This is a genomic window from Terriglobia bacterium (genome assembly GCA_020072565.1).
Lineage (GTDB): Bacteria > Acidobacteriota > UBA6911 > UBA6911 > UBA6911 > JAFNAG01.
Genome location: JAIQGI010000009.1, coordinates 1 through 115,343 on the forward strand (window position 1 = coordinate 1; position 115,343 = coordinate 115,343).

A 115,343-nucleotide genomic window follows, 5' to 3' on the forward strand; every position below is an offset into this window, starting at 1 on the left:
GACTTCCCCCCACAACCCCCTTCACGCCTTCGGCGTGGATGATATTGAGTCCATCTCCCGACTGTCTTCTCTAAACACCATTCTCAATCTGGATCACTTCTGCAAAGCGGTAGTGGACTACTCTTGCCGAGCGCCGAAGTTGATGCGCCGTTATTTGCCATCCCAGGCCTCATCCTGCGGGTAATAAGCAAGAGTGAAGAAGACGAGATGCTTTTCACCTTCCTGGTAGCGCAGATATTCGATGCAGTTGACGAGGCTCTGTACATCCTGGTACGCGATGGCGCTCAGGGCGGCGTAATCGTCGAATTCCAGCCAGAGTGCGAAGGCGCGGGCTTTCTCCCGCTCGGCCGGAGTTCCGTTTAGGAAAAGCAGGAGCGGGGCCGCCCAATTCCAATCCGCTTCCATCTGCTTTGCGGTCCAGTAACACGATCCTGCGGCAGGAGCGCGCTGCGCACGAATCGAATCAGGGCATCCATCGCCTTGAAGGGCGCCTGATGACGCCCTCGCGCCATGAAGATCAGGAAAGTGCGCGCCGATTGCGGCGCGAGTTCGGCGGGGGGGCCAAATCCGGAGGTTTCGCGGTCTGGGCAGGAACGACAGGGGCCGCGGCAAGTCTCTGGACAATGAAATGCCGGATCTCCTGCGGGCGACCGTCTTCGAAGATCCGGAAATCCTCCTGACAGCAAATATGCACTTTGCCGCGTATCTTTTCGCGATCTCGCGCTAATAATAGAAGTACTCAAGAGGGGCCGATGACGCAGGTCGATGAACATTCCGACAAGATCCTTCTAGACCGGATGTCCTGCGGCGAAGAAAACGCCTTCCCAGAACTCTATCATCGGCACAAAGATGCCATTTTCCGCTTTGCATTTCGGTTGCTTGGGTCTTTGGAGCAGGCGGAAGATGTGACGCACGACTGTTTTTTGAGCCTGATCAATCATCCTGCTCGATTTGATGCGCGCAAGGCGTCGCTTCGAACCTACCTGTATGCTGCTGCTCGGAATCTAGCCTGCGCACGGTTGCGCCGCTCCAGGTACGAAACCTGCTTATCTTTAAACGAAACGGGAATCGCTGCCGTTTCTGATGAGCCTTTGCTGCATGTTCTCGGCGAGGAAATTGCCGGGGAGGTGCGCAAGGCCATTTCAAAAATGTCGCCGTTGCAGCGTGAAGTCGTGGTGCTGTTCGAATATGAGGAGCAGAGCCTTGAGGAGATTGCGGCAATTCTGAAGACTCATGCCGGGACGATTAAATCGAGGCTGCATCGGGGCCGGGAATGGCTCAGGCGCGAACTCGCCCCTTATTTTAACGGAGGTGCAGGTAGGCGCAGGGGGAAATCGAACCATGAATGATGAACTAAGACAGAATGGTGACTTTGTAGAACCTTCTCCCGGGAAATCCGGAGTCGCCCATGATGAAGAGCTTCGATCGGTTCTGCAGGCATGGCAGGCGCCCGGCGCGCCGGAATCGCTCGACGCACGTTTGTGCGCAGCGTACCGCAATCGGCTCAAGCGTACTTCGTTATGGAAACGAATCTTCACCGCCAAAATTCCAGTGCCGATCCCTGTCGCTCTGACGTTCATTGTTCTCTTGCTGATCGCGACCGTTTCGGCCCTGCGCGCACCTCGCCCGGCGCCACTTCACGCCGGCCAAGATGTTGCCGCACTGGATCAAACTGCCCCGAAAGTAACGGCGGCCATCCCCAATCAATCCGTCAGTGGTGCAACCTCTTCAGCAAATCTGCCGAGAAATGTCTCTGCAATCGTTCTGCAGACAGAACAGGGGTCGATTCCGATTGTCACTGATACAAAATACCGGTTGAATCCGACTCCGAAAATCTACGTCGGGGGATTTTTTAATCCTTCATCAGAAAGGTGAACACCATGAACAAAAGACGCAATTTGGCTTTGTCTATCATGATTCTGGCGGTTCTGGTTTCGGGTTCTGCCTATGCCCAGACCGGTATTGTCGGCGCCAAGGGTGATGCTGGGGGCAATGCTTCAGCGAAAGCGTGGCTTCTGCTGAACCAGGAGCCCTTCCTATATCTGGAGATGAAAACGCAGGTCGTCGAAATCCTGGCGGGCGGCGTAAATGTCCTTGCAACTTCGAACCAGCCGGACTTGGGCCCTTCTGCACATTCGGTCGAGTCGGTCCGTGCCCAGGCTGCGGGCAGCAATGGTCTGGTTGGATTGCGAGTGGATCAGGATATGATTATCATCAAAACCAATCTCCTGCAACTCAACGAGGACGGGATCGTACTCGACGTGGCCGTGCTGAATTCTGCGGGAACCACCCTCGCCACCCAGAAACTGACCATGAGAAATTACGAGGAAGCGATGGTGGAACTTGCAGCGGCTTCGAACGGCAGGAGGTTGGCAGTCCGTTTCCTGCCAACCATTAAGGAACTCGCCGCTCTTCAGGAATATCCCTCCCTGTTGCCACAATTTGGGTCCTACCGCGGATTGTTGATACGTAATAGCAAGGAAGTGGTCTCTCGCGGGGGAGTTGTCGGCAAGGTAGATGATCTGAACGGCACAAAACAGCAGTTCATAACTCTTGAGAACATCCGGTCGGGTCAGTTGATCCTATCCTACCGGCCCTTTCCCGGTGCTGTCGTAGCTGGATATAGTGTTGACAGGGAACTGCGCTTCGAGTGGAACGGGGACCTCTACGAGTGGATCTCATTGGACAAGCCTTTCCTTCCGGAGGGAAGGTGGGCTATCTTCGCTTGGCAGGCGAACCCGTCCTCGAGAGAGGGAGTGGCTTTTGGCGGTTTCGAAAGCAATCCGAATGATTTGCCCAATTTCCTCAGGCAGATGGCAGACCAGAAGAAATTCGGGTTGGGAGGCGCCATAAAGAAATAGTAGGAAAAGGTAAAACGACGACCGGGGACGCTCACTTCTGGCGTGAAGCGTCTCCGGGAATCCGAAATCACAGGTTATTTTCTACTATCACCTGCAAAATCGGAGCCGTTACTCGGCCCCAAAGGGCAGCCCCTACTTCACCTCATTTCCGCATTTCGGTCAATGTACGAGTAGCCGGTTCGTCCAGAATGATAACGGCAGCAAACTGGCGACATGTGCGGCCCAGAAACTGAGGAGAGCTCCAACCGCAATGCCTGCCGCAACGCAGCCTCAGCCGAGCGACATTACTCGTGCCGCAGCGCCACCATGGGGTCCACTTTCATGGCTCGCCGCGCGGGAACGTAACAGGCAGCGAGGGCGGCGATCGTCAGAAAAATCGCCACGCCAACAAACGTCGCCGGATCCGTCGGCTCAATCTCGAAGAGCATGCTGCGCAGAACTCGTGTCAATCCCAAAGCTCCTCCAATGCCGATGGCAATGCCGATAATGGCGAGCAGCATCCCTTCTCTCAGAATCATGTGGAGGATGTCCGTCCGCTGCGCACCCAGCGCCATCCGCACGCCAATCTCATGCGTCCGCTGGACGACGGAATAGGAGATCACGCCGTAGACCCCGATGATCGCCAGAGGCAATCCGAGGGCGTCGAACGATCCCACGAGCGCCGTCTGGAATCTCGGTTCTGCGGCGGAATTGGCGAGGATCTGATCCAGCGTCTCGATATGGCTGATTAGCGCATCCTGGTCCACGGACCGAGATCAATGACGGAAGCCCGAGCGATTTGAAGTACGCATTGGAAAGCCCCATGGAGAGAGCCTTGGCCCGTGCGAGATACCAGGGACCGCGCCCACGTATCGCCATCTGGTTGATCTGATCAAGCTGCGCTTTCAACCAGTCGATGTGGGCTTCCTCGTCCTTCAGGATCGAGTCGAGTAGTTCCCGCGTTCCGTTGTCGCCTACTTCCACGGCAAGTCGGATACCCTCCTTGTCCGCCCTTATCGCTCCTGTCTCAGAAGCACAATCGATTTTGTGCTGAGTTTCCACGCCGCCTCCCATGTTGATCTCATTCAGTTTGCTCACGATGGGCAATGCTTCGAGGACGATAATCCCCCGATCAGTTTCTCTGCATGCTTCATCTCATCAATGGCTCGCTTTTCTACTCCTTATGCAAGCGTTCGAATCCCCAGTTGGCGCACATTTCGGACCAAGCCATGTACTGGTCGATTACGGTGAGTTCGTCTGCCAGGACTTACAAGAAAATCGGAAGGAAGGATGATGAGAGATCCACACGCTGCTTGCAGTGTGGATGATACTGAGGCTCTCTCCGGCGATGCTTCAAAAAACTACGTTTTCAGACGGTCGGGAACAAATGAAAATGCTGTTGCCGAAACCTTTGGAGTTGTCATGAATCAGAAAAAGAGGTAGAAGCATCTCGAACCAGCCAGGGGCGGGGAAAAGAACATGAGAACCCCTGGGGGGAAGCTCGTGAGAATCGACAGATTCCTGCAGGCATGAGGCTATCTTATGCAAGGCAAGTACTTTAGTTTTGGTGCAACTTCTGCCGTCATTACAGGTCTTGCTGTGATTATAGGTCTAAGCCGCACTGCGAATCCTGTGGTTGGTATTACAACTGCTTTGGTGGTTATCGCTATTGCGGACAACATCTCGGATTCCTTCGGCATTCATATTCACCAGGAATCCCAGAAAGAATCAGTCAAAGAAGTCCGGAAGACTACCTTCACTAATTTCGTATCCAGGGTTGCGGTTGTGTCTATCTTCGTTTTGCTGGTGATCCTCTTTCCAGTGAAAGCTGCAGTCGCTTTGTCAATATTTTTTGGCATGGCAGTCATCTCCATCATCAGCCACTTCATTGCGAAAGAGCAGAAAGCTAAACCCCATAGAATTGTCTTCCAGCATCTGCTGATCACAGCCCTGGTGATAATAGGAAGTTATTTGCTGAGAGAAGCGAGCGCTGGATTGATCGCGAAATTTTCCTGATAACCGCAATGAAACATTTTAGTGGATTCATCTGTATGGTCAGAGCTGCTTCCTCGTGGCTGCGTTTAAACTGCACCGGGCGCATCATGAATGATGCGGGCTAAACCTCTTTCGCTCCCTTCAGTATCGTTGCGACATCTTTGATTCCCACACCCGGACCGGCTGGAATGCTCATCCTGCCCTCTTTCACCTGTATGGGAGGATCGAACCAGCGGCCGTACGCCTCGGTCCCCAGCTTGTACTCCTGGTAGCGGCCGAGATTCGGTACGCACGAGGCGAAGTGCAGCATGTACACAAATCCGAATCCTCCTGAAATGTGGACCGCTACCGGCATCTTCGCGACCTGCGCCATCCGCGCTACCCGCATGGAGCGGATCATGCCGCCATAGTAGTACAGATCGGGCTGAACGATATCCGCGCCCCGGTTTGCGATCATCCACCGGAAGCGCCAGTGGCTGAATTCCTGCTCGCCACAGGCGACTGGAATCGTCAGTGCGTCCGCGACTGTTTTGGTCTCATCGAAGCGATCGAACTCGCAGGGCTCCTCAAAATGCACGGCCTTGATCTCCTCGAGCATGCGTCCGACCCTGATGGCCTCCGGCGGATCATAGGAGCTGTTGGCGTCGGCATGAATGTCGATGGCGTTTCCGAAGGTCTTGCGCACGAGCGGGATCAGGGCCTCCGAACGCCCGGGCATAGCATCCTCGTTATCGCTCATGCGTCCGCCCACTCGAAATTTCAGCGACCTGGCGCCCGATTGCGCCAGCAGTTGTTTCAGATATTCGACCTCCTGTTGCGGCGAGGTATCCCTCCTGCCGCTGGCCACGTAAAATGGCACTTCCTGTCGCACGATGGCGCCCAGCAGCGCTCCGATCGGCTTGTTTGTAATGCGTCCCAGCATGTCGAGGATTGCGAACTCGACCCATGCCTGCGGGCACCAGAACGCCAGTCCGTACATCTTGTAGTTGCTGTTCCAGCGGTAGAGCTCGCGCAGGAGGCGCTCGAGATCGCGCGCGTCCTTGCCGATAAAAAACGGAGCCACAAGCTGCTGCAGAATGTGGTCCAGGTACTCTGCGCGCGGTGGATTCGTCAGCGATATCCCTTCGGCCCCGTCTTTCGCACGCACGTGAACGAAATACTCCTTGTCCTTCTTCAGGAGCTTTATGGTCTCGATGATTACGGGCGACCTCAGCCCGTCCAGCTTCAGGACCGGGGCCGCTGCGGCGCTGTCCAGGTCCTTAAGCGCCGGCGCCGCGGCCGTCGCCTTCGACGCCTCCCTGCTTCCAAGCATGGTGGCACGGCCGGCGATCCCCGCTCCGATAACGCCAGTCAGGACACTGCGTCGACTCACTCGCATGATCTTCACCTCCGGAAAAATCATAGGATCGATAAGCCGGACTGCAAATGCCGCTGGAAACAGACAGGCATCGCCCTCGGTTTGTCGCGTGTCACCGAGCTTGACAGAGGCCCAAAATCCGTCGCAAAGTACGTTCGCATCCGGTTCTCGCGTTGCCATTTGGGCAGAACGCGGCGGAGAAAGTACGTTCATAATCGCACATGTTTCAGGAAAGCGGAAGCTTGGTCGAGCCCATGGTCCGGCCAGGAGTATCCTGAAGGACTCGAGATCGCGCTGTATCGTCGTGCGGGCGCCTCGCCAGTGTACCTTGTCATACATACTGAACCGCGGATTGAGGGAGATCTGAGTCATGAAAACCAATCGTCGCAAGTTCATTTCAACTGCCGCCGGTGCAAGCCTTGCCTTCACGCCGCTTTGCTCTCGCGGCGTTCGAGCCGCCGATCCGCATGCCGCCCCGCCCGTGGCTGCTTCGCCGGCCCTGAGTTCCCGTTATGCCAGGCTTGATGAAATACTGAAACAGCCGGTGCTGAAAAAGGAGTTGTTCGCAGCACCGGTAATCATCGAGAAGCTCGAATTGCTGCGTTTGGACAACAGTTTCTTGTGCCGGGTGCGGTCCCGTGACGGGGCGGAGGGCATTTCCGTCGGTCACAGCGCGATGCGCACGCTCTTTCCGATTTTCCTCGACAACCTACAGCCTTTTTTTATCGGGAAAGACGCGCGCGAGCTGGATCTGATCCTGGACAAGGTTTATATCTTCGGCTTCAATTTCAGATATAACGGCATGGCTCTCGGGCTCCCTCTTGCCACCATCGAATTTGCGATTCTCGACCTGCTCGGGCGTATCGCCAACAAGCCCGTCGGCCAGTTGATCGGCAAAATCCACAATACGTCGGTCGGGGTGTACGTAGCCACCGAATGGCGTGAGAAACCCGTGGAAGAATCCATCGAACTCATAAAAAAAGCGGTGGCGGAATATGATGTGCACGCGCTGAAAATCAAGGTCGGCGGTCTCATGTTCATGACTACCGACATGTACGCCGCGGGACCTCCGGGCAGGACAGAAAGAATGATTCCGCTCGTGCGCAAGACGTTCGGCGACGACATGGCTCTCTATGCCGATTCAAACAGTTTCTATTCCGTGGCTGAAGCCATCCGCGTCGGCAAGCTGCTGGAAGAGCATAAGTACGTATACTTCGAAGAGCCTGTCATGTTCGACCACGTCGATGAGATCAAACAGGTCGCCGACGCGCTCATGATACCAATTGCCAACGGCGAGCAGGACTACAGCTTTTACGGTTTTCGCTGGCTGATTGCCAACGAAGGTATCGAGATCGTGCAGCCCGACAATTATTACTTCGGAGGAATGATCCGGTCGATGAAAGTGGCGCGCATGGCGCATGCGTTTGGGAAGAGCTTTGTGCCGCACATGTCCGGCGGCGGTTTGGGATACGTCTACAACATTCAATTGGTTTCCGCTGTTCCCAACGCCGGCCTTCATCACGAATTCAAGGGATTGCGGACCAACGTGCCGTTTGAATGCAAGACATCACGCCTGCAGGTAGTCGATGGCAAGATAAAGGTCCCCACGGGTCCGGGATTCGGTGTGGATCTGGATCCGGATTGGATCAAGAAGCACCAGGTGGTGAAAATGTGACCAATCCTAGCCACTGCCAAGCAAGTCAATGGCCGTGGCCCGACCCCGATTCCCCAGGCAGTGCGCTGCACCGAACGATACTGTTGCGACTCAGGGGTGCTGAAGCAGATAAAAAACGTACCCATAACTATCCTCGGAAGACTCGAAGATTTCAATCTCTCTTACGGTCTCCGCGGCAGAGTCCCTGACGAAAGCATCAGGGTGGCTGGCAAGCGATCTCGCCCGCGGCCCGAGAATGTCGTAGCTGCCGTCTACCCAAGCTTCGGAGGGAAGCGTATATGTCGCAAGCATCTTGTAGCCCAAATTTTCAGCAAGCCTGATGTTCTGCTGAACAGATTGCATTACCGGGTAGCAGGAATCGAAGAATTTCTTTACCGGTTCGGGAACTTCGTCGCGCAGCCATGACAGCTCGCTGACCGCCGCGAATCCGCCTGGACTCATCGCCGACGCCCAAGTCCTCAGCGCGTTGGAAAAGCCAATGCTGTAAACCGCAGCTTCGGACCAGAGCAGATCGATCTGCCGAAAGATCTTCGGGATATCTGTCATGTCCATACAGCGCGTTTGTACGAAACCGTCGAATCCCATCAGCTTCGCGCGCCTCAGCAGGTCGTCCAGGAATGCACCGCACGAATCGACTGCGTGAATCAGCGTTCGCAGTTCCGCGGCGAGCGCCAGCGTCTGACGGCCGGTTCCGCAGCCCGCATCGACAACGAGGCGGAACTGTTCGCAGAAGAAAAGGCGCGCATTCTAGAGGCACTCGATGGACGGGATGTAGCGGTTGAGCACGTTGGCAGCACATCCGTGCCGGGATTGGCGGCCAAGCCGATCACTGACATTATGGTAGTCGTGCCAGACCCTGCGACGGGAGAGAAAACAATCGCACGGCTCTATCGAAGCAAAAGCGCACCTGCTCAGCGATGTTTCCGAGAATAGCGGTTGTTACTTATGACGTGCCTCCTCCCGAAATTCTCCAGCACCGGCGTGCTCGTTTACAGCCTGCGATTTGGTGCTAATTTTCAAACTAAAATCATTTACGGCCGCAGAATGCGGGTCCCAGGCTAGGAGCCCGTCTTATAGAACTATGCTTTCGGGTACGCGCTGGACCAAAGCAGATCGTCTATCCAGCCTGGGTGCTGGCGGAAAGCCGCTCGGCGAATTGCTCCAGGCGGTGATGCGCATCGCGGCCTACTCGCTCCTCCACTAGCTGGAACTGCTGGTACAGACTCTGCTGCTCCTCCATACTCAGGACTTTTTCGGTCATCGGGAACAGCAGGTAATCCTCTTTCCAGATGTGGTTGGGATACAGCGCGGCAATTCCTCTTAGACTCTTGACCACTGCCCCCTTGGCAGCAGGCTCACCGCTTTGGCAGGCTTCTGCTGCTTCTGCTAATTCTTTCACGAGCACCCGGCCGAGCGTGTGCTCGGCAGTCAGCGCTCCCACCGGGCAGCCTTGCATTGGGATGCCCTTATGGGCCAAGGTTGGAAACAGCAGGTTCTCTTCTTTTGCCTGTCCTATACTTGTTTGCCCGATGTCTCCTTCTATAGCTGTGCAGCCTTGGGGAAGAGGATGTTATTTTCAAGGTGTACGTGCTTGTGGAGGTCATCCTCGAACTCCTTGAGTTTCTGGTAAGTGACCACGAAGGTATTGCAGACATCACCTAGTATAGCATATTCCTTTGCGAGATGGCGGATCGTATGAATCGCAGCGCCGATCTCCTCGTGCTCATGACCGAGCTTATTGAGTGAGTTCTTGATCGTTTCGATGTCTTTCGCTTCCGGTGCTGTGCCTGTCTTTCTCGTCGCATCGGCCCGTTTGATGGCTGGAAAGAGAACCTCCTCCTCTTCGCGTAGATGGATCGCCAAATCGCCTGCAACCTTGTCAAAGATCGTGGCGATCTCGATTACTTCTGGATGGTGAGCACCGTGGGCAGCAGCGATTTTATGGGTGTAGGCAGCGATCTGCCCGGTATTCTCTTTGAGATAGGTATGGTGGGCGTTGATGATGTAGTCGGCCAGAAACGGCATCTCCCACGAAACATAATTCTGACTCCGCTCGACCGGTTCACTCTTTACCCTCTCGAGTTCCCCTGTGATCGCGGCAAGATCGATCCCTTTCTGGGCGCAGATTGCCGCGAGGGCAACATTGCCCCCGCAGCAAAAGTCGATTCCGTGGTTTTCGAAGACTTTTGCGCTTCGGTAATCATCGGCGACGATCTCGCCGATGGTTCTGTCTGAGGTGTTCATGGTCTGTGCTGTTTTTGATTCTTTCATTTTCTTCTCCTCTTGGTGGCGGTAGATCTGACAGGTGCTTTAGCCAAGACAAACTATTGGGAATAAATATTTTACATTGCCTGCCTTTCGACGGACAGTCCAAATAGCCTGCCTCTTTAGCATCTAAGCCTGCCAATCGGGGCGCTCCAGCTTCCTACTCGGCCAATCAGACAAGAGGGATCGCGGTCCAGATACGGCGTTCGAGGAAATGTGGCGTCGGCAGCCGGCCGCCGGCGCACGTTTCGCAGATCAGGACCTATGGGGAGTGTCGAGAATTTCATATCTATGGGTAGGGCGTCTCTCTGTCTGCGGGATAGATACGTGTCAGCCAAGAAATTCGTCTGAATATCTTCCCAATACCGCAGGGGAAATAGGCGGGGGCTTGGAAGGCAGCTAGCTGTTTCGAGCACTTCCCAAAGAAAAATCCGTCTCCGTGACATCCGGCGCGCCGTCCGCCACGAGTGGACGCACCATCGATGCCAAAGGCATGACTGCCATGGCAGGGTTCATCGAGGCACACCGGCACATCAATACCGGACCCAACGAGAAGGAGCAGATGCAGGCGCTTCTCGAAGCGGGCTACACGACCATCCTGTCCGGAGGCGGTCCGGCAGATGGAAACATCACGCTCAGGGATCACATCGAGAAAGGCCTCATCAACGGGCCACGCATCATCCCGTCCGGGTCACTGAGGCTTAACAATAGCACCCCGGAAACGGCCCGCGCCGAGATACGGAAGATGGCCGGCATGGGAATCAAGTTTACGGGCGAGATCGCCCTGACCCCTGTCCCAGGGCCAAGCGAAAAAGAATTGGAAGTCCGCAGAGCCGTGGTCGACGAGGCGAAGAAAGCCGGCGTTATCGTCCAAGTTCATGCCGTGAGTTCCCGGGCCATGGTAGCCGCCATCGATGCCGGTGTGCCTCTGCTGGTGCACCTCCCCAACAAAGACTGGATGAGCAAGGAAGACGCCAAGAAACTGGCTGCGTTGGGCACGAAGATTTTGGGAACGGTTGGCTTGGGCACGCCCGTTTTCGGAGTGTTTGCGAATGACAACATCGCGCGGTTCCGTGACGGTAAGCCGTGGCCCGAATCCATCGTCGACGGGGTCCGCCTCGGTAAGGAAGCTGGATATATGCCGGTGAATGCGCGTACCGCCTGGGATGCGGGCGCAATTCTGGGCTGCTGCACCGATACTACCTATGACCCAAAGGCCGGGCTGGACCAGGAGCTAAAGACCCTCAATCCGATGTTCTCAATGCAGGACATCATCAAAACGATGGGGCCTAATACGGCGTCCTACACGCAGATGAGCGACCAACTCGGAACGCTGGAGCAGGGCAAAATCGCCGACCTCATTCTTCTGGATGGCAATCTGCCGGAGGGCTATTGGAACATGCTGAAGACTAAATTGGTGCTCAAGGGTGGCGTGATCGTCGTCGATAAACGCTAGCACTCGTGCGATCCGCTCAGGTCGCGCAACCGGTCGAACTCCACGGCATGACCCGATTGAACCGTAGCCCACGGTTCCAGAAAAATGCGCAGATGCGCAGCGTCGACGCCTTGCGGGCGACCGGGCCAGTCTGCGAGCACGCCACCGTGTGCGGCGCGCATAGAAACGTCGCCAATTTGAAGTTGTAACGCAGAACGGTAGCGCGGCTCGTCGTAAGTTGAGAATCGAACCTGCGCTCCCGGCAAAATCGCGGAACTCAAGCGCTCCAGCATTTCCTGGACCGATCGTAATTCAAGAGAACCGGCAACCATCCAAGTCAAATCGAGCGCGTCGCTGATCCGGATGTCCTTCCTCGCCGTTCGAAAAGTCTGTTCGTCCGTGCTGCCTTGCAAGAGTTGGTAGATACTCTGCCCGGGCTCGTTATCCCTCAGATGCAGAAATGCGCGAGTCGCACGAAGGAAGGCTCCCGGGCGTCCTTCGGCAAAACCGGGCGGCAAGACAGCTTGCAGACGGTCGCGATGTTCACCCGTGAACGTCAAGAAACGCGCCGCAGCCTCGCCGACGTTGAGCGGCCAGTCTTGAAAATCCGGCAACACTTTCCGAATTGCAGTCGCTATCGAGCCTACGGGATGATTCGGGTCTGATGCTCGGTCGGAAGGACGCGCAAATCGCTCGGCTGTCTTGCGAACGAACTCTCGGGGGGCCATGCCGCCATTCACGGTTTGCGACTTACTTGCTGACGCCATTTGGCGCTGAATGAACAGACCGATTAACTCCTTCGGTGGGGGACGAAGCGCCAGGGACTCCCGAAGGGCCTGGTAGATCTCTCCATTGTCGATTAAATTCTTGAATCTTTGGATTTGGTGTTCTCGTTCCTCGTTCATTCGCTTGCTCCCCTGCAGAATTTGTTCGACGGTGCTGCGGAGCTGCCTCCGGCCGTCGTGTAATCGACGTCGTAACGTGCCGGCTGGAATGTCGAGGAATCGAGCGGCGGCGTCCGAGTCGTAACCTTCGAAGTAGAAGAGCGCCATGGCCTCACGCAATCGATCCGGCAGCTGCCCCATTGCTCGTTGGATCAAGGCCCCCAGCTCCAGCCGCTCCAGTGCGTCGTCCTGTCGCTCGTTTTGATCGAACAGGTCTACGGGCAAAGCGCCCACGATGCGACGGTCGCTCTGGAGTCCCAGCCGGGCGTTGCGCACAACGATCGTCCGTAGCCAGGCTCCGAACCGATCCGTATCTCGCAGTGAATCCAAGCCGGCCAACGCCTGGCGGAACGCCTCGGCGGCTGCGTCCTCGGCGGCTGCGAATTCTGCGGTCACTCCAAATGCCGAAGCGCGCGCCGCACGCCAGTACCGCGAAAATAGCTCGCCAATCGCGGTTCCATCGCCCTTTCGGGCCAGTTCCACCAACTCTCGATCCGTGTGTTCGCTCATGTCATTGAGTATGTGTGGGCTGCTCTGTTGTTTGTTCGCCGAACCGTCAAATTAATTTTGAGAAGGGTAAACGCTAGACGTTTGCACATGTTCAGAGAAGAATGGTCGTCGGAGTCCGTTCGTCTAACCTTGTGCAGCGACGCGGAAAACCGGAAATGCCGTCGCGATCTTTTCGAATTCCGCGAGGGGCGCATCCTTGTTCACGGGACGTGGGGTCGAGCCCCCGGTGCTCGCTGCAAGCAAGCCTTCAAGATCGGTGCCCGCTGGTCCGTTGGCGGATAGGTCGAATAAGCTGCATCCTGCTTTGGAAATCGGCGTTTCGAGCTTCTGATAATTTATGTCAACTTGCGCCGTCTCCCGGCCGCTGCAAGCGATCATAATCCAAGACGATGATGCAGGATACAGGATTTGGGCCCATTTCTGGCAGAAGGTTCGGTATTATCAGGCGCTTTCAGCGTGTATGTGCCATGATCTGAGCCTGCCACCTAAGCACGGAGATCATGAATGCGACCTGTTCTCTCATTGAAATGGAGAAAGCATCTCGCGTTTCTTGCTCTCATCGTGATACGCCTCATCGCAGTGTTGACTGTTGGCAGGAAAACGCAGCGGTTTCCACCTCAATCCTCCCAAGGTATCAGCCACGGGCGATGTAACGAGAGCAGTTCCGTGGCGGATTTGAGTGCAGCAGCTCCAAGTGCGCGCGGCGGTCCCGCAGAAACGAATCGGCCCAGTTTTGGGCGGACTACAGGATGGAGGCTCCTTGTCAATGTTGGCCGGGCAACTCGGAAGATCCTAAGGAGACGAACGGGATTAATCGTTGTCTTAAGTAGGGAGACGGTCCATGATAGCGGTGTAGTTATTGCTAAGGAGAGAAACACCTTGAAAATACTTCGATCCACGATCGTATTGGCATCTGTGTTGTTTTTCTGCACTCCACTTGCGCATGCGCAGGGCCTTGATGCCTATTTCGGCATGGGGACAGCGCGCGACGGCTCAACCAACCAGCTGGTCGACCTTCTCGGCACAGGGAATCCCATGCTGACAACCGCGATGGGCGGCGTCTTCGGCACACTGGGGGCCGGCTTGGTGATCAAACCGGGTTTTGGTGTCGGCGGAGAAGTATCTTTCCGCTTCGCCCAAGGCGACTACGCCAACACGGGGTACCGGCCGATCTTTTACGATTTCAACGGAATCTGGACGCCAAGTCTCGGCACAAAGCGCATCATGCCGGAATTCCAGGGAGGCCTTGGGGGCGTGAATATGCGGTTTTACGGCGGCACGCAATACTATGATTACTACACCGGAAGGTACAGCAATTTTGCCGGAAGCATCAACCACTTGCAGTTGCATGCCGAAGCCGGGTTGCGGATTTATATAAAGGAGCACATCTTCCTGCGCCCTACCTTTGATTATCACTGGGTGAGGAATTTCAATGAATTCATCAGCAATTCGGTGACCAAGTACAGCATCGCCATCGGTTACAGCACAGGCCAATAAATTCGAGGCTGAGGTTCGCGGACAGGCGCGAATGGCGCCTAATTAAGGAAATAGGGTGCGACCCTGGCGGGCTCAGCCATTCCGGCGACCCATCGGTTGTTACAAGCTCCGAAGCTGTTGGCGGCCGCAAGCCCTGAAAGGGCGGCCGTAGTTTTCAGCCCAGGGCGCAAGCCCTGGGATAAGACGCAAATGATGGATGAGCCCTGTAAGGGCGATGCAGGAACGCCTGCAATGCCCCGATTACAAGGACCTGGCATCGCCCTTACAGGGCTCTCTTTGTTAATGGCTCTCCATTCCCAGGGCTCACGCCCTGGGCTGCGGACTGCGGACACCCCTTTTGGGGCTTAAGCCCTTGCTCCTGGTGCGCTCAAGACGATTCAAATCACCCTTATCTAAACGCCATTCAAGCCTGTCCCCGATCTTCCATCATTTCGCGGCAGACGGTTTTGCGACCGGACGGTACCCCTCAGACAGGGATTTCCCCATCGACATTTAAACGCCATTCAAGCCTGTCCCCGATCTTATGTCATTTCGCGGCAGACGGTTTTGCGACCGGACGGTACCCCTTAGACAGGGATTTCCCCATCGACATCATAATGTACCGCGCCCCGCGCCGAAGCAGGGGGCGGCCGCTCAGGTCGGTTCCAGAGCTTGAGGTGACACAGGATTCTCTCAACAACACTGGGCGCGTCAATCAGGCTTACGATCTTCAGCGGGCGGCAACATCTGCGGCTGTGTGACGATCTTCCGTTGCCACCGCAGGGGCTGCCTCTGGCCGCGGCTTAGTAGCTTGCGACCAGGAATGAAACCTGTCTGGTTGCGGTGGCATGTGTGGATGGGTCGGTGACGGTAAGCTCCATAACATAGGCGCCGGGCCCAAGCTGCGCCAGCGGCAGGTCTCCCTTGATCTGGCTGAAGTCGGCGGTTGGAGCCGCTGGCTTCTCAATGGTCGCCGAATTCCGCATCACGATCCGGTTTCCAAGGTAAATCTTAAACTCCAGGTTCACAGGGTAGCTTGCCTCGTTATACATCTGAGCCACGAACAGCAGCCTCGAATCGGTCGTAAAGCGCCGTTCTGCGGCAAACAGGTCGAAGGAGTCAGCAGAAATCTCTGCAACCGGATCGCCCTCACGCCGTGCACGCACAAAAATGCTCCCCAATTGAATTTTCCTGACAGGCTGGGAAGCGTCCACGCGAGGCAGGTCTATCCATTGATGGTCGCTGCCGGTCAGACCGGTGTTCGGATCGTGCGCAGCCACGCGCACCTGGTAGATTCCGGGATCGAGGGGAACCACCCAGTTGTGGGTGAAAGGCTTGGTCCCCGGCTTTGACGGCGATGCAGATTTGCCGGGCTCGGAGATGCTGTCTTTCAAGGTAATGATTGCTTTACCATCCCTGTTGGCCACTACCGCCATCACTTCGACGGGCTGGTTTGCTCGAGCGCCCGCCTCGGCTGGTGGCCATTCCAGATCGGCCTGCATCGAAATGTTGACCAGATGCCCCTTGGCGGGATCGCGGATGTATCCCGCGTAGAGATGCGTAGGCAAAGTATCGATCGGCCATGGAAATTCGATGGCCTTTACGATTGCGCTCTTTTCTTTGGGATCCGGTTTCGGTCGTTCAATACGAGCCGGTGGTTTGGCAATCAGCCGCGAGAGATCCATTTTGGTCTGTCGTGCCTGCAGTCTGAGGTCCGGCCGCCCTCTGAGCACGACACGGACGGAGCTGTATTGGCCCGGCTGCAATAACCTCGGATCTATGTGCCATCCCAGAAGGTAGTATCGGGAAGCTTCCCCCAGACTCTGAACAATGGCGGCATCCAGAGCATTGGTGTTTTTCAGGAAACGCCCGCCGGTATCGGAAGCCAGCGCGTTGAGCCCGTCCTGGTTCGCGAACACTTCGTTCAAGCCGCTCAGACGCTCCAGACCGGCGTAGATGGGACCTGAGGATGCGTACGAGTATGCCACGAGACCGCGCGTGTCCAACGTGTAAATCACGACGCCAGATCGCACCGCCGCTTCGGACACAAGGCGTAAGCGATAGAATATATCCGATTTTTGCGGCTGCAGGACGAAGCCATCCGACAAATAGAAGAACAGCTTGCGCCCCGGCAGCGCAGCGCATGACTGCACGATCGCGGCCAGAACTGCGAGCGAATTTGTCGTTACCTGCGAGGAGAGGTGAGCCAGGGATGACGCTCTCTGTAGCACGATCTGGGTGGCCATCTCTCTGTTAAGGCCCTCTACCTTCATAGTCGCATCCACGAAATAGCCGAGAACATCCGGGTCCTTCTGTTCGATCGCTACGGCTTGAGCTTCATTCATGGGCGGCCGCTGGAGATCCTCGACGCATTCGTTGGTGAACCTCAGTCGCGTCAGCGCCTGTTTCAGGACGGTCTTGTTGTCGGTCAGTTGCTGCAGAAATCCCAGTTGCCGCGAGGCGGCGAAAATGGCGGCCCGGTCGTTGGGCCCCATGGCATTATCGATGAGGTTGCCCAGCGCAGAACGCGTACGCATGAGACTGTCTGCAGAAAGGTGCCAATCGTCGAGAAAGAACAGAAGCGTGCGCCCCAGCTCCGAGCCCGAATCCTGAGCGCGCCCGGGCGGCGTGAACGGAGCCACGAGTCTGCCGCCGGCGTCCTTTCGTGCGGGCTCTCCTTCGGAGATCAGATCAAAGAAATCGATTCTTTGCGGCTTACCATCGACACGTAACTCAAATTGATCCGGAGTAAGTTTGTCGACAAACCGTCCCTGGCGGTCAAAAACCATGACATCTGTTTGCACCAGGCCCACATCGATCCGGATGGTGCCGTCACCGGCTGTCTGCTTGCGCGGCGCCTGCTGCGATTTCTCCTGGGAATAAAAAATGGATGGCGTCACACAAAGGAAGATCATCGGGATCAGGCGCAGGGGATAGCTGAAGAAGTGAATTCGCACGACCAGGTTCCCTTATGAACTGAGCTTCGTATTTTGATCTTATCCCAAGTCAAATACTCAGATGCATATAGTTTACGTTTTGTTCAGAAAGTCTGTTGCATCTGTGCATCTGGGACTGACGGGACTGAGACGGCAACAGATTGAACAGAAACTACTTAGGCAATTCTGCCCCATGCCAATGCCCACTTGGATCTAAAACACGGCGTCGCTTGGTGTTTTAAGGTCTTTCCCGGACCGGAAGGTCTTGAATGGACCTCCGTTCAGGATTAATGGTTATCTGCAAAATTGCGTGCAACAAGGTCATAAACTGCAGACCTCTCCCCAGGCGGTGCCGAAACCGCAGCCTGATCTGGGCCGGTTCCGGCTTGGGAATCGGGAAAGAGGAGCCGTCGGGCGCAAAGAGCCCGTCGGCAGCGAGACAGTGAACATGAGAGTGGAACCGGGTCCGGTCGTCGCCGTAGGATGGCACCGTTGTATCTTAGCCTTTAGGCCGATCGTCTTTATATTGGTGTAGTTCCTGTGGGAATGCACAGCACGATGTCCATTTGAGGAGGACAGGCATGAGTTCAAAACAGGAATGCCAGGAAAATGCTCCTGCCGGATCTTTGCGGCATAGGCGGGGATCAATGCCGGCGGCAGCGACGCCGCAGCCGAGCCTGCACCATCTCATCCCTCTGGCTATCGTGATTGCATGCGGATGCGAGCCGTGCGCGCAGTCCGCCGTGATGCGCGCGGTGAAGCAGGGCACTCCGACAGCAGATGTTGAGCAAACCTTGCGGATCATTGCCTATTTGAAGACGATGGAGTGTTTGATCCGGAATGTCGGCCCGGAGACCGTTGCGCGCATGGAAAAACCTTTGTCGGCTGCGTTTGCGAAGCTTCGCGAGTTTTCGGCTGGTCCGGCCTGATCCATGCCGCCGGGGTGGAAGTTATTTCGGATATCCCATAAGCTCGCCGCGCTCATTGTAGTAGCAGCGGCAGTGAGTACGCAGTTCGTCGTACAGCTTTGCCCGTGCGCGGTGCAGACGCATCTTCACGGTTTCGAGCGGAAGCGAAAGCCGCTCAGATATTTCTTTATCAGGGAGTTCCTCGAACTCGCTGAGCGCATATACATCGAAGTAGTGCCGCGGCAGTTTTTTTACGAAATCGAAGTAACATTGAAACATTTCACTGCGGGCGAGATTTTCTTCGGGAGTGCGCAACCTGGAATCGGGCAGGCGTTCCGCGGTTTCCTCGACCGGCTCCACGACTGGAGACGAGGCGCGGTTACAGGCGGGCGCAGTCATCGGCGCCTTTCTCAGCCGGTCTCTGGCCGTGTTCAGCGCAATTTTGAAAATCCAGGAGGACACCCTCGCTTCGTCCTTCAGGGTTCCCAGGCGGACACCCACTTTTATGAACACCTCCTGCGCGAGGTCTTCCGCTTCCGTATCGCCGACGATCCCTCTCAAATACTTCCGCACTCTTCTGTAGTACTGCGCGTAGAGATCATCATAGTTCATGCCCACCTCCTGAGATCGATGGGACATTGTAACCCGGAATCACGCGGAAACGATGTGCCGGCTCGGGCGCCTCGCTGGTTATAATCCGAAAAGAGCCCGGATGTCCGCTATCACCTCAACGAACCTGTCGACCTCCTCGCGGGTGTTGTACAGCGCCAGTGATGCCCTGGATGCGACCTCAATCCCGAGGCGGCATAACAACGGCTGGCAGCAATGGTGTCCGGTGCGAATGGCGATTCCTTCATGATCCATGATGGTTCCGACATCGTGGGGGTGCACACCGTCGATGACGAACGACAGAATCGCCGCTTTTGAGCGGGCATTGCCCAGGAGGTGCACGCCGCCCACTGCCGCCAGCCGCTTGCCGGCGTACTCGAGCAAACTGTCTTCATAGGCGGCAATGTGATCCAATCCGATTCCCGCCAGGTAATCGATCGCGGTCGCGAGGCCGATGGCCCCCGCGATATGGGGAGTTCCGGCTTCGAATCGCGCCGGGAACGTGTCATATTCGGTTTTATCGAATGTTACGGACCGCATCATGTCGCCGCCGCCCTGGTATGGAGGCATGGTTTCCAGCAGGTTTGCCCTGCCGTACAGGGCGCCGATTCCGGTCGGCCCATACATCTTATGGGCGGAAAAGGCGTAGAAATCAGCGCCCAGGCTCCGGACGTCGACCGGCATATGCCCGACGGCCTGGGCGCCGTCGACCAGCACCGGGACGCCGGCGTCGTGAGCGATTTCAACAATCTCCCTGATCGGATTGATGGTGCCGAGCACGTTGGATACGTGCATGACGCTTACCAGTTTCGTGCGCCGGCCGAGCAGGCGCGCGTATTCGTCGAGAATCAATTCCCCGTTATCCGTGATCGGGATGACGCGCAACACGGCGCCGGTTCGGTTACACAGCATCTGCCATGGAATGATGTTGGCGTGGTGCTCCATGGTCGAAACGATGATCTCGTCCCCCGGGTCCAGATAAGTCCGGCCCCAGGTCTGCGCGACCAGATTGATTGCTTCCGTGGCGCCCCGGACGAATATAATTTCACGCGGATCTTCAGCGTTCACAAACCGCTGCACCCTGGCGCGCGCGGATTCGTACGCCGCCGTGGCGCGCTCACTCAGAAAGTGAATGCCGCGGTGGACATTTGCGTTCTCCTCGGAGTAAAAGCGGGCGACGGCATCGATGACGGCCTGCGGCTTCTGGGTCGTGGCGGCATTGTCGAAATACACCAGCGGCTTCCCGTGTACGGTCCGCCGCAGGATGGGGAAGTCGCCGCGCAGAGCGGCAAACCCGGACTCGATTGGAATCGGCTCGAGCGTTGGCGATACAGAATCCATGATCATGGGCTAGGACTTATCGCCGACGGTGCCGGCGTTGTGAAGCGCACGGCTCGGATCCGTCGTCGACTTGCGCCTCGCCCGCGCGGTTGAAATCCCGAACGGAATGTACAGAGGGCAGATCCCGATGCCCGCCATAACCAGAACGACAATTCCCAGGATGGCCGCCAGCCCGCCGCCACGCCCCCGGCTCATCTGGAACAATCCCACCAAGGCCAGTGCGATGCCTGCGCCAAACCGAACCAGCCGGTCGATGCCGCCCACGTTGCGACGAAAGATCCCACGCCCCGCTGTTTTGCCGTTCGCGCCGCCGCCTTTCTCACTTGCCCCGTTCATATCCCGTCACCTCCCCTGCCACAATTTGAAACCTGCTACCAGTAATGACGGACCCGGTAACCAAAAAGATACAGGTTCGTGAAGATCCGACGGCCTCGGCAATGCTCCCCTGACAAATTCTCAGGAATAGCGGCGCGAGCGGACGAGCTGATATCCGATACGATTGTGATCGGAATCGAATTCGCATCATAACAAAACAGACAGATTCAGTTTACGTCGGTCCGATCCCGTGACCGACGGGCTGGGGAGCGTCTTGCGGCGCAGGGCGCGCCCGGGGATCGGGTTTTACAGCATGGGGTGCTTCAGATGCAAATCGGTGTGCTCCTGCAGCTGATGCGCAACCGACAGGATGACGTCGTCGGCGAACAGGTTGCCGACAATCACGGCACAGATTGGCTGAGGCTTGAGGTCGGGGGGCGGCTGCGCCTGGCCGCCCCGGCGGCCTCCCTGCTGCGGCACCTCGAATTTGTACGGAACCACCACGCACGGGTGCCCAGTCTGAGCGTTGGCCCCGACGTCGGCTTGGGGGCTGCCGATGAACAGATCGAGATCCTTCATGTAGTCAGCCCACTTACTGATCAATATATAGCGCCGCCGCTGACTCTGCACATACTCGAAGGCACGCGTGGTGCGGCCGTTCACGAACCGGGGATTCCAGTCGGCCGGTGCCATCGGATTCGCCGGAGCGCCGCTCCCCACAGCGCCGCCGCGCCCCCCGCCGCCGCCCCGGCCCGTTGGCTCGGGGAGGTTCGCCAGATCCAGGCCGGTCTCCTTCGCCTTGCGCTGCACATATTCATCGAAGGCAGCTGCCCCTTCGGCGCCGAGGGCGCCGCCCCCAATCCCCGCAACTGTCGGCCGGGTGCCGACCTCCCGTGGCTTTGCACCAAGTTCGCGCAACTTGGCCACAAGTTCCTTGGGAGCATCCGGATCCACGCCGATTCTTACCGACGCCAGCGCGATATTGGGATCGAACCGGAACGGCATCATGACGGTCGACGGGTCCTTCTCGTCCACGCCGTGAATCGCATTGAAGACCATCGCGCAGTCTTCAATCGTGCGGCATATCGGTCCCACGCGATCCATGGACCACGCGAGCACCATGGCGCCGAACCGGCTCACCCTGCCGAAGGTCGGACGCAGTGCGCTCGCTCCGCAACGAATCGACGGCGAGACAATGGACCCCTGGGTCTCGGTCCCGATTGAAAACGCCACGCAGCCGGCGACGGTCGCCGATGCCGGGCCGGCGGACGATCCGCTCGATCCCTGCGATGGGTTCCACGGATTGTTTGTGCGTCCCCGGAACCACTGGTCGTTCTGCGCAAACAGCCCGGTCGCGAGCTTCGCGATCAGCACGGCGCCCGCACTGCGCAACCGCACCGCGACCTCGGCGTCCTCGTCGATAATGCGGTTTTCGAAGTCCGCGGCGCCCCATGTCGTCGGTACGCCCTTGATCGAGAAGATGTCCTTCAAGCCGTACGGAAGGCCGTGGAGCGGACCACGGTACCTGCCTGCCTTGATCTCAGCGTCGGCCTTCGCCGCCTCCGCCCGGGCTTGTTCCTCCATGATCGTCACCGCACAAAGAAGCACGGGATTCAGGCGCTTCAGACGGGCGAGATAGATGTCGGTCAGCTGCAGGGACGACACCTTGCGCTCCTTCAGGAGGGCGGCGAGCCTGTAGGCCGGAAGAAACGCGATCTCGTCGGGGGATGTGGGAACCGGTCCGCGCCATGGCCCAATCGTAAACACGGAACGTTCGAACGCCGCGCGCCCCCGGTCCCGAGCGAGCTTCTCCATCATGGCGCCAGTGCCGCCGGGGTACGGCTGAAACTGCAGGGCCGGCGCTTCGCCGTTGCCGAGCGGAACGGGTGGCTGCTGCTGTTGCTGGGCCGGCGCACCTGCCCCTTGTGCGCGCGTCGAATCGATGCCTAGGGTGCCGGCCGCTGTGGCCGCGAGCGACAGGAGCATAAACGTCCGGCGGTCCACCCCGCGGGAAAGGGCCTCATCCGATTCCTCATGTTGCGATTCGCTCTGCTCCTGATCAACGGGGTTATCTGGGATGGTCACGGTTCTCCTCCATATGCCGTCTTTCGGTTCATCGGATCCGGCATCGCCTCATGCATCAGGCGGCCGGATGAAGTCTTTATCCAGGACTTCTCCGACCATTTGCAAGAAAAATCAGACTGTGGTTTGTCAAAATCCCACATGGCTGTATTTTTGTCCCTGCCCACCAGAATTTTCTGGCACATTTGAGTTGTCCCCAACTTCGGATATGCAGACCATAGAAGTGACATGCAGTACAAATCGACTGCTCCAATTGCCAACCACCTTTCCGGTATACGGACTAATCAGGCAAGTGCCCGGAAGCAATTGCGCTGTATCTTCTCGGGATGGCAATGCGTGAGAGTGTGCTGCCGCATCGTTTTGAGCAACGATCGCTCTCACAGGCTGGAGAGACGGCGCAAGTGAACAGATAGCCCCATATCGGAAGCCGGGGATCGCATGCATGGGGACGTGCCTGGGAAAGCAGCCCAAGTCAGACAGCTTATTTCGCCTATCGTGCCGTCCTTCGTTTCTTCCTCTGTTTTTGATGATATTCTGCGCTTGCAGGAGGGACAACAAGGCTGGTGCCAAGATGGTGAAAATCAAAAATCGTTTGTATCTATGTTCAGGCGCTTTGCCCGTACCTGAGCATGCAGTAGAATTTCGCACCATTGGAGAGCGTTTGGGACATCCTTGATTTTATGATGTAGCGAACGAGGTGAAATCATGATCATACTTCGATTCACAAAATCCATGCTGTGTTCGTGCCTCCTGGTTCTGGGTCTGCCCTGCCTGCCGCCCCCGGCTCAGACGAAGAACGGAGGCGCCGCCCTCGACCTTCCCCGTCTGATCAAACACGGTACCGCAATCCAGCTTCTGGTGCACGATAGGCCTTTCCTCCTGATCGCCGGCGAGCTCGGGAATTCCAGTGCATCCAGCCTCGAATACCTGAGGCCGATTTGGCCCAAGCTGGAGTAGATGCATCTCAATGCTGTGCTCGTGCCGGTATATTGGGAACTCCTGGAGCCAGTCGAAGGTAAATTCGATTTCTCACTGGTCGACGGCGCCATTGAATCTGCCAGGAAATACAACCTCAAGCTGGTCCTCCTTTGGTTCGGCACCTGGAAAAACAGCATGTCGTGTTATGCGCCCTATTGGGTGAAGACTGACTGGAAGAGGTTTCCGCGAGCCCGCAACAAAGATGGTCAGGCAATGGAAATCCTTACGCCATTCAGTGAAGAAAACAGGAATGCCGATGGCCGGGCTCTCGCAGCGCTGACGAAACACCTGCAAAGAACCGACGCCAGAGAGCAGACGGTGGTAATGACCCAGGTGGAAAATGAAATCGGCATGATTCCTGATGCACGGGATCACAGTCAGAAGGCGAACGAAGAGTATGCCGGCCTGGTTCCCGAAGAGTTCATGGCTTTCCTCCAGAATAACAAGAATAATCTGGCTCCCGAATTCTCTGAAATATGGCGGCAAAACGGTTATAAGACTTCAGGGACCTGGGAAGATGTATTTGGCAAGGGTCTCCACACGGAAGAGATCTTCATGGCTTGGCATTTCGCCGGATACGCGAACAGTGTCGCCGCGGCGGGGAAGAGGGAGTATGTCCTGCCGATGTATGCGAACGCGGCTCTCATCCGCCCGGGGTACCAGCCCGGCCAGTATCCGAGTGCCGGCCCCCTGCCCCATCTTATCGATGTATGGCGCGCGGCCGCACCAGCCATTGATTTCATCGCTCCGGATATCTATTTCAGGAACTTCTCCGAGTGGTGTGCGAAATTCGACCGTTCCGGGAATCCTCTCTTTATCCCTGAAGCCCAAAACAGCCAGTCACTGGCGAATGCTTTTTTTGCCGTGGCCCAGCATAACGCGCTGGGGTACAGCCCGTTTTCCATCGAGTCGCTCGACGCGGACCGGACGCAACATGTTACAAGCGCGTACGGCGTGCTCCGTCAACTGGCCCCGTTGATCCTCGAGCATCAGGGGAAAGGAACCATGGCAGGCGTGCTGCTGGATGATGCGAACCAGAAGACGCAACTGCAGCTCGGCGATTTTGTGTTCAATTTCGCACATGAGTACAGCTGGAGTTATGCCGTCCGATCTGAAGCGGAGCCCCCCAGGTTCGGCGGCCTGATCATTATGCTTTCCCGGGATGAATTCATCGTTGCCGGTACCGGGCTGATCGTGACTTTTGCGCCACGCTCCGGGGACGCCGTCGTCGGCATTGCCAGCCTGGACGAAGGAGTTTTCGCAGACGGCAAATGGGTCCCAGGCCGCCGGATGAATGGAGACCAAAGCCATCAGGGGAGACATCTGCATCTTCCAGGAAATGCCTTCGGGATTCAGAAGCTCAGGCTATACTGGTACAAATGAGATCGCCATTTTGAATGGCCAAAGAAGGCTGGCGAGAAATGCGAGCCGGACGAGGCTTGTGTCCTGTGTGCGTCAACATAACCCAGAATCAGAGCATCAGCCGGCAGGGTTAGGAGACCCCGCTTTGTCCTGATGACCGCGATGCGTGCCACGGATCTCATGCCGGGCTGTCCCCGACTTGCTTCTGGAGCCTGTCCATTTCCGCTTTCAGCTTCTTTACGATGCCGGAGTACTTGGGGTCGTGGTAAAGGTTATGCATCTCGCGCGGATCTTTCTCCATGTCGAACAGCTCCCAATCGGGTTCGGTGTCCGGCGGGTTCGCGCCCTTCATGCCCAGCGGCTTGCCGTAGTAGTAAATTAACTTCCATCTTTTGGTGCGGATGCCATAGTGCGCCGGCACGTGATGGTCACTGGTATTGTGCATCCAGTAACGATAGTACATCGAAGTGCGCCAGTTTCTCGGCCTGTGTCCTTCGAGGATGGTGCGGAAGCTGCGTCCCTGCATTTCGGGCGGCGGTTTGAGACCTGCGTAGTCGAGAAACGTCTCGGCGAAATCAATGTTGAGAACCATAGCATCGCTCACCGAGCCGGGCCGGATGATGCCAGGGAAACGCACCAGGAACGGCATGCGCAGCGATTCCTCGTACATCAGCCTTTTGTCGAACCATCCATGGTCTCCGAGGAAAAAACCCTGGTCGGAGGTATAGATGACGATCGTGTTTTTTGCCAGACCCTCGCTATCGAGATAATCGAGCAGTCTCCCTACATTGTCATCCACGCTCCGAATGCAGCGCAGGTAATCTTTGATATAGAGCTGATAGGCCCACTTGCGCAGCGCATCCCCGGCAAGGCCGGCCGGCTTTTCTGTTTTCAGGTCGGTCTTGATGTCCATGTCCTCGCCGACCTTCATGGTCACGGCGCCCACGCTTTTCGGCTTTCCCTCGTAGTGATCGTACAGATTATCCGGTTCGGGGATAGTCTGGCCGTCGAATAAATGAGCATACTTCGGACCTGGCTGCCACGGGCGGTGCGGCGCCTTATGATGCGACATCAGGAAAAAGGGTCTCTTTTTGTCACGTTGCTTAAGGAACTCCAGGCTGAGGTCGCCGATGATGTCGGTACAGTATCCGCTGTACTTCTTTCTGCCGTCCTTGGCGATGAAATCAGGATCGTAATACACGCCCTGGCCGGGCAGGATGTTCCAGTAGTCGAATCCCGCCGGGTCGGTGCCCAGGTGCCACTTGCCGATCATCCCCGTCTGGTAACCGGCTGTTTGCAGCTCCTTGGCCACGTTGTCGCGTTTTGGGTCGACCTGATCGTTGAGCGTGTATATCCCGTTCCGGTGGCTGTATTGCCCGGTGAGGATGGCGCCGCGGCTCGGGGTGCAGATGGAATTGGTGCAAAAGCAGTTGGTCATCCGCATGCCGCCACCGGCGATGCGATCGATGTTCGGCGTCCTGTTGATGATGCTGCCATAAGCGGAAATGGCATGCGAGGCATGGTCGTCCGCCATGATGTACAGGATGTTGGGTTGTGCCGAGCCCGCCGTGTGCGCCTGAAGTAACCCGGCAGCCGCGGCGGCGCCCATCATTTCCAGGAACTGTCTGCGGTCGTAATCGGAAGTAGACATTGGCTGCACTCGTTGGCGGTCCAATCGGGATCGGGTGCCGTCCAGCCGGCCGGCTGCGACAAACAGAGCCATCATATCAAACGTTCTTAGCGGGGCGGATCTCCGGTTCTTTTTCTCCCGCCAACACCATCCGGCGCCTCAGCACGGCGCACAAGTCGGTTCTGACCTTGTCATAGCGGGCGTCGAAGACCAGATTATGGTGCTGGGCGGCGTCCGATTTGACATCGAAGAGATACTTTTCCACATACACATCGCGGACTTCCTGGCTGTGATTGCTGTTCTGCAGCTCAACCGCAAAAGTCCAGTTCGCCGTCCGGATCGCCCGTCCCACTCCAGCTCCGCTGATCTGAACGAACACTTCCTGCTGCCAATCGTGGGTGGTACCGGCCGCCAAGTCCTGCAAGGCGCGGCCGCGCATCGTTGGCGGGGCTGTGAGGCCGGCAGCCGACAGGATCGTCGGCGGCAGGTCGATCAGGCTCACAAGCTCGTTAATCGTTTTGCCGCCCGTGAAGTTGGGACCGGAGACGATCAGAGGAATGCGGATCGAATTGTCATGGCAGGAGCGCTTGTACTCCCCCTCGTGAGTGCGAAAGTGGCAGGCGTGATCGCTGGTATAGACAGTCAAGGTATCGTCAGCGACGCCCATGAGCTTCAATTGGTCGAGGAGGCGGCCCAGGTTGGAGTCCAGGCTGTTACAGCATCCGAGATAATCGGGCAACTCCTCACGCCAGTCGCCTGGCATGGGGCCGTTCAGCAAGTCCGCTGGCACGCGGTAGTTTTTGAATTGCTCTCGCGAACCGCGAGGCCCCTCAAAGTGTTTGTGGTCGTTCTGGTGGTGCGGCTCGAGATAGGAGAGGAACAGGAAGAAGGGCTGGCTGCGGCCGCGCGTGCGCAGATATTCGATCGCGTAATCGGTGAGGCAGTCAACGCGGTACCGGCCGGGCGGGAAGTCCACACGCTGCATCTTGCCGTCGAACATGCACCCGTCATAGGCGTGCGAGGAAGTCTCCAGAATGTTGGATGCGAGCCAGTACTGGTAGCCTCCCTGATACTGGGGTGGGACGGCATTCGCTTTGCCGTCCCCCGTGTCGTTGCTCGGCGGGCCCAGGTGCCATTTGCCGATGTAAGCGGTTTGGTAGCCCGCGTCGCCCAGCCAGTGGGCGAGCGTCTTTTCGTTCGGGTCCAGGGGAATGTCATTACGGATGCAGCCTGTCTCCGAGGCCCAGCGCCCCGTTTGTAGTATCGACCGAGCGGGTCCGCACAGCGGCTGCGGCGTGAATGCGCGCTGAAGGCGCACGCCTCTTTGTGCCATCTGATCCAGGTTGGGAGTCAGCCCGGGAAACAGCGGCGCGCCGTAGCAGTCGACGGTGTCCCATCGCTGCTGATCGCTGAGGACGAAGAGGATGTTGGGCCGTCGTCTGCCGGCAGCTCTGGCGTGGGCAGACTCGGGAAGCACTGCACTTGCAGCCAGGCCTGCTGTCCCGGCAACCGCGGCGCCAAGGAACGTCCTGCGATCGATTCGACTGTATCTGATAGCTGCCATGATCCTCCAGGATTATTTGCAGGTCGTGGAGTGGGCCGCGTTTCCAAATGTCTGGCGGCGCCTGGAGCCTCCAACCCATCCTGAATTTCGTGGCACCACTCTATTGCGAATCCCTTGGGAAAAGCAAGCCGCAGGGAGGCAAAGGACGTGCGAACTATCAGCAAGACCCATTTCGCAAGCAGGCCTTGGCGTCTTCGTGTCTTGGCGTCCTGGCGGCTCAAAGAGCTGATACCAGGACGCCAAGCCGCCAAGACATCATGGAGATGGCCGTCTTCATGTGTGGCAGGGTCTCGCGTGACGAGATGGAGGAGTGATCAGGAATTCTGCCCACAACACTTATTGAACTCGAAACTATGCTCTTTCATCAGACCAAGCCCGTGCGTGACACGGTCAAACGTGGGCTTACCTCCCTTTTATTGAGTGCCCTTGTGCTTGCCGAGTGGGGCCAGGAGGGTAACCCGGACGCCGTGCCCCGGCGCAGTTTCGATCTGCACCGAGCCACCCAGATGAGTGAGCCGTTGCTGAATGCTGAAGAGGCCAAAGGTGGGGGTCTTTTTGCTGCGCGCCTTGAGCAGGGACGGGTCAAAGCCTTTGCCGGCGTCGGCCACGGTGATCTTGATTCTCTTATCTGGCGTGTGCTCGACGGTCACCGCGGCTTGCGACTGGCCGGAATGCTTGATTGCGTTGAGCAGCAATTCTCGCACGCACTCAAACAGCAGCAGGCGGACCTCCTCTTCGGCCGGTTCGGTGCCATTGTCAGATTCCACCTCGACCCGGAAGTGGCTCTGCTCCCGCACATGGTCTGCAAGCCACTCGAGGCCGGCGATCAAACCCACCTCGTGAAGCACCGGCGGGCTCAGCTCGACTGCCAGCGATCGGGAGGCTTCAATGGCTTCCGCGAGGATCGACTCGATCGCCTGCGTGAGAGGAGCCCCCCGCCCACCTGGGGTAGCCTCCAGCTTGAGAGCCCCTAGGTGCATCTGGGCCGCCACCAGCAACTGCTGAATATGGTCGTGAAGGACCTTCGCAAGCCGTTTCCGCTCCTGCTGTTCGACACGGCTGAGATCGGCTGCCAGGGCGCGCAGCTTTTCGGCTTGATCCTGCACCTCCGCGGTACGCTCAGTGACACGGTGCTCCAAGGTCTCGTTTAACGCGCGGAGCTGATTCTCGCGGTCGCGGAGGGCCTCTTCGGCTTGCTTGCGTTCCGCGATCTCTGCGGCAAGACGGGCATTTCTGGCTTCGATCTCCTCCGTGCGTTGCCTGACCAGTTCCTCCAGGTGCTCACGGTAGCGGCGGAGTTCCGCTTCAGCACGCTCACGTTCGGTGATATCGATGCCCATCGCCAGTGTGAGCGTGGCGCCATCCGAGTCGGTGAAGGGGAAGTGAAAGATGTGGTAGTTGCGACCGTCCACTCCCGTCGCCTCCCACTCCAGAGGTGTTGAGGCCTTCTGGACCTGTTTCATTTCGCACACCCGGCACGGCCGGTCACGGCGCGCCAGGAATTCGAAGCAGCGTTTTCCGTTGAATTCTCCGAAACGTTCCCGGAAGAGGCGGTTGGCAAAGAGCACGCTGTAATCCGGCGCCACCAGCATCACTCCGGCGGGCAACAACTCCAACACGTCATGGAACCGCCGGCGCTCGGCTTTCAGCGCCTCCTCGGCGCGCCGTCGTTCCGTGTTCCGATCACGGCGAACTTGCGCCTCGCGCAGTTCGCGCTCCACCGCCGGGATGAGCCGCTTGGGGTGATCTTTCATGACGTAGTCGTGGGCGCCGGCCTTCATGGCTTCGACGGCCGCATCTTCTCCAATGCGTCCCGACACGATGATAAAGGGCAGGTCGAGGCCCTTTTCCCTGAGGATGTCCAAGGCGGCCAAGCCGCTGAAGCGGGGCATGAAATAGTCGGCCAGCACCAGGTCCCACGGCCCCTGTTCCAGGGCAGTGCGCATCTCCTCCGGCGTATCCACTCGCTGATGGGTGATCACGTAGCCGGCCCGCCTCAAAGTCTGGACCAGAAGCACCGCGTCGTCGGCCGAATCCTCGACGATAAGGAGGCGGAGCGGAATAGCCCTGGCAGAGAGGCGCTCGTCAGGCTGGTTCATTGAGCACCATCCAGTAAAGACCTAATTGCTGTACGGCTTCGACGAACTGGTGGAAGTCGACCGGCTTTCGCACATAACTGTTGGTGCCGAGCCGGTAGCTCTCAACGCGATCCTTATCCTCGAGCGAGGAGGTCAGGACGACCACAGGCAGCAGCTTGGTGCGCTCATTGGACCGGATGCGCCTCAGAACCTCCAGCCCGTCCATTCTCGGCATCTTCAGATCGAGAAGGATCACCTCCGGCATGATGTTCAGGTCCCGACCGGCGTGTTTCCCGGTGCCGAACAGAAAATCGATCGCCTCAACGCCGTCCCAGGCGACCTGCACTTCATTGGCAAGCCGGCTGCGCTCAAACGCCTTCAACGTCAGTTTCACATCATCGGGATTGTCTTCGACGAGCAGAATCAATGTGGATTTCATTTCTCCTCCTCCGGCGGCCGGGGTATGGCAAAGTGCGCCGTCGTCCCATGACCCGTCGCTCCTTCGATCCAGACCCGGCCACCGTGGCGTTCGATGATTCGTTTGACGGTGGCAAGTCCGATGCCGGTCCCGGGAAATTCGTCCAACTTGTGCAGGCGCTGAAAGGGCTGGAACAATTTGCCGGCATAGGTCATATCAAGGCCGGCGCCGTTGTCCCTGATGAAACAGGCGATTTCCTCGCTGCTTGGTTCGGCTCCGAATTCGATTCTGGCCGCCTCACGGTTCCGGGTGAATTTCCAGGCATTATCCAGGAGATTTTCGAGCACAACCATCAGCAGGCGCTCGTCGCCAAAGACGGTGATGCCTGGGGCCACCACGGCTTCCACCGACCTTTCGGGCTGGGTGAGCCGGAGCCGGTCGAGGATCTTTTGCGCGATCCCGCTCAGGTTCACGCGGCCGCGTTCCATCGAGGCGCGCGACAACTGTGACAGTTTGAGCAGATCGTCGATAAGTCCGCCCATGCGTCCGGCCGCGGCCGCAATCCGTCGCAGGTAATCCTGCCCTTCGTCATCGAGTTTCTCGGAATAGTCCGCCAGCAGCAACTGGCTGAAGCCGGCGACGCTCCGCAGCGGTGCACGCAGGTCGTGGGACACGGAGTAGCTGAACGCCTCGATCTCGCGATTCGCCGCCTCGGTCGCCTCGTTGGCCTGCCGGAGGGATTCGAACGAGGCGCGCATTTCGCGGTTGGCCGCCTCCGCCTTGGACCGCTCGACGTCGAAGTCCTCGAGCAGGTTCAGCATCGCTCGTTGGGTCGCCTCGGCCATCGCTTTTTCTTCTGCAGAATCCTCGAGGATGTTGAGGAGGGCACGATGGGTCTCTTCCAGCCGCTCCTTTTCCCGGGCCGAATCCTCGAGAATGTTGAAGACAGCGCGCTGAGTCCTCTCGAGCCGCGCCTTCTCCTCGGCGAAATCCTCCTGAACAATGGAAGTAGCCTTCGAGAAGTCCTCGGCGTCGATCTCCGGCAGTGCCGGAGGGATCGGCCTGGAAGCGGAACTCATAGGTCGGTCCTCTCCGGCGGTTTGGGGTTGCGGAGGAGATCGACCTCGGCTTTCAGTTCCGCGATCTCCTTCTTCAGTTCGATCATCTTGAGTTCGCGCCCGACGGTCAGTTTCTGGAATCGTTCCAGTTCCGCCAGTCGCTCCAGTTCGCGAGCCCGTTGTTCTTCGCGCGCCCTCTGCTCGGCGACTTTCGCCTCGGCTTCCATCTGCGCGGTCACATCGCGCGCCGCCGCGAAAACACCGAGAACATTGCCGCGCGCGTCCCGATAGACTGAGGCGTTATAAAGCACGTACGTGAGGCGCCCCTCCTTGTGGCGGATGGTCAGGGGATAGTCGGTCACGAATCCTTTCGAGAAGACCTGTTCATACCCTCGGCGGGCATTTTCCGGTTCGGTGAAGTAGTCGGAGAAGTCCGTGCCGATGAGGAGTTCGCGCGCCATGCCCGTCACCTTGATGGTCGCTTCATTGACGTCGGTGATTTTTCCCTCCGGACTGATAGTGACCAGCGGGTCGAGGCTGGCCTCGATCAAACTGCGGGCATACTGCGCCACTTGCCGCTGGGCGGTGACGTCGCGCGCCGCAGCGAAGACGCCCAGCACATTGCCCCTCAGATCCCGGTAGACCGAGGCGTTGTAGAGCACGTCCAGGAGCCGGCCGTCCTTGTGCCGGATGGTCAGGGGATAGTCGGTCACAAATCCCTTCTCAAAGACCTGGAGGTAACCCTCTCTGGCCTTTTCCGGCTCTGTGAAGTAGTTCGAGAAATCCGTGCCGATGAGTTGCTCGCGGGTCATGCCGGTGACCTTGATCGTGGCCTCATTGACGTCGGTTATCTTTCCTTCGGCGGAAATGGTGACCAAAGGGTCGAGGCTCGCCTCGATCAGACTCCGCGCATACTGGGAGGCGTAGCGCAGCTTCTCCTCGGCCAGTTTTTTCTCGGCGATGTCCGTGCTCATCAGCAGATAGCCGATCGGACGTCCGGAGGCGTCGTTGCGGCGCGTGATCACCACGCTGGCCGCGAAACGGGAGCCGTCCTTGCGAACCCGCTGGAACTCGGCCTCCGCGAGCCCCTTTTCGTAGGCCTCCGCCAGCAGTCGGTCGACGGCCCCGGACCGGATGTCCTCGGGCGCGTGCAGCAGGCTGGAGTCTTTGCCGATGATCTCTTCCTGGGTATACCCGTAGTTCAGCCGTGCACCCTGGTTCCACGAGAGGATGCGATGGTCGAGGTCCTTGCCGATGATAGAGTATTTGGTGGAACTCTCTAAAATGTTATCGAGGAAGTTCTTCGTCTCCGCGAACTCACGCATCATGCGCTTGGATTCGGTCACATCGCGCGCGGCAGCGAATACACCCTGGACATTGCCGCCGGGATCGCGGTAGACGGAGGCGTTGTACAACACGTCCACCAACTGGCCGTTCTTGTGCCGGATGGTCAGGGGATAGTCGGTGACGAATCCCTTCTCGAAAACCTGCCGGTATCCTTCTCTGGCCTTCTCCGGCTCTGTGAAGTAGTCCGAGAAGTCGGCGCCGATGAGCTGCTCACGGGTCATGCCGGTGACCTTGATCGTCGCCTCATTGACGTCAGTGATCTTGCCTTCAGGGCTGATGGTGACCAGCGGATCCAGACTGGCTTCAATCAGGCTGCGGGCGTACTGAGAAGCCTGCCGCTGCTGGGTCACGTCTCGCGCGGCGGCGAACACCCCCAGCACCTTGCCGCTGAGATCCCGGTAGAGCGAGGCGTTGTAAAGGACGTCCGTCAGCCGGCCATCACGGTGACGGATGGTCAGGGGGTAGTCGGTCACGGCGCCTTGGGAGAAGACCCGCCGGTACCCGGCACGGGCCTTTTCGGGTTTGGTGAAATAGTCGGAGAAATCGGCGCCGATCAGTTGCTCGCGCGGCGTGCCGGTGACCTTGATGGTCGCTTCATTGACGTCGGTGATCTTGCCTTCCGGGCTGATCGTAACCAGCGGGTCGAGACTCGCCTCGATCAAGCTGCGAGCGTACTGGGACGTGGCGAGCACCTGTTGCTCGATCCGCTTGCGCTCCGAGATGTCCCTGGCAATGGAGGAAACCCCGATGAGCCGGCCGGCAGTGTCACGGATGGGGGAAACGGTGACGGAGACATGGACGAGGGCGCCGTTTTTGCGCCTTCGAAGCGTCTCGTAGTGCTCGACACGCTGGCCGTTGCGTATACGCTGGAGGATCTCCTGGATCTCGCCGTCCCGCTCCGGCGGTGACAGGATCGCCATGCTTTGGCCGATCATTTCTCCGGCGGTATATCCATACATCAATTGCGCGGCTCGGTTCCAACTTGTAATAACGCCATCCATCGTCTTGCCGATGATGGCGTCATCCGAGGATTCCACAATGGATGCCAGCAGCGACGAGCGCCCCGGGTCTGCCGAGGCAGGAAGCGTGTTGCGATCTTGCGTCTGTCTGCGCCTGGGTGTCCGCATGACAATGCCTCCTCCTGATCTGACAACAATGGCAGATCCCCGGTTCCTCTTCAGCCTGGCCTACGGTTTGAGCGGCGGCCTGTCTCCCATATCCCGTTCTGCCCGCCGGTGGGAAACCAGAGCCGCGTCCAGAACGAAGATGAATTGAGGGCGGAACAGGTCGGCTCTCAGCCCACGCCGGCCCAGTCAGTTCAGGCGGCAATCCTATCACGAAGAGCAGGAAGGGGAGCGGAATTTCGAGATCCGGAATAATCGTAGTGGATTCGCGGATATTCAAGTTCTCCGCACCCTGTGACTTTCACTCACTTGGGTTTCTCACCTGCCTCAGCGACTTCTTCCGTTCCCGCTACAACCTCAGTCTCGAGATCTATCCGCACTATGATATCCTGCCGCCTGAACAACGAGGAGATTGTCCGCTGCTGTTCTTTCCGTCTTTGCAGCTGGAACAGTTCTGTCGAAAGGACGAAAGGCGGTCATGAGAACCCTGCGAATCCCCCTGCTTATCCTGTCTCTTACCGTTACCTCAGGTGCCGCCGGCCAACAGTGGACGCCGGCCGGCCAGACGCTACGCACGACCTGGGCCAGAGAAGTCAATCCCGGCAATCTCTGGCCCGAGTACCCGCGTCCCATCATGACCCGGGCTGCGTGGCTGAACCTCAACGGCCTGTGGGAATATGCAATCACTCCGATCGACCAGGGCTGGTGGCCGGACGGGCTCTACACCGCGCCCACCGATGCGGCGCTCCGCTATGATCTGGAGCAGATCAAGGCACTGGGCTTCAACATGCTTCGCAAGCACGTCAAAGTCGAACCTGAGCGGCTCTATTACTGGGCGGACAAACTGGGTCTGCTCGTCTGGCAGGACATGCCCAGCAGCAACTTCAATCGCAATACTGTCGCTGCCGACGCCTTGGCCGAGGCGGACCGGCAGTGGGATGCCGAACTCAAGGCGATGATCGATCACCTGCATAACTATCCGTCCATCGTCATGTGGATCCCCTCACAACATCCGGAAATTGAAGACGTAGGCTGACACCGATTTGTTGTTATAATGTCGGCAGTGAGCTTGGGTGGAAGAAATCACAAATCATGATTACAAAGACCGAAAAGACGCCGAGACGCGTCTTTCTGAAGTCGGGCCTGCTGGTTGGTTCGGCCCTTGCGGCCGGATGGCTAGACCATAGCGACAAGCCGCATGGACCGGGCGGCTCCCCGCCTGATGGGAAATCAAAAATCGTAATCGCACGCGACCCGCAGCTCCGGGGAATGAGCTCCGGTCCGGACCAGAATTCCCTTCTGAAGATCCTGGATCGGGCCCTGCAGGGTTTCTACGATCGAGGCAGCCCGGTCGAAGCGTGGAAGCAGTTGGTGCGTCCCGGAGAAGTAGTCGGGTTGAAGGTGAATTGTCTGGCCGGCAAAGGGATGTCGACGAACCGGCAGCTGGTGGAGGGCATCTGCGAGCGGCTCCAGCAGGCGGGCATCCGCAATATTGTGATCTGGGATCGGCTGAACGCGGACCTCGAAAGCGCAGGCTATCGAATCGCCGAAGGGAATCGCGCCATTCGCTGCTTCGGCAACGACTCGGCCGGTTACGAGCAGGAGCTAACGATTTTTGGGAATGTCGGAAGTCTCGTTTCGACAACGCTTACGCGCATATGCGACGCCGTGATCAACCTGCCGATACTCAAGGATCATGGGATCACTGGGATCACCGGGGCACTCAAGAACATGTTCGGGGCCATCCACAACCCGAACAAATACCATCTCAATGTCGGGGACCCCTATGTGGCTGATGTCAATATGCTTCTTCCGATAAGACAAAAGGTCCGGCTGACCATTTGCGACGCCATCACCGCACAGTATGAAGGAGGGCCTTCCTATATGCCCCAGTGGACCTGGCCTTACAATGGGTTGATCGTAGGCACGGATCCAGTGGCGCTGGACCATATCGGCTGGCAGATCATCGAGCAGAAAAGAGCCGAAAAAGGGCTGGAGCCTTTGCAGCGGCTGAAGCGCGAACCGACTTACATCGCTACCGCAGCCGACGCGCGGCACCGCCTGGGAACTTGTGATCCGGCGCGGATTCAGGTGTTGGAAATATGAGATTGAAAAATCCAAGGATGGCAAATCCTGAAAATCCGTATCCAGATGAGAGCGCGCTGAATCGGCGCGACTTTCTTAAAGCTGCATCCATCCCATGTCTGGCCGTCGCTTGCGCAGGGGCGTATCGGGTCTCTTCCTCCGAGGTGCCACCTCTGGCCGGAAACGATTCCCAGTTTGTCGTGGAAGCGAGCTTTTACGAAAAGCTCTCCTTCAAAAAAATCAAATGCAGGCTTTGCCCCCGTGAATGCGTCATCGACGACCGTGAACGCGGCTACTGCGGCGTCCGCGAGAATCGCGGCGGCACGTACTACACGCTGGTTCACTCGCGCGTTGCGGCGTCCAACGTGGATCCCATCGAGAAGAAGCCGTTCTTTCATTTTCTCCCCGGAAGCTCGGCGTTCTCGATTGCCACGGCCGGCTGCAACGTCAACTGCAAGATGTGCCAGAACTGGCAGATTTCGCAGGTCAGGCCGGAGCAGATCCAAGCAACTTACCTCCCACCCGATCAGGTTGCCGGCCTGGCTGGACAGTTTAAGTGTCCGGTCATCGCATACACCTACACCGAGCCGGTGGTTTTTTGTGAATACATGCTCGATACGGCTGCGGCGGGACATCGAGCGGGTCTCAAGAGCGTGATGGTGACCGGAGGGTATGTTCAGCAGGAGGTCTTGAAGCAACTGTGCCACTCTGTCGATGCCATCAAGGTGGACTTGAAGGGGTTTTCGGAGAAGTTTTACAGGGAAGTGGTTAACGGCGAGCTGAAGCCCGTCCTCGACACACTCGTGACCATACGCAAACAAGGCATTTGGCTGGAAGTTGTGCAACTGGTGCTGCCGACCCTGAATGATAGTGACGAAGAAATCAGGGGACTTGCCCGCTGGATCAAGGCGGAGTTGGGCCAGGAGGTCCCCATTCACTTTTCGCGCTTCCATCCGGAATACCTGCTGAAGAACCTGCCGCCGACGCCCGTCAGCACTCTCGAACGCGCCAAGGCCATCGCCGATGCTGAGGGACTTCGCTTTGCTTACGTCGGCAACGTGCCGGGCCACCCCGCGGAGAGCACCTACTGCCCCAGATGCCGCCAGGTTGTGGTGCAACGAAACGGCTTTGTGTCGGTGACGGTCTTTCTCGAGAAAGGCAAGTGCCGCCACTGCCAGACTCCGATTGCCGGAGTGTGGAGCGCGTAGGACAAGGCACAGATTCAGGTTTGCTTCGGATTGACGATCATACGCGAGCAGGTTGAACTCACTGCTCCGGTCTGTTCAGCAAATGGAATCTCGACAGTCGTCCGGGAACTCCGGACAAACGGTCTGGCGGCGGTACGAAAGAAGTGCAGAACACGACGCTTCCCAAGGAGGGAATCTTGATTTTTGCACATACGGCATTTCGCAGCCATCTGGTGGCCCAGGCCACCCGTGAGCTTGCTGGGACTCCCATGCATCTCTGCGGCTGGGTAGAAACTGTCAGAGATCATGGGGGAGTTCTGTTCTTCCATCTGAGAGACGCCACGGGCAAACTGCAGGTGATCCTGGACCCGGGGCGCCTGTCATCTGAAGTGGCCGAGGAGGCCCGGCGCATCCGTCCGGAATGGGTAATGAAGTTTTCGGGTACTTTGCGCCTCCGCCCGCCTGGAACCCAAGCCACCAGCCTCGACACCAAGGATATCGAACTTGAGGCCGGCGGATTTGAAGTGCTCGGGGTCGCCGCCAATTTGCCGTTTCGACCGCAGGAACGGGACAAGGTATCCGAGGACCTGCGGCTCAAGCACAGGACCGTGGACCTTCGCTCAGACACCATGCAGGCGAATCTGCGGCTGCGGCACAGAGTCGTCAGCTCCTTTCGATCTTTCCTCAATTCTGAAGGCTTCATCGAGGTGGAAACGCCGTGCCTGGCCAAGAGCACACCCGAAGGGGCTCGCGATTTCCTGGTGCCTTCCAGGCTGCAGCCGGGCACGTTCTTCGCGCTTCCGCAGTCGCCGCAGCTTTTTAAGCAGATTTTGATGGTGGGCGGCATCGAGAGGTACTACCAGGTGGCCCGATGTTTTCGCGACGAGGATCTCAGGGCCAACCGCCAGCCGGAGTTCACGCAGTTGGACATCGAGGCGAGCTTCGTGAATGAATCGGATGTGATGTGTCTCGTGGAAACCATGATCCGCAGGGCGATGGAAGACGTGGGGCGGCCTTTGGATCCGAAGCCATTCCCGGTCATCAGCTATCAGGAGGCCATGAACCGTTACGGCACCGACGCGCCCGATCTTCGCTTCGATTTGCCCGTCGTCAACCTCACGGAGATCTTTGCCGACACGGAATTCCACCTCTTTCGGAAAATGCTGGATGCCGGAGGTCAGGTGCTAGGTCTGGCCATCCCTGGCTCGTTTCAGCTGTCACGAAAAGACATTGAGACGATCCGGGAACAGGCCGAAGAAGCGGGTGCCGAGGCACCAGCCTGGGGCCGCATCGAGGACGCAGTCTTTTCCTCGAGCCTCGCCAAATTCTTTTCAGAGAAGGAACGCAAGGCGATTGCCGTGGCCATGGGGAACGGCGAGCGCGACCTGATCCTGTTCCAGGCCGGCAAGGATCCCAAAACCCTGTGCCTGAACATGGGCCGCATTCGGCTGCTGGCGGCCGATCTCTTAGGCCTGACCGGGGAGCAGTCTCGTTTTTGCTTCGTCTGGGTCGTTCGGTTTCCTCTGCTGGAATACGATCCAAGCCGCGGCCGATACGTGGCCGTGCACCATCCATTTACGTCGCCCGTGGATCTTTCGGTTTTTCAGAGCGAAAAGAGGAGCGAACTCGAATCTGCCCTGGCCGCCTCTTACGATCTTGTGCTCAATGGGGAGGAGGTGGGCGGCGGCTCCATACGCATCCACAAGGCGGATCTGCAAGGCAGGATGCTCAGGATCCTGGGACTTAACGATGAGGAAATCGCGGCCCGCTTCGGGTTCCTCCTTGAAGCTCTTGCCCAGGGCGCGCCGCCGCACGGCGGCATTGCCTTGGGTCTGGACCGATTCACCTCCATTCTGGCCGGTAGCGAGTCCATCCGTGATGTTATTGCATTCCCAAAAACCCAGACGGGCACGTGTCCTCTAACCGGTGCGCCAACGCAAGTCGCGCGGCGGGGATATCTCAGGTTGTGAAGCGGGATGACAGGACCGCGGCCTGATTCGAAAATAGACAAATCGGTATCGGAATTGGTATCGCAATCGGAACTCTTAGCCGGCAAAAGCCGATAGCGACCTCAATAGTGATTGCGATGCCGATCCCGATACCGACGTTCACCAACCGGATAACATGAGCTTTTCATGCGTTTTAGGGTGCACCCGAAGCGCATGAGAGACTGTTCTTGTGAATCGATTCCATCTTCCGAGGGTCGGCCGCAAAAACCACGTGTCCATGGCTTTCCAGCAGAGCACCGTCTCGAGGTCTTCACTTTTCTCAAACGGAAGCGGCATGGAGGGGAGTTTTCGGAATGCGAGGGTATTATCAAACCAGGACAGCAACGTATTTCTGAAAACGATCAAGAGTGCCGCCCGGAGACTATCGTTGCTGGCATGGCTGGCTGCCACGCCGGCGCTTCTTTATGCGCAAGGTCCGCCTAAGGAGACCGGGGCCTTTCGCGCGCCGGACCTGGTTGAACTCACCACGCTCGACCGGACCATCCGGCTCGACATCCGCTATGCCACTGCCAATAATTTTCTGGGCCGTTCCGTTTACACTGAGGCGCGGGCATTCCTGCAGCGACCGGCCGCGCAGGCGCTGGTGCGCGCCAACAAGGAGTTGAGGAAACAGGGATATGGTCTGCTGGTCTTTGACGGCTATCGCCCCTGGTCTGTCACGAAGATCTTTTGGGATGCCACTCCTGCCGATAAAAAGGAGTTCGTGGCGGATCCGGCGCAAGGCTCGCGACACAATCGTGGCTGCGCGGTCGATCTCACACTGTTCGATCTCAAAACCGGCAAGGAAGTAGCCATGCCCGGCGCGTTCGACGAAATGAGCGAACGTTCGCACATCAATTACCGCGGGGGAACAGAAGATGCTCGCCGGCTCCGGGACCTGTTGCGCGCTGCGATGGAGGCCCAAGGCTTCGTCGTCTACGAACCGGAATGGTGGCATTACGACTACAAAGACTGGAAGAGCTACGCGATCCTGGACATCCCGTTTGCGAAAATCCGCGGGCGAAAGTAGGCCCCGATGCAATCGGAAGAATTCTAAACCTTGTCGGGTGCCGCCTTGATGGTTATATGGTGCTCAATCTCTTTGCGGTGATTGGCAAGTCAAACCGGTGTCCGGCGGACTACATTCAACCATATGGTTGATAATAAGACAAATTGGAATCTTCTCGTGCGTCAGGATAAGGTCGCTCTCGGACTCGTTGACTGCGAAGAACTCCACTGTTAACGAGCGTCGGGTGCAAATCCGTCGCCTCGGCGATCCACGTGAAGGCCAGCTTCGCGGGCCGGTCGATGATCGTGAATTCGTCCCGGTGTTCATAGGCTTTGTCCGGATCGCGCATGATGATGAGCAAGGATCCGCCGACCCGCAGATCCATGCGGACATCGACGGAAACGATGTTTCCGGGACACATCCACGCACGCATGCCCTCGGAGTCGGTCCACGCGTCGAACAACTCCTCCCGTGTCGCCGTGATTCGCCTGCGGATGACAACTTTGTCGGCATCGCCTTCCGCGCTCATTGCCTTCTTCTTCGCTTGTCAGTGAGGTGACGTTCGAGCGCGTCGAGCCTCTCTTCCCAGAATGCGCGCGTCTCCTCGATCCAGGCCGACGCTTCCCGCAGTGGCTGCGCATTCAGGCTGCAGACGTGATCCCGCCCGCGAACCTCCCGCCTGACGAGGCCGGCTTGCTGAAGCACAATCAAATGCTTTGAAACGGCATTCAAGGAAACCGGAAATTTTTTCGCGATATCCGTGACACGCGCCGGACTGCGCCCGAGCTGCCGGAGGATCGCTCTCCGCGTCGGATCGGCAATCGCGCCAAATACGCCGTCAAGCAAAGACTTGGACTGTTCAACCATACGGTTGATGATACATTGGAGCTGCCGTCGTCGGCAAAACCCAATTTGTGTCGGGTGGGTCAGGCCAGGCATCAGCACGCAGGGTGTGCCAACCGCCGCGGCGCAGTGACGCATACCTCTGAAAAAGCGCATGCTGCCCACCTGCCGTTTTTCCCGTCCTGGCCGAAACCGAACCATATGACTATAAGGTTCGGGGCCTGAGGCCTCTTGTCAGAATGATCCAAATGCAGCGTCAAGCCATCGCACCTTCAAGGACATGCTATCATGGGCCGTCACGTGAGGGATCTTCATGCCAGCACTTTTGATTTTTCATCTCAGAGCCGGGGTCCGGATTGCGGTCCGCTCCTTTGCGCTCCTTTTTTCATGCATCCTGGCTTGGATTATGCTGGACATTGATCCCGCCGCGGCCGTTGCCGGCCTCGCGACCTCGGTTTTTGCCCGCCGTCCTGCGATCTCCGATCTCGCGCCGATAGTGATCCTTGCCTTTCTGCTCCCCGCCTTGGCGGCTCCCAGGCTGGCCCACGGACTCAACGGCTGGATCCGGCATCTGGCCTTTGACAGCGACGGCAACCGCAGAGGGATGGCCGCAGCGCTGGCCGTAGTGCAAACCCCGCTTGCCGTTTCATTGACCTGTCTCGCATTTGTGGCACGCGGGCAGGGTTTGAGCGTCGAATATCCTGCCCTTCGCCTGCTCCTGGTGATGGCCTCGGGAGTGCAGGCATCGTTGCCGGTCAAACGGAGATACATCACCATTCCCATTTCGCTGCTCTCCGTCGTGCTCTCAATCAGGGGAGACTGGGGTCAGATGCTGTTGGCATTTGCTTTGCTCGCCGGAGCAGAAGCGAGCTCCGGTCCGCTGCGCGAGGATCGACGACGGGGTTCGTGGCGCAGCATAGATTCGTTCTTGAGCTTTCGCATCGCCTGGCGCGCGCTGGGATGGCGGGTATCCGCGATTTATGCAGTCGCCCTGCTGCCGCTGGCAGCGACAGCGCTGTTCCTCAGAAACAACGATCTGCCGGCTTCCCCGGCCGCCGGCGCAGCAAGACTGGGCGGATCCATGGCGGTCGTGCTCGTGCTGGCCGGTCTGGCTAACAAGCTGGCCGAGCGGCGGCCGGCCTGGCCCCTGGCCAGGTCCTTTCCATGGTCTTCATCGCAAAGGGTTGCGAGCGATGCCCTGTTCCTGGGTGTCCATGCCCTTCCTCCTGTTCTCATTCTCGCTCTGCGCTACCCGGGCGGTGCGGCTTGTGTGCTGGGAGTCCTGCCGTTCCTCGCTTTGCGCGCGTCGGGATACATTCGGCTTGTGCCGGGGCTCCTCGCTGGAGCCAGACGCTTCCTGATCGAAGGTTTCAGTCTGGCGGCCCTGCTGGGATTGATTCCTTGGATGAGCCTTGTCTGCCTGGTCGCCACTCCGTTGTCTTTTATCGCGGCCAGAAGAAGCGAGCGTGCGCTCAAAGTGACCTGCTGGAGCGACCTCCACCACGCCGCCTTGGGTGACACGCTCTCCTGGAGCGAGTAATGATCCATTTTAAGAATGTTCACTTTTCTTATCGACATGCCGAGCCTGTCTTGAAGGGCGCCGATCTCGATCTGGCAGCCGGCCTGACCCTGGTGCTTGGCCCTAACGGTTCTGGCAAGAGTACGCTGCTCAAACTCGCCGCCGGGATTGAACGCCCGGATCACGGCGTTGCTGCGATCGATGGCCACGACTTATGGCGGGATGAAGTTGCCGCTCGTGCCAGACTTGCCTATGTCTCCGAGCAGCCTGACCTGACGCCCTACGCAACCATCAGGGATGTGGTTTATCTGGTGTGCCGTCTCCGCTCCGAGCCGCTCCGGCGCGGGCGCGAAGTCCTGGAGCAGGTTGGTCTGTGGGGAATCGCCGGCCGTTCCATTCGGGAACTGTCGTCGGGTCAGAGGCGACGGGCGGTTCTGGCAGCTGCCTGGATCGGGTCGCCGCGCGTGATTCTGCTGGATGAACCGCTGGAGTCGATGGATCGGACCATCCGTGATGAGATTCTCGCCTGGATCGATCGACTCCTGGCGGCCGGAGCCGTGGTTGTGATCGCGACGCACGAAATCGAGCCTTTCCTCGAGAAGGCCACTCGCGCCCTGGTTGTCGCCGGTGGAGCCAACAGGTTGTTTGAACCCCTGCCCACAGGCGCCGCAGACAGGCTGGCATTTCTGGAGGCGCTGAGCCGCGGCACTTTGCCCCTGCAGCGAGCAGAATCTCCCGTTAGCCCGGATTATTCATGAATGTGCGACCACCATGCAGAGCGATTTCCATTTGATATTTATGTCGGCTCACGCTATAGTGTGAGGCGATATAATAATCCCTCGCTTCGGGGGATGGAGGTTTTCGTGACACCACAAGACGATAGGTTCGAACCCAGTCTGCCGCTCACGGCTGCCATGTTCCAGGTTCTGCTATCGCTGGCCGGCGGCGAAAAGCATGGCTATGCCATCCTCAAGGACGTCAACGAGCAGGCCGCGGGCGAAGCCAAACTGGGCACCGGGACGCTCTACGGGATCATCAAACGCCTGCTCGGCGAGGGCATGATCATCGAATGCGTGCGCCGGCCGGCCCGAGGCGACGATGATGCCCGCAGACGCTACTACCAACTGACCGACTGGGGTCGCCAGGTAGCCGCAGCGGAGGCGGAACGTATGGAAAAGCTGATCGCGATCGCACGGGGCAAACACCTGCTTAAGCGATTGAAGCCTGCTTGACAGGAGGTGCCGGAGATGGATCAAGAACACCACTCGCAGCGTGGCCGGCTTTTCCGGAAACTTCTTCGCTTGCTGCCCATCGAATTCCGGGAAGAGTTTGGCGGTGAAATGGAAGAGGTTTTTCAGGATCAACTCACGGATGCAGAGCGCAAAAGAGGATTCACAGGATTGCTGAAACTCTGGGGAGAGACCCTTGCGGACCTGTTCAAGACGGCTCCGCGGGAACATCTTGCCGTGCTCCGTCGGGACGTGGCCTACGCGCTGCGAATGATGCGCGGCGATCCCGGCTTTACCGGCGTTGCGCTTATTACCCTGGCGCTCGGCATCGGCGCCAACGTCGCCATTTTTTCGATTGTGAATGCGGTATTCCTGCGCCCTCTTCCATTTCCCGAACCCAGCCGCCTGTACCTGATCCAGAGGACTGGCAATCGAATAGGCGGTGTCTCGATTTCTCTTCCCATCTATCTCGCGTGGCAGCAGAAAAAGGATCTATTCGACTCCATGGGCGTGGTGCTCTTTACGGGCTCGAGGGCTTTGACGGAAGGAGGAGAGCCGATCCTGGTCCCCACTCTGGCGGTTACGCCCGGTGTGTTCTCTGCTCTGGGTGTGCAGCCCGCTCTCGGACGAGGGTTTCGCGAGGACGAGGGGATCGTGGGCGCGGCGAATACGGTAATTCTGTCAGATTCATTGTGGCGAGGCCGGTTCGACGCCAATCCCGGAATTCTCGAACGCCCCATTACCCTGAACGGGAGGTCCGTCACGGTGATCGGCGTAATGTCGAGAGACTTTGAATTGCCTCTCCCCCACATGGGTGACACACAAATCTGGTATCCGTACCAGACTCCGGAAACAAGCCGGAACCCAAGCAATGGAATCTGGTGTATCGGGCGCCTGCGCAAAGAGGTTACCCCCGCGCAAGCCGAAGCCTCGCTGACGCCACCGTTGGTCGCTCTCGCAGGCCAGTTCCCGAGCATGATTTTCCCGAACGAGAAAGCGCATCTCGCGCCCATGCGCGCATTCCTGAACCAGCATGCCGGAACCGCCCCGCTGCTTCTGCTGGGTGCGGTCGGATTCGTGTTGCTGATTGCATGCGCGAATGTTGCAAACCTCCTGCTCGCTCGCGCCACGAGGCGTCGCCGCGAGATCGGGATCCGGGTGGCGCTGGGCGCCGGGCGGATCCGGATCGTGCAGCAGCTCCTGACGGAAAGTGTCATCCTGGCGCTGGCCGGGACTGTTGCTGGAGTCGGGGCGTGCTATGCCTGTTTTGACTTGATCCTCACGCTCGTACCGACGGATCTGCCACGCGTCGGCGTTATTCGCATGGATGTCAATGTTCTGGCCTTTGCGCTGGTCTTGAGTTTGTTAACAGGATTGATTTTCGGCCTGGCTCCGGCCCTTGTTGTCTCCAAAGCGGACCCACACGTTGCACTCAAGGAGGGATCATCTCGCACAGGCATGAGCCGGGCTGGAGGTCGATTGCGGGCCGCCCTGGTCGTCGGAGAAGTAGGCCTTGCGCTGGTGTTGCTGGTCGGCGCCGCTCTGCTGCTCCAAAGCTTCCGTCGATTGGTGCTTGTAAAACCGGGTTTCGATTCCGATCACCTGTTGATTTTCAACGTCTCTCTGCCGCGCGCAACGTATGATACTCCGGCAAAATCTCTGAACTTTTTCGACAATTTCGAGCAGCGGCTGGCGTTGTTGCCCGGCGTTCAACAGGTTGGTTGCATTGATGGGCTTCCTCTTGAAAGTCAAGGCGACCTGCTGTTCAGCATCGAGGGCAGGACGGACCCGGAGAATGCAAAGGGAGATGCCTCCATCAGAGCCACGAGCCCGAATTACTTCGCCGCCATGCGGATCCCGCTCGAACGCGGCAGAGTGTTCACCGCGGCAGACCGCGGAGGCTCGGACCCCGTCGCCCTGATCAATCGCGCCCTGGCCCGACAGTTCTGGCCCCACAGCGATCCAATCGGCTCCCTGCTCTGGATCGGCAAACCGATGGGGCCCTCGTGGGCCGAACCGGCTCCGCGGCGCATCATCGGCATAGTCGGGGACATTCGCGACCAATCGCTGGCGGAAGCGCCGGGAGCGATGATTTATGAACCGGTGGCGCAGCAGAACAGCGGAACCAACTCGATCAACTTCGTCGTCCGCACGGCACAGAATCCGCTCGCGCTCGACCCGATGGTCCGCGGCATGCTGCGTACCGCCTTGCCGCAACAGCCGATCGGCACAATTCGGACCATGCAGCAACTGGTTTCGAAGGCGGTGACGAATGAGCGCTTCTATACGATATTGCTCGGCTTGTTTGGGAGCCTCGGCTTGCTGATCGTCGCCGTCGGAGTCTATGGGGTGGTCTCCTATTTCGTTGCGCAGCATACGCACGAAATCGGTGTCCGCATTGCGTTAGGGGCGACGCAAGGCAGCATCCTGCGCCTGGTGCTTTTGCGAGGCCTGCTGCTGACAATTGCCGGTGTTGCCGTTGGTGCAGGCGCCTCGTACGCTTTGACGAGCCTTCTCCGGGGCATGCTCTACGAGGTGCAACCGAACGATCCCGTGACGCTCGTTGTGATCGCGTCGGTGCTGGCCGCCGTAGCGCTCGCTGCCTGCTGGGTCCCGGCCCGCCGGGCGATCCAGGTGGATCCGATCGCGGCGCTGCGGCAGGAGTAACCCTTCAAAAAACGACCATGAAGGGCACGGACGCCGTGCGTCGTCGTGCGCGGAAGCAACGGCGCGAAATTGATGCGTTCATTCATACCTGTATCCCCTGGTCGAGGACAACTTTGACGAGCTCGAGCGCATCTGGGATGACCGCCGCGAAAAACAGCACGGTTTCCGGCGTCCCGTCATCCGGCATGTCGTGGAGCAGTACTTGACCTGCGGTACGACCCGGTTCCTACGCATTCCCGCTATGATGTACTTCTTTTCTCCGGAAGCGCAGTCGATGAAAGAGGTGCCTTCAGCTGTCTCTTGAGGCGCGATTGAATTCACGTGCGACCCGAAATCAAACGGGATGAACGCCCTGATCTTTTCGAGTTGGTCCGGCACCAATCTTCCTATGGCGTTTCTTGCGGCAACTATACCTTGGGATAATTGTATAGGGCAACGGATTTGGCGGCGCGATCCCAGGGCGACAGGAGCGGGCCTAGAGTCAGGGTGGAACGGCGATCTGCATCCCCCCGTCCCGTTCTCGGTTCTCGGCTCTCCCGCGCATGCCGTTATCTTACGATATCGAACCTTACCGGCATCGACTGAGTCTCCGGCGGCAGGCACATGAACGGGTCACAGACTACATAGTGGATGACACAGACCAGGCTCCCAGGTCCGGTAGGCGCCCGCATGGTGATCCGCAATCTGCGCTGAATGGACAGGGTGTCCTCGTAAATGAGCCCTTCACCGTCGAGAGGCTTGTGCGGCTTTGGCAAATCCCAGCCAGGCGCTGATTCGAGACCCGCAGGCAATGCGATTTCCAGTCGAGTCGGGAGGGCAAAGGCCGGCGCCGCGCCGGGGGCGTAGATATGCCAGCCCGGCGCGATCCTCAACGCCAATACCAGCGTGGCCGTCTGGCCCGGGCGCAGACGTGAAGGAGTCAATCCGGCGCGCGCAATTACTTTGCGGCTGGAGTCCGACACGCCGCGGAGCAGAGATTCCGCCAATTGGGCAGGCGTATCAGCGGTCTGGGTCGCGGGATCACCCTCGGCCATCTCCTGCGTCGAAGATGCAGTGCACCCTGCGGCCATCAACAACGCAACTATCGAAAGTGCCCGGGCATGATCGATACGCATCAGCAACTCCCATGGATATTGACTGTTGTCCTTGGAATAGGGTCATTATAATATCTGATCCTCAAAAATGCAGTTTTGGATGCGGCAAAACGCCGACCGACACCGTTTATTCGGTCTTGAGCGGCGCTATTCCCAAATTCTGGCTTTCCTGCAACGCGATCATGGCAGCAAGGGCAGCGTCTTTCAGGTCTTTTCCCCAAGGAGAGCCGACAATCCTGCCGAGCGTCGTGACCTTTTTTCCCAAGCCGACCTGCTCATGAGAGACCAACCGAATAAGGCAGATGCGTCCGGCAAGAAAGCCGGCGAGGCTCCGGTACTTTATGGCACGCTCACCGACGTGAAGGGGCCGATCGCAGACGGAATGATCTTTCTCCAGTCACTCAAAGACGAAAAGTGCGCCGCGCTGTTCATAGGGCCACCTGGCTCAGCCGACGACATGAAGTATCTCAAGAACTGTGCCCAGGCCGTCAGTCAAGTCCGTCCCGATGAGCAAGGCTGCTATCGAATTCCGATCGTACGGCCCGGCTGGTACAATCTCCGCTTCCTCTAAGCTAGTTAACGACGATGTCGCCCAGCAGGACCGCGCCTCCTCCTTGGTCGCTTTTTTATGCGTCATTCCCGTTGACTGGCGAATATGAGTGGGAGTAAGGTATGTTTACGACCGTCGACAGGAGAAATCATGACGCAACTGAAATCCGAAGTGTTGCAAGGCACTCTCGATCTGCTCGTCCTGAAAACGCTGCAAACGATCGGCCCGATGCATGGCTGGGGCATATCGCGGCGCATTCAACAGATTTCGGGAAATGCCCTGCAACTCGGCCAAGGCACCATTTATCCGGCACTCCTCCGGCTTGAGCAGCGAGGCTGGATTGCCGCTGAATGGGGGATATCGGATCAAAATCGCAAGGCTCGTTTCTATTCGATCACGAAGGCCGGCCGCAAGCAGCTCCGCGAGGAAACCGAGAGCTGGGAGCGCATGATGGCGATCATCAACCGGGTGCTCGAAGGTTCATAGTCGGAGGGAATAATGCTGGCATCAATCCGAGCATTTTTCTGGCGGATCGTGCATCTCAAGCGTCGGACGAAATCAGAGGCCGCTCTTGGCGGCGAGCTGGAGTTCCACCTGCAGATGGAGATTGAACAAAACCTGCGGCAAGGAATGGCTCACGAAGAAGCACGCCGGCAAGCGCTCATCTCCTTGGGCGGCCTGGAGCAGACGAAAGAAGCGTGCCGGGAAACGTGCGCAGTTCGCTGGGCCGTGGAATTCGGGCAAGACCTCAGTTATGGATGGCGCATGATGCGCAAATCGCCGAGGTTTACAGCCATCGCCGTCCTGACACTGGCACTCGGCATCGGCGCCAACAGCGCCATTTTCAGCGCCGTGAATGGAATTCTCCTCGTTCCGCTGCCGTATGCCGACTCCTCGCGGCTGGTGACCGTTCAGCGGAATGTCATAACCTATTATATTACCTTCGCGGAACTGCGCGAGATCCAGCAGCAGTGCACCACGCTGGAAAGTATCATGATCTACAGTACCGGCATGCGCCTCCTTACGGGAGGCAAGGTGCCAAAGCAGGTGGAGGCTGCTTACGTACCCAGCGTTTTCTTCCCCCTGCTGGGAGTCAAGCCCTTGCTCGGCAGACCCATCCTCCCCGAGGACACGCAGCCCGGGAATGACCGTGTGGCAGTTCTGACCTATGGTCTCTGGATGGACACGTTCGGCGGTGATATGGGCATTGTCGGGCATGACATTTCCGTGGATCACAAGCCTTATACCGTCATCGGCGTGATGGCGAGAGAATTCGGTGCGGGCATTGGGGGGTATTATTGGGTCGGGAGTAATGACGGCAGTGGCGAAGATATGTGGTTGCCTCAGGTCCCTCCACCGCCAGGCGCGCTGAATCGCAGAGCCGGTCCTCTCGTCATCGCGCGGCTCAAGAAGGACGCCACGCTCGCGCAAGTCAATGCCCAGCTGCAACCGCTTTCCGCCCGTTTCGCAGCGTCATATTCCGCGGTTGTGGCAAAGCGCGCCGGGCCGGAAGGGCTGAATTTGTTCGCACAAAATTTTGACCTCGGAATCAATCCGCAAGTGCAAACCGGGCTGCTGATTATCCTGGGCGCGGTGGGATTCGTGCTGTTGATGGCATGCGTGAACGTGACATCGCTTCTGGTGGCCCGGTCATGGACGCGCCAGCGGGAGCTGGCGATTCGCACGGCGCTCGGCGCGACCCGGCTGCGCATCCTGCGGCAATTTTTGGCGGAAAGCCTGTTGCTCGCGCTGGCGGGTGGCGCCGTCGGCCTGTTCTTTTCCATATGGGGGATTGATCTGCTGCGAATGCTGGCCCCGCCGTACACTCCGCGGGTGGATCTCATCCGGCTTGACGGCAACGTGCTGTGGTTCACGATGGGGATATCGCTTCTAGTGGCCGTCCTGGTCGGCCTGGCACCGGCCTTGCAGGCATCGTCCCGGCGCGCGGGCGCCGCCTTGAAAGGTGGTTTGGGCGGTTCGTTTGCCGCAATTTCGATGAGGCCGTCGCATCGGCTCCGAAGCGCGCTCGTGGTGCTGGAAGTGCTGCTGGCCGTCATTGTGGTAGTGGGCGGCGCGCTGATGGGGCGCAGCTTCTATAAACTCATGAACGTGAGCACCGGCATCAGCGAGAGCCACATCCTTACCATGCGTGTAAATTTATCTGGTTTGTTCGACAACGAGGAGGATTTGGCAACGAAGGATACGATGGTGGCTGAGGATGTTCTTGCTGGAATTCGGCCGCTTTCGGGAGTTCAGCAAGCTGCGCTCTCCAGCTACAATCCGTTGAATGGAGGATTGATCCTGATACCTGGCCCTAGAGGCCAAACCGGACTATACGTTGAGGGCCTGCAGGGTAATCAATTCTCTGCCGACCAGGAGATCTGTGTTCGTTCCGTCACCCCGGGCTATTTTGCCGCACTTGGAATCCGCCTTCTGGCGGGGCGCGATTTTGAACCGAGAGACAGGACTTCTCCAGTGGCTATTGTCAGCGAGAGTTTTGCCCGCAAGTATATTCCGGGGGATCCGCTGGGGAAACGATTCAGCGCCGACGCGGCGAAGGACGGCCGGCGTTCGTGGATGGAAATCGTCGGCGTGGTGAACGACGTCCGGGACCACGCCGTGAAGGAACTCGTGGGACCCGTGTATTACAAGCCGATAAGGGCATACAATCAAAAATTCCAAATCATCGCACGGACCTCCGCAAATCCCATGTCCCTGGTTCCTGCGATCGCGCGCGTGGTTCGGTCCGTGGCCCAGGACGCGCCGATTGAGAATATCCAAACCGTGGATCAGATCATCGCTGATTCCGCCGCGGAACCGAAATTCTATACCGCGCTCGTGGGATCGTTCGGCGTCCTCGGATTGCTTCTGGCGATCATCGGGGTTTACGGCGTGATTTCCTATTCCGTCGTCCAGAAGACGCATGAGATAGGCGTGCGGATGGCGCTGGGTGCGCAGCGGAGGGACGTCCTCTGCATGGTTCTGAAAGAAGGGATGCGGCTTGCCGTCGCCGGCATTGCCTTCGGCATGGGAGGAGCTGTGGCGCTGACACGAGTTCTGCGCAGCATGCTCTTTGGAATTGAGCCGACGGACCTGGCGACGTTTGTGGGCGTGGCGGTTTTTCTAGCGCTTGCCGCCCTCGCCGCCTGTTACATTCCCGCCCGCCGGGCCGTGAAACTGGACCCGATGGTTGCGCTGCGGCACGAGTAGTGTTTCCCGAATGTCGTTCGTGTCGTAGAAGGCCTTGCCACCGGTACGATCCGCGATAAGTTGCATAGTCTGCAGAGTTCCAGCGAAGTAGCTGGGGACGGCTGAAACAAGGCCAGGAATTTGCTCGGGACGGCGTCTCCAGCTGTTGGGGGTAAAACTTTCCAGGATATCGATTGGATCCATCAAACCCCCGGCCTCCACGGGATAGATCGCCACGTTTGCGTTGCTCACTGTCCGGCATGTCTTCAGGAAATCCTCAAAATGTGCAGCCACGGTCCCATAACCGCTCCCATAGTTAAATGGAAAACTGCCCGAAACCCAAATCAGGTTCTTACGCCCGGGAATCGAGGCGAAGTAATCGGCAATACTGGTAAGCGCGTCCAGAGTCCCGACAACGCCCCTCCCGCCGTAAAATTGGGCAACCGCTTGATTGGACTCTTCGAAAATGTCATCGAGGATGGGGTTGCCCGTCCGATAAGACTCAACGTTTGACGCGTCGACCTCCGCGTTCAGGCGTCCTTTATAATCCTGAATCGCCCGCACAAGGGAGCTGGAATCGTTGCTGAAATCATGAAGAACACGGAGATTGGCGCCCAAGGTAAAAATTGCGATGCGGTCCTGCGGCTGGACTTGGCCGAGAAATTCGACGACGTTTCTTTTCGCATAAATTTGATCTGCGTACTTTGTATTCAATGTGTCAAACAATATAGCGGTAAGACTGTTCGGAATCCCGGGCTGCAGAGCCAGTTGGTTGGAATACACGCCCGGCAGGAGAGACTCCGGCGAGACTTTGGGGATTGCCGCCGTTTCTTCCGAAAAGAAGCTGATCTCGCGCTTCTTTCCCCCCACCAGGAGTACGATATCATCCTTTGTGAGTCCGGTGATCGGTCGACCGTTGCCTGGCTTTCTTAGAATGCGACGGAGCGCCATCCAGATCTCATTCGGTCTTACATTGGCAGCGCAGTCCAATTTTGGACAGTCACGGGCGGATTGCGCGGATCTTCACCGCCGCTTGGAAAAGTCGTGGCCTCGAGGGGAGCGTCAATGGCCCGAATCAGCGAAAATCCCGCGCTCTTCCATTTCCAACTGGTTTTTGCCTCCTCCATGTGTTACCAACTTTGACGGACGATGCGTCGAGGCGGCCTCCAGGCCCGATCCCGGCCGCACCGTTGGGCAGAGTAACCACGTGTTTCACGATTCCATCAATCACGGGGTCAGTCAAAATGACAAGAATGCGGATCTTCTTTATTTTGGTCTTGACGATCTTCACTGTTTCACCGGCATCTACAAAGCGCGAGAGGGCCCAAGGAGGCGACCAGTTTCTTGATGGGATCGGCGAAACCGCTCTCATTGCCCGTTATAGATTCAACGGCAACGCGGAGGATTCGTCCAGGAACACCTTGCACGCGGCGCTGCGCGGGTCCGGGGCCACCTTTGTCCAGGACAATCGGTTCGGCCGCGTCCTGAACCTGCCGGGCGATGGCAGCCACGTCCTGCTCCCGAGCGATGCACTGCACGGTGAAGACACGATCAGTGTCACGGGTTGGCTTTTCCTCAATGCCACCCTGACCGGACAGCGGCTCTTTGATTTCGGCCAGAACGTCTCCAGCAGTTTCTCCGCCGTTGTGACGGAAACCGGTCCCGACGCCGGCTTCCGCGTTTATGTCGGTACCGGCGCTGCGGCGCGGGTCGGAACGAACGGCGTGACGATTCCCCCAAATCAATGGGTTCACGTCGCAGTCGTACTCGATCCGGTCAGGCGTACTCTGACCAGCTATCTTGACGGTGCCCGGGTTGGCCAGGCAACGAATGTCACGGTGAATGCGGCGCAGGTACTCAACCAGACCTCCGGAGATGCGAACCGCCTTTACATCGGCCGCTCACAGAATGAAGCCGATGCCACTCTCAACGCCAGGGTGCGCGATGTCCGCATCTACCGCATTGCACTTAGCGACCAGCAGGTGGCGACGATCCGCAACAACGCCTTATCGGGCCCTCAGGCCGCCGGCGCCGGTGGCGCTCAAGGCCGCGGAAACCGACCGGCGCCCCCGGTCATTGTGCCCCCGAAGGATAACGTGCTGCCGACTGCAATCCCATTGGAAGCCGTCCCCGATATCAAGGCCGAGACGGTCCCAGGCGAGCTCCCCCGGCTGCCGTATGCCATCCCCGCTGTCTACCGCAACAAGACCGAGGGCCCCGATGTTCGCGTAGTCTGGCCGGCTCCTAAAGACAATAGCCAGTTTCTCAAGCCGGGAATCTACACCGTGATTGGCAAAGTGCCGGGCACTCAGTTCCAGCCCAAAGCCACGGTGACCGTGAAGCCGGCTTCCAAGGACGCGCCCGTTCCCACGCGCCAGGTCGAAGCCTTTTCTCTCGGCCAGGTCGTTTTAGACCAGGACACCAAGGGTCGTGACACGCAGTTTATCAAGAACCGCGACAAGTTCATCCGCACCCTGGCGACAACCAATCCCGACAGCTTCCTGTACAATTTCAGAGACGCGTTCGGCCAGAAGCAGCCCGAAGGCGTCAAGCAGCTCCGTGGATGGGACGACCAGACGACCCGGCTGCGCGGCCACGCCACCGGCCACTATCTGTCGGCCATCGCCCAGGCTTATGCCGGCACAACCTACGACGCAGAGTTACGGGCGAATTTCCTCCAGAAGATGAACTACCTCATCGACACCCTGTATGATCTTTCCCAAAAATCAGGCAAGCCCGCGCAGGAAGGTGGCAAGTTCAATGCCGATCCGACCGCCGTTCCGCCCGGCCCCGGCCGAACCGGCTATGATTCCAATTTCCGCGTCGAAGGCATTCGGACCGATTACTGGAACTGGGGTAAGGGATTCATCAGCGCCTACCCCCCCGATCAATTCATCATGCTCGAGCAAGGCGCCACATACGGCGGCCAGGACACCCAGATCTGGGCCCCTTACTACACCCTGCACAAGATCCTCGCCGGCCTGCTCGACTGCTACGAAGTCGGCGGCAACCAGAAGGCTCTGGAGATCGCCAAGAATATGGGCTCCTGGGTCTTTGCCCGGCTCAAGGTCCTCCCGCCCCTGACGCGCATCAGCATGTGGAACCGCTATATCGCCGGCGAATACGGCGGCATGAACGAAGTCATGGCGCGTCTCTACCGGCTCACCAAAGACCGGCAATTCATCGAGTGCGCCAAGCTGTTCGACAACATCAACTTCTTCTTCGGCAACGCCGATCACGAGCACGGCCTGGCCAAGAACGTCGATACGATTCGCGGCAAGCACGCCAACCAGCATATCCCTCAGATCACGGGGGCGCTGGAAACCTTCCGCGACACTCAGGAATTCCCCTACTACCGGATCGCCGACAATTTCTGGAATATCGTGGTCCACAGTTACATGTACAGCATCGGCGGCGTCGCCGGCGCGCGCATTCCGAACAACGCCGAGTGCTTCACCGCCGAGCCCGACACTCTTTTTGAGAACGGATTCGCGAGCGGCGGGCAGTGCGAAACCTGTTGCACTTACAATCTCTTGAAGCTGGACCGCCAGCTCTTCATGTTCGATCAGGCCGCCAAATACATGGACCACTACGAGCAGGGGCTGTACAACCAAATTCTCGCTTCCGTCGCCGAGGACAATGCGGGAAACACGTACCATATCCCGCTCAATCCCGGCTCGCAGAAACAATTCGGCAACGCCAACATGGGCGGTTTCAGCTGCTGCAATGGCACCGCGCTCGAAAGCAGCACCAAACTCCAGGACTCCATTTACTTCAAAGGCGCCGACAACAAGACGCTCTACGTCAACCTCTTCGTTCCGTCCACGCTGAACTGGACCGAACGCAACCTGGTCGTGAAGCAGCGCACCGATTTCCCTTACGCCGACACAACCCAGATCGTTCTCACGGGCGGCGGCCAGTTCGACATCAAGATCCGCGTGCCGCGCTGGGCAACCCGCGGCTTCTTCGTCAAGATCAACGGCCGCGCGCAGTCGGTCAAAGCCGTGCCGGGCACCTATCTGACGCTCCGCAGAAACTGGCGGGACAACGACACGATCGAGCTTCGGATGCCGTTCCACTTCTATCTGGATCCGGTCGTGGATCAGCCCAATGTCGCCAGCATCTTCTACGGTCCGGTTTTGTTGGCGGCCGAAGAGTCCGGCCCCCGAATCGACTGGCGCCCCGTGGTTCTCGACGCCGGAGAAATCGGGAAGTCGATCACCGGCGATCCCGGCACCCTTCGTTTCAAAATCGGCGACGCTGCTTTCAAGCCGTTCTATGAAACGTACGGGCGATACTCGGTGTATCTGAACGTGACCTTGAAGTAGGGAGGTCAGCATAAGAATGGCAATCATCGACGAAAAAGCCGGGACAATCCCGGACAACAAGATTCTGCTGCGAGAGATCGTGCATGCATGCGTCGTCGTCAGAAATGTGGAAAAGACGGCAAGGAACCTGTCCGACAAATTCGGCATCGGGCCATGGGACGTGCACGTCAAGAGCTATCCGGAATCCCAGGCCAGCTTCAGGGGCAAGTCGACAGACTGCACATTTAAGTTCGCATATGCCAGGGTCGGCACGATCACTCTGGAACTTGTCGAGCCGATAAGCGGCATGTCGAGTTACCAGGAATTCCTGGAGCAGCACGGAGAGGGGCTTCATCATCTGGGTTTCCCTGTGCCTCTTCCTTTCGATGCAGAAATAGAGAAGTGGAAGCGGCAGGGCCTTCAGCCGGTGCAGGTAATGAAGCTGGACGATCCCGAAGAAGGGTGGGCCTACATGGACACCCAGGACCTGGCCGGTTTCACGCTCGAAATCCTCAGCTTTAGGAAGTTTCAATAAATCCAAAACGAGCGCCGTAATCCCGGAACCGTCTCCGCGAAATTCGTTTTTGATATTGTCGTGGAGCCTCGCCCCGGGGTAGAAGAAGGTCCGTCGGGAAATTCGGGCATGTTTACCTAATTCGGTTCTGGTGGAGGACTTCTCAATCCAGCAGAGGTCTCTCGTTCAGGTATCGGCAGCGATCCCGAGCGAGGGTCTGGAAGGTCGGGCGTCGGCGCGCCAACTGAAAGGCATTGTGGCGGTCGGGGATGCGGCCGGGCATTGGCTGAAAGAGGAACCTGTTACCCTCATGGACCTTCCGGACGATCTTTCCGGCGGGCAGGAAATCCGCTACGTGGCTGGCGTTTATTTACGCTCCGGCGAATATGTCGCCGCGGTTGCGGTCGATGATGCCACAGTCGGCAAACGCAATCTCTGGCGCGGGAGGATTCAGGTTCCCGAGCTGCCGAATGGACTATTGGCATGGGAGGAGCATTTTCCACAAGTAGAAGGCGTGGGTTACTTCAGCCACGCGACTTTGATCTCGCCTTCGACGGCTTCGAAATCATGATCGCCCGTGACAAGTTCGGCGTTAGGAACCTTACGGGTATGCTGCCGTTCCCAGGCCGGATAATCCTTTTGGAGCAGGTCGGCCGCAAATGGTCCGAGATAGGTGTAGCCGGTGCGCCGTTCGTATTCTATATCTTGCAGCCGGGCCTTGACGATTCCGTCCCGTCCCACAAACATCGGACGGTTCGTGACGATGTCATAAAACCTGGCCCAGAGAAGAGGCGCCGCGGGATCCGCGACGACAACGTAATCGAACCCGCGAGGCTGCGAGGGGGCGCTCACTTTGTCGACTCGCAATCCCTTGATTGCCGCTGCACGGAACCATTCGACAGCATTATGAATTGCCAGGACGACCTCGGGTCCGGGATTGTCGACTCCCATGAGAAGCCGGACGATGCTTACCGATTCACGGCCCGCGATCGAGGGCAGCTCGTAGGCCCTCGCCTTGCATGGTGCGAGCGTCACCGCGTCGTGCTGCGCGCACCAGCCGGTCGGCTTGCCGTTCACTTTGATCTGTGCCGCGATGATGAGCTGAACGCCACGGTCCCCGGCGCTGGATGCGCGTTTTCGGGTCGTCGGGTCGACGAAGGCGAAAGGAGGCAGGCCGCTTGCGACATCGCGGAGCAACAGCATGACGTTCACAGCCGCGTCGTCGTTAAACGTGATCTGCCGCGAATAGTCATCACGCAGAGGGTAGTACTGGGGCCATCCGCCGTTGGCGTACTGGGCCGCCAGCAGGAAGCGCAGGCCTTCGAGGATACTCGATCGGAATCGAGGCTGGTCCGCAGCTTCCGACACTCGGGCAAGAAAGCGGATTTGAGTGGTCGTGGCGTCATTATCGATGGTCGAATCCGTCAGGCGCTTGTCGAGCGCGACTCTGGAGCGGCCGGCCGGCGTGAGAGGCACGGCCATATCGATGTTTTTGGGCCAGCCGCCGGTGCCGCGTTGGTACAGCAGAACGTTGTCCGCGATGCGCACGGCTTCCGGCGTCGCATACCACGCCGCAGATTGACGCAGGCATTGCGACCATGGCACGGCGGGCTCAATGAGTTTTTGTGCGCCGGCAGCAGTCGTAAACCTCCACGTACGGCCGACCACCATGCCGGAGGGAGTCAGCTGATCGACACGCCAGTAATAGGTGGTGCCGGGCGACAGCGGGCCGGGCTGGTACTGCAGGCGTGTCATCTCTTCCCGAAACAACGGTGCCTCCGTCGGGCCGAAAAATATCCGCTGCCTTATGGCAGTGGGTTCAGGAGCCCAGCGAAGGACTACGTTCGACGCATCTACGAGCCGGGCACCGTCGGCAGGTTGGGGAAGGCCGGCCTGTTTTGCTGCGCCCGAAGGCACCGTGGCCTCCGGGCTTTGTGCTGCAGGCGCCGAGGCCGCAAATGAGGCAACGATCCACAGCAATACAGAGCCTAACCATGCAAATGGCCGGCTCAAGCGTGTGGGCATGGCAAGCCTGGCTGTATTGGAGTCACCATTGAGTCGACAATTGTCGAGTTTACGCCAACGTGGATAGTCCAAATTGAATCCCATCGTTTGATCCGTCGCCTCTGCGGACGGATCAAGGATTTGAGCGCCAAGAAGCTAAAGATTTTTTGGTCCCGTCTGTGCCGCTCCATGAAACTCGCAATTGCCTCCGGAGCTTCGCAAACCCAACGGAGCCCACGGGGAAACCTCCTCAAACCACCCGCTCCAGGGCTGGCACCCTAATGCATGCATCCGGAGACGCACTCGATTATACATCGGTATAGGGGGGGACAGCCGTGAACGGGGCCTGAAAATAATGTTACAGGTGATGATTAGGGCAATGCGTGCCGGGTCATACTGCCCCTCCTGAACGCGGGGACACTATAACCAGGCACCCTTTCCTACGGCGCGGGCGTAAATGATGATCAGCTGGGCGCTCAGGGAATACGAACGAATTCCGGCCGGAGCGCGGTTTGCTTTCAGGTAGGTGTCGATCGCGACAGCATTCGCATTGCTGACGAACCCGCGATGCCGGTCCACAAACATCCTGTTGTACGCGATGTCCCGTTGGATGCCGCCGTTGCGTCGTGATGTGAATTCAACGACTTTATCCGGAGCGAGTCTTCTCAACTCTCCCAGGAGCTGCTGCTGAGCAAAGAGATATCCGGAGTAACGAACGTAGGGATCGCGGGCATGAATGCAGGCCAGGAATCCGAAGAAATTGGCCTCGTCTTCGCTGGCAATCCCACGTTGGTGAGCTTTTTCATGAGCGATCGCCTGGGGCAGGGTGTGCGGAGGCAGCTCCCGGTTGAAATTTGCTTCCCCGGTCCACGGGCTGTAGACCCCGCCGATCAGCAATGAGTTCATGGCGAAGGATGCCAGCACAGCTTTGGCGCGGCCGCGATTGGCCCCCATGGAAGGATGAAGCTTCAAATTCACGGTGACCCTCGCATATGCCTCCTCAATGGAGGCGTCCATGATAGCGACGGGATTCGGGGGCGTGCTGGGTTTTCCCGGATCCCTGGAACCGATGGCGTTTTCAAATTCCCGATTCGCGAGTTCCACGAGGCGAGAGCAGTAGAGAGTCAGCTCGTCGCGGAGAGAGTCTGCCCCGGGCTGCATTTCAAACCCTGACCAATGCTGGCGCGTGATGATATCCGCGCGCGCGAAATTAAATCCCCAGCTTAGATAAGCCGAGAAAAGGAGAACGCCCGTCGCCGCGGCAAACCAGAGGACTCCGCAGGCAGCCGCATTGAACAGGTGACGCCGTCTCCGTGCAACCTGAATCGCTCCCCGCGTTGCCATGAACAGCACCCACAATGCTAGGCCGATCGCGGCCGTTTCGGCGACGCTGAATGGCACCAGGTTCGAGACGCGCGTGAGGCATCGCGAGATGGGCAGGCTTATCCTCTCCGAGTATACATGTTCGACCGCGTCCGGGAAATCAGCCAGGATCCACGCCAAGGGCGGCATGGCGCCACCCACCAGAAAAAGAGAAGCTCGGATGCCTGCACGAAGGCGCTGGTCGTCGGGCAGAGGCGCGTGGACGCCCAAGGCCGTGCGCACTCGGCTTCGCAACCCGGATCCATCCCCATTGGCTTTTGTCTTCATCAGGTTTGCGCGCATGATGCCTCCGCCGGCACTCTCCTCACTCACTCCCGCTTCGTGGCTGGATTTTTCCCATTCAATAGTGCAGATTATAGCTCCGTGAGACGGGCAAGACTTCGGTGGTCGAGACCTCTCTCTCCGATTGGTGCTGCTGGACCTCCTTAAAACCAAAATAAACGGCCAAAAACCGAGCGCAAGGCCGATTTTTCAGCCGGTCGTGATGCTCATCGCTTTTGAGATGAACAGCTTCGCGTCGTCAGTCCCCATCCCACAGAGTAATGTATGCGCAGATGACCAAGCTCGGGTTGCCGAAGCGTTGCAGCTGCAATAATATGGCGCTGTGAATCCTTCGAAAGTGCTGCGTGGGTAGGATCTAATGCCATGGGACATATCAGAATCCGTCTTCTCATGATCATCATCGCAACGTGCACCATGGGCGAGGCTTCTCTCTCAGCACAAGCGGCACGGTCCGTCCATGAGATCGTGTCGGCTTTGCGCCGCTTCGAGGAAATCTCGGGACATGATGTCGATGTGCCTCCGGCGGTGTCCGAAAATCTCACAGCCCTGAAGCACGCCTTGCGTGATTTGATTGTCGAGATCGCAGGGGCGCCGGAAACGGTCGCAACCGATCCGAATATTCTCGCCGCGAGGGTGGTCGAGCGTCTGGGAAGAGAGGATGTGCCTGTTGGAGATGAGGGAGGTTACGGGGCAATTGAGAGCATAGAACTCAGACGCCCGAAGGAGTATCCGGATTGGCTTGTCGCAACGACCGGTCTTTCAATTCCATATGGTTTGGACGTGTCGCTTTACCTGTTTGAGAGACAGGGCGGCACCTGGAAGCACGCATTGACCGTGGAATCGAACGGATATAAGACCATACGCGGCGCGCAGGGTTGGTTGAAGTATCGGGTCGCGCCGCCGATTCCAGGCGCCAAACCATACCTGGTTACCGCAGAAGTGTCCCCAAGTGACGTCTCGGTCTGGCAGGCGCTCCGATTGAAAGTCTTCCGGGTCGGCGCGAAACCCGAAGCGCCGCTCATCCTTGCTAATCGGGCGCTCGGATACTGTCTCGATGAACCTTATTACCTCACGGTCCGTGCCACTGGCTTCGGGCTTATCTATCTCGGAAATGTGGTCGATCTTGAACTCGCCGGCTGGCGCGGCGTTCACTACCTCGAGTACGCTGTTTCGGCCAGGCGGGCGTCAATCGTCCGGGAAACAGCAGTTGACCCTTATCGCCTGATCCAAAAGTGGGCCAGCGAGAGCTGGCCCGTCGCCTCGAGGTTGGCCGATCCCTCGGCAAAGGACGGCGTTCGCGCGTGGCACCAGCGTTTCCGGGAGTCAGGATGGGCGTGCGGCCTGGGGCAAATCCGATTGGGTCAGCGGCTCCAAGGTGACCACGAACAATTGCTGGCGGAGGCAGGGTGTGAAGAGGACGACAACAGATTTCCCTCCGCTCATGTCCTTCTGGCGCCTCAAAGCGACGGGTTCCACATCGCTTCCGTCTCGGGCACCGAAGCAACCTTGCCCGAAACTGGGGGCTACACCGTTTACTCCGCGGGACGCCCAGGGTTGACAGACCCCATCCCTGAAACCGTCGTTCAACCAAAGTTGCCGGCCGATACGCCGCCCGATGTCCCGAGTCCCGTGAGGCTCCGCCTCTCGATCACCGTCGATGAAGACGGCAACGTGGGTTCGGTAAGCGTCCTCGACTGGCCGGAGGACCGGCTCAAGATCGTCCTACCGGCAATCCAGGCGGTGCGAAAGTGGAAATACAGACCGGGCATGAAAGACGGTAAACCCGTGAAGGTGTCCCTTCAGGTCGAAGTGGTGTTTGAGCGATAACTCAAGCGCTCGATGAAAAATGCGTTGGCAATGGAGGACGGAGAGCCGTTCCCATGGCTGATCTGTCAACCACTGAGACAATTCTGCTGGGAATCGACGGCGATGGAGTGCTGCGATCAGCGGGACGCCAGTCAGCTGGCCAAGCTGGGCCATCGGCTGCATTTCGGCGAAGCCAAGGTGCTGGCCGGCGTCGCAACCGCGCGACTCGGCGACAAGAGCCGACACACGAGAGATTCTAGGGCGTCAATAAACTTTTTGTTTCCAGCCGGGCGTCCCTGGACTCCAGACTTCCGCGACTCAGCTGCCGGCATCGAATCCGGGCTGCGACTAATTGACTAACACGCTCGACGCACAATTCCTGGCAAGATATCAAATCGGCGGTTACGCATCGCTACCGCAAGGACACGCTGCCGGCGACCAAGCTGAGGAACGCATCTACCCGGAGCCGGATCTGTTGGACGTCGGAAGGCGAATAATCCGTGACGATTTTCAGGAAGGGGAGGCCGTGCTTTCTCTCGATGTGTCGCCTGAGGACTTCGGATTCCACGTCATAGGTGAGGCATGATTGCCAGACGAGGTCGACGATCCCTCCAGGCTTGAAGTCTTCGATCAGGCGGTCTACGTATTCCATCCGGCCGGCGTTCGGGGTCATGCACGAGCAGGGAAGGTGGAGGTATTTCCGGGCGATCGCCTCGACAGGATCACCCTCCTCGGCGACGTCTTCGAGAATCGGCTTCAACCCGGTGCAATTCTCTTGGGCCACGACTGTCGCCCCAGCCGCTTCGATGATTTCCAATACTTTCTCGGCGCCTTGCGGCATCGGAACACCGGTCATCAGGATCCGCGGCCTTTTCCACTGCAGAGCGGATGCCGCGATGCGGAGATGATCCTTCGGGTGGGAAGCCGCCGAGTCGGATTGGGCGATGATCATCTCATAGGCTTCGAGGTCCTCCGGAATCCCGGAGATCTGGCTCTTCGCGGCAAGGATTTCCCGCCCTGTGAGCGGGTTCCCGGCCCGACTGGCGATCTCCCGGCGGAGCGCCCTTTCCCGGTTCATCATCCGTATTGCCTCAGCCAGGCGCTCCCCGGTCACCGCGTTGCCCGTCAGCGCCTCCATCCGGCGGCAAAGGCCCTCGACTTCGGACTTCCAGCGGCCATAGGCGCCCACGTCATCCGGCTTCTGGGGAAGCTCAAGGACATGGATTGGCTTGAAGCCGCCCAGAAGCTCAAACATCTTTTTCTTCCCGTCGCAGGTCGTCTCGGCCACGACCAAGTCGCTCATCTCGAAAAAGGGGCTCGCCTTTTCGAGGGCGAAGCCGTAGCTCGACTTGATCAGGGGGCAGAGGCCGGCGGGAAGGTCACGCTCCGCATCGAGGGCGGCTTTGTGGCTCCCGCCGCAGGCGCAGACCGGAACGGCGCCGGCCGCCATGATGATTTCGCGCGGCGTGAATTCGCAGAAGGTCGAGACGATCTTCTTCCCCGCGGCCTTGGCCTCGCGGGCGAAATCCAAGGCATTCGCCACCGTTCGGTCGAATCGAGCGAGCGCGGGAACGGTGTGCAGGCATGCACTTCGTGGAGTCGCATCGATATGCCCGCCGCCGGCCGCAGACGCGTGGCAGCCCGCGCCCTGGTTCGGTACCGCGCCGTGTCGCGATTCGGCTCGGCTCGGCGCTTCGGATGCGTTGGCCATAACCGCTGTGTTGTCGCGATCCCTCCCTGGCCCGGCGCCGGCGCCGCGTGGAGGAAGGGGAACGGGACCCGAATCCAGTCCACACTCGCGCGGCGCGGATTCACCGGCCCGAAAGTCCGCGATCGTGACGTGTTTCGGCTCGGCTTCCGGAATCCCGCGCGCGACAGCGATCCCGGCCAGCCGCCCCTGATGACCGAGCCGCCTTGCGCCCACGAGCGCCGCGCCGAGCGCTCCCGTGATCCGGGGATCGGCCGGGACGATCAGCCTTTCTCGGAGCTCCCGGCCCAGGGCCGCAACCATCGCCTCGTTCAACGCCACACCGCCCGTAAAGGCGACCGGAGCGCGGACCCCGACGCGTTCGGCCAGCCCTGCCACCCGCCGGGCGATCGATCGGACGATCCCTGCGGCAATCTCCTCCCGGGGAACGCCACGAGCGATCATCCCAATCACCTCGGATTCGGCGAAAACGACGCACATCGAGCTGATCTCGGACTCGGCCGATGCGCGCCGGGCCAACGCGGACAGGCCGTCGATGTCCGAGCCCAAGATTCTCGCGGCGACTTCGAGGAACCGGCCGCAACCCGCGGCGCAGCGATCGTTCAAGGCGAAGTCGCGGACCTTGCCGCTCCCGTCGTCTGCGAGCAGAATGGACTTGCAGTCCTGGCCGCCGATGTCGATCACGGTCCTGACTTCGGGGCGAACGGCGGCGACTCCGACCGCGTGACAGGATATTTCCGTAGCCGTTTCGTGGGCGAGCCCTGGCTGAACGCGGCCATAGCCTGTGGCCACGATGCGCAGGAGGTTTTCCCTAGGGGTTCCGGCCGCCTCCATGACCTCGCGGATCAAGAGCTCGGCATCCGCGGTCTTGTCGGACGTTCCATCCCGGACGCATGCGGCCGCGACGCGCGACCCGGCCAGATCATAGAGAACCGCCTTGACTGCGCGGCTTCCCAGGTCCAATCCCAAAATCAGCTCAGGCACGGTGTCTCCTCGAGCGGATGATATCGAAAAAGCCCTCGAAGCGGGTTGCGAGCTGGCCAACCGAAGCGTCGATGAGGGGCGGAACGACGATCTCCAGGACGGGGAGGTCCAGGGCGCTCAGGACCTCCTGTCGAATGATCAGGCCCTCGGTCGCGCAATGAGACGCGCCGGGGATAGCTGAAACGATGACGCCTTCGGCGCCGTATTTCCGGGCCTCCTCGATCACGATTCTGGCCCGATATCCGGCCGTCCCGATCATAGGATCGCGGAGGGCCGTTTCGGCCAGGGCGACAAGAGGCGGGCGGTCTTCAGGGATCGGAACCAGGGCGTGCCGGAGGAGATACTCGGTCCCGGCGAGCGCCCCACCCATATCCTCGAACATGTTCATCGCCCTGAGGTCAGCGACTGGATTGACCCAGACGACCCGGCAGGAATCGGCCCGAAGGACGCCGTCCCCGGCGGCGACACGTTTTTCGACCGTCCGAAGCACCTCCTCGAGGACCCGGATGCACTCATCCTGATCCGAACAGAAATGGATCGTGAGCATCTCGCAAATCTGGGTCTCCAGGGCGGGAAACGGCGGCGGGATCACCCCGTAGCTCAAGTCGCGGATCCGGGCGAGGAGACCGCGGGCGCAGTTGGCTTTCAGGATTCCCTCCGAAAGCATGTCATCCGTGATGGGCCGGCCGGCGAGGTCGCCGACGGCCCGGCGGACGAGATCGAGCTGGCCGGCGACGAATCGGATCGCATCGGGCGAAGCCTCATCTGTTCTTCGGTAGGGGAGCTCCCACCAGACTATCGGGCTTCCCAGGTCGGCCAGGCGCTGCATCAAACAGGACATGTCATCGCACGTGGCACCGACAGCGGCGACGAGAAGGTCCGGGATGGGAAAATGGGCTCTGTTGAGAAAGGCGGCCAGGGTCGCGCGCACCGGGCAGACCTCCTCGCCATACCCGGCCGCGTCTGCGATTCGGAGGAGCCCTTCGTTCATCTCCATGACGCAAGGGATCCACCATGCTCCGTCGGGGTAGAACGCGACGACGCCGGGGGCCGAATATGCGATGACCGGAGCGGTCCCGAGGTCCTTCATAGCTCCGACGATTTTCTTTCCCGCCCGGCGCGCAGCGGCGAGGCGGTCATTCTCGGAAAGAAGGAATGACCAGAGCCGATAAGCGGCCCGGGAGTTGTCGAAGCTCAAGCTTCGCAGCCGGGAATCGCCCTCAAGCTCCACGAAACACCGCGGCGTCTTGAGGTAGCCTGGTGTTTCAATCGGGCTGCTCGATGCCGCTTCTGCTTCGCAGCTCTCCGCCGTGATTCCGCGGAACGCGGCGTTCCAGGCCTCGAAATCGACCTTGGCGGGGAGCGGATCGGCAGGTCTCATTGCAGCCCCTCCGCGAAGGCTTCCACCCGCATCCGGATGCGGACGGAATCGATGTCGCCATAGCTCACATCCAAGGCCAGAAAGGGGAGGCCGAGGATCCGCATGGCTCGCGGCGCCTCGAGGCCGTGAATGTCGCACCCTCTGACCGACTTCCAGACCACCCCCCGAACCCCCCGGCTCGCAGCGAGCCGAGCCGTGTATCCGTAGAATTCGTCATTCGGCCGGACGAACGGACAGGGGGGCCGCCGGAAATATGTCCGGGCGAGAATCTCGAGCGGATGGCAGCCGGCGTCGAGGACGGCCGTGAAATCGACCGCCCGGTCGCCGGTGCAGGTCGCGTCGGCGACGACCGAGAGACCTGCGTCTTCGAGGAGTTCGAGCCAGCGAAGGTCGGCTGGCGTATGTGGACTGCCCGCGACCAGGATGGGAATTCCGGCGCTCCGGCTCACACCGAAAGCCCAGCCGTCCAAGATCGCCCGCGTTTCCTCCTGTGGAAGGCCGGCGTCAAGCTGGACGAGGGCTGCGAAGTCGGGCCCGGCGAGCGTCGGCCGGAATTTCCGCATCCGCTCTCGGATGCCGTCGCGAATGACAATCGCGCGAAGAAGGGACGCGGGATCAAGGGCCCTTCCCGTGCGCCGGGTGAGCTCACCCGCGAGCCACTCGAGCTCGCCGAGATACAGGGCCTCGGCTTCGGCTGTCCTCGTTTTGGGGATATGAATGACGATGGCCGCCGCCCCGGAATGCCGGCCGGCGATCTCGATCATCCGCCGCATCTGGTCGCAGGTCGCGCCCCCTACCCAAACCGCTCCGGCTTCTTCCGAGCCCAGCGCGGATTTGCACCAGGCGCACGCCCCAGGCCCTGACCGTGCCTCGCCCCTCGATTCGGACACGACCGTCCCGGGAGGCAAGAGCCGAGGCGCATTTAGTCCGAAGGCTTCGAAGAGTTCCCGAGGGACGCAGCTGCAGGTCGTCTTGAAGGCGCCGGCCGGGCGGACCAACGCCTCGGCGGCCGCGGCCCTCAAGCTCGTTTGTGAGTCGGGTGTCATGTCTCTCGGGGCACCTGATCCGCGCGGCCGGGCCAGCCGCGAACCCTATTTCCTGACTCCGATGAACCGGCCGCGGGCAATCTTGCCGGCGTGGACATTGGCCTGCATGTCGGACATCTCCACCCCCAGGCCCTGGAAAACGGCGATATCCCCGCCCAGGATACGGAGGGCGTCGAAGGTCAACTGCTCGGTGAGCATGGCGAGGTAGAGGTCGACGTACTTCGCGAACGGGATCTCCACGGACTCCTTCACTGCGAACCCGTGTTTTTCTAAAAGCGTCCGATAGCCCGGGATCGACTCCATAGCCGGGAACTTCATGAAGGAGTTGAACCGGAGGGCCTCCGCCTCGGTCAACCCGGCCGGCCCCTCGACCCAATCTGTGAACGCGACGACGCCCCCCTTCTTCAGGAGCCGGTCCGCTTCACCGACGAGCCTGTCCTTGTCTGCCACGTAACACCAGGCGTCTTCGCCCCAGACGAAGTCGAAGGCTGCGTCCGGGTACGGCACGGCCTGGACGTCTCCGAGTTTGAATTCGATCCCCCATTCGGCAAAGGGCGCCCGTTTCCTGGCTTCCTCAATCATGTAGGGCGTGGCGTCCACGCCGCACATGACGGCCTCGAAATTCCTGGCCAGGAACCGGCAGCCGGCGCCCAGGGCGCAACACAGGTCAACGCCGCGCATCCCTGCCTTGATCCCCGCCTTTTGGGCGAGCTCCGTCGACGAGGCGAAGCCCCCGGCATGGATCTGTTCCCCCATGACGAGTTCCCAGAGCCGGCCTTCAGGGCCGGAATAGACGCCCTGGACGTCCTCGAGCTTGATTCCGGATTGTCTCATCTAACCTCTCATTGGGAGAACTTTCCAGACAGGTCGACTGCCAGAAAGAGCGGCGATCTCAGGCGGGCACGATATACTCCCGGTGAAGGGATCGATCCGATCCCTCGAGGGGTGCTCGGAGCCTTTGCGTGATCATGTCCTCACCGCATCATGGTCGCGAATTCGATAGCAACGATCTTATCTCCAGGAGGAGTTGATGTCAAATGAGAGGGGCTGACCTCTGCGATTCAGACACTGGACGCAATCCTGGCGGCGATGCATCTTCACGAAAGTTGGAACCGCACTCGTTCGACAGTCACATTGTCGACTTGGTTGCGGCCCGCACTCGGATTTTTCGCCGCTGGGTCGGCCTGGACAGCTGTATCTGCCTTCATTATGTGGGGCTGTCGGGATGGGAGTGCTTGCCGATCAATCTCGACATCGTCGAAGAGGCATACTCCTTGCCGGAGCCGTTCCACGCTGACCCGGTGGACCGACTCCTGGTCGCGACCGCACGCATACATGGTCTGCATCTGATCACCGGCGACGAGAAGAAACTTCTCTATCCGCACGTCCACACAATATGGTGAACGCCGGCCACAAGGCTGACAGCGGGAGAGCCGCTCCATGTGTTCCGTACCGGCAAGAATGGAGGTTGAAGCAAGTATGACGGCATGACGGAACTCTGCCGTGCCCCATCCAGGCGGCGGGGACCATCCACATGCCGGCGGTGCGGATGATGCCCCACCTCCAAAATCGACGCTACTTCTTGATGCTGGCCGGCCCCTTCGATGAGTTGTAATTCGGATACGGCGGCCGGTGCGGCACCGGCGCCGGATGATCTTTCATCTGTTGGATCGCGATCGCCACCGCGCGCTCCAGTTGCGGGTCGTGCCCGTCGTGTATCGCCTTCGGATCCAGTTCCGCTTCCACGTCGGGTGCCACGCCTTTGTTCTCCACGTCCCACTGACCTTCCGGATTGAAGAACCCAAAGCTCGGCGCGGTCACGCTGCCGCCGTCCATCAACGGCGGGTAGGACCCGACTCCCACCAATCCTCCCCAGGTGCGTTTGCCTACCAGCGTGCCGATCTTGTTGTAGTGAAACATCCAGGGCATGCAGTCCCCGCCCGAACCGGCGAATTCATTGATGATCATCACCTTCGGTCCGAAGATGGCGGCAGCCGGCGTGCGATAAATGGCGCCGTAGCGCGGGCTCCAGAACCCTTGCAACGGCCTGCTCAACACGTCGATCACGTAATCGGCAACCTGGCCGCCGCTGTTGAAGCGCTCGTCGATGATCGCGCCCTCTTTGTCCGACTGCGCGAAGTAGTAGCGCGTGAAACTGGTCAACCCGCCCTGGCCCGTATCGGGCATGTAGACGTACGCCAGTTTTCCGCCGCTCAGCTCATCCACTTTGCGCCGGTTGCCTTCGATCCAGGCCTGTGTGCGCAATTGCGACTCGCTGGCGGTGGGGATCACGGTAATCTCGTGCGCATTCGCGCCGGTTGCGTCCGAGCCGATGCGCAGGATCACGCGCTTGCCGGCCGTGTTCTCCAGCAGCCGGGATACGTCGTCCTTGGCAGTGAGGTCTGTGCCGTTGACCGAGAGCAGGTAATCGCCCACGTTCACATTCAGTCCCGGCGCCGCCAAAGGCGCCTGCAACTGCGGATTCCAGCTCTCTCCGGTGAAGATCCGCTTGAAACGGTAGCGGCCATTGGCGATTTCGTAGTCCACGCCCAACAGGCCGCCGGATACGCTTCTGGCGGAAGGAATGTTGCCGCCGCCGCCGCGCAGATGTCCCACCGTAATGTCGCTGATCATGTCGTGGATGATGTAGTTGAGGTCCGTGCGCGAGCCCAGTGCATCCAGATACTTCTCGTATTCTTTCTCGGCCTCCACCACGTTCAGGCCGTGGAGGTTCGGATCGTAAAAGTAGCTGCGCTCGATGCGCCACACTTCGTGATACATCTGCTTCCACTCGGAGATCGGGTCTACGTAGACTTCCACATCGCTCAGACGCAACGAACCCTCACCGGGCCTGACCGGAGCGGACGAAGACACGATTACGTACTGCGGGCCTGCAGCGGCGCCTTGTCCGCCGCGCCCCCCACCACCGCCACCACCTCCCAAGCGTAGCAGCATCCTATCGCCATTTGCCGAGAGGTCGAACGAGGCGACTCCGTCGGCGAGCTTCTCGATCCGCCGGGCTTTCAAGTCGTACCGCGAAAGGGTCGACCCTCCACCGCCGCCGGCGCCGCGACCGGCGCCTTCCATGATGTAACAGATCCCGGCCCGCCCGGCGGTCAGCGAAGAGTACGAGCGCGCCGGGATGGAAAGCGTGATGGTGCGCTGCTGGATCCGGTCGAAATCGATGCGCACGGGCCTGGGTGGCGTGATGGCCGCGGCGGCGCCGCCGCCCCGGCCGCCGCGGCCGGCGCCGGTTCCCGCTTCCGGGGCCGCGCCGGGCTCTACCGCCTTTTCCTCATCGCTCTCGGGTGCCAGCGGCGATGCTACGTTGTTTGCCAGCACAATCAGGTAGACGCTGCTGGTCACGTCGTGTTCATCGCTGGTCATGTCCAGCCCGCTTTGTGTCGGGCCATAGTTCGTGCTGGCCGTGAAATAGAGGTACTGTCCGTCACGGTCGAACGCCGGATGGCGCGCATCGCTCATGCCGTCGGTCACCTGCCGGCTCGTCCCGCTCTCCAGCGAGTAGATCGTGATCGCGTGATGCCGGTTGGGCAGCGACTTGGCGTACGCGATCCACTTGGAATCGCCCGACCATGCGAAATCCATGCCGCCTTCGCTGATGGTATCCGTATCCACGGTGGCCACCTTACCCGATGCAACCTCGACATCCCACAGGTGCAGTTGGTTGTCGTTGAATGCGATGTGCTTGCTGTCGGGCGACCACTTCGGATTTGAGTAGTAAGCGGAATGGCCCGCCAGCGCGATCTTGCGCGTCTCGCCTTCGCCCGTCTGCGGCTTGATGTGCAGCGCGTACTCACCCGACTCGTCGGAGAAGTAGGCAACCGACATTCCATCCGGCGACCATGAAGGCGCCCGATCCATCACCCCCGGCGAGTCGGTGAGGTTGCGGATGTCGCCCTTGTCCGCCGGGATCGTAAGGATCTCACCGTGGGCCTCGAGCACCGCGCGGACGCCGGTGGCGGAGATCCGGACATCGCGAATCTCGCGCGCCACGTTCTGAAAATGGGGCCGCACCTCGGTCAGATCCGCCGCCATTTCGATCGGTACCTGGTGTTCCTTTTGCGTGGCGAGGTCATAAATGTGGATCTGTCCGAACTGCTCGTAGACGATCCCGCCCGGACCTGCCGTGGCGTACTGAATGTCCTTCCATGTGTTCTTGATCAGCTCATCGACCTTCTTGCTCTGCGGATCATAACGGAACAGCGTTACCGGGCCGTTGCGGTCGGAGAGGAAGTAAACCTTGTCGCCTATCCACATCGGACTGAAGTCGTTCGAGTCCGTGCGCGGGATCTTTTCGGTCTTCAGGTCCGCGAAATCAACTATCCAGATGTAACTGGCGCGGCCCCCCCGATACCGTCTCCATGAAACGAAGTTGTTGGTATCGGTAGCGAATTGCCCGCCATCGAGCGGTTGATACACCATCCGCTTCATGTCCGGCGAATACGATCCTGCATAGGCCATCGGCAACGGCAGCGTTTGAGGCATGCCGCCCTCCGGCGAGACCGTGAAGAGCTGGGTGTAGCGCGAGTAGCTCTCGCGGCTGGAGCGGAACAGGATCTGCGTCCCGTCCGGTGTCCAGCCTTCAAGGTAATCGGCGCCCGGATGGTAGGTGATGCGCTTGGGCACCCCGCCCGTCGCCGGCACTGTGAAAATGTCGGTGTTACCGTCGTACTCGCCCGAGAACGCGATGTTGTTCCCGTCCGGAGAGAATTGGGCAGCGCTCTCCTGCCCTGATCCGACGGTGAGCCGCGTGGCCATGCCGCCCTGGCGGCTCACGGTCCACAAATCACCTGCGTAAGAGAATACGATTTGGGTCTTGTTCATGGCGGGCTTCTGCAGCAGGTGTATGGTCCCCGGTGCGCCGAACGCCCATATCGCTGCAGTCAAAAGCGCAAACAGAATTCGATATTTCATGCTCTACCTCCGGCTTTTCCGTGTAGTCAAAAGCTAAAGTAACCGGCTATGCTGTTGAAATCTTGGGGCGAGAATAGCATGAGTCAGGACAAATCGTCTGCGGAATTCTCCCGGAGGACCCATGGAACGGCTGGTGGTCGCGGAATCGACGTCTTAGTGGGTTGTAACAGGTAGTGCCACGAGGAAGCGATCGGCTCCGGTTCCCATTTGGCCGGACATAGCAGGCCGATGAGCTTCCAGGGGCAAGAAAAGGAAGAATCCATCCCCGATGTTATAGGCTGCCGGCTCGTGTGAGACCCTGTGAAACCATTGCTTGTAACCGGCATGTGCGGCCAATGTCATTCCGATCGAAAGCCCAAAATGCAGGGCACGCCGTCCATAAACTTGCCATGGTCGCGCCGAGGCAGCGGTGCCCGTCCATCGGCAGAAAAGGGGAAGCACTGCCATGGATGCCAAGAGGATTGGGAGAAATGAAATTCTGAGCGTAACAATCACCGTGGAAAGAACGGCAAGGAGGAAAAGCACCAACACCCTGGGGTGCCGCAAATAGAGGATGCCGGCCAGGACGAAGGCGGCGAATGCCGTCAGAGACAGACATTCGGTCAACATCATCCGTTCGTGCAGCAGGGCAATTGGCTCGAACGCGTATGCCAGCCCGGCGCCTGCAGCGATCCAGAATTTTGCGAATCGCCTCAGCCGGATGGATCGCTGCAAGAATCCTCATGGGGGCGTTGCATCGGCAACTCTTCAGGAATGCCGGCCGTCGTGCTGGGGACGCAACGTCTCGAATCCCGGCTCCCGAATGTGGGCGAGCTGCCGGAGAAGGAGCCGGGATTTTTCTACCAGGGCACTGGTTATTTACGCGCTCTGGGTGGAGCCTCCACTTTTACGATAGGTTGTATTTTATGCTGCGCTGTCTTGTTGAGCTCTTCGGTGATGCCAAGAAGAAGGACCCTTCCCATCACAGCGTGAATGTCTGCCTTGTATGAGATTGAATCCGCCCCGAGGTACTTGTCCAAAGCGGTATTGAAGTCTGGAGACTCGTTGATGAATTTCCGCAGGAGATAGCACCCGGCTTCAATGTTCCGATCTGGATCGAAAATGTCCGAGGGCTCCTGGAAGATTCCTTCCTGGAGCAATAACTGCTGATTCGCCTCCGGATTGATCTGCATCAACCCCTTTGCATCTTTCTTGCTTATCGCAAACGGATAGAACTGCGATTCAGTTGCCACAACTGCAAGCACCAGAATTGGAGACAGATCGTACTTTTCCGAATACTTGATTGCAGACTGTACGATCTCCCGGGATAATCGCGGATACATCCGTTGACTGTTCTGGGTCACAAATTTCTGAAATACCTCGACGCTCAAAGTGCTGTGCCGCGAGACACCCGTTGCTTCGAGAGGAACCGGAGGAACAACTGCAGCCTGAATTACCTGGGGGGTTGGCGTTAACACTCGCCATCCCAGGATCGATGAGAGCACGAGGAGGGTTCCCAATGCATATTTGAAAGTCTTGGCACTGGCGCCAAAATTCAGATTGTTCCTCAGGATTCTCGGAGTTGCTCTGGATTTTTGGACGTTCTCCATATTGCCTCCCATAATGTCTAATGCTGATGGCATGCGCCTTCTTCGCTCCCATCTACTGACCGCTGAAGTTCATTCTCTATCCGGGATTGTTCCTGGAGAAACATCCGTGAGCATGGTGCCAGCATCGGACCCTTCCCGAACAGGAAGCCAACTGAACTCTGCCCCAATAGTAACCCGGCGATGTCCTTCGCACATCGGCCCCCATTGCCGATTTCGTGGCCCAAAACAGCCTGTTGCGCCGGCCTCTCTATAGCCAAAACTTGCTATTGTCCTGGTCGATGAATTGTCCCTTTGAACACCTATGTTCTTGACCAGCCAGTGAATCCCCTTTATCGGACATTGACCATCATCGGGCCATTGACCAGCGCAACCCCGTGTGTCCGGAGGAAGAGCTACCTGCTTCTGCACCACGCCACCCGCGCAAGACCAGCAAGGCCAGTGCCGAACGAATTCACGCCCTTGATACGATCGAAGAGACAGTCGGGGGAGGAAGCCCAAGCGATGAGGTCCGCTCGATCCCACCTGAAATTGTCTGACAGCGCCGGGCTCCATCCGCCGATATGTACACTGAGGCGAAGGTCCATGAAAAACCAGGCGGTCAAACCTGCAGCATCGGAAGTACGAATAGTGCTTATCAATCAACTGGAACTCTTCCGAGCCGGCATCCGTTCGCTGCTCCAATCCAGGGAGGGATTCAAGGTCGTCGGCGAGGCGGCGGGCGAGAGCGACGGCATCGAAATCGTCAAACGCGAGCAGCCGGACGTTACGCTGCTCGGGACGGATGTGAATGAAGGGAATGGGCTGGAGCTGCTACCCAGAATTTTTGCGGCCGCGGAAGCCACCCGGGTCCTGATCCTGAGCGACTCAGCAGACCCCGAGCTGCAAAAGAAGGCGATCCGCCTCGGAGCCATCGGCGTGGTTTCAAAAAACAAGCCCGCGAACGTCCTGATCAAAGCCATCGAGAGGGTTCACGCCGGCGAAGCATGGGTTGACCGCTCCACTATCGCCACCGTCTTGGGCGACTTTTCCCCGGCAAACCGAACCAGAAAGCAGGACCCCAAAGAAGCCAAGATCGCCTCGATCACCACGCGCGAGCGAGAAGTAATCCGCCTGGTCGGAGAGGGATTGAACGCCCGGCAGATCGCTGAACGACTCTTCATCAGCGAAATCACCGTCCATCACCACCTGACGTCCATCTACTCAAAGCTCGAAGTGGCGGGCCGGCTCGAGTTGCTGATCTTCGCCTACCGCAACGGCCTTGCTGAAATTCCACGCTGATATTTTGGCGGTTTGTTGCCGATGTCGTAGCCTGCTCATCGGCCGTTGCTGCGGCGCTTTCGGCGTCCTCAGGGTCCTCTACATAATCCCACGCATGGTGAATGCAGCGGCAAACAGGTAAGTGCCGTCAGAAAGTTCCTGCACGCGAATCACGACACCCCGCGTGATAACTGTCGGCGCGTGGAAAGGCCTGGTGCCGGCACGCGCGAATTGAATGCTGAAACGAAGCCTGTCCCCTGTGCTCAAGATCCTTGGCGCAACGGCGCAGAGCCCGCCTCCGCTGATGTCCCTGGCAACCGTCTCGAATTCGAACCGATCGCCCTTTCCCTGCTCGCCCCGCACCGCGAGCGAGATTGGCTCATAGAGTCGCAGTGTCCGCCTTCCTTCGATCATCGCATTTGCCAATGGTCTGCTTCTTTCTCCGAAATAGTCGATGTTGTCCAGCCGCTGTTTTGGCCAAACCTCAGAAACTGCAAGACTGCTGATGACTCGCCCACTCAGAATTCAGCCGGACCGGCCGGTCTGCTTCAGATCGGGGTTATTGGCAGGGACCACACACGGAAATCGAATCAAGAACCTGGGCAATGCCCCTCATACGACTCTCCCACTGGCATGGAATCGCCGGTAGCCGCGCTCCTTGGAAAGGGAGTCGACGCGCTCACGTTCCCTCTTTGTCAAACGCTTCACCGAACCCGGAACACGCACGGGCGTATGACTCTCATAAAACACCGGAGCATAGCCAATACGCTTGAACCAATCTTCAATGACATCCCGGTAAGGTTTATCTTCAAAGCTCAGCATTTTCCGTCTCCTCCCCATCATGGTCCCTCGAAAGCAGAACCAACAGTGATGCCAGTTTACAATCTTCAATACGGCGCGTCATCGGCATAGGAGCCCTTTTTAGATGGTCCGAAACTGACCCTCGTACGGCCCGGCGCATGGGCAGGATATGCCATTCAGACCGGCATAAATGGCCCAGGCCTGCTACAGGACCAACGGGCGTGAGTAACAATCTCGAAAGAGAGCTTGTCGTTTGTGAAGTTCAGCTTGGTGAGTGGAATTGTTCCGTCCGGCGTCTTGAAAAATCCGGCCAGCGTCGCGCCTTCCTGCTTGATCTCCATCTGGACTTGAAGGTCCCCGTCGGTTGACTTCGCAACCGCGTTCCAAAGCCCCACGATCGCAGGGGCCGCGGAATTGGCTGCCGCAGCGGGTGCTGCCGCGGGGGCGGCAGATTTCAATTCGACGAAAAACCAGCCTCTGTCGTCCTTCGTCAGGAACGGATAGTCCGAACAAGCTGCCGTTTCGGGCGCTTTGGGACAATCCCCGATTTATTCATGGCTTCTGACGCGCGCGGCTCCGTAGCTTTCTGCCGCGTCTTCCTTCACTCACCCGTCCTCTTTTCTATCTTGGGCTGCCGCAGCATGCGGTTCGTCACTGTGATTCTGTCCCGGCACATGAAGCGCAGGGATGAAACAGCATTTGACTTCAAGTCCCTTTCCTTGTCTTATGGGGTGTCATCTTCATGGAGTTCGCATGGAACCGGAATGCTTTAAAACAGTGGTCGTCACTCCCCATTTCCTGCGCTCGGCCTGTGAGCTGCCGGATCATCATGACTGCGAGATTTTGAAGGCAATACGGCTTTTTATGGCACATCCGGGCGACGCAGGCCTCCAGCGCGAGCCTTTGGGCGGCGGCATCCATTCCATGCGGGCCGGCGGCTCCTGCCGGATCCTCTTTGCCGCAGGGCGGGAGATAAAACTGTTGTTCGTGGGCAGCGACAATGAGGCGCGTCGATTTGCGGAACATGCGTGCGCCGATGCGACCGCCTTTGCTGAGGCTCCGATCGCGTTTCAGCTTCATATCGATTTCTGGCAGGCCGGGCCGGCGGAAAACTACGAGTCACCGTCCTGCGGTACGCCGGTAAGTGCGGACGATCTCGAAGGGCTCATCCTGCACGCACGCAGGTATCTTCCGCTGGCTCAACTCCTCTTGAGCCGAGGTCCCGAAGCAGGATCGGTCGATCTCAGCTTTCGTGAAATGGCAGCCGTTTTGGGCCAGGCCCTGCCACAGCCGGCCGTCACGAGCCCGGCGTGGTGGGCCAACGATAGGACTCATGCGCAGGCGAACGCATGGCTGGCGATCGGCTGGCGGGCAACGGCTCATGAAATCCGGAAAGAGAAGATCACCTTTGTGCGCAATGCGCGCCGGACTCCAGAATCGCCTGATTGAGATTGCGACGGCGATCGCTGGACGCCGGGTCAGAGACGCGGCCTATCGACTTTCCAGGGCTTGCGACAGGTCGAGGATCAAATCTTCAACATCTTCGATTCCCACCGAATACCGGATCAGACCTTCCGGGATGCCCATCGCCTCACGCTCCTGCGGTGAACATTCCACATGACTCGTCGTTGCGGGCGGCCCGGCGATGGTTTCAACCGCCCCAAGGTTCGCGGCGCGATGCGCGAGTCGCAGTCTCGGCAGGACGCGCTTCACTGCCTCGAAACCGCCGCGCAGCATAAAGCTGAGCACGCCTCCGAAGCCGCGCATCTGACGCCTGGCGATTTCGTGATTTGCGTGTGTCTCCAGGCCCGGATAGAAAACGGCTTCGACGGCAGGCTGAGCCTGGAGCCAGCGCGCGATGCGCAGAGCGCTTTCGTTTTGCCGGCGCACGCGCAGGGGCAGGGTCTTCATGCCCCGGATCAACAGGTATGCGGCCATCGGGTCAAGTGTGGCGCCCGTGATCTCGCGGAAATGAAATATCCGTTCGACCAGCTTGGCGTCCCCGCACACGGCGCCGCCCATCGCGTCCGCGTGTCCGCCGAGAAACTTGGTGGCGCTGTGGATGACAAGGTCGGCGCCGAGCGACAGGGGGTTCTGGTTGACGGGAGTGGCAAAGGTGTTGTCGGCCACCACGGTCGCGCCGACCCTGTGCCCGGCCTCGGCCAGGCGAGGGATGTCCATAACCTTGAGTGTCGGATTCGTGGGCGATTCCAGATATACGACCCGGCACCCCCGTGCAATCGCCGCCTCGAGTTGTTCGTGATCGGTCGTATCGCACAAATCCACCTCGATTTGAAAACGGGGCAGAAATTCCAGGAAGATTCTGCTGGTTCCGCCGTAGGTGTCCTTGACGGAAACGACGCGATCCCCGGGCGACAGGAGGGTGAACAGCGTATTGCTTATCGCGGCCATTCCGGTCGCAAAACTCGTTGCCGCCTGAGCGCCCTCGAGCGCGCGAATCTTGTTTTCGAAAGCCTGCACGGTGGGATTGGTATTGCGGCTGTAGATGTGACCCGGCTTGCGTCCCGTGGCCACTTCGATCCAGGTGTCGACATCGGGATAGCCGTAGGCCGCGCTGTAAACCACGGGCACTTGAGTCGCACCCTGCACGAGGTACTCACGCTCGCCGGCCCACACGGCCTGCGTAGAAAACGAAACCTGTCTACCGGAAAGATTGTCGGGCGATCGTCTCTCGTCTGCCATGGGGACCACCTCTTGCCAGCTTACGATTGGACACGAATTCAAACCACGAATGAAAACGAATTCTTGCCACGAATTTGTACCAATTGACACTTTTTTTCAATGGTTACAACTGTGACGAGCACGGAATCGAAAGGGAGACAGGGTAACCTGGGCACCGAATAATTCGTTCTGGGAGAATGTGAAGTGCCTCGCGGTCCACAACGTCGTCAGGCAGGTGACAGGGGAAGTCTGTGCGCTCAACGGCAATCCTTGCACTATCGTTGGCCAGGGCCGGGGAAAGTGAACCGCCGCGGGGATGGAGACCGGTCAGACGAGGGCTGACTTCAGGCATATCGATGCGCGGGAGCACGCCACTATTTGATTCGTTCTCCCGCTCTGATTTGTTGTTGCACTCCCGCGAATTCCCTCAAAAACTGGATACACTTCACGACTTCCGACAAATTGTCTTCCGGGTTGAACTCGTATTCCACGGCAATGTCGCCCTCGAAACCCTGAGCCGTCAGCTCCTCGAGGCATGCCCGGATCTCCGATGCGCCCGTGCCGAAAGGCACTTCGTGGGCATCGCGCTTGCCGAACTCAGTCATGTCTTTCAAATGGACGCACAGAATGCGGCCTTTGAGGATTCTTATGCCGTCGACGGGCCGGATACCCGAACGCGTCCAGTTGCCGGTGTCGACGCATGCACCGATCCGCCGGTCGCGCCCCTTTAGCAGATCGGCGATGTAACTCGGGTCCCAGAGCCTGTAGCTCGCATCATTGAGCCGCCGTGGGTGGTGATGATAGGCAATGCCGATATCATAGACCTTTGCCAGTTTTTCGAAGGTATCGATCGCATCGACAGATTCGGTGATCAGCGTGCGCAGGCCCATCTTTACGGCAAATTCGAATACGCGCCGCGCCTGAGGTTCGTCCTTCGGAATGTTCACAACACCATAACTGACCGCCAGGATGTCGTGTTGGGCCAGTTTGTGTTTCACTTTGGCAATGATTTCGTCCGATGCATTGTGGTTCCACAGTACGTCCGGCTCGTCTTTGCTCAACTTCTGATCGGGGTAGAACTCAATGATTCTTCCGCCGGCCTGCGCAGTCTTCTCGATCGCCTCAAAGACGGTAAACCGATTGAAGGTATTTGCCTGGCACCCCACGGAAAAGCCTTTGGCCGGGTAGACGGCCGGGATAACCTTCTGCGCTCTCGCAGGCGCCAGGGCCAGGAGTATCGCAAAGTTCAACAGCAGAACTGCGCATTTCGGTGTTGTCTTCATTCCCATGATATGCAAGTTATAAATATTCTCATTCGGAAGCGCAAGCGGAAACCGGGGACATCCCGCCCGTTTACCAACATACCGATCAGGGTTGCGAGCGTGGAAACTTGGCAAACCAGTTGGACGTCCCGCTTTTTCAATGATGCAAGCCGGTCAGTGCGGAGGCCCTGCCGTGAGAGTCGATGGCGCGCTGTCTCTTACAATTGCGTCATTACGCCCTGTTGCTGCAGGGCTCGTCGCCCGGCGAGGGCCGTTGCGGTCTGACGGGTCTCTCCGGCCGATGTGGTTTGGCTGGGATCGGCTGCGGTGGCCCGCGCCGCTTCAGCTGGCGTAGACATTCTTCCCGAGCTTGATGTTCTTGAATCCGCTCTCCCCTTTTGCCATAGCTCCGAAATAAGCTGCCATTGGATTGTCGATCAGCTATGATATCAGCCGTCTCTTGCCCTTTCAAAAAGCGCGGGATTGGGTTCAAGTGATGCGTTTTCAGCGCACCGGTCTCCTCGCGCTGAATCCAACGGATCGCCTATGATGTCTCGTCGTTCTCGCCTACTCGTTTTTGCGGCTTGTCTACTGGTACTACTGGTGGCGGCCATGGGCTTCGCCATCCTATGGTCGCAGTGCGGACCCGGATTTCGAAATGAGGTGGACCGGCTGGCTGCAGTGATGGAACTGCGTCCCGGAATGACCGGCGCCGAGATCGGAGCCGGATTTGGCCGTATGGCCGTCCGAACAGCCCAACACCTTGGAGCGTCCGGCCATCTCTATGTAACTGAAATTGAGGCCAAGAAGCTCCAAGCGATCAAAAGTGCGGCATTGGCTGCCGGTTTGACCAACATCATAGTCATACCGGCGGGCGAGCACTCCGCCAATCTGCCCGACAGCTGCTGCGACTTCATATACATGCGCCGTGTCTACCATCACCTGGACGACGCGGCGGCGATCAACCGGACGCTCTATGCTGCCCTCCGCCCCGGTGGCCGTCTGGTTATTGTCGATTTTATATCCCCGCGGTGGATGTTTTTCCTGCATCATGGAATCGCGTCCGACCTTCTGGCCAGCCAGGTTACTGCCGCGGGTTTTGTTCTCGAGCGCCAGATCGACCGGTGGTCGCCGATTGACTACTGTCTAGTCTTCCGAAAGCAATCGGCTATACGATCGCGCCGATGGCGGGACATCGCCCTGATCGTTGTGCAGGTCTGAGCCATGATCGATCTTCTGCGAATCCGGATATTCTCCCGGCTGGCCGCTTCGCGGACCTATCCGCGTGCCGCGCGGATCTTCACCCTGGCCGCCTTCGGACTCTTGATCGCCGGCGGGCTTGCCGTGCCCCATGTTTCAGAAAAAATGGCAGGGACTCTGCGCAATACGAATTTAGCCGCTCTCATTGTGTGGTCGCTGTGGTGGCCGCTCGTCATAATCACCGCTTCGGTCCTGGGGAGAATCTGGTGTCAGATATGCCCGATGGAACTGGTCAATTCTCTGGTCAGCCGGATCGGCCTGAAGAAGAAGGCGCCCCGGTTTTTCACTTCGGGCTGGGGCATTGCAGTTTTCTACAGTCTGGCGCTTCTGGGATTCATCCGCACGTTCTCGGCGAACCGATATCCGGAACGTATGGCTATGTTTTTTCTGTTCCTCTTGGCTTCCGCATTCGTGGCGGGTCTCGTTTTCGAAAGGCGGGCGTTCTGCGATCACCTTTGTCCCGTAGGCCGCATTCTGGGTCTGTACGCCTGCTGTGCGATCCTGGAGTGGCGGGTCCGTGATGCGAGAATCTGCGAGGCTTGCCGGGGCAGGGATTGCGCAGCCGGCTCGAATCCCGGTCCAACTGCCGGCTGTCCCAGCCGCCTCTTTCCCGCCTCCGTCAAAGACAATCGCGATTGCCTGGTATGCACTCAATGCCGAAAGCACTGCCCGGAAGACAACCTCCGGCTGTCGGTGCGAAAGCCGATGGCCGACTTTTTCTCCGGCCTGCGGCTCAGGAACGTCGAGTTATACTTACTGTTCTTGGTTTCCGGGCTAGTCGTTTGGGAACTGGCGGAAGAATGGTCTCCGGCCAGGAGTGTTCTCGAGTTCGTGCCGGCCGCGATCAACTCTCGGCTCGGCTTCTCGGGGGAAGCGGCCACTTTCATCCAAACCCTGTTCCTGTTCGTTGTCGTCCCTGCCCTGCTGTTTCTGACCCCCGGTTTGGCAGGCAAGTGGCTAAACAAGACAACGCTGCTGGAATCCGCCAAGGCGTTCGGGCTCATGTTCCTTCCGCTCGTCGCCTTAGGGCACTCGGTGAAAGCGGTGTTCAGGATCACCTCGCGGCTGCCGTATTACGAACTCGCATTTCGCGATCCCGTGGGCTATTCCACTGCGGCCGCGATCTCCTCGGGAAATATCCGGATTGAAACGCGGTTAGCCGATGCGGTTGCCCCATGGATAAGCTGGCTCGCATTGTTGATATTCGCTGGAGCCATCCTGTCCGTCTCGCGGATCGCATGGGCAAGTCCAACCAGCCGATCTTTCGCCCGTCCAGGGAGAATTTCCCATCTCGTGACCGTCACGATATACGGCGCTGCTTTGATAACGATCATGTTTTTTGCACGATTTTGAAATAGGACTGCGATGCTGGACGCAATATTGGAAGCCTGGCGCACACATGACGCGATCAACCGCTACATGCTCGATGAAATTCCCGAGGCGGGACTTGCGGCGATTCCACTGCTGAAGAACGGTATGCCGGGGAAAGGCCGAAGTGTGGCGCGCCAGATTGCGCACATCGTAGATGTGCGCGTGGCTCATTTCCGCGCAGCCGAAAAGGCGTTGATGAAGGGCGTGCCGGATTTCGAAAAGGGCGCGGAACCGTCGCGGCAGCTGCTGCAAGCAGCATTGGAAGCTTCCAGTCGCGGCGTCGAAGCGCTGTTCACACGCCTCATCAAGAACGGCGAACTCGTCCGCAACCGCGGGCCGCTGGTGCTGCTCGCGTATTTCATCAGCCACGAATCCCACCACCGTGGCTCGATGATGCTCGCCCTCAAGCAGAACGGCTTTGCTTTGTCCGAGGCTTTGCGCTGGGGGATCTGGGAGAAGTGGGCCAAGCGCTAACCTGATATTTCCCCAAACTGCGTGCGGCATGAAAACCGGCAGATAGTCCGAACAAGCTGCCTTTTTGGAGTTCAGAACAACGCAGCGATGGCTTCGTCCTTGCGGTCCAGCTCGGCGAGCAGGAAACCCCGATTCAGATGGACCGCGGCGCTGTCAGGCTCCGCATGATTTGTGATTCCTCAGTTCTCTGCCAGACGAGATTTTTCGTCTGCCCGGGTTGCCTGGAGGGCAGCCTTTTTCTTCCTATGCCAGTACATATAGGCCGGTACGCCGAGGAATATGATGGCCAGACCCGCAAAGGCATTCCAGAACTGGTTGATCAATGAATTGACCGAGATGAGGAACGCCGCAAGGATGAAGATGGCCGGCGTGACAGGATAGCCCCAAGTCTTGTAGGGCCGTGGGAGACCGGGCCTCTTCCTCCGCAGGATGAACACTGCCCCTGCGGTCAAGCCAAAGAAAATCCACTGTCCGAAAATCACATAGGTGAAAAGCTGCTCAAAAGTTCCGGACAGGCTCAGCCCAACCGCCCACAACCCGATGGCGACGATGGAGACATGCGGTGTCAGGAAGCGAGGATGCACGGCTGCAATCTTTTTGAAGAATAATCCGTCCGAGGCCATGGCGAAAAAAACACGCGGGGTGCAGAGAAGATTCGAATTCGCCGCTCCAGTGATCGAGAACAATATCGTGAAGGCGATAATGGAAGCGCCGACCGGCCCGACCGCGAAACTCATGGCATCGCTGGCTATCCTGTCGGACTTCGCAATCTCGCTGGCGGGAAAGGCATACAGGTAGGCCAGATTGGTGAGCAGATAGAGGAAAATCACAGTCGACAGGCTGATGAGAAGCCCTGCGGGGAGGTTTTTCTCAGGATTTTTGATCTCGCCGGCGCTGAAGGTGGCCACTTCCCATCCTTTGTAAGCCCAGAAGGTGGCTACCAGGGCGATTCCCATTTTGGTTATTAGATCCCAGGAAAAGGTGGTTGGAGCCGGAGTGACGAAATTGCCCGCGTTGCCCTTGGCGAAAATCAGTACGGTCGCGCAGACGGCGAGTATGGCGCCGAACTTTATCAGAGTGAGGAAGTTCTGCAGCAATGCCCCCCAGCGCGTGCCGACATAGTTCACTGTTACAAGAAACGCCACAAACAACAAGGCGATCACCTTGGACATCAGCGGCGTCACCGGGAAAAAGTATGGGAGATACTTGGAAGAAAAGGCGACTGCAAGAGTAGCTATGGATCCTGAATCGATCACGAGAAACAGCGTCCAGCCAAAGAGGAAGGCGATCAAAGGGCCGTAAGCTTCCCGCAAATAGACATACATCCCGCCCGCATGAGGATAGGCGGCGCCAAGCTCTGCAAAGGTGACCGCGCCGAAGAAGCACAGGACGCCGCTCACGGCCCAGACGGCGAGGATGAGCAGCGGGTATTGCACGCCGGCCGCGACGGCTGCCGGCACAATGAAGATTCCGGACCCGATGACGCAGCCGACGACAATGCCTGTGATGTCCCAAAAACCCAGGATGCGCGGGAGTGAACCGGGTGTTTCCTGTCTAAAAGCCGCTTTTGCCTTAATATCCATTTTGAGCCCTCAGGGGAATGAGTGCCTAGTTTTTACCGAAACGGCCGCTGTTGACAGCAGTCTACTCAATCTCGTTCAAGGATCCATGAAATTTCGACCCCACGGCCGCATAATCTGCAGGATCGAGGCGGCGGCCTGCATCACCGAACCTATCGGAATCTCGATGGCAGCGATGCCGGACGTACTGTCCGTCATGACCGGGAAGTATCAGGTGCGTGGCGTTCGCCAGATGGACGCCAAAATCCGCCAGTTTCCTCGCGGAACAAGATTCTTTTCCCCCACCGCGGGTTGAAGGGATTGCTCCAGGATGCCTGGCCATCACTGGTTTGGGGGATGCAGCACACCGATGTGCTGGTTTACGGCATAACCGGAAACTATGGCCCTCAGTCCCGCGAAAGTCGCGTTTGGAGAAGTTGGATAGCACACAGCCTGATTCCCGCCGATGAAAGGTCGGCTAAGCGGAAACCGTTGCCCATCCCAGAGCGGCTGCCGGAATTTGCCGCAGTCCGGGATCGATGTTGCCTGGCGGCGGAGGTTTGGGTAGTATGTGGGCGCAAATCCTAGGCGAGTTTTCTTGTGTATGATCCCGCGCTCCGCGCTTTGAACTTTGGAGGCATTCCAATGAAATTAAGCAGACGCGCTTTGTATCTCTTCTGCTTCGTTGTCGCCGCCTCACTGCTTGTGGGCGCCGCGGCTCAGCCCCCTGCGGGGCAGGTGCAGAAGAAGATCGAGAACACCGATCCCGCGCAACGTTTGAAGTGGTACGAGCAGCACATGGCGATGAAGGCTCAGTCGCCGTTCAAGAACCTGGCCTGGCGTTTTACCGGCCCCCTGGACATCGGCGGCAGGGCCACCTCCATCGCCGTGCCGAAGGGCGACAAGAAGACCATCTACATAGGCACCGCGTCGGGCGGCGTGTGGAAAACGGTCAACACGGGCGTCACCTGGACGCCTCTTTTTGATGAAATGCCAACCCTCTCCATCGGCGCACTCGCCATTCCGGATACCCAGCCCAACACAATCTGGGTTGGCACCGGCGAAGCCAACATCCTCCGGGGTTCGCTTGCCGGCGCCGGCATTTTCAAGTCGACGGACGGAGGAAAGACCTTCCAGCACATGGGTCTCACCGATACCAACACGATCGCCCGGATCCGCATCCACCCCACCAATCCCGACATCGTCTATGTGGCTGCTTCGGGACATGAGTGGAGTTACAATTCCGAGCGCGGCGTCTACAAAACGACCGATGGCGGCAAGTCCTGGCGGAAAATCTTCTACATCGACGACCAGACGGGCGCCATCGACCTGATCATGGATCCACGCAATCCCAACGTCTTGATTGCCTCGATGTGGCGCCGCATCCGGCAGCGCTGGAGCGATCCAGTCCCCAGCGGCGATGGCCTGTTCAAGACCACGGACGGCGGCCAGAACTGGAGGAAGCTGACTAACGGTCTTCCGCAGGACTGGAAAGTCATTGGCCGCATCGGTCTGGACTTCTGCTTGACCAAGCCGGATATCGTCTATGCGTATGTGGACAACCACACACCTACCGGACCGTATCCTGCGGGAGCGCTTGACTCCTACAGGCGGCCGATGACCTACCCAAGAATCATGGGAGCCGAAGTCTATCGATCCGACGACCTGGGTGAAACCTGGCGAAAGGCCGAACCGTCCGATCCAACGCAGAAGCAGCAGTATCTGCAGAACATGGAGCGGTTTGGTGGAACCTACGGCTGGGTGTTCAGCCAGATCAAAGTGGATCCGGTCAACCCGGACATTATTTTCCTGATGGGGGTCGGTCTGAGGAGGTCTACGGATGGCGGGAAATCGTTCCAAAATGTAAGTTACAGCGGACTTCACAGCGACCATCACGGCATGTGGATTGACCCGAGCGACACGGACTACATTGTCGAGGTCAACGACGGCGGGGCCAATGCCTCCTACGACGGCGGCAAGACTTGGCGCGATTTCCATGCCGGCATCCAGGCAATCCAGTTCTACAACGTTACCCTGGATAATGCGACACCCTTCAACGCCTATGGTTCCGTACAGGATTCGGGGACCTATCGCGGTGTGGGCCTCGGACCTTCCCAGGGAGTGCAGGGAGGACGCGGCGGCCGCGGCGGCAGAGGCGGATCCTCCATTCGATGGGAGGGTGCGCCGGGTGGCGAAGGCACACTGATTTGCGTCGATCCGACCAATCCCAACATCGAGTATGCATCAGGCTATTACGGCCATATCGAACGCAGCGAGTATGTGAACGGGCGATGGACGTCCAAGGAGATTTATCCAAAGCCCAAACCTGAAGAGCCCGGGAATCCCGAAAACTGGGGGCAATGGCTGGCTGCCTCGATGATTTCACCGCACAATCCCTCGACGCTGTACCATGGGTACCAATTTGTATTCAAGACAACCGACAAGGGCGAAACATGGCGTCAGATCAGTCCGGATCTCACCAATTTCGACCAGGCGAAGCAGGGGAAGCTTCCTTACATGATTTACTTCGCCAAGTTGACCGCGCTTTCGGAGTCCCCTCTCAAGGCGGGAGTGCTGTACGCCGGTAGCGACGACGGGCGCGTTCAAGTGACGATGGATGACGGCGCGCACTGGACCGATATCACGGCCGGGCTGCCGTACTACAAGCATGTCTGGTGCATCGCCCCCTCGAAATACGATCCGGCGACGGTCTACATCGCGCTGATCGGGCGTCACGATGACGATTTCAACCCTTACGTCTACAAGTCCACGGATTACGGCAAGACTTGGACGAGCATCGCGGCCAATCTCCCGGGCGGCCCTACCAACGTCATCCGGGAGGATCCCAAGCGGAATGACGTGCTCTATCTCGGAACCGATTTCGGCGTCTTTGTCACGATCGACGGGGCGAAGTCGTGGAGCTATCTCGGCAGCGGACTGCCCAACGCGGCCGTCTGGGGCCTCGAGGTTCACCCGCGCGACAACCGAATGGTGATCGCCACCGACGGCCGCGGCATGTGGATCCTCGACGACGTGGCGCCCATCCAGAACGCGAAATAGCATTCCTTCAGGCTCGTTTGAATCAGCGGGAAAGGTCTCCGGGACTCCGGAGACCTTTCTTGCGGCGGCCGTTTCGGCAGAACGGCCGTGCAAATCCCCCCAGAATCAGGCTTTCGGATTAGCCACAGCCAATTCCGGTCACTTCTCAAATTAGAATCCGTCCGTATTACCGAGATTTTCCGACAAATCCATTGAAAGATTATTAAAGATAATTTAGAATCTGTTCGCATCGAATAAGTTTGTTCCCATGCAACCGGTCGAAGGCCTGGAAAGGTGGTGCTTCGAGACTGAGAAGGGCCGGTCGCCTCAACAAAAGCAAGATTATCGACCGTCAGGCTTGATGCCGAACAGTGGCCTCCGCAAGCAGCGGGTTTCCCTGGCAAATCCCGCGAATGCCAGGAACTTTCGTAGTATCAACGATGCCCGGCCGTGCCGTCAGGAAATGCAGCCGGAAGGCTGCATCTTCGACCGGTCTCGGACGTGGGGTAATGCTCTGTTTGGACAAACGCACCTTTCCAGTCGCTGGGCGACCACAAAAGGTATGGCAGGGAGAGATACGGATTCTCCTCAGGAACACAATCACCCATTTATCTCAGGGGAAAAAGAATGAAAGAGATCGTCTTAAGGTCATTTCTAGCACTGCTCCTGATGTCGGCGCTCAGCGTTGCCGGCTATGCCCAGGGCGGCGCGGCTTCCTCGCTCTCAGGAGTGGTCATCGACTCGTCCGGTGGCGTTGTCCCGGGCGCTGAAGTCAAAGTCAAAAACGACGCAACCGGCGCGGAGTACAGTACCGTCACGGCCGAAAACGGGACGTTTTCGATCCCGGCTTTGAGTTCGGGAACGTACACCGCCACCGTTTCCATGGCCAGTTTCAAGCAATCGATCGTCAAGGACATCCAGATCATAGCAGGTGTTCCGCAGACGATCCGCGTCACGCTCCAGGTCGGCGGCACCAACGAAACGGTTGTCGTTCAGGGAGGCGCCGAGATGGTGCAGTCGCAAACGGCCAACGTCACCACGACGTTAGTTCTCCGGCAGGTCGCCAACCTGCCGCTTGCGACGCGCAACGCGATGGACTTCCTCGTCTTTCTGCCGGGCGTAACCACGACGGGAGCTGCCCGGAACTCCACGGTCGCAGGTGTGCCGGGCGCAGCGGTAAATGTCACGATCGACGGCGTTAACACCCAGGACAATTCCAATAAGTCGGGCGACTCTTTCTTCAGCATGATTCAGCCGCGGCTCGATGCCATCGAGGAAGTGACGGTTTCCATGGCCGCATCCGGCGCGGATAGCTCCGGGCAAGGGGCGGTACAGATAAAGTTCGTCACCCGCTCCGGAAACAACGACTATCATGGCAGCCTCTACTGGTACCATCGCAACCCGGTGCTGAATTCCAATTACTGGTTCAACAACCGCAACCTCCAGCCTACGTACGATGGTACACGCACTCCCTGCACGCCGCAGCAGTTAGCCAGCGAATGGGATAAGTGCAAAGCGCCGCGCGACCGGATCCTGTTCAACCAGCCCGGCGGGCGGATCGGCGGTCCGATCGTACTCCCGAAGTCGATCTTCGGGCCGTTGGGGTTCAATGGCCGGGACAAGGCGTTTTTCTTCCTCAACTATGAAGAGTACAGGCTTCCGAGCGAAGCCACGCGGACGCGGACGATTTTTAATCCGCTGATCGATCAGGGAACTTTCCCGTACACCGTAGGTTCGGGAGTCAGCCTGGTGAACTTGCTGTCGCTGGCATCGTCCAAGGGCCAGACATCCACCATGGATCCAACCGTTCAGAAACTGCTGTCCGACATCCGCCAGTCGACCTCCAAAGGCAGCGTGGTCGCGCGGCCGGACCCGGCGTACATGGACTTCAGTTTCACCAACAAGGCCCTCGATCTGCGGAAGTTCATCACCAGCCGTTTCGACTTCAATCTGACCAGCAAGCACCGGCTTGAGGGCAGTTGGAACTACTCGATCTATGATCTCACGATCGACCTGTTGAACAGCGGCGATGCGAGCTATCCGGATTTTCCGAGCGTTAACGGATACCTGGGGCTCAGGCATTCGACTTCGATAGCACTGCGGTCGACTCTGTCACCCAGACTCGTGAACGAATTCCGCACCGGGCTGCAAGCAGGCTCCGGTCTGTTTGGCCCAGGGGTCGACGCCAGCATGTTTTCCGGAACACTGGCGAACCAGGACGGCTACGCATTGGCCCTCAGCGACGCGGGCATTACCAACGTCTACCGGAGCAGTTCCCCGAGCCGGCGCGATCCTCCGTATGTGCTGTTCGAAGATACGATAAACTGGATGCGGGGCCCGCATAGCTTTAGTTTCGGCGGCACCTTCAGCAACACCGGCATGTGGACCTTCAGTCAGACGGTTGTGCCTTCGATTGGATTCGGAGTGGACACCACCTTCGACCCGGCGCGCATCCTGTTTGATTCGGTCAATGGCCCGGTGAATTTCCAGGGTGCATCCAACACACAAATCAGCACGGCGCGAGACATCTACGGCGTCCTGACCGGACGCGTCGATTCCATCGGCGGCAGCGCCGTTCTGAACGAGATCACCAACAAGTACGCCTTTAACGGTCCCAACGTCACACGTTCGCATCAGCGCGAATTAGGGCTTTTCGCGCAGGATTCATGGCGGATGCATCCCGGCTTGACAGTCACACTCGGCCTGCGCTACGAGTTGCAGCTTCCCTTCGTACCGCTGAACGACGTGTTTTCGAAGGCCTCGCTTGCGGATGTCTGGGGACCCTCCGGCTTCAACAGTCTCTTCAAGCCCGGCGCCACCGGCGGAAAACAAACGGAATACACACCGTACAAGAAAGGCGATCATGCCTACAACATCGACTACAAAGCCTTCGCCCCGAGCGTCGGTTTTGCATGGACTCCGAAGGTAGGCAGCGGCTGGCTCGAGCGGCTGTTGGGTAGCGGGCAGACCGTGCTGCGCGGCGGATTCTCAGTTGCGTACAATCGCTACGGGATGTTCACGTACAGCAATATCTTCACCTCCAATCCGGGCCTCACCCTCACGGCCTCGCGTAACATGTCGCTGGGCAACCTTGTCAGCAACACCGGAACCGATGTGCTGCCGGTCCTGTTCCGCGACAAGAGCCGTCTCGGCCCGCCGCCTTTCCCGTCACAGCCGAATTACCCGCTCCTGCCCACAACGAGCGATTCGGTCCGCTCCTTCGATCCTGATCTCAAGACTCCCTACACCATGACCTGGTCATTCGGGATTCAACGGGAACTGTCCAAAGACATGGCGATCGAAGTGCGCTACATGGCCACACGCAGCCTGCAATCGTACAGCACTTACAACTTGAACGAGCGCAACATCGTAGAGAACGGACTCCTCAACGAGTTCAAGCTGGCAATGGCTAACTTGCAGGCGAACATCGCGGCAGGGAAAGGGAATACCTTCAAATATTACGGCCCGGGAACCAACACATCGCCCTTGCCCATAAGTCTCGCATATTTCAGCGGGTATTCGTCTTCGCAAGCCGGCGATGCCACCAAGTACACCTCCAGCAATTTCAGCAGTTCAACTTATGTGAACACGCTGGCGCTGACCAATCCAAATCCGAGCAGTTACGCGGGCAGTCTGTACGGTAGCGCGGCTCAGCGGGCCAATGCCCTGGCTGCCGGACTGCCGGCCAACCTGTTCGTGGTTAATCCCTCGGTAAGCAGCGCCCAGATTCTGGGGAACGGCGGCTTCAACCAGTACGACGGCATGACGGTGGAACTGCGCCGCCGGATGTCCAAAGGGCTGCTGGTTCAGGCGAACTACACGTTCGCGAAGAGCCTGGGAATATCGAGCAGCTCCTTCCGCCAGCCCTGGATTAAGTCGCTCGGCGGCACCCTGCCGCACGCGTTCAAGCTCAACTGGGTTTATGAATTGCCCTTCGGTAAGGGCAGGGCAGTCTTCGCCAACACAACCGGCGTGATCGACCGGATCATCGGCGGTTGGGAGTTCCAGGGTACCGGCAGGCTACAGGCCGGAGAGCTTCTCAACTTCGGCAATGTCAGGCTGGTCGGCATGACACTGAACGACCTGAAGGACGCCGTGGGCCTGTACTTCGACGATGTGAACCGGCAGATCTATTATGTGCCGAATGACATCCGGACCAACACAATCGCAGCCTTCAACACCAGCGCGACCACATCGACGGGTTACAGCACCTCGTTTGGGGTGCCGACCGGCCGATACGTCGCGCCGGCGAGTACGGCGAATTGCATCCAGATCGTAAGCGGCGATTGCGCCCCGTACACCAACTACGTCCGGGGGCCGATATTCACGCGTTTTGATCTGAGCCTCGTGAAGCGGGTGCGTTTCACCGAAACGAAGAATTTCGAGCTGCGCGCCGAATTCCTGAATGCATTCAACTATACCAACTTCTACGGCACCACATGCGCGAGCAGCAGCCAGACCTGCGGCCGCGTGTCGTCGGCGTACTCCGACCGCAACGGGCAGGTTGATCCGGGCGGACGGCTGGTGCAGTTTGTGGTTCGCTTGAACTTCTAGACAATCGGGGACGCCTCCCTGTTCCGAACGGACTGAGGCTGGAGTGATCGACTCAGATCCCGCTCGCAACAGGGGGGCTTCCACTCCCGGAAAGGCCGGGGGTTGTGATACGCAATATGATCCGTGTTTGATAAGTTGTGCTCCGCAAAAAAAGCATCCGTATTGCCTGCTCCCGGGTCAGGTGGGCCTGGTTGGTGGCGCCCAACACCATCATGTGGCATCCTGCATGCCCATGGATATGATCAGAGCGCTCAACCGCCTTCTGACCGTCTCATTTGATGCTCTGCGGCAGGATTGATTCGGACCTCTGCCACCAAACCTCAGATCAATCCGCGCGCCGGCACCAGATCTGAGACCAAATTGCTGTCCTTCCCAAATCGCACTCGCCTGCCGCGATAAAACTTCGTCCGCATAATGGGATCCAGCGTATATAAATGCAATTGCATGGAAAAGTCCGGTGTGTACCGGGGCCTTCCTTTTATGGAGGTTGAGCCATGAGTTCGGTGCCCGGCGCTAAGGAGAGAATCTGGCTGCTGGCTGCGATCGCAATCCTGGGCCTGCTGGCGTGGCTTTGGCGGGCACACGTTGAATGCCCGAATACGGCAACGAAAAGCGGCGGATCGGAAGCGCTCTCATCCAATCCAAAATCTACCGAAGTAACGTCCCGTGAGTCGAAACTGCCTGTTCCCATGCCCGGTTCTGGCGTGCCCACGTCCGTTCCCATGATCCCGATCCGCGTTGTGGGAAGAGATGCCGGCGTAGAAATACACAGTTATGGCAAGGCGCTCGTCGAGATCGACTATGTTGATGGGCTGACGAATCGGCCGGTAACTTCCGGGACCATAACCATTGAGCCCTTTTATGGGCCGGATCTTACGGCGGAGCTGAACGACGAAGGCAAGATTTTCTTCGAAGCCGAACCTGGAGATTATTATCTGCGTTCCTCCTGCCCCGAGTATTACAAAAAAATGGAGAATATCGCAGTCCCACAGGCGTCGGGGAATATTCAGAAGATCATCCGATTGAGCCGGTCCGTTTTTCTGCGAGGCATAGTCAAGAACGCCGACGGCAAGGCTCAACCTGAAGCCTGCATCACGATTGTCGCGGGTGGGGAATCGTGCATTTCGAGGAGCGGCAACAACGGCATTTTTGAAGCGCAATTGCCGGCGCACAACATTGACAAAATCTATGCGTTCAGGCCTCCGCACGCCATCGCCGAATTGGGGCCGCTGACGTTGTCGGAATCTCACAATCCCTTCCTGGAGATCACCCTCCCGGAAGATTATGAGACCGTGAGGTTGACGGGAAAGGTTCTGGATGACCAGAACCGGCCCGTCGAAGATGCGTGGGTGGAGCTGCGAGCGAAATCCTCTTACCGGGAACAACGCCCGCACATTCTCATCTCAATGGCCGAACGTTCCTACTACGACTCGATCAGAACCGACGCGGCTGGCCGCTTTTCGGTCGAATTGTTGCCGCAGCGTGAAGTCGCCCTGACGGTGCGCGCCGAGAATCTGGAATACTACTCCGAGACTCTGGACGTCCTGAATGACGTTCACCGGGATATTCGTCTCAAGCGCGATCCGCTGTTCAAGGTCAAGGTGCAGGATATTGACGGGCACCTGGTGTCCGGTCTGGGAGTCACGGCGATTGCACCCAGCGGTAGAGCGGTCCACTTTTATTCATCGGAGAAGGGAGTCTATTTCGCCTCATCGTATCCGTTTGTCATTTTCGCTGCGGGTCTCAACAACAATCTGGGAACGACCGCCAGCGCTTGGATCGGCAGCTATCGCGATGAAATCACGCTCACGCTCGGCCAGGCGCAAATTGCCGGCCGGGCCATGGACGAAGCCGGGAACCCGGTCAAGTTCATCAGAGTGGATTTTCTGCTTGCCCGGGCCGATTCCTACCACTGCGGCGGTCCGATGGAGTTTTATTCGCAGGACGGATCCTTCGTCATCCGAAACCTCGTTGCCGGCAAAGCATCGCTCACAATCACTCCGGGATTCTCGGAACAACGCAAGGGGCTGAACGAATTCCAGCAGGATGTGGCGGTGACAGAAGGCCGGACAACATTCGTCCCCGTGATTTTCAAAGCGAAGTGAATTCAAGCTGCCGTTTTGGAGTTCAGATCTCCGAGTAGGCGTTTCCTCCAGCTTATCTGGCCAGGGGGCGGCGGGCGTCATGGTCGTCAGGGGCGATGGGCTCGCTCCGATAAACAGAGAAGGCCGGATGCCTCCAACTGCGCGGGATCTCGACCAGGGAGGGGTGATCTTAACCGGTACCAAGACGAAGCAACGTTGCTTGGATCCAAGAATCAACAGAGGCCCTTCAGATGTCAAAACTGATGGGGATGCCAAAAGTCAGTCTTGACATCTGATCTGTCATAGAAGTCTTCGAGGTGAGTTTTTGAGCCAGCGCCTCACGGGATTTTTCAGCGTCCTTTATAGACGCTCTCCAGCTTCTTCGAAAAGGCCGCCTGATCGACCTCGTTTCCATACACCCTCTCGCAGAGTCTTCGCTTGATCTCGAAGTCGGACAGACCGGGAGGCAGAGACGCGAGCAGGATTGTGCGCGCCGTTTCGAACATCTGACTGCCCATAATCAGGCGTTCAGAGCCGGTACGTGCCATCAGCATGTCCCGGACCATCGCGGCAATTCCAGGAGGCGTATCATTCATAATGCTTCACTAGGTTCTCCAGCAACTCGCGCACAGAAAGCAATTGCGAGCGGCTTCGAAGGTAGTTCAGGTCGCATTCGGTCTTGAGAAGATTGCCGGCATCCTTAAGTTGGATTTCGGACTTGGAATCCTTCCCCCAGGCCAGCTTGGACAGAATCAGGTCCTCGCGGCTGACTATCCAGGTATGAAAATCCTCCAGGAGGATCTCCTTCCTTCGTGCAAATTCCTCCAACCGGAATGGCTCGTCCTTGCGCACTATGCAGTCTACCTTAATTACGCTGTCGAAATGGATCAGATTGAACATGGACCGCTGTGAGATCGCGAGCGCGACCGTCCCCGGATCGATGTAATAATCGGTTTCAAACAGGCCCACAATGACATCATCGATGAAACCACCACTTCGCGGAACCTGGAAAAACGAGTATTATTCAGACTCACCGCCGGACATATCCTCCTGCAGGTGGAAGGAAGGAAACGGGTGGTTCGATATTGCCTCACGACGTCCATGGCACTCGTGCTGTGGTTTTATGCCCTGCCGGCTCCGGCACAGGTTGTTCCCGGGAAATGGCAGAAGGTGGATGCTTTGCCTGCCGGGACTCAAATCATCATCAAGACAAACTATGGGGAGATCGTGGATTGCGTTTATTTCAGCTCGGACCGTGAGACGCTCCTGATTGTCGAAACCAACGGCGGTGTGCAGCGCAGGATATTCAAACCATCAGTCGAGAAAGTTACCGCGAAAAACTACGACGACCGATTGACCAACGGGGCCATTCTGGGACTATCGACCGGAGCGGCCCTTGGTGTCGTGCTGTCCTCCCTATCCGGCAGGGAGCACCACAGTATCGGCGTGTCGGATCGATTGTTGGGCGGCGTTGTCGGCGGTTTGCTGGGTTTGGGCCTCGGCATCTTCATAGATTCCCAGCACAAAGGGCGGGAAGTGTTGTATGAAGCGGCGAAAAGGACGGATCACTGAGCCCTCCGGCCAGTCAAGGAAGATCGTGCCGGGTCCGATTTATCAACTGCTGGCAATGGGCCACAGGAGGCTCGAGAGCCTGTTGGCCCGGGCCGCCCTGATCCCTGGCAGGCTAGACCTGGAGGCATACGGGGAATTTCGCGCCGAATTGCTGAGACACATTGGCATGGAGGAGAACATCCTGATCCCGGCAGCGCAACGTGCCCGCCGCGGCGGACCCTTGCCGATGGCTGCCAGGCTTCGCCTCGACCATGGGGCGTTGGCCGCACTCCTGGTACCCCCGCCGACCCTCGGGATCGTCGCTGCAATCCGCGCGATTCTGTCTGTTCATAATTTGGCCGAGGAAGGGACCGGTGGCCTTTATGAGACCTGTGAGGAATTGGCCGGCGACGATCTCGGCATGCTCACCGAAAGACTGCGCGACGCTCCTTACCCCAGGTTGAAACCGCATGTATCCAATGCGCGTGTGGATGAAGCGACACGACGCGCTCTTGCCAGGGCAGGATACGATTTCGATGTCCTGGCAGGCCCTGGAAACCATTAAAGTGGAACGAACGCCGCAGCCCGAAAATCGCGGGTTCTCTTGTCCCCGTACCATCGGGGTGCCAGGTGCATGCCGATCCTGACGCCGGTGTCGGAAGGAGGGCGCCGATAGGTCTGCTCCTGGCTTGATAATCGGTGAGGAGGACACCATGAATGTGACCGAACTGTTGGAGGAAAAGCGCGGGGCAATCGTAGATGAGGCAACCGAGGCGATCCAAAGGGCACACATGCGCCATTATGAATCCTTGGACCCGAAACGAATGCGGGAGCGTTTGAAGACACTCTGCGACATCATCCTGGAATGCCTGAAGGCGGACAGCATCACGCCCATGACCAGGTACGCGGGGCAGATCGCCGGAGAGCGATTCTTCTCGGGTTTTACCCTGCGCGAAGTGCAGACCGCATTTAACGTGCTGGAGGAATCCATCTGGAATCAGATCCTGGATGAGATGCGGCCCGAGGAGTTCTCATCCGCAGTCATAGCAGTGAACGGCCCGCTCAGGACGGGCAAAGACGAGGTCGCGCGCGCTTATTTCTCACTGGTCAGCAGGAGCAAGGTTCCTTCTCCGGATCTTGAGACCCCATTTACCCAATCCTGACCGTTGCCCACTGTGCCACTATTTGCTAGAGAGGAGCATTAACCGGTGATCCTTCCCCTGAAATCTCGCGGTATGTCGGCCCTTCTCCTGTCGGCAGTCCTGATTTCCCCTGCGGCGGGACAGAAGAATCCCGCCGGCTCGAATTGGCCCTCTTTCCGTGGACCCAACGCCAGCGGCATCGCGGAAGGGTTTTCGCTTCCAACCACATGGGATGCTACCACTTCAAAGAACATCCTGTGGAAGACTCCAATTCCGGGACTTGGCCATTCGAGCCCGATTGTCTGGGGGAACCGCATCTACGTGTCGACGGCTATCAGCGGCATTGACAGGCCTGAGCTCAAGGTGGGTCTGTATGGCGACATCGGTTCCGTCGAGGACAGGACTTCTCACCGCTGGATTGTCTATTGTCTGGACAGGCTGTCCGGCAAAATCATCTGGGGAAAAACGGTCTATTCGGGAGTTCCCAAGATCAAAAGACACCCCAAGTCCACTCATGCCAATACAACACTGGCGACCGACGGGCGGCACCTCGTAGCTTTTTTTGGTTCTGAAGGTCTTCACTGTTTTGACATGGATGGCAAACCGCTTTGGACGAAGGACCTCGGGCTGCTCGACTCGGGCTACTATGTGGCTCCCGAGGCGCAGTGGGAGTTCGGAAGCTCTCCCATCATCTACCGGGACAGGGTGCTGATACAGTGCGACGTCCTTAATGGCTCGTTCATCGCGGCGTTGAACGTCAAGGACGGCAGTGAAGTCTGGCGCACTCCCCGGAACGACGTTCCGACCTGGGGAACTCCGACCGTTTATGACGACGGCAAGCAGGCTCAAATGATCATAAACGGCTACAGGCACATCGGCAGCTACGACGTAAACACGGGCACAGAGCTCTGGCGACTCAGGGGTGGTGGCGATATCCCCGTGCCTACACCGGTCGTGGCGCGCGACATGGTCTTCATAACGAATGCCCACGGCACCATGGCTCCCATTTATGCAATCCGGCTGAACGCGATCGGCGACATTTCCCTCAAGGCGAACGAGACCTCGAACGAGTTTGTCGCCTGGAGTACGCCCCGCGAGGGGGCCTACATGATCACGCCCATCGTTTATGGCGACTACCTTTACAGCTGCAAGAACAACGGGGTGTTGTACTGCTACGAGGCTGGGACCGGCAAGAAAGTCTACCAGGAGCGCCTCGGCGACGGGACCACCGGTTTCACAGCAGCACCGGTTGCGGGCGACGCCAAGATCTACTTTTCAAGCGAGGATGGGGACATCTACGTGGTCAAGGCCGGCTCCAGGTTTGAGATTCTCTCCAAGAATCCCATGGGAGAAATCTGCATGGCGAGCCCGGCCATCTCCGGAGGCGTCATCTACTTCCGTACCAAAGAACACGTGGTCGCGGTTTCCGCCAGGCCGTGAATTCTTTCCGATTGCGCTGGGAGGAACTGTACGGGCTGAAGCCCGCACCCACCGAATCTGAGATCAGTGGAACTAGCTTCAGCCCGGATCATTTATGAATGTGCGACCAAAATGCAGTTTTGGAGGCGAAAAAACGCTGGCCGACGCCGACCGTTTGGTCTTGGCCGGCGTTTATCCGCATCCAATTTTATTGCTTTTCATGGGCGAGCGGTTCTGCTTCATGAATAATTCAGGTCAGGAGTCCGCTGTTGGCACTGAACTGGAGACGAGTAGCGGCGGGTTTTGTTCCATGGGTTTCCGAACGTCAGTTGGCGCTCTTTTTTGCACCTCCTGGGTTTCAGGGTTTCTGTGGTAATCTTTTTTGCCTGTCCAGACCGTATAGCGGAAGATCGGGAGGGATATGCGTTCACATAGGTTTTTTCTCGCTCTCCTAGGAAGTTTTTTAGTCGCTGGAGCTGCCGCACAGAGCGATTGGCCGCAGTGGCGGGGTCCGGACCGGAACGGCGTTTCCACGGAGACCGGACTCCTGAAGCAGTGGCCGCAGGCGGGACCACCGAGGGCCTGGTCAACCTCCAACCTCGGAAAAGGCTACGGAACGGTTGCCATCCAGGGCGACCGCATCCTCGTGCAGGGGACGCAGGGCGGCAGCAGCGTCGTGTTCTGCCTCAACCGTGCCGACGGCAAAACGATCTGGACGCGAGTGCTGGGCCGGAGCCTGGACCAGGACAAGGGGGGCGGCCCGCGGGGAACCCCCACCGTGGAAGGCGAGCGTGTGTATGCGTTGTCGGAGGACGGCGACCTCGCATGCCTCCAGTGTAAAGATGGTTCCTTGGTCTGGGCGCACAACATCCTCAAGGAATTCAAAGCTTCGAACCCTCAGTGGCTTCTTAGCGAATCTCCCCTTATCGATGGCAAGAACCTGATCGTAACTCCGGGTGGAAACGGGGCTGGGATGGCAGCGCTGGACAAAGCGACCGGCAAGACCGTTTGGACGACCCGCGAGCTGAGTGATCCGGCCGCCTACTCTTCATGCATTGTCGCCGATGTCCAGGGTGTGCGCACAATCATGACACTGACCTCGCTGGCGGGAGTCGGTGTGCGTGCGAACGATGGCAAGCTCATGTGGCGTTACGCAAAGGTTGCGAACGACACGGCCAACGTTACGACGCCACTCTTTTTCAAGGACAGAGTCTTTTACACTTCGGCTTACGACACCGGCTGTGCGCTGCTCCAGTTAAAGGCGGAGAACGGGGATGTAAAAGCTGAGCCGGTCTATTTCAGCCGTGAGATGATGAACCATCACGGCGGAGTCGTGCTGGTGAACGGATACCTGTACGGCTTTTCGAACACGGTTCTGGTCTGCATGGCATTCGATACCGGCAGGGTTATGTGGCGGAACCGGAGCGTGGGGAAGGGTTCGCTCACTTATGCAGATGGGAATCTCTATCTCCTTGGGGAGGAGAACACGGTCGGCTTGGCCGAGGCGAATCCGTCCGCCTACGTCGAAAGGGGACGGTTCAAAATCGACGATCAGGGGTGGCCCAGCTGGGCGCACCCTGTCGTCTGCGGCGCCAAACTCTATATTCGGAATCAGGGCGTACTCGTCTGCTACGATATCAAAGCCAAGTAGTGAATACACTTCTGGTGAAGTCCGTGGAGTGCGGCTGCTTGCAGCCGCCTGAAGATGGTCCAAGGCAGGACGCCAAAAAATCCAGGCGCAGCCAGGCTTGCGCGCTTCCCGGCCTTCGGCGCATTTCAGATTTTACGGACGGTGTGCCGTGTATTCACTTTTTCGAGAGCTCAAGATGAAACGAATTCCACAGCGTTCTCACAAATCAAGATCATGCGCCCTGAGCTTCATTATGCTGCCTCTGCTGACGGTGCCGCTTGTTTCTCAGGATTGGCCCATGTGGGGCGCCACGGCGCAACGGAATATGGCATCATCCATGAAGAAGCTGCCCGCGTCCTGGGACATCAAGACGAACAAGAACATCAAATGGAAGGCGGATCTCGGCTCGACGTCTTATGGGAATCCGGTGGTGGCGGACGGAAAAGTGTTTGTAGGCACGAACAATGAGAACCCGAAGAATCCCGAGATCAAGGGGGACAAGGGCGTTCTCATGTGCTTCCGTGAATCCGACGGCAGGTTTCTCTGGCAGGCGATCTCGGACAAGCTGGAATCAGGGAAGGAGAACGACTGGCCTGAACAGGGGGTCTGCTCCGCTCCGGCGGTGGAGGGGAAACGGCTCTACTACGTGACCAACCGCGGAGAACTGGTTTGCCTGGACACGGAAGGATTCCTGGACGGCAAAAACGACGGCCCTTACCAGGACGAAGTCCACAAGGGGCCCACCGATGCCGATGTCATCTGGAAGCTGGATATGATGAAAGAGCTGGGCGTATTCCAGCACAATATGGCCAATTCCTCGCCGCTCGTCTGGGAAAGCCTGGTTTTCGTCGAAACCTCAAATGGCCGCGACGACAGCCATGAAAAAATCCCGTCGCCCCAGGCTCCCAGCTTCATCGCGGTCGACAAAAACACCGGCAAGGTGATTTGGCAGGACAACTCCCCGGGCGACCGCATCCTGCACGGTCAGTGGTCCTCGCCGGCTCTCGGCGAGGTCGACGGCTTGATGCAGGCTTTTTTCCCAGGCGGCGACGGGTGGCTCTATGGCTTCAATGCGCGCACGGGCGAAAAACTCTGGAAGTTCGATTTGAATCCGAAAGACGCGGTTTGGCCGAAAACACGCAACGACGGCATTGCCACGCCCGTCTTCTACGAAGGGAAGGTCTTTCTTGCCGTAGGCCAGGACCCCGAGAGCGGCGAAGGCGTGGGGCATATGTACTGCATCGATCCGACCAGGCGAGGGGACATCACGGAATCAGGCCGCATCTGGCACTACGATAAAATACGCCGCTCCATTTCCACGGCTGCAATCGCGGACGGGCTGGTTTACATCTCCGATTTCAGCGGATTTCTCCATTGCCTGGATCTCAGATCCGGAAACCCCTATTGGACTTTCGACGCGCTTGCCGCCGTGTGGGGCTCTCCTCTGGCGGCCGACGGGAAAGTCTATCTCGGGGATGAGGACGGTGACGTCGTTGTGCTCCAGGCAGGGAAGGTGATGAAGAAGATCGCGGAAATAAACATGGGAAGTTCGGTCTACAGTACACCCGTGCCCGCAAACGGCGTGCTCTACATAATGACGCGCTCGACGCTTTATGCAATTGCGAATGCCGGTGCAGCGTCTGAGGGTCGATTCCCGGAATGAATGGTTTCCGGTTAGCACAAGCCGGCAGGCACGATGCCGCCTTTACGGTCATCAGAAAAGCGACGTCGTGCTGCGGCACTCCAATGCGCCCGCGGCGCACAGCAAAATCTGCTAAGATTTCCATACTCTTATGACAGACGACAGAATGCTGGGCTTTGTTGTTTCGTGTCTTGCACTTTGCGGCGTGCTGGCAACAGCTTCGCAGCTTCCGGTACGTCTCGATGCCTGGCCGATGTTTCGGGGATCGTCCGCGCTGTGCGGAGTCTCGGAAACTCAGTTGCCGAAAACGCTCAAATTACGCTGGAGCTACCAGGCGAAAGATTCGATCGAGTCTTCAGCGGCAATCGTGGACGGCACGGTCTATGTGGGATCGATGGACGGCTCGCTCCACGCGATCGACCTCGCTGCTGGAAAGGTGCGCTGGCAGTATGGGACGGGAGGACCTGTCGAGGAGTCATCGCCCTGTGTCCACAGCGGAATGGCCTACGTAGGGGATCTGAACGGCGTCCTTCACGCAGTGGATGTTGCCACCGGGAAAGCCCGCTGGACGTTCAAAACCGACGGCGAGATCAAGTCCTCACCGAACTGGGCCGGCAACCGCATCTATTTCGGATCCTACGACCAGTACCTTTACTGCCTTTCGGCCACGACGGGCGCGCTGGTATGGAAGTACAGGACGGAAGGCCCCGTGCACTGCACGCCGGCAATCGACAAAGAGACAGTCTACATATCGGGTTGTGACGAGAACTTCCGCGCCCTCGAGGCGGACACGGGAAAGCAACTTTACGCATTGCCGCTCGGTGCGTACGCGGGGGCGTCGGCCGCTGTGCGGGACGGCCAGGCGTACGTCGGTACATTCGGAAATGAGGTGCTGGGCATCGATCTCAAGCGGCGCATCACCAGCTGGACCTACAGCCACCCTACCCGCAACTTTCCGTTTTATTCCTCAGCCGCACTGACCAACGATCGCGTGGTTCTGGGCGGGCGCGACAAGATCGTGCATTGCCTGGCGAGATCTACCGGCAAGGCGGTCTGGACTTTTTCGACGCGGGCCCGGGTGGAGTCGTCACCGCTCATCACGGGGAATCGTGTTTTTGTCGGATCAAACGACGGTGTTCTGTACGAGCTGGACCTGGCCACAGGCAAGAAAATCTGGGAATTTACCGCCGGCGCGCCGCTTTCGGCTTCGCCCGCCGCAGCCCAGAATGCGCTTGTCATCGGATCCCAGGACGGCATGGTTTACTGTTTCGGCGATTGAAGCGGGATTATGAACATAGCTTACATCACCGCGGGTGCGGGAAACATGTACTGCGGCAGTTGCCTGCGCGACAACACTCTCGCGGCAGCCTTGATGGACGCAGGGCATGAGGTCCTCCTGATCCCGGCCTACACGCCAACGCGCACTGACGAACGCAACGTAAGCCTGAACCGGGTGTTTCTGGGTGGCATCAATGTCTATCTCCAACATCACTCCGGGATTTTCCGCAAAACTCCGTGGATGCTGGACCGGCTCCTGGACTTCCCGCCTTTTTTGAGGCTCATGACCCGATGGGGCGTGAGTGTAGACCCTGCGCATCTGGGCAGGTTGACTGTGTCCATGCTGCAGGGCACGAGCGGGCATGTGCGCAAAGAGATTCTGAAACTCGTCCGGTTTCTTGCCCGGGAACTTTCCCCGGAGATCATCAACATCCCCAATTCCCTTCTCATTTCCCTGGCGCCCGCTATCAAAGCGGAGATGAACGTGCCGGTCTGTTGCACGCTGCAGGGGGAAGACCTTTTCCTCGACGGTCTCGGCGAGCCTTATCGAAGCGAGTCGTTGCGCATGATCCGCGAGCATGCGGCATGCGTCGATGCCTTTGTGGCAGTCAGCCATTTTGGCGCTCAGCAAGCGGTCGAGTATTTCGGGATCGAACGAAGCCGTATCCGTGTTGTGCCTCTGGGCATAAATTGCGACGGTTACAGCCCGCGGAACGGCGCGGATCCCGAACCCTTCACGATCGGCTACCTGGCGCGCATCGCCCCCGAAAAGGGCCTGCACCTGCTCTGCGAGGCTTATCGCCGCCTGAGGTCGGCCGGAGGGCTCACCCGCAGCCGGTTGTGGGCGGCAGGCTATCTGGCCCCGGAACACAGGTCCTATCTGGCGGACGTCCGGGGAAAGATGGAATCCTGGGGATTGTCCGGGGAATTCGCTTACCTCGGCGAACTGGACAGGCGGGGCAAACTCACGTTCCTGCGAAATCTGAGTGCGCTTTCCGTTCCGGGGCCCCATCCGGATCCGAAAGGACTGTTTCTGCTCGAAGCCATGGCCTGCGCCATTCCTGTCGCCCAGCCGCGGTGCGGGGCTTTCACCGAGATAGTGGAAACCACAGGCGGCGGCATCCTGGTGGAACCCGGCAATCCGGACAACCTGGCCGAGGGAATATTGCAGTTCTGGAAGGATCCCGGGCAGAGAAGGGAATTGGGCTCCAGAGGATACGAGGGCGTGCGGGCACACTACAGCTCGGCGCGGATGGCGGAAGAGGCACTGAAGGTCTATCAGTCCCTTCTGAAGAAAGAGGATAAAATTGCTGTGAAGATCAGCGGGGAGAGATAAGGTGCTCGAAGTTCGCAACCTTACGAAGGAATACCCCACACCTGCGGGTCCGCTACACGTGTTGTCGGATATAAATCTCTCTCTCACCGAGAAAGACTCCGTCTCGATCGTGGGTCCCTCGGGCAGCGGCAAGAGCACACTTCTCTACATACTGGGCACGCTCGAACCGCCGACCTCGGGGACGGTTCTGTTGAGCGGAAGGAATCCGTTCGAACTCAATGACAAGAGCCTCGCCGCGTTCCGCAACGAACAGGTCGGTTTTGTCTTCCAGGACCACCACCTGCTCCCCCAGTGCACGGTGCTCGAAAACGTGCTCATCCCGACCCTGGTGGCGCAGGGTACGGATGGCGAATCGCAGCGCCGTGCTCTCGAGCTGCTCGATCAGGTCGGCCTCAGCCCCAGGATGCACCACCGCCCGCACGAACTCTCCGGCGGCGAAAAACAGCGGGTGGCACTGGCCCGGGCCCTCGTGCGCAAACCGCAGCTCGTGCTCTGCGACGAGCCGACAGGAAACCTGGATCACGAGTCGACGGAAGCGGTGGCCGCGTTGCTCCTGGAACTGCACCGGAGCCGCCGGGCCATCCTGATCGTCGTCACCCACAATCTGGACCTCGCGCAGAGATTCGACCTGAAATACAGTCTCAGGGACGCCTCCCTGCGCCCGAATTTCTGAGTTTCCGGAGAAAGTGATGAGACTGAGCCGGCTCCTACGCCGCAACCTGTTGCACTACTGGCGCACGAACCTCGCGGTCGTCGCCGGCGTCGCAACCGCGGTCTCCGTGCTCTCGGGCGCTTTGCTCGTGGGCCAGTCCGTGCGGGACAGCCTGCGCAGATTGCTCTATGAGCGGCTCGGCGCCACGGAATACACGGTTTCCGCCGACCACTTTTTTCGCGAAGATCTCGCCGTCGCATTGACCTCGCCGGCTGAAACAAAAAATTCTGAGGAAAGTTGCCCGATCATTTATCTCCAGGGCGTGGTGATCCTTGAAGGAACAGGCACACGTGCATACGACGTCAATGTCTATGGTGTCGACGAAAGGTTTTGGAAATTGCAGGGCGCGGCGGCTCGGAATGGCCCGGAAGGGCGCACGGCGCTGGTTGGCTTACCACTCGCACTAAGGCTTGGCGTGCACGTGGGCGACGGGCTGCTCCTGAGAATCGAGACCCAGCCGGCAATTCCGAGGGAGTCGCTTTATGGGCGCCGCGAAAATGTCGGCAGGACGGTGCGGTTGGTTTGCGGCGAGATCCTGTCCGCGGAAAGTCTGGGAGAGTTCTCTCTGCGGCCCAGCCAGGGAAACGTGTTTTCCATATTCGTACCTCTCGAGCGTCTTCAGCGGGACCTGGCGCAGGCGGCAGGCGCAAATGCGATTCTTCTGGCTCCAAAATCGCAGGATTTAGATCTCCAGAAGATCAGTGGCTCGCTCGAGGAGAAATTCACACTGAAAGACGCGGGTGTAATGCTCCGGCCTCTGCCGTCGCTGACCGGAATTGCGGTTGAGAGCTCCCGCATCCTGCTCAGTGAATCGATTGCGAGGGCTGCGTTCGGAGCTGCTGCCGATGCCGGGATGAAAGCTTCCGGCGTCTTCACCTACCTCGCCAATTCCATAAGTGCCGGCGGCCGCGAGATCCCTTACTCTGTCATCACTGCCGCGGACCTCGGACAGGGCGCCATGAATGCGATCCGCGGGATTGAAGGCTTCGCGCCACAGCCTGTGCCTGTCAATGCAGACGACTCCATCTGGCTCAACGAGTGGGCCTGGCGCGACCTGGGAATCTCCCGCGGGGATAGCGTGGAGGTCGACTATTACCTCTGGCAGGAAAAAGGAAGCCTGGCGACACGAACTGCCCGTTTCCGTTTGGCAGGCGTTGTGTCCATGGGCGGAGACGTCGACGCCGCGCTGGCGCCGGATTTTCCGGGCATCACGGAAGCCCGGAGCATAAGAGCGTGGGATCCGCCGTTTCCGTTGGATCTGCGCCGCGTCCGCCCGAAAGACGAGGAGTACTGGAACCGCTACCGGGCCACACCCAAGGCTTTTATCACGCTGGCGAGGGGTCAGGAACTTTGGCAGAGTCGTTTCGGAAAACTCTCCGGCGTGCGCATTGCGCTGCCTGAAGGCGCGGATTTGAAGTCTGCGCAGGACAGACTGGCGGAGAGACTTCGCGCCCGCCTCGACCCGGAGGCGGCGGGATTTGCCGTCGATGCCGTGAAGAAACGAGGGCTGGATGCCTCCCAGGGATCAACGGATTTCGGGGAGTATTTTGTTTATTTCAGTTTTTTCCTGATCGCGTCGGCTATTCTCCTGTCGGCCCTGTTTTTCAGGCTGGGCGTCGAGCAGCGGGTGCGGGAGATCGGGACCCTCCAGGCAATGGGCTTTCCCACGAGGGTCATTCAAACCATTTTTCTCCTCGAAGGCGCGGCGCTATCGGTCGGAGGGAGCCTTCTCGGCCTGCTCGGCGCCATCGGGTATGGGGGGCTTCTGGTTCTCGGCCTGCGCACCTGGTGGCTAGCCGCGGTGGGAACGCGCCGCCTGTACCTGCACGTTTCCTGGGCGGACATGGCTTTGGGAGCGGGCGCCGGCATACTCGCTTCTCTTGCAATCATCGCGTGGACGCTCCGCGGCCTGCGGCGCAACTCACCACGCGCGCTCCTTGCCGATGTTCTGGAATCGGCACCGGTAAAGAGGCGGCGTACGCGCATTTTCGTAATCATTTCGTGCGTTTCCTTCCTGGGTGCCGCGCTGATGCTCCTCGGCTCGGCCTCCGGAAAGATCCCGGACGTCGAGGGATTTTTCGGATCAGGCTTTCTGCTGCTGGCTTCGGTTTTGAGCCTGGCTGCCCTCTACTTCCGGCGCCACCGTCCGAGCCCCATTTCCGGGCATGGCTGGCGTTCCTTCTTCCGCCTGGGGGCCAGGAATGCCATGCACAGGCCGGGACGCAGTCTGCTCTGTGTCGCTCTGATGGCTTCGGCGACTTTCATCATTGTTTCCGTGGAAGCCTTCCGGAAGGATCCACAGAGTGTCTCAATGGAGCCGGCGTCCGGGACCGGAGGGTATCCTTTGCTTGCGCACTCCGCCCTCCCCGTCGTCTACGATCCCAACAGCGCGGCAGGACGCGAAGCCTTGGGGATTCCGCAGTCGGAGGTGCCGGAGCTTGCGCAGGTAAGGTTCGTGCCGTTCCGCGAGCGTCCCGGTGACGACACCAGTTGTCTGAATCTCTATGCTCCACAGGAACCGAGGATTCTTGGGGCGGCGCATTCGTTTCTTGCCGGCGGCCGATTTTCATTTCAAGACTCGACGGCTTCCACCCCGGAGGAAAAGCGGAACCCGTGGCTGCTGCTCGAATCCACTCCTCGGGACGGGGCCATACCTGCCATCGGAGACGCGAACACGGTTCAATACATTCTGCACCTCTCGGTTGGGCGCGAGCTCACGGTGCGCCAGAGCGACGGGACTCCGGCACGCCTGCGCCTGGTCGCGGCCCTGCGCGACAGTATCCTGCAGGGAGAGCTGGTGATTTCCGAGGCGAACTTCCTGCGCGCATTCCCCGACCGGGAGGGCTATCATTTTTTCCTGCTCGACGTGGCGCCGGGCAAGGCGGCATCCCTGATACAGCCTCTGATGGAAATCCTGGCGGATTGGGGCTTCGACGTTGAATCCTCCGGAGAGCGGCTGGCAGCATATCACCGGGTGGAAAACACCTACCTCTCCACCTTCCAGTCGCTGGGAGCACTGGGCCTGATTTTGGGAACCGCCGGCCTCGCAACCGTCCTGCTGCGCAACGTGCTCGAACGGCGGCACGAGCTGGCCCTTCTGCGCGCCGTGGGGTATCGCAGACAGGTTTTGTCGGCAATCATCATCGCCGAAAACATTGTGCTCATGACCTGGGGCCTGGCATGCGGCACAGTCTGCGCACTCCTTGCCATCGCGCCGGCGCTACACGCCCGCGGTGGCTCGGTTCCCTTCGTGATGGGAGGCTGGATCCTGATCGCAGTCCTGACGGTCGGATTGGCATCATCATTTCTGGCTGCCGCTGCAGCGTTTCGTGCGCCGGTGCTCGGCGCGCTGAGGTCGGAATGACGTCGCCTTATGCCAAAGCAAGCCGCAAAGACCGGAAGACCTCAATGAAATCAAAGTCAGCGTTTTGGGATTTTCGAAGTCTCTGCGAACTAATCGTAAGCTTCTATACTGGAATCGACTCAATATGAAAAATAGCCGGTATTGCCAACGCTTGGTCCTGTTCTCCTTGCTCGCACTTTGTTTCCGCCATTCGGCGGCGCAAGACCAGTGGACGCGCTTTCGCGGGCCCAACGGGTCAGGAGTGTCCACGGCCACCAACCTGCCCGTTGAATTCGGGCCGGAAAAAAACGTGGTCTGGAAAACTCCATTGCCGCCCGGCCACTCGTCGCCGGTGCTAACCGGTACGCGCATCTTCCTCACGGCCCATACGAAGGACAAGGAGAACTACCAACTGTCCGTCATCTGCCTCGACCGCCAGTCGGGTAAGCTGCTCTGGCAACGCGAGGTCCCGCGCACGCAAAAAGGCCGGCTGCAGAACGTCAACGGCCCGGCATCGCCCAGCCCGGTCACGGACGGCACAAACGTGTACGTCTTTTTCCAGGACTTCGGGATGCTGGCCTTCGATGCCCAAGGAAAAGAAAAATGGCGCCTGCCGCTGGGACCGTTCAACATCTTCTACGGCTTCGGCGCCTCGCCGATTCTGGTGGATGACAAAGTGATATTGGCGGTCGATCAGGATCTTAATTCCTACCTGATCGCCGTCGACAAAAACACCGGCAAGCTGACATGGAAGGTGGACCGGCCGGGAGTGATTTCGGGCTACTCCACGCCGACGCTTTATCAGCCCAAGGGCGGCCCGAAGCAGATCATCGTTCCCGAGTCCTTCCAGCTCTCGTGTTATGCCGTGGAAGACGGCAAGCGCCTCTGGTGGGTACGGGGTCTGCCCTGCGAAATGAAATCCGTGGCGAGCTATGACGATCAGTCCCTGTATGTCAACGGCTGGGGATTTCCACAAAACCAGCCCGGCCAGCATGTGCCTACCGTCGCTTTTGAAGAAGGATTGAAGCGTTACGACAAGAACCACGACGGGCTTATCGCGAAGGAGGAAATTTCCGGCACTGAGCCGATGGACAGGATGCTCGCGCCCAACTCTGGATTTGACGCCTTCGACCTGGACCGCGACGGCAGACTGAATGCGAAGGAGTGGGAAGTGTTCCGGTCGATGATGGCCTCGGAAAACGGGCTTCTGGCAATCAGGCTCGGCGGCCGGGGAGATATGACCGACACGGCAATCCGGTGGCGCTATCAACGTCCCGTGCCGCAGGTCCCCTCGACACTGCTGTACCAGGGCGTGTTATTTATGATCAACGACAGCGGCATCCTGACTTCGTTCGATCCCACGACCGGCAACGTCCTCAAACAGGGCCGATTGAAGGGCGCGATTGACAAGTATTTCGCCTCTCCGGTCGGGGCCGACGGCAAGGTGTGGTTGGTCAGCCAGGACGGCACCGTCTCCGTGGTTTCGGCCAGGGGTGACTGGGAGATTCTGGCGGTCGATGCGCTCGGCGATGAGGTGTTTGCGACACCCGCGGTCGCCGATGGCCGGCTCTACATCCGGACGCAGAACATGCTCTACTGCTTCGGAAAATGAATTCCGTGCGCTCAGTTTCTTTCTCCGGACCGAACTGATTGATAATCATGAAATATAGTGACAGAGACAAGATTTCCCGCCCCGAAGGGGCGGAAAGAGCATAGCCCCGGGCGTGAGCCCGGGGTTGTGGACAGGTAAAGAAGGAGCCCCGAAGGGGCGACACATCTATCCTTGGAATAGCATCACTATAATATCTGGTCCTCAATAGACGCAATTTCATTCTGGGTGTATGCAACAAACCGCAGATCATCACAGATAGTTATCCGCGTTGTCTGTGCGCATCCGCGGTTTACAATAAGACCAAACGTGGAGGTGGGTGGCTATGCGTCGATGCTTTCTGTTCTCCTGCGCCCTGCTCGTTTCTCAGGTGGCGGCTCTTGCCGGGAATTGGCCCCAGTGGCGCGGCCCCAACTTGAACGGGACGGCTGAGGAGAAAAACGTGCCCGTGAGGTGGAGCACGACCGAGAACGTGACCTGGAAGCTCGCGATGCCCGATTTTTCGGGCTCCACCCCGATCATTTGGAACGATCGCATTTTTCTGAATGTCGGGGAGGGAACCGAGCTCTACCTCTCTTGCGTGGATCGCGACAAAGGGACGGAGATCTGGAAGAAGCATCTGGGCACGGGGAACACTAAGGTGCGCAAGCAGAATATGTCTTCACCCTCGCCGGTGACCGACGGCAAGAACGTTTGGGTATTGACCGGAACCGGCATGCTCAAAGCCTTCGACTTCAGCGGCAATGAGGTCTGGGCGCGGGATATTCAGAAGGATTATGGCCGTTTCGGCCTCAATTGGGGCTATGCTTCGTCCCCGTTGCTTCATAAAGATTTGCTTTACATCCAGGTTCTTCACGGGATGAAGACCGACGATCCGTCCTACGTGCTCGCCATCGAGAAGCTCACCGGCAAGACGCGCTGGCGCGTTGAGCGGCCGACGGACGCCCAGCTCGAGTCCCCCGATGCATACACGACGCCTGCCCTGCTGCGCTATGACGACAAGGAGGAGATCGTCATCAGCGGGGGCGACTACGTCACGGGGCACGATCCCGCCACCGGCGCGGAGCTCTGGCGTGCCGGCGGTCTCAATCCCTCCAAGGACAGGAACTATCGCATTGTGGCTTCGCCCGTGGCAGCAGACGGTATGGTATACGTGCCCTCACGGGTGCGCCCGCTGATAGCTCTCAAGGCGGGCGGACGCGGAGACGTCAGCCGATCTCACCTTGCCTGGACCACCGACCAGGGTCCGGACGTGCCGACACCGGCATGCGACGGGAAGTACATCTTCATCCTGAACGACCGCGGCATCCTGTGGTGCCGGGATGCCAAGACCGGCGCCGAGGTCTGGGGGAACCAGAGAATCAGGACGGGGACCTACAGCGCTTCTCCCGTGATCGCGGGCGGCAAGCTCTACGTCACCAGCGAGGATGGGATCACGACTGTGCTGGAAGCGGGCCCCCTGTTCAAAGTGCTCGGGGAAAACGATCTGTCCGATTACACCCTATCTTCTCCCGCAGTATCGGACGGGCAGATCTTCATGCGCACTCAGGGCTATCTCTACTGCATCGGCATGCGCACACCCGCGTCGAAGTAACCGGAAATCCCGTGACAGGCGACCTGGAAAATCCTTGAAAAAATCAGGGCGGTCGCGCCCGATGGGTCCGAGAGTTACGCCGCCTATCCGCGGATCCAGGAAGCGGCGTCAGCCGATACAAGCCGGAGCGCATTGGCAAACAGGCGGGAATTGGCATATGCTTGTCAGCCGGCAGAAGAGACACCGATGAAGCGGCAACTCAATCCGACTGCGGCGAACTTCATATTCGTGGCAGTGCTCTGCTGTTATCCCCCCAACGCCTTGATCCATGCCCAGCACTCGATTTCCACCAAATCGGGATTGGTCAGTCGTGTTCAGGGGCAGGTATTTGTCCAGCATGCACAAGCCGAAAATCGTGAGGCGGTCTCGCCCGATCTGCAGATGATGGACGGCGACCGGCTGGCCACTGAAGCGATGAGCCGCGCGGAGATCCTGGTCAACTCCGCTGCCTATCTCCGCCTCGATGAACAGGCTGAAGTGCGTGCAGTCAACACCTTGCTGACGGAAGCGCGTTTTGAATTGCTGCGCGGGATGTTCATAATCCAGGCGGGCAACGCGGCCCCGCCGCGGACTTTCGCCGGCGGGCGGGGCAGAACGGCCAGGCTGGATGCATCTCTGGCCTTTGAAGTCGTCACGCCGCACGGCATCCTGACGGTCGGCAAAGACGGGCTCTTCCGAATCAGCATCGAGCCTTCGGCCACCCGTATCGACGTCTTTGAAGGAGAAATCGCGCTGGGGGGGCGATCTGAAGCGCCGCGCAGCAAGGTGGGGAGGGTCGGCGGCGGCAAGCGAGTGACGTTGACCGGCAATCATCAGACCAATCCGGCCATCACCGCGTTGAAGCTGAGGCCGTTTGACGAATTTGACCGATGGGGTTTCCCCATTGTCAGGCATGGTGTGGTGCGCCGGCTGGAGGGTGAAGCGTTTGCCAGCCGGGGCAGGGAGCAAGTTGATGGCTATCGTGTCTCTCCAGAGTTCCAGCTGAGAGAAGACCAGTTGTTGTGGACCAGGAAAGCAAGCTATCTGGAATTAATGATCAATCGCGGAGCCTATCTGTGCCTCAACCAATTGACCCAGATTCGGGCGGTCAAGACTGAAACCGAAGATGCCGTGTTCGAGCTGCTTCGAGGCGCCATTATCGTCAATTCCGTAAATATGTTCCCGGAGAGGCCAGTCAAAATCATTACGCCGCAGGGGACCTTCGCCGTCAAGCGCGGGGCCTTCGCCCGCTTCGACGTCGGTATGCTGGAAACTGCCGTCCAGGTGCGTCGGGGCGGGGTGCAGAACGGCGCGACTGCTCTGGGCAGCGGCACACGGCTGGTTCTGGGCGGTGGCACGCCGCCTGCCCGCGAAAGGAATACATTCGAAAAGGATGTTTTTGACCCTTTCGACCGGTGGAGTTCAGGTCTTCTGAGAGCCGGCACTATCACGCGCTACGAAGGCAAAGTCACCCTCGAGCGCCAGGGAGGGGCAAGGCTGGCACTGGACAAGAGTCCACCGGGAACGCGGGCGCAACTGTTGGAAGGGGGACATCTGTCGACCGAGCGCGGCAGCCGTGCCGTATTGAGCTTCGGCGTCTTTTCGATCCACGTGGATGAAAACAGCGAGCTTCTCGCCGTCAGCACTGCGGAGCCAACACGGGAATTTGAGTTGGTGCGCGGCTCTGCCATTGTTTATACAGAGCCTGATTCCGCCATCTATTCGAGAATGAGCCTCAAGATCTCCACCCCGCACGGCCAGGCCGACATATCCGGCGGAGGCACGTTTCGCTTCGATGTGGACTCTTCAGGAACGAAGGTTAAGGTCCGTTCCGGTTCGCTCCTCATCAGCAAGCCCAAAGAGGGGGCTGCCAAGGCCGGTGTTAGACTCAAAGAGAAGGGGACTGCCTATTTGAGTGCTGGTGCGGGCGCCCCGCAAATCTCCAGGATTCCGGATGCTCCCGATGATTTCGACCTGTGGAGCGTCGGGGCTCGCCAATTCCCATTTCAAGCGGTGGTACGCGACCGGTGATGCCGGAAATCTGCCAATTCCGGGTTCAACCCCAAAAGGCTTATTCTCACGAAGACACGGGGTCCGGCGGTTTCAATAAATCAGTTTGAGGCCGAACTGAATGCGGCGTGGATTTTCCGCCGAAGAAATGCGGCCGAATGTCGGGGATCCGAGGAAGATGTCCGGTAAATCAAGGTTCGTATGGTTGAGTACGTTGAAGAACTCGGCCCGGAACTGAAGGGTGAGCCCTTCACGGATCCGCGAATCTTTGATCAGGGACAGGCTCACATCCTGATAGCCTGGACCGTTCAGAATGTTCCGGCCTGAATTGCCGAAGCTTCCGTATGCGGCCAACGCGAAGGCGCTGGTGTCGAACCACGCTGCGGGCCCCGGGTTCGAAAGCTCGCCGGAAGCGATGCGATTGGGACGATTGTTGGCGCCGAATCCCAGGCTCGCGATGCCGGTGTTGCTGTTGTCGATCTCGGGGAGCAGGGCGACCGTAAACGGCCTTCCGCTTTGCAGGGTCACGATGCCGTGGGTGGACCATCCGGCGAGCAATGCGGAAGTAAAAGCACGGTCCGACAGGAAACGCCCGCCTCGGCCTACCGGAAGATCATAGGAGTAGCCAAGGGAAAGCCGGTGCCGCATGTCAAAGTTCGACCTGGCCTTCTCCGCCCCCGGATTGGCACTGTTTTGCGGGAAATTCGCATCGCCGGAGCTTGAGAAGAAGGTCGAAGTTTCATCCAGAGACTTTCCGAAAGTATAGGAAACGAGCGTGCCGAATCCCGCGTGAATACGATGCTGGAAGCGGGCTTGAAAACTGTTGTAGGAGGAATTGCCGCGGGATTCCAGGAAGGTGATGTCGGCAAACTGCAGTACGGGCCTCGGATTGGGCTGAAGCGGGCTGGCATGGGCCTGATTGATGTCACGTGCGGACAGGATCCTGGTCCCCTTCGAACCTACATAAGCAAGCTCCACCAGGCTATTAGTGCCGAACTGATGCTCGAAGGTCAGGTTCCATTGTTGTATATAGGGCGTGCGCAGATGGCGGTCGAACCCGAGCGCAGACGCCGGAATGGCGAGCGGATAGGAGGACGGGAAAGGGTCGTTCACCGTGAGCGGCAGTCCCGGGAGGGGAAAATACAGTTTGAAGTCGTAGTAGGGCTTGTTGAAGTAAAGTCCCTCTCCCGGGGCCAGCGATGACTGATCATAGTAGATTCCGTAGCCGCCGCGCACCACGCTGCGATTGCCCGCACCCGGCGACCACGCCATGCCGACGCGTGGCGCCCAGTTGTTCCTGTCGGGCTCATACGCGCCACGGGGAATGCCGCCTTGTCCTACCGGGGCCAGCATTCCGGTGAGGGGATCATACGTGCTGGCTCTGTCGTAGCGGTCCACCGGCGGAGAGTTGTACTCGTATCGTGTTCCGATCAGGAGCGTGAGATCGCGACGCAGGCGGAAGCTGTCCTGCATGAATAAGTTCCAACTCCCGGTCCGCAGATACTGGGGATTGTCCAGATGCGCGCCTCCCGAGTAGGTTACGTAACCCAGCAGCAGGTCCGCGAGACCGTTGCCTGTGATCCGGGCGAAATCCGAAAAGGCAAGGAATCCGCGTGACTGAACATCCCTGAAAGCGTTCTGCTGCAGGACGCGGACATCGAGGCCGAACCTGACCAGGTGCCTTCCTCTCGAATACGTGGCGGTATCGGTGACCTGGAATACGTTGGTTACGCTGTGCTGGGGATTGTTGTACTCATCCCCGATAGGTGAGTATCCGGAAATCGTAATGAAGCTCAATCCGAAATCGCGCGGGTGGGAGGAAAGCTCGGGAAGGCCAACGGCGCGGTTCAGGCTGCCTCCTCTGGTTTCCGTGCCGGCTCCGGCGGCGACCCGGTTGAAGGCGAAGCGCACCTGATTGATGAATCTTGATGAGGATGCCTGATCCTCGCCGATCATGAAGTTTTGCGCCCGCCTGGGAATGTTGGCGCCAAACCCGGGAACGCGCGCAAAACTGGGCCCGGAGAAGGGTTCGTAGAGATTGCGGTCGGAAAAGCTATAGCGGCCGACCAGGCTGGATTTGCGCGCGATGGCATGATCGAAGCGGACATCGAAGCGGTCGTCCCGGTCGCGCAGGATCGGGGAGGAGACGTAGTTCTGGCCGGGCACTGCCCGGTTGGGTATCAGGTATAGGTCCGCGATGGCTCTTCCG

Annotated in this window: 89 protein-coding genes and 4 pseudogenes (1 of these 93 running past the window's edge); 49 read left to right on the forward strand and 44 right to left on the reverse strand. The window is 58.8% G+C overall.

Features of this window, described 5'->3' with window-relative positions; translation table 11 throughout:
* Positions 1 to 150: 150 nt before the first annotated feature.
* Complete coding sequence (locus tag LAP85_07365; protein ID MBZ5496207.1) at positions 151 to 405, reverse strand: hypothetical protein; 255 nt, start codon at positions 403 to 405, stop codon at positions 151 to 153.
* Between the two features lie 347 nt (positions 406 to 752).
* Between LAP85_07365 and LAP85_07370 the strand changes: the two genes are divergently transcribed.
* From LAP85_07370 to LAP85_07380, 3 genes are read left to right on the forward strand one after another with little or no spacing between them, the layout of a single operon-like run.
* A complete protein-coding gene (locus LAP85_07370; protein MBZ5496208.1) occupies positions 753 to 1,349 on the forward strand; it encodes an RNA polymerase sigma factor in 597 nt (198 codons plus the stop codon).
* Positions 1,342 to 1,875, forward strand: coding sequence for a hypothetical protein (locus tag LAP85_07375; GenBank protein MBZ5496209.1), 534 nt, complete (start codon positions 1,342 to 1,344; stop codon positions 1,873 to 1,875). Before LAP85_07370 ends, LAP85_07375 begins: the two co-directional genes overlap by 8 nt.
* A gap of 5 nt (positions 1,876 to 1,880) precedes the next feature.
* Positions 1,881 to 2,861, forward strand: a complete 981-nt coding sequence (locus tag LAP85_07380; protein MBZ5496210.1) for a hypothetical protein — start codon at positions 1,881 to 1,883, stop codon at positions 2,859 to 2,861.
* 284 nt (positions 2,862 to 3,145) lie between these two features.
* Here LAP85_07380 and LAP85_07385 read toward each other — a convergent pair whose 3' ends face one another.
* Together LAP85_07385 and LAP85_07390 are read right to left on the reverse strand one after the other, a co-directional pair.
* A complete protein-coding gene (locus LAP85_07385) occupies positions 3,146 to 3,421 on the reverse strand; it encodes an FtsX-like permease family protein (GenBank protein MBZ5496211.1) in 276 nt (91 codons plus the stop codon).
* A gap of 7 nt (positions 3,422 to 3,428) precedes the next feature.
* Positions 3,429 to 4,071: pseudogene (locus LAP85_07390) on the reverse strand (hypothetical protein).
* 311 nt (positions 4,072 to 4,382) lie between these two features.
* Between LAP85_07390 and LAP85_07395 the strand changes: the two are divergent.
* Positions 4,383 to 4,856, forward strand: coding sequence for a hypothetical protein (locus LAP85_07395; GenBank protein MBZ5496212.1), 474 nt, complete (start codon positions 4,383 to 4,385; stop codon positions 4,854 to 4,856).
* Between the two features lie 100 nt (positions 4,857 to 4,956).
* On the opposite strand, the gene LAP85_07400 is transcribed toward LAP85_07395, so the two are convergent.
* A complete protein-coding gene (locus tag LAP85_07400; protein ID MBZ5496213.1) occupies positions 4,957 to 6,213 on the reverse strand; it encodes a mandelate racemase/muconate lactonizing enzyme family protein in 1,257 nt (418 codons plus the stop codon).
* A gap of 349 nt (positions 6,214 to 6,562) precedes the next feature.
* Here LAP85_07400 and LAP85_07405 point away from each other — a divergent pair, with 349 nt between their 5' ends.
* Positions 6,563 to 7,867, forward strand: coding sequence for a mandelate racemase/muconate lactonizing enzyme family protein (locus LAP85_07405; GenBank protein MBZ5496214.1), 1,305 nt, complete (start codon positions 6,563 to 6,565; stop codon positions 7,865 to 7,867).
* Positions 7,868 to 7,957: 90 nt separating this feature from the next.
* Here the strand turns inward: LAP85_07405 and LAP85_07410 are convergent, their stop codons facing one another.
* A complete protein-coding gene (locus tag LAP85_07410; GenBank protein ID MBZ5496215.1) occupies positions 7,958 to 8,542 on the reverse strand; it encodes a class I SAM-dependent methyltransferase in 585 nt (194 codons plus the stop codon).
* On the opposite strand from LAP85_07410, the gene LAP85_07415 reads away from it, so the two are divergent.
* The gene (locus LAP85_07415) at positions 8,498 to 8,800 is read left to right on the forward strand and encodes a GrpB family protein (GenBank protein ID MBZ5496216.1); all 303 of its coding nucleotides are present in this window, start codon (positions 8,498 to 8,500) and stop codon (positions 8,798 to 8,800) included. The two genes, LAP85_07410 and LAP85_07415, sit on opposite strands and share 45 nt — an antisense overlap.
* A gap of 184 nt (positions 8,801 to 8,984) precedes the next feature.
* On the opposite strand, the gene LAP85_07420 is transcribed toward LAP85_07415, so the two are convergent.
* Together LAP85_07420 and ric are read right to left on the reverse strand one after the other, a co-directional pair.
* Positions 8,985 to 9,410: a hemerythrin domain-containing protein gene (locus tag LAP85_07420; GenBank protein MBZ5496217.1), complete on the reverse strand. Its 426-nt coding sequence runs from the start codon at positions 9,408 to 9,410 to the stop codon at positions 8,985 to 8,987.
* Positions 9,407 to 10,138 (reverse strand): iron-sulfur cluster repair di-iron protein, encoded by a 732-nt coding sequence (gene ric, locus LAP85_07425; GenBank protein ID MBZ5496218.1) that lies wholly within the window; start codon positions 10,136 to 10,138, stop codon positions 9,407 to 9,409. Before ric ends, LAP85_07420 begins: the two co-directional genes overlap by 4 nt.
* Positions 10,139 to 10,571: 433 nt before the next feature.
* On the opposite strand from ric, the gene LAP85_07430 reads away from it, so the two are divergent.
* Positions 10,572 to 11,588, forward strand: a complete 1,017-nt coding sequence (locus LAP85_07430) for an amidohydrolase family protein (GenBank protein MBZ5496219.1) — start codon at positions 10,572 to 10,574, stop codon at positions 11,586 to 11,588.
* Here LAP85_07430 and LAP85_07435 read toward each other — a convergent pair.
* Positions 11,585 to 13,021, reverse strand: coding sequence for a sigma-70 family RNA polymerase sigma factor (locus tag LAP85_07435; protein ID MBZ5496220.1), 1,437 nt, complete (start codon positions 13,019 to 13,021; stop codon positions 11,585 to 11,587). The genes LAP85_07430 and LAP85_07435 overlap by 4 nt on opposite strands.
* 879 nt (positions 13,022 to 13,900) lie before the next feature.
* Between LAP85_07435 and LAP85_07440 the strand changes: the two genes are divergently transcribed.
* Positions 13,901 to 14,518, forward strand: coding sequence for a hypothetical protein (locus LAP85_07440; protein MBZ5496221.1), 618 nt, complete (start codon positions 13,901 to 13,903; stop codon positions 14,516 to 14,518).
* Positions 14,519 to 15,300: 782 nt separating this feature from the next.
* Here LAP85_07440 and LAP85_07445 read toward each other — a convergent pair.
* Positions 15,301 to 17,454 (reverse strand): VWA domain-containing protein, encoded by a 2,154-nt coding sequence (locus tag LAP85_07445; GenBank protein ID MBZ5496222.1) that lies wholly within the window; start codon positions 17,452 to 17,454, stop codon positions 15,301 to 15,303.
* 626 nt (positions 17,455 to 18,080) lie between these two features.
* Between LAP85_07445 and LAP85_07450 the strand changes: the two genes are divergently transcribed.
* On the forward strand, positions 18,081 to 18,362 hold the full coding sequence (locus tag LAP85_07450) for a carboxymuconolactone decarboxylase family protein (protein ID MBZ5496223.1): 282 nt from the start codon (positions 18,081 to 18,083) through the stop codon (positions 18,360 to 18,362).
* 21 nt (positions 18,363 to 18,383) lie between these two features.
* On the opposite strand, the gene LAP85_07455 is transcribed toward LAP85_07450, so the two are convergent.
* The 4 genes from LAP85_07455 to LAP85_07470 all read right to left on the reverse strand — a co-directional run bounded on the left by LAP85_07455 (position 18,384) and on the right by LAP85_07470 (position 22,691).
* Positions 18,384 to 18,953: an RNA polymerase sigma factor gene (locus LAP85_07455; protein ID MBZ5496224.1), complete on the reverse strand. Its 570-nt coding sequence runs from the start codon at positions 18,951 to 18,953 to the stop codon at positions 18,384 to 18,386.
* Positions 18,954 to 19,031: 78 nt separating this feature from the next.
* On the reverse strand, positions 19,032 to 20,291 hold the full coding sequence (locus tag LAP85_07460) for a cysteine desulfurase (protein ID MBZ5496225.1): 1,260 nt from the start codon (positions 20,289 to 20,291) through the stop codon (positions 19,032 to 19,034).
* Positions 20,292 to 20,300: 9 nt separating this feature from the next.
* Positions 20,301 to 20,627, reverse strand: coding sequence for a DUF2892 domain-containing protein (locus LAP85_07465; GenBank protein ID MBZ5496226.1), 327 nt, complete (start codon positions 20,625 to 20,627; stop codon positions 20,301 to 20,303).
* A gap of 285 nt (positions 20,628 to 20,912) precedes the next feature.
* Positions 20,913 to 22,691, reverse strand: a complete 1,779-nt coding sequence (locus LAP85_07470) for an amidase (GenBank protein ID MBZ5496227.1) — start codon at positions 22,689 to 22,691, stop codon at positions 20,913 to 20,915.
* Positions 22,692 to 23,420: 729 nt separating this feature from the next.
* On the opposite strand from LAP85_07470, the pseudogene LAP85_07475 reads away from it, so the two are divergent.
* Positions 23,421 to 25,049 (forward strand): annotated as a pseudogene (locus LAP85_07475) (DUF5597 domain-containing protein).
* Between the two features lie 157 nt (positions 25,050 to 25,206).
* Here LAP85_07475 and LAP85_07480 read toward each other — a convergent pair.
* The 8 genes and pseudogenes from LAP85_07480 to LAP85_07515 form a co-directional block, all read right to left on the reverse strand.
* Positions 25,207 to 26,637, reverse strand: coding sequence for a sulfatase (locus LAP85_07480; GenBank protein ID MBZ5496228.1), 1,431 nt, complete (start codon positions 26,635 to 26,637; stop codon positions 25,207 to 25,209).
* Positions 26,638 to 26,755: 118 nt separating this feature from the next.
* Positions 26,756 to 28,222 carry a sulfatase-like hydrolase/transferase gene (locus LAP85_07485; GenBank protein ID MBZ5496229.1) on the reverse strand — a complete coding sequence of 489 codons (1,467 nt, stop codon included), beginning with the start codon at positions 28,220 to 28,222 and terminating at the stop codon, positions 26,756 to 26,758.
* A gap of 413 nt (positions 28,223 to 28,635) precedes the next feature.
* Positions 28,636 to 30,321: a response regulator gene (locus LAP85_07490; protein ID MBZ5496230.1), complete on the reverse strand. Its 1,686-nt coding sequence runs from the start codon at positions 30,319 to 30,321 to the stop codon at positions 28,636 to 28,638.
* On the reverse strand, positions 30,308 to 30,739 hold the full coding sequence (locus tag LAP85_07495; protein ID MBZ5496231.1) for a response regulator: 432 nt from the start codon (positions 30,737 to 30,739) through the stop codon (positions 30,308 to 30,310). Before LAP85_07495 ends, LAP85_07490 begins: the two co-directional genes overlap by 14 nt.
* Entirely contained in the window at positions 30,736 to 31,797 is a 1,062-nt protein-coding gene (locus LAP85_07500; protein MBZ5496232.1) for a hypothetical protein, read from the reverse strand. Before LAP85_07500 ends, LAP85_07495 begins: the two co-directional genes overlap by 4 nt.
* Entirely contained in the window at positions 31,794 to 33,104 is a 1,311-nt protein-coding gene (locus tag LAP85_07505) for a PAS domain-containing protein (protein MBZ5496233.1), read from the reverse strand. Before LAP85_07505 ends, LAP85_07500 begins: the two co-directional genes overlap by 4 nt.
* Before the next feature lie 69 nt (positions 33,105 to 33,173).
* Positions 33,174 to 33,827, reverse strand: a pseudogene (locus LAP85_07510) (PAS domain-containing protein).
* Positions 33,816 to 34,250, reverse strand: a pseudogene (locus LAP85_07515) (PAS domain S-box protein). Before LAP85_07515 ends, LAP85_07510 begins: the two co-directional pseudogenes overlap by 12 nt.
* Before the next feature lie 475 nt (positions 34,251 to 34,725).
* Between LAP85_07515 and LAP85_07520 the strand changes: the two are divergent.
* The 5 genes from LAP85_07520 (at position 34,726) to LAP85_07540 (ending at position 40,537) form a co-directional block, all read left to right on the forward strand.
* Positions 34,726 to 35,283 carry a hypothetical protein gene (locus LAP85_07520; protein ID MBZ5496234.1) on the forward strand — a complete coding sequence of 186 codons (558 nt, stop codon included), beginning with the start codon at positions 34,726 to 34,728 and terminating at the stop codon, positions 35,281 to 35,283.
* A gap of 56 nt (positions 35,284 to 35,339) precedes the next feature.
* The gene (locus tag LAP85_07525; protein MBZ5496235.1) at positions 35,340 to 36,353 is read left to right on the forward strand and encodes a DUF362 domain-containing protein; all 1,014 of its coding nucleotides are present in this window, start codon (positions 35,340 to 35,342) and stop codon (positions 36,351 to 36,353) included.
* Between the two features lie 17 nt (positions 36,354 to 36,370).
* Entirely contained in the window at positions 36,371 to 37,540 is a 1,170-nt protein-coding gene (gene amrS / locus LAP85_07530) for an AmmeMemoRadiSam system radical SAM enzyme (protein ID MBZ5496236.1), read from the forward strand.
* A gap of 209 nt (positions 37,541 to 37,749) precedes the next feature.
* A complete protein-coding gene (gene aspS / locus LAP85_07535; protein MBZ5496237.1) occupies positions 37,750 to 39,489 on the forward strand; it encodes an aspartate--tRNA ligase in 1,740 nt (579 codons plus the stop codon).
* Between the two features lie 313 nt (positions 39,490 to 39,802).
* On the forward strand, positions 39,803 to 40,537 hold the full coding sequence (locus LAP85_07540) for a M15 family metallopeptidase (GenBank protein ID MBZ5496238.1): 735 nt from the start codon (positions 39,803 to 39,805) through the stop codon (positions 40,535 to 40,537).
* 115 nt (positions 40,538 to 40,652) lie between these two features.
* Here the strand turns inward: LAP85_07540 and LAP85_07545 are convergent, their stop codons facing one another.
* Positions 40,653 to 41,045 carry an SRPBCC domain-containing protein gene (locus LAP85_07545; protein ID MBZ5496239.1) on the reverse strand — a complete coding sequence of 131 codons (393 nt, stop codon included), beginning with the start codon at positions 41,043 to 41,045 and terminating at the stop codon, positions 40,653 to 40,655.
* Positions 41,042 to 41,383: a metalloregulator ArsR/SmtB family transcription factor gene (locus tag LAP85_07550; protein ID MBZ5496240.1), complete on the reverse strand. Its 342-nt coding sequence runs from the start codon at positions 41,381 to 41,383 to the stop codon at positions 41,042 to 41,044. Before LAP85_07550 ends, LAP85_07545 begins: the two co-directional genes overlap by 4 nt.
* 289 nt (positions 41,384 to 41,672) lie before the next feature.
* Here LAP85_07550 and LAP85_07555 point away from each other — a divergent pair, with 289 nt between their 5' ends.
* From LAP85_07555 to LAP85_07570, 4 genes are all read left to right on the forward strand, one after another.
* The gene (locus LAP85_07555) at positions 41,673 to 42,899 is read left to right on the forward strand and encodes a hypothetical protein (protein ID MBZ5496241.1); all 1,227 of its coding nucleotides are present in this window, start codon (positions 41,673 to 41,675) and stop codon (positions 42,897 to 42,899) included.
* Positions 42,899 to 43,636 (forward strand): ABC transporter ATP-binding protein, encoded by a 738-nt coding sequence (locus LAP85_07560; GenBank protein MBZ5496242.1) that lies wholly within the window; start codon positions 42,899 to 42,901, stop codon positions 43,634 to 43,636. Before LAP85_07555 ends, LAP85_07560 begins: the two co-directional genes overlap by 1 nt.
* Before the next feature lie 93 nt (positions 43,637 to 43,729).
* Positions 43,730 to 44,110, forward strand: coding sequence for a PadR family transcriptional regulator (locus tag LAP85_07565; GenBank protein MBZ5496243.1), 381 nt, complete (start codon positions 43,730 to 43,732; stop codon positions 44,108 to 44,110).
* A 15-nt stretch (positions 44,111 to 44,125) separates the two neighbouring features.
* On the forward strand, positions 44,126 to 46,774 hold the full coding sequence (locus LAP85_07570; GenBank protein MBZ5496244.1) for an ABC transporter permease: 2,649 nt from the start codon (positions 44,126 to 44,128) through the stop codon (positions 46,772 to 46,774).
* Between the two features lie 548 nt (positions 46,775 to 47,322).
* Here the strand turns inward: LAP85_07570 and LAP85_07575 are convergent.
* Both LAP85_07575 and LAP85_07580 read right to left on the reverse strand, forming a co-directional pair.
* Positions 47,323 to 47,889, reverse strand: a complete 567-nt coding sequence (locus LAP85_07575) for a protein-disulfide reductase DsbD N-terminal domain-containing protein (protein MBZ5496245.1) — start codon at positions 47,887 to 47,889, stop codon at positions 47,323 to 47,325.
* Between the two features lie 106 nt (positions 47,890 to 47,995).
* On the reverse strand, positions 47,996 to 48,133 hold the full coding sequence (locus tag LAP85_07580; protein MBZ5496246.1) for a hypothetical protein: 138 nt from the start codon (positions 48,131 to 48,133) through the stop codon (positions 47,996 to 47,998).
* A gap of 12 nt (positions 48,134 to 48,145) precedes the next feature.
* Between LAP85_07580 and LAP85_07585 the strand changes: the two genes are divergently transcribed.
* From LAP85_07585 to LAP85_07595, 3 genes are all read left to right on the forward strand, one after another.
* Complete coding sequence (locus LAP85_07585; protein MBZ5496247.1) at positions 48,146 to 48,439, forward strand: hypothetical protein; 294 nt, start codon at positions 48,146 to 48,148, stop codon at positions 48,437 to 48,439.
* Positions 48,440 to 48,568: 129 nt separating this feature from the next.
* Complete coding sequence (locus LAP85_07590) at positions 48,569 to 48,904, forward strand: PadR family transcriptional regulator (protein ID MBZ5496248.1); 336 nt, start codon at positions 48,569 to 48,571, stop codon at positions 48,902 to 48,904.
* A 12-nt stretch (positions 48,905 to 48,916) separates the two neighbouring features.
* Positions 48,917 to 51,628, forward strand: a complete 2,712-nt coding sequence (locus tag LAP85_07595; protein ID MBZ5496249.1) for an ABC transporter permease — start codon at positions 48,917 to 48,919, stop codon at positions 51,626 to 51,628.
* Here the strand turns inward: LAP85_07595 and LAP85_07600 are convergent.
* Entirely contained in the window at positions 51,542 to 52,558 is a 1,017-nt protein-coding gene (locus LAP85_07600) for a VWA domain-containing protein (GenBank protein MBZ5496250.1), read from the reverse strand. The genes LAP85_07595 and LAP85_07600 overlap by 87 nt on opposite strands.
* A gap of 293 nt (positions 52,559 to 52,851) precedes the next feature.
* On the opposite strand from LAP85_07600, the gene LAP85_07605 reads away from it, so the two are divergent.
* The 3 genes from LAP85_07605 to LAP85_07615 all read left to right on the forward strand — a co-directional run bounded on the left by LAP85_07605 (position 52,852) and on the right by LAP85_07615 (position 56,999).
* Positions 52,852 to 55,935: a glycoside hydrolase family 127 protein gene (locus tag LAP85_07605; protein ID MBZ5496251.1), complete on the forward strand. Its 3,084-nt coding sequence runs from the start codon at positions 52,852 to 52,854 to the stop codon at positions 55,933 to 55,935.
* Between the two features lie 16 nt (positions 55,936 to 55,951).
* Complete coding sequence (locus tag LAP85_07610) at positions 55,952 to 56,449, forward strand: VOC family protein (GenBank protein ID MBZ5496252.1); 498 nt, start codon at positions 55,952 to 55,954, stop codon at positions 56,447 to 56,449.
* A 130-nt stretch (positions 56,450 to 56,579) separates the two neighbouring features.
* Entirely contained in the window at positions 56,580 to 56,999 is a 420-nt protein-coding gene (locus LAP85_07615) for a hypothetical protein (protein ID MBZ5496253.1), read from the forward strand.
* Here LAP85_07615 and pelA read toward each other — a convergent pair.
* Positions 56,948 to 58,099 carry a pectate lyase gene (pelA, locus tag LAP85_07620; GenBank protein MBZ5496254.1) on the reverse strand — a complete coding sequence of 384 codons (1,152 nt, stop codon included), beginning with the start codon at positions 58,097 to 58,099 and terminating at the stop codon, positions 56,948 to 56,950. The genes LAP85_07615 and pelA overlap by 52 nt on opposite strands.
* A gap of 753 nt (positions 58,100 to 58,852) precedes the next feature.
* Positions 58,853 to 60,097, reverse strand: coding sequence for a DUF3810 domain-containing protein (locus tag LAP85_07625; protein ID MBZ5496255.1), 1,245 nt, complete (start codon positions 60,095 to 60,097; stop codon positions 58,853 to 58,855).
* A gap of 363 nt (positions 60,098 to 60,460) precedes the next feature.
* On the opposite strand from LAP85_07625, the gene LAP85_07630 reads away from it, so the two are divergent.
* Positions 60,461 to 61,924 (forward strand): energy transducer TonB, encoded by a 1,464-nt coding sequence (locus LAP85_07630; GenBank protein MBZ5496256.1) that lies wholly within the window; start codon positions 60,461 to 60,463, stop codon positions 61,922 to 61,924.
* A gap of 391 nt (positions 61,925 to 62,315) precedes the next feature.
* Here the strand turns inward: LAP85_07630 and LAP85_07635 are convergent, their stop codons facing one another.
* Genes LAP85_07635 through LAP85_07650 form a run of 4 tightly spaced genes read right to left on the reverse strand, consistent with a single transcriptional unit; the run spans position 62,316 to position 67,856 of the window.
* Positions 62,316 to 64,595 (reverse strand): acyl-CoA dehydratase activase, encoded by a 2,280-nt coding sequence (locus LAP85_07635; protein ID MBZ5496257.1) that lies wholly within the window; start codon positions 64,593 to 64,595, stop codon positions 62,316 to 62,318.
* Positions 64,588 to 65,976: a 2-hydroxyacyl-CoA dehydratase family protein gene (locus LAP85_07640; protein MBZ5496258.1), complete on the reverse strand. Its 1,389-nt coding sequence runs from the start codon at positions 65,974 to 65,976 to the stop codon at positions 64,588 to 64,590. Before LAP85_07640 ends, LAP85_07635 begins: the two co-directional genes overlap by 8 nt.
* Positions 65,973 to 67,022, reverse strand: coding sequence for a 2-hydroxyacyl-CoA dehydratase family protein (locus LAP85_07645; GenBank protein ID MBZ5496259.1), 1,050 nt, complete (start codon positions 67,020 to 67,022; stop codon positions 65,973 to 65,975). The genes LAP85_07640 and LAP85_07645 overlap by 4 nt, the downstream gene beginning before the upstream one ends.
* 45 nt (positions 67,023 to 67,067) lie before the next feature.
* Positions 67,068 to 67,856: a class I SAM-dependent methyltransferase gene (locus tag LAP85_07650; GenBank protein ID MBZ5496260.1), complete on the reverse strand. Its 789-nt coding sequence runs from the start codon at positions 67,854 to 67,856 to the stop codon at positions 67,068 to 67,070.
* A gap of 203 nt (positions 67,857 to 68,059) precedes the next feature.
* Here LAP85_07650 and LAP85_07655 point away from each other — a divergent pair, with 203 nt between their 5' ends.
* On the forward strand, positions 68,060 to 68,425 hold the full coding sequence (locus LAP85_07655; protein ID MBZ5496261.1) for a PIN domain-containing protein: 366 nt from the start codon (positions 68,060 to 68,062) through the stop codon (positions 68,423 to 68,425).
* A gap of 172 nt (positions 68,426 to 68,597) precedes the next feature.
* Here LAP85_07655 and LAP85_07660 read toward each other — a convergent pair whose 3' ends face one another.
* From LAP85_07660 to LAP85_07670, 3 genes are all read right to left on the reverse strand, one after another.
* Complete coding sequence (locus LAP85_07660) at positions 68,598 to 71,957, reverse strand: PDZ domain-containing protein (GenBank protein MBZ5496262.1); 3,360 nt, start codon at positions 71,955 to 71,957, stop codon at positions 68,598 to 68,600.
* Between the two features lie 153 nt (positions 71,958 to 72,110).
* Complete coding sequence (locus tag LAP85_07665) at positions 72,111 to 72,671, reverse strand: hypothetical protein (GenBank protein ID MBZ5496263.1); 561 nt, start codon at positions 72,669 to 72,671, stop codon at positions 72,111 to 72,113.
* Between the two features lie 140 nt (positions 72,672 to 72,811).
* Complete coding sequence (locus tag LAP85_07670; protein MBZ5496264.1) at positions 72,812 to 73,546, reverse strand: transglycosylase SLT domain-containing protein; 735 nt, start codon at positions 73,544 to 73,546, stop codon at positions 72,812 to 72,814.
* Positions 73,547 to 74,128: 582 nt separating this feature from the next.
* Between LAP85_07670 and LAP85_07675 the strand changes: the two genes are divergently transcribed.
* Positions 74,129 to 74,824, forward strand: a complete 696-nt coding sequence (locus tag LAP85_07675; protein ID MBZ5496265.1) for a response regulator transcription factor — start codon at positions 74,129 to 74,131, stop codon at positions 74,822 to 74,824.
* A 78-nt stretch (positions 74,825 to 74,902) separates the two neighbouring features.
* Here LAP85_07675 and LAP85_07680 read toward each other — a convergent pair whose 3' ends face one another.
* The 3 genes from LAP85_07680 to LAP85_07690 all read right to left on the reverse strand — a co-directional run bounded on the left by LAP85_07680 (position 74,903) and on the right by LAP85_07690 (position 76,062).
* Positions 74,903 to 75,229: a PilZ domain-containing protein gene (locus LAP85_07680; GenBank protein MBZ5496266.1), complete on the reverse strand. Its 327-nt coding sequence runs from the start codon at positions 75,227 to 75,229 to the stop codon at positions 74,903 to 74,905.
* 186 nt (positions 75,230 to 75,415) lie between these two features.
* Positions 75,416 to 75,625, reverse strand: a complete 210-nt coding sequence (locus LAP85_07685) for a hypothetical protein (protein ID MBZ5496267.1) — start codon at positions 75,623 to 75,625, stop codon at positions 75,416 to 75,418.
* Between the two features lie 155 nt (positions 75,626 to 75,780).
* Complete coding sequence (locus LAP85_07690) at positions 75,781 to 76,062, reverse strand: hypothetical protein (protein ID MBZ5496268.1); 282 nt, start codon at positions 76,060 to 76,062, stop codon at positions 75,781 to 75,783.
* A 295-nt stretch (positions 76,063 to 76,357) separates the two neighbouring features.
* On the opposite strand from LAP85_07690, the gene LAP85_07695 reads away from it, so the two are divergent.
* The gene (locus tag LAP85_07695; protein ID MBZ5496269.1) at positions 76,358 to 77,053 is read left to right on the forward strand and encodes a hypothetical protein; all 696 of its coding nucleotides are present in this window, start codon (positions 76,358 to 76,360) and stop codon (positions 77,051 to 77,053) included.
* Between the two features lie 42 nt (positions 77,054 to 77,095).
* On the opposite strand, the gene LAP85_07700 is transcribed toward LAP85_07695, so the two are convergent.
* A complete protein-coding gene (locus LAP85_07700) occupies positions 77,096 to 78,307 on the reverse strand; it encodes a cystathionine gamma-synthase family protein (protein MBZ5496270.1) in 1,212 nt (403 codons plus the stop codon).
* A gap of 353 nt (positions 78,308 to 78,660) precedes the next feature.
* Positions 78,661 to 79,569, reverse strand: a complete 909-nt coding sequence (locus LAP85_07705; GenBank protein MBZ5496271.1) for a sugar phosphate isomerase/epimerase — start codon at positions 79,567 to 79,569, stop codon at positions 78,661 to 78,663.
* A 591-nt stretch (positions 79,570 to 80,160) separates the two neighbouring features.
* Here LAP85_07705 and LAP85_07710 point away from each other — a divergent pair.
* Genes LAP85_07710 through LAP85_07720 form a run of 3 tightly spaced genes read left to right on the forward strand, consistent with a single transcriptional unit; the run spans position 80,161 to position 82,653 of the window.
* The gene (locus LAP85_07710) at positions 80,161 to 80,769 is read left to right on the forward strand and encodes a methyltransferase domain-containing protein (GenBank protein MBZ5496272.1); all 609 of its coding nucleotides are present in this window, start codon (positions 80,161 to 80,163) and stop codon (positions 80,767 to 80,769) included.
* A gap of 3 nt (positions 80,770 to 80,772) precedes the next feature.
* The gene (locus LAP85_07715; GenBank protein MBZ5496273.1) at positions 80,773 to 82,161 is read left to right on the forward strand and encodes a 4Fe-4S binding protein; all 1,389 of its coding nucleotides are present in this window, start codon (positions 80,773 to 80,775) and stop codon (positions 82,159 to 82,161) included.
* Positions 82,162 to 82,188: 27 nt separating this feature from the next.
* The gene (locus LAP85_07720) at positions 82,189 to 82,653 is read left to right on the forward strand and encodes a DinB family protein (GenBank protein ID MBZ5496274.1); all 465 of its coding nucleotides are present in this window, start codon (positions 82,189 to 82,191) and stop codon (positions 82,651 to 82,653) included.
* A gap of 179 nt (positions 82,654 to 82,832) precedes the next feature.
* On the opposite strand, the gene LAP85_07725 is transcribed toward LAP85_07720, so the two are convergent.
* The gene (locus LAP85_07725; GenBank protein ID MBZ5496275.1) at positions 82,833 to 84,236 is read right to left on the reverse strand and encodes an amino acid permease; all 1,404 of its coding nucleotides are present in this window, start codon (positions 84,234 to 84,236) and stop codon (positions 82,833 to 82,835) included.
* A gap of 85 nt (positions 84,237 to 84,321) precedes the next feature.
* Here LAP85_07725 and LAP85_07730 point away from each other — a divergent pair, with 85 nt between their 5' ends.
* From LAP85_07730 to LAP85_07745, 4 genes are all read left to right on the forward strand, one after another.
* Positions 84,322 to 84,528 (forward strand): hypothetical protein, encoded by a 207-nt coding sequence (locus LAP85_07730; GenBank protein ID MBZ5496276.1) that lies wholly within the window; start codon positions 84,322 to 84,324, stop codon positions 84,526 to 84,528.
* A gap of 329 nt (positions 84,529 to 84,857) precedes the next feature.
* Positions 84,858 to 87,272, forward strand: coding sequence for a hypothetical protein (locus LAP85_07735; protein ID MBZ5496277.1), 2,415 nt, complete (start codon positions 84,858 to 84,860; stop codon positions 87,270 to 87,272).
* Positions 87,273 to 87,878: 606 nt separating this feature from the next.
* Complete coding sequence (locus LAP85_07740; protein MBZ5496278.1) at positions 87,879 to 91,805, forward strand: carboxypeptidase-like regulatory domain-containing protein; 3,927 nt, start codon at positions 87,879 to 87,881, stop codon at positions 91,803 to 91,805.
* Between the two features lie 494 nt (positions 91,806 to 92,299).
* Complete coding sequence (locus LAP85_07745; protein MBZ5496279.1) at positions 92,300 to 93,910, forward strand: carboxypeptidase-like regulatory domain-containing protein; 1,611 nt, start codon at positions 92,300 to 92,302, stop codon at positions 93,908 to 93,910.
* A gap of 329 nt (positions 93,911 to 94,239) precedes the next feature.
* Here LAP85_07745 and LAP85_07750 read toward each other — a convergent pair whose 3' ends face one another.
* Together LAP85_07750 and LAP85_07755 are read right to left on the reverse strand one after the other, a co-directional pair.
* Positions 94,240 to 94,485, reverse strand: a complete 246-nt coding sequence (locus LAP85_07750; protein MBZ5496280.1) for a hypothetical protein — start codon at positions 94,483 to 94,485, stop codon at positions 94,240 to 94,242.
* The gene (locus LAP85_07755) at positions 94,478 to 94,858 is read right to left on the reverse strand and encodes a hypothetical protein (protein MBZ5496281.1); all 381 of its coding nucleotides are present in this window, start codon (positions 94,856 to 94,858) and stop codon (positions 94,478 to 94,480) included. Before LAP85_07755 ends, LAP85_07750 begins: the two co-directional genes overlap by 8 nt.
* A gap of 105 nt (positions 94,859 to 94,963) precedes the next feature.
* Between LAP85_07755 and LAP85_07760 the strand changes: the two genes are divergently transcribed.
* The 13 genes from LAP85_07760 to LAP85_07820 all read left to right on the forward strand — a co-directional run bounded on the left by LAP85_07760 (position 94,964) and on the right by LAP85_07820 (position 113,155).
* Entirely contained in the window at positions 94,964 to 95,461 is a 498-nt protein-coding gene (locus LAP85_07760; GenBank protein MBZ5496282.1) for a hypothetical protein, read from the forward strand.
* Positions 95,433 to 96,005 (forward strand): hemerythrin domain-containing protein, encoded by a 573-nt coding sequence (locus LAP85_07765; protein MBZ5496283.1) that lies wholly within the window; start codon positions 95,433 to 95,435, stop codon positions 96,003 to 96,005. Before LAP85_07760 ends, LAP85_07765 begins: the two co-directional genes overlap by 29 nt.
* A 148-nt stretch (positions 96,006 to 96,153) precedes the next feature.
* The gene (locus LAP85_07770) at positions 96,154 to 96,603 is read left to right on the forward strand and encodes a hypothetical protein (protein ID MBZ5496284.1); all 450 of its coding nucleotides are present in this window, start codon (positions 96,154 to 96,156) and stop codon (positions 96,601 to 96,603) included.
* 72 nt (positions 96,604 to 96,675) lie between these two features.
* Positions 96,676 to 98,022 (forward strand): PQQ-binding-like beta-propeller repeat protein, encoded by a 1,347-nt coding sequence (locus LAP85_07775; GenBank protein MBZ5496285.1) that lies wholly within the window; start codon positions 96,676 to 96,678, stop codon positions 98,020 to 98,022.
* A 400-nt stretch (positions 98,023 to 98,422) separates the two neighbouring features.
* The gene (locus tag LAP85_07780) at positions 98,423 to 99,652 is read left to right on the forward strand and encodes a PQQ-like beta-propeller repeat protein (protein MBZ5496286.1); all 1,230 of its coding nucleotides are present in this window, start codon (positions 98,423 to 98,425) and stop codon (positions 99,650 to 99,652) included.
* Positions 99,653 to 99,884: 232 nt separating this feature from the next.
* Entirely contained in the window at positions 99,885 to 101,294 is a 1,410-nt protein-coding gene (locus tag LAP85_07785) for a PQQ-binding-like beta-propeller repeat protein (GenBank protein ID MBZ5496287.1), read from the forward strand.
* Between the two features lie 130 nt (positions 101,295 to 101,424).
* A complete protein-coding gene (locus LAP85_07790) occupies positions 101,425 to 102,552 on the forward strand; it encodes a PQQ-binding-like beta-propeller repeat protein (GenBank protein ID MBZ5496288.1) in 1,128 nt (375 codons plus the stop codon).
* Positions 102,553 to 102,561: 9 nt separating this feature from the next.
* Positions 102,562 to 103,887, forward strand: coding sequence for a glycosyltransferase family 4 protein (locus LAP85_07795; protein MBZ5496289.1), 1,326 nt, complete (start codon positions 102,562 to 102,564; stop codon positions 103,885 to 103,887).
* A gap of 1 nt (position 103,888) precedes the next feature.
* Positions 103,889 to 104,560 (forward strand): ABC transporter ATP-binding protein, encoded by a 672-nt coding sequence (locus LAP85_07800; protein MBZ5496290.1) that lies wholly within the window; start codon positions 103,889 to 103,891, stop codon positions 104,558 to 104,560.
* A 16-nt stretch (positions 104,561 to 104,576) separates the two neighbouring features.
* Positions 104,577 to 107,963, forward strand: a complete 3,387-nt coding sequence (locus tag LAP85_07805; GenBank protein MBZ5496291.1) for an ABC transporter permease — start codon at positions 104,577 to 104,579, stop codon at positions 107,961 to 107,963.
* Between the two features lie 124 nt (positions 107,964 to 108,087).
* Positions 108,088 to 109,554: a PQQ-binding-like beta-propeller repeat protein gene (locus tag LAP85_07810; GenBank protein MBZ5496292.1), complete on the forward strand. Its 1,467-nt coding sequence runs from the start codon at positions 108,088 to 108,090 to the stop codon at positions 109,552 to 109,554.
* Positions 109,555 to 109,876: 322 nt separating this feature from the next.
* Positions 109,877 to 111,145, forward strand: a complete 1,269-nt coding sequence (locus LAP85_07815) for a PQQ-binding-like beta-propeller repeat protein (GenBank protein ID MBZ5496293.1) — start codon at positions 109,877 to 109,879, stop codon at positions 111,143 to 111,145.
* Positions 111,146 to 111,331: 186 nt separating this feature from the next.
* Positions 111,332 to 113,155: a FecR domain-containing protein gene (locus LAP85_07820; protein ID MBZ5496294.1), complete on the forward strand. Its 1,824-nt coding sequence runs from the start codon at positions 111,332 to 111,334 to the stop codon at positions 113,153 to 113,155.
* Between the two features lie 72 nt (positions 113,156 to 113,227).
* On the opposite strand, the gene LAP85_07825 is transcribed toward LAP85_07820, so the two are convergent.
* Positions 113,228 to 115,343 carry the 3' portion of a carboxypeptidase-like regulatory domain-containing protein gene (locus tag LAP85_07825; GenBank protein ID MBZ5496295.1) on the reverse strand. 1,070 nt of this gene lie beyond the right edge of the window, so only the last 2,116 of its 3,186 coding nucleotides appear in the window; the start codon falls outside the window, past its right edge; its stop codon occupies positions 113,228 to 113,230.

Coding starts and splice junctions, on each gene's coding strand:
- amrS (MBZ5496236.1), top strand. CDS start 36,371: ATGGCAAATCCTGAAAATCCGTATCCAGATGAGAGCGCGCTGAATCGG.
- LAP85_07765 (MBZ5496283.1), top strand. CDS start 95,433: ATGAAGCGGCGAAAAGGACGGATCACTGAGCCCTCCGGCCAGTCAAGG.
- LAP85_07670 (MBZ5496264.1), bottom strand. CDS start 73,546: ATGGAGAACGTCCAAAAATCCAGAGCAACTCCGAGAATCCTGAGGAAC.
- LAP85_07655 (MBZ5496261.1), top strand. CDS start 68,060: ATGAGAGGGGCTGACCTCTGCGATTCAGACACTGGACGCAATCCTGGC.
- LAP85_07590 (MBZ5496248.1), top strand. CDS start 48,569: ATGACGCAACTGAAATCCGAAGTGTTGCAAGGCACTCTCGATCTGCTC.
- LAP85_07585 (MBZ5496247.1), top strand. CDS start 48,146: ATGAGAGACCAACCGAATAAGGCAGATGCGTCCGGCAAGAAAGCCGGC.
- LAP85_07380 (MBZ5496210.1), top strand. CDS start 1,881: ATGAACAAAAGACGCAATTTGGCTTTGTCTATCATGATTCTGGCGGTT.
- LAP85_07490 (MBZ5496230.1), bottom strand. CDS start 30,321: ATGAACCAGCCTGACGAGCGCCTCTCTGCCAGGGCTATTCCGCTCCGC.
- LAP85_07735 (MBZ5496277.1), top strand. CDS start 84,858: ATGAAATTAAGCAGACGCGCTTTGTATCTCTTCTGCTTCGTTGTCGCC.
- LAP85_07795 (MBZ5496289.1), top strand. CDS start 102,562: ATGAACATAGCTTACATCACCGCGGGTGCGGGAAACATGTACTGCGGC.
- LAP85_07660 (MBZ5496262.1), bottom strand. CDS start 71,957: ATGAAATATCGAATTCTGTTTGCGCTTTTGACTGCAGCGATATGGGCG.
- LAP85_07480 (MBZ5496228.1), bottom strand. CDS start 26,637: ATGGGCGCCGCCGCGGCTGCCGGGTTACTTCAGGCGCACACGGCGGGC.
- LAP85_07405 (MBZ5496214.1), top strand. CDS start 6,563: ATGAAAACCAATCGTCGCAAGTTCATTTCAACTGCCGCCGGTGCAAGC.
- LAP85_07570 (MBZ5496244.1), top strand. CDS start 44,126: ATGGATCAAGAACACCACTCGCAGCGTGGCCGGCTTTTCCGGAAACTT.
- LAP85_07495 (MBZ5496231.1), bottom strand. CDS start 30,739: ATGAAATCCACATTGATTCTGCTCGTCGAAGACAATCCCGATGATGTG.
- LAP85_07775 (MBZ5496285.1), top strand. CDS start 96,676: ATGTCGGCCCTTCTCCTGTCGGCAGTCCTGATTTCCCCTGCGGCGGGA.
- LAP85_07435 (MBZ5496220.1), bottom strand. CDS start 13,021: ATGAGCGAACACACGGATCGAGAGTTGGTGGAACTGGCCCGAAAGGGC.
- LAP85_07465 (MBZ5496226.1), bottom strand. CDS start 20,627: ATGAACGGGGCAAGTGAGAAAGGCGGCGGCGCGAACGGCAAAACAGCG.
- LAP85_07605 (MBZ5496251.1), top strand. CDS start 52,852: ATGACAAGAATGCGGATCTTCTTTATTTTGGTCTTGACGATCTTCACT.
- LAP85_07705 (MBZ5496271.1), bottom strand. CDS start 79,569: ATGAAGACAACACCGAAATGCGCAGTTCTGCTGTTGAACTTTGCGATA.
- LAP85_07815 (MBZ5496293.1), top strand. CDS start 109,877: ATGCGTCGATGCTTTCTGTTCTCCTGCGCCCTGCTCGTTTCTCAGGTG.
- LAP85_07375 (MBZ5496209.1), top strand. CDS start 1,342: ATGAATGATGAACTAAGACAGAATGGTGACTTTGTAGAACCTTCTCCC.
- LAP85_07485 (MBZ5496229.1), bottom strand. CDS start 28,222: ATGGCAGCTATCAGATACAGTCGAATCGATCGCAGGACGTTCCTTGGC.
- LAP85_07810 (MBZ5496292.1), top strand. CDS start 108,088: ATGAAAAATAGCCGGTATTGCCAACGCTTGGTCCTGTTCTCCTTGCTC.
- LAP85_07750 (MBZ5496280.1), bottom strand. CDS start 94,485: ATGAATGATACGCCTCCTGGAATTGCCGCGATGGTCCGGGACATGCTG.
- LAP85_07560 (MBZ5496242.1), top strand. CDS start 42,899: ATGATCCATTTTAAGAATGTTCACTTTTCTTATCGACATGCCGAGCCT.
- LAP85_07565 (MBZ5496243.1), top strand. CDS start 43,730: ATGGAGGTTTTCGTGACACCACAAGACGATAGGTTCGAACCCAGTCTG.
- LAP85_07610 (MBZ5496252.1), top strand. CDS start 55,952: ATGGCAATCATCGACGAAAAAGCCGGGACAATCCCGGACAACAAGATT.
- LAP85_07455 (MBZ5496224.1), bottom strand. CDS start 18,953: ATGAACTATGATGATCTCTACGCGCAGTACTACAGAAGAGTGCGGAAG.
- LAP85_07770 (MBZ5496284.1), top strand. CDS start 96,154: ATGAATGTGACCGAACTGTTGGAGGAAAAGCGCGGGGCAATCGTAGAT.
- LAP85_07695 (MBZ5496269.1), top strand. CDS start 76,358: ATGGAACCGGAATGCTTTAAAACAGTGGTCGTCACTCCCCATTTCCTG.
- LAP85_07525 (MBZ5496235.1), top strand. CDS start 35,340: ATGATTACAAAGACCGAAAAGACGCCGAGACGCGTCTTTCTGAAGTCG.
- LAP85_07555 (MBZ5496241.1), top strand. CDS start 41,673: ATGCCAGCACTTTTGATTTTTCATCTCAGAGCCGGGGTCCGGATTGCG.
- LAP85_07645 (MBZ5496259.1), bottom strand. CDS start 67,022: ATGACACCCGACTCACAAACGAGCTTGAGGGCCGCGGCCGCCGAGGCG.
- pelA (MBZ5496254.1), bottom strand. CDS start 58,099: ATGGTGGTCGGCCGTACGTGGAGGTTTACGACTGCTGCCGGCGCACAA.
- LAP85_07685 (MBZ5496267.1), bottom strand. CDS start 75,625: ATGCTGAGCTTTGAAGATAAACCTTACCGGGATGTCATTGAAGATTGG.
- LAP85_07395 (MBZ5496212.1), top strand. CDS start 4,383: ATGCAAGGCAAGTACTTTAGTTTTGGTGCAACTTCTGCCGTCATTACA.
- LAP85_07630 (MBZ5496256.1), top strand. CDS start 60,461: ATGGGACATATCAGAATCCGTCTTCTCATGATCATCATCGCAACGTGC.
- LAP85_07550 (MBZ5496240.1), bottom strand. CDS start 41,383: ATGGTTGAACAGTCCAAGTCTTTGCTTGACGGCGTATTTGGCGCGATT.
- LAP85_07595 (MBZ5496249.1), top strand. CDS start 48,917: ATGCTGGCATCAATCCGAGCATTTTTCTGGCGGATCGTGCATCTCAAG.
- LAP85_07370 (MBZ5496208.1), top strand. CDS start 753: ATGACGCAGGTCGATGAACATTCCGACAAGATCCTTCTAGACCGGATG.
- LAP85_07790 (MBZ5496288.1), top strand. CDS start 101,425: ATGACAGACGACAGAATGCTGGGCTTTGTTGTTTCGTGTCTTGCACTT.
- LAP85_07805 (MBZ5496291.1), top strand. CDS start 104,577: ATGAGACTGAGCCGGCTCCTACGCCGCAACCTGTTGCACTACTGGCGC.
- LAP85_07500 (MBZ5496232.1), bottom strand. CDS start 31,797: ATGAGTTCCGCTTCCAGGCCGATCCCTCCGGCACTGCCGGAGATCGAC.
- LAP85_07780 (MBZ5496286.1), top strand. CDS start 98,423: ATGCGTTCACATAGGTTTTTTCTCGCTCTCCTAGGAAGTTTTTTAGTC.
- LAP85_07625 (MBZ5496255.1), bottom strand. CDS start 60,097: ATGCGCGCAAACCTGATGAAGACAAAAGCCAATGGGGATGGATCCGGG.
- LAP85_07745 (MBZ5496279.1), top strand. CDS start 92,300: ATGAGTTCGGTGCCCGGCGCTAAGGAGAGAATCTGGCTGCTGGCTGCG.
- LAP85_07675 (MBZ5496265.1), top strand. CDS start 74,129: ATGAAAAACCAGGCGGTCAAACCTGCAGCATCGGAAGTACGAATAGTG.
- LAP85_07400 (MBZ5496213.1), bottom strand. CDS start 6,213: ATGCGAGTGAGTCGACGCAGTGTCCTGACTGGCGTTATCGGAGCGGGG.
- LAP85_07365 (MBZ5496207.1), bottom strand. CDS start 405: ATGGAAGCGGATTGGAATTGGGCGGCCCCGCTCCTGCTTTTCCTAAAC.
- LAP85_07820 (MBZ5496294.1), top strand. CDS start 111,332: ATGAAGCGGCAACTCAATCCGACTGCGGCGAACTTCATATTCGTGGCA.
- LAP85_07740 (MBZ5496278.1), top strand. CDS start 87,879: ATGAAAGAGATCGTCTTAAGGTCATTTCTAGCACTGCTCCTGATGTCG.
- LAP85_07545 (MBZ5496239.1), bottom strand. CDS start 41,045: ATGAGCGCGGAAGGCGATGCCGACAAAGTTGTCATCCGCAGGCGAATC.
- LAP85_07730 (MBZ5496276.1), top strand. CDS start 84,322: ATGAAATTTCGACCCCACGGCCGCATAATCTGCAGGATCGAGGCGGCG.
- LAP85_07715 (MBZ5496273.1), top strand. CDS start 80,773: ATGATCGATCTTCTGCGAATCCGGATATTCTCCCGGCTGGCCGCTTCG.
- LAP85_07460 (MBZ5496225.1), bottom strand. CDS start 20,291: ATGGATTCTGTATCGCCAACGCTCGAGCCGATTCCAATCGAGTCCGGG.
- LAP85_07640 (MBZ5496258.1), bottom strand. CDS start 65,976: ATGAGACCTGCCGATCCGCTCCCCGCCAAGGTCGATTTCGAGGCCTGG.
- LAP85_07725 (MBZ5496275.1), bottom strand. CDS start 84,236: ATGGATATTAAGGCAAAAGCGGCTTTTAGACAGGAAACACCCGGTTCA.
- LAP85_07520 (MBZ5496234.1), top strand. CDS start 34,726: ATGAGAACCCTGCGAATCCCCCTGCTTATCCTGTCTCTTACCGTTACC.
- LAP85_07650 (MBZ5496260.1), bottom strand. CDS start 67,856: ATGAGACAATCCGGAATCAAGCTCGAGGACGTCCAGGGCGTCTATTCC.
- LAP85_07540 (MBZ5496238.1), top strand. CDS start 39,803: ATGGAGGGGAGTTTTCGGAATGCGAGGGTATTATCAAACCAGGACAGC.
- ric (MBZ5496218.1), bottom strand. CDS start 10,138: ATGAAAGAATCAAAAACAGCACAGACCATGAACACCTCAGACAGAACC.
- LAP85_07785 (MBZ5496287.1), top strand. CDS start 99,885: ATGCTGCCTCTGCTGACGGTGCCGCTTGTTTCTCAGGATTGGCCCATG.
- LAP85_07505 (MBZ5496233.1), bottom strand. CDS start 33,104: ATGATGCGTGAGTTCGCGGAGACGAAGAACTTCCTCGATAACATTTTA.
- LAP85_07700 (MBZ5496270.1), bottom strand. CDS start 78,307: ATGGCAGACGAGAGACGATCGCCCGACAATCTTTCCGGTAGACAGGTT.
- LAP85_07710 (MBZ5496272.1), top strand. CDS start 80,161: ATGGGCTTCGCCATCCTATGGTCGCAGTGCGGACCCGGATTTCGAAAT.
- LAP85_07450 (MBZ5496223.1), top strand. CDS start 18,081: ATGCCGGCGGCAGCGACGCCGCAGCCGAGCCTGCACCATCTCATCCCT.
- LAP85_07575 (MBZ5496245.1), bottom strand. CDS start 47,889: ATGCGTATCGATCATGCCCGGGCACTTTCGATAGTTGCGTTGTTGATG.
- LAP85_07600 (MBZ5496250.1), bottom strand. CDS start 52,558: ATGGCGCTCCGTCGCATTCTAAGAAAGCCAGGCAACGGTCGACCGATC.